This is a genomic window from Janthinobacterium tructae, from assembly GCF_006517255.1.
Classification (GTDB): Bacteria; Pseudomonadota; Gammaproteobacteria; order Burkholderiales; family Burkholderiaceae_D; genus Janthinobacterium; species Janthinobacterium tructae.
Genome location: NZ_CP041185.1, coordinates 1310002 through 1425344 on the forward strand (window position 1 = coordinate 1310002; position 115343 = coordinate 1425344).

The following is a 115343-nucleotide window of genomic DNA, read 5'->3' on the forward strand; positions in this document are numbered from 1 at the left end:
CGACCTGAGCGGCAATATCCGCGTCGAATCCGGCGACGAGCTGGGCCAGCTGCTGCAGGCGCTGAAAGACATGAATACCAGCTTGATCACGATTGTGGGCGACGTGCGCGGCGGCACGCAGGACATCGCGGGCGCCTCGGGCGAGATTGCCGCTGGCAACCTGGATTTATCGCGGCGCACCCAGGCGCAAGCCAGTTCGCTGGAGCAGACGGCCGCCTCGATGGAAGAGCTGACTGGCACCGTCAAGCAAAATGCGGACAATGCGCGGCAAGCCAACCAGCTGGCGCAATCGGCCGCCGACGTGGCCGGCAAAGGGGGCAAGGTGGTGGCAGAAGTGGTCGATACCATGAGCTCGATCAATGCTTCGTCGAAAAAGATCGTCGACATCATCGGCGTCATCGACGCCATCGCCTTCCAGACGAATATTTTGGCCCTGAATGCGGCTGTGGAAGCGGCGCGCGCAGGCGAACAGGGACGCGGCTTTGCCGTCGTGGCCGCCGAAGTGCGCACCCTGGCGCAGCGTTCTGCCGGCGCGGCGCGGGAAATCAAGCAGCTGATCGGCGACTCCGTCGAGCGGGTCGACGCGGGCGCGCGCCTGGTCGATACGGCGGGCGCCACCATGCGCGAAATCGTGGCCAGCGTGCACCGCGTGACGGACATCATGGGCGAGATCAGCATGGCCAGCGGCGAACAATTGTCCGGCATCGAGCAAGTCAATGCCGCCATCGTGCAGATGGAGCATGTGACGCAACAAAACGCCGCGCTGGTGGAACAGGCGTCAACAGCGGCGGCCAGCATGCAGCAGCGCGCCCAGCAACTATCGGGCACGGTGGGCATCTTCACCTTGGGCAATGAGGTGGCGCGCCCACACGCGGCGCCGGCCATCAGCCTTGTCGCGACGCACGACAAGGCGGCACCCGCCCTGACACGCTCACGCGCCCCTGCCGTTAGAGCGCGCCTGAAAGCCTGAGTTCCCCGCCCGAGTTCTCCGCTATAGCTGCTTGTACATGATGGTCGTGGCATCCAGCCTGTCGCCGGCAGGCGCCAGCGCATAGGCGGGGATGCTGCCGGCCACCACGTAAGCGAGCGACAAATATAACGGTTCGGCATGGTCGCCGCTGCGCGTGTCCAGGGTCAGCAGGCTGCGCGGCAAGAGGCGCGCCTGTTCTTCCAGCGCCAGCATCAACTGGCGCGCGAGGCCGAGGCGACGGTAAGCGGGCGCGACCAGCAGCTTGCGCACTTCGGCCCGGTGCGCCTGGTTGGGATTGGTGTCCCAGTCCAGCTGCACGGCGCCGGCCACCCGACCATCGACTTCGGCCACCAGCAGCAGGCGCACGCCGCGCGCCACGGCGGGCAGCACATTATCCGTCCAGAACGCCTGGCTGGCCGCCACGTCAAACGGCAAGATAAAACCGATGCTGGCGCCGTCGTGCACGCAGTCTTGCAGCAAGGCGCCCAGTTCCGGCAAGCGTGCACGAATATCGGCGGGTGTAAAACTGCGCAGCGATGCGGACATGATGACCTCAGACAAGAAAGAGAAAATAGCGGGCGCCGCTGTCCGGCGGCGTGATAAACGCGCTGGCACCCTGCAACTGGTAGCGCAGGCAATCGCCAGGCCTTAAATCGTGCGAGCGGCCGTCGACGGTCACGTTCAGCTGGCCTTCCTGCAGCAACAGGTGGTGTTCCATGCCGGGACGGGGCGAGGCCGCGTAGGTGATCGTCACCCCCGCGCCCAGTTCGCATTCGAGCGCTTCGCCGGCCAAGGCGCGTGACGGGGGCGAGACGCAGCGGCGGATAAAACCGCTGTCCGGGTCCGTCCACACGCTTTGCTGCGCCCGCCGCAGCAGGGGCGGAAAATCGTCTTCCACCATGCGCAGCAGGCGCGACATGGCCAGGCCATACGCGGCGCACAGCTTGCCCAACACGACCGTCGTCGGGCTGACCTCGCCATTTTCCAGGCGAGATAATGTCGCGCGGCTGACCTGACTGGCACTGGCCAGCTGGTCCAGCGACCAGCCGCGCTCCACGCGCAACTGCTTTAAACGCGCCGCCAGACGCTGTTCGGTATCGTGATCAGTTAATTCTTCATTTTCCATATGTGGGAATTTATCCCGTAAACGGGAATTTGGCAAGCAGTCGTCGCAGAGATGCTCAACGCACAGACCAGCGGCCGCGGCTCAAGCAAGATGGAGCATCACCTCAAGGAGAAGCCATGTCCGCCACTCCCCCCACTCCCCAGCCGCGCCAAGGCCAGGCGCCCGCGCCGCTGGCCAGGGTCGAATTTCATCTGCAATTCATCCGCTCGTTTGCCGACCCCACGTTCGACGCCGTGCGCGGTGCCCTGGTGCAGGTGGAAGAAGTGGCGTGGAAGAATTACCAGGATGGCCGCAAGGCGCCCGTCACGCAGAAGGCGGGGCCGGGTTTTGCCGACCCCGACTACGAGCTATCGGTGGAATGGCTGGCCACGCGCGACCGGCTGCTGGCCGCCGAGGCGCGCCAGAAAGATCCCGCCACGCCGTCGCGCGTGCTGCTGATCTGCGGCGCGGCGCGCAACGACGGTTCTTGCCCTGGTGAAATATCAAAGACCTGGCGCATGACGCAATGGGCGAAAGAAGTGCTGCAGGCCGACGCCATCGAAGCGGATGTGCTGGACCTGAGCTTGCTGACGTCCTCGTATGACTTGCACATTCACCCGTGCAAGGGCTGCGTCTCGACGGCCATGCCCCTGTGCCACTGGCCGTGCAGCTGCTACCCGAACCACGGCGAACGGCAAACGAATGACTGGATGGCGGAAATATACGAGCGCTGGACGGCAGCGCACGCCGTCATCATCCTCACGCCCGTGTACTGGTATCAGACGCCGGGCGTGCTGAAACTGATGATAGACCGGCTCGTCTGCGCCGACGGCGGCAACCCCGACCCCACGTCGACGCACGGCAAGAAAGCCGTGGAAGCGAAGGCCCTGGAATTACAAGGCTGGAATTACCCGAAACACCTGGCCGGGCGCGCATATGGCCTGGTCGTGCATGGCGACGTGGCCGGCATCGAAGGCGTGCGGCGGGGCCTGTCGGACTGGCTCGACTGGATGGGCCTGGTCGATGCGGGCGCGAAGTCGCGGCTGGACCGCTACATCGGCTATTACGACAGCTATGCGCAAAGCCACGAGGCCCTGGACCGCGATACCGATATGCAGCAAGAAGTGCGCAACGTGGCGCGCGCCGTCGCGCAAGCCGTCAAGCAGCTGCGCGCGGGCACGCTGACGCCGCCCGATGCGGCATTACAAGCTCCGCGGCCAAAATGAAGCCGCCCCTGACTACCCCGCAGTGCGCGAGGCGTGGCGGCACAGTTCCAGGAAACCGCTCAAACGGGGCGAGAGGATCTTCCGGGACTGGCGGATCAGATAAAAGTTGCGCTCCAGGGGCGGCAGCATGGTCTCCAGTTCCACCAGTTGCCCGCTGGCCAGCAGATCGGCCACCACCACGCGCGACAGGCAGGCGATGCCGAGACCGGCCGCCGCGCCATATTTGATCGCCTCCGAATTGCTGAACTCGCCTGCGGCGCGCAGATAGTGCAGATACGGCACCAGTGCCTGCTCCACCGCTTCGCGCGTGCCCGAACCCGCTTCGCGCAGCAGCCAGCCCGCCTGGTTCAGCTCCGCAAAGCTGAGCAGATGATGCAGCTGTGCCAGCGGATGCGTGGGCGCGGCCACGATCAGCATCTGGTCCGTCAGCCACGGCTCCACCAGCAAGCCCGCTTCGTGGCACGGCCCTTCGATCAGGCCGATATCGACACGGAACTCCGCCACGGCGGCGGCGATGTCGGCCGTGTTGGCAATCGTCACTTGCGGGATGCTGCGCCCGTACTGCTGCGCCGCCTGCGCCAGGATCTGCGGCAGCAGATAGATGCCTATCGTCGTGCTGGCGCCGATTTGCAGGCTGACGGGCACGGACGGGTCGGCGCCCGCGAACTGGCGCTCGATGCTGGCGGCCCCGTCGCGCATCTGCCGCGCCTGCGGCAACAGCAAACGGCCATTGTCGTTGAGCAGCAATCGCTTGCCCACGCGGTCGAACAGCTGCGCGCCCAGCAAGGTTTCCAGTTCATTCAGCGCAGCGCTGGTGGCCGATTGCGACAGCGCAATGTGTTCGGCCGCCGCGCTGGTGCTGCCCGTGTCCACCACGGCGAGGAAAATCTGCAGTTGCCGCAAGGTCAATGCCATCTAATTTACCGATTTTTCAGGTTAAATATACAAAAACAATCCGTTTTACCATTTAATCGACGAACTGTACAGTCATGCCATACGAACCAGTAACCATGGAGTACGGCATGTCTTCTCTCTCAACAAGCAACACAACAAGTTTCAGCGACCGCTATGGCCGCCTTCTGCCGGGCCTGCTGCTGAGCGGCATGATCGCCTGGGGCGCCATTCAACTGGGCAAGCTGGAATGGATGCAAAGCCACGGCATGAGCGCCCTGACCCTGGCGATCATGCTGGGCATTGTGCTGGGCAACAGCGTGTATGGCCGCCTGGCGCCCGCCTGCGGCGCAGGCGTGACCTTTTCCAAGCAGACTTTATTGCGTCTTGGCATCATCCTGTACGGCTTCCGCCTGACTTTCCAGGATATCGGGCAAGTGGGCCTGGCCGGCATCGCCATCGACGCGCTGGTACTGGCGTCCACGTTTGGCCTGGCGATGTTCCTCGGCACCAAGGTGTTCAAGCTGGACCGCAACTGCGCCATTCTGATCGGCGCGGGCAGCTCCATCTGCGGCGCGGCGGCCGTGATGGCGACGGAACCCGTCGTCAAGGGGCGCAGCGAAGACGTTACCGTGGCCGTCTCCACCGTCGTCGTGTTCGGCACCATCGCGATCTTCTTGTACCCCATTCTGTACCAGCTGAATCAAGGCTGGCAGCTGCTGGGCGCCACGCCCACGGCCTTCGGTGTGTATATTGGCTCGACCGTGCATGAAGTGGCGCAGGTGGTGGCAGCCGGCAAGTCGATCGGGCAGGAAGCGGCGAATGCGGCCGTGATCGCCAAGATGGTGCGCGTGATGATGCTGGCGCCGTTTCTCGTGATCCTGTCGGCGGTGCTGGCGCGCGGCAAGGCCCAAGGTGGTAACGGCGGCCACGACAAGGTCACCAAGCTGGCCATACCCTGGTTCGCCTTCATTTTTATCGGCGTGGTGGCCTTCAATTCGCTGGGTCTGTTGCCAGCGGGCACCGTCGCCACCATTACCGAACTCGACACGGTCTTGCTGGCCATGGCCATGGCGGCCCTGGGCTTGACGACGCATATGTCGGCCATCCGCCGCGCCGGCATCAAGCCCCTGCTGCTGGCCGGACTGCTGTTCTGCTGGCTGATCGCCGGTGGCGCCGCCATCAACCACGTGGTCGCCAGCCTGTTTGCCTGAATGACGCTGAACCTGATGCAGGCGGGGGCCGCCGACGCGGCAGCCGAAAACTTCGTACAATAAGCGTGTTTTGACTCTCAATCCGGCTTCGGCCCCACCCAGGAACACCCATGCATCTCTCGAACTGGCTGCTTTTCTGCAGCGTCGCCCTGCTCGTCACGTTTTCTCCCGGTCCGGCCGTCCTGCTGGCCATCTCGAATGCCATCGCCGTCGGCCCGCGCCGCGCGATGATCAGCAGCATGGGCAATGGTTTTGGCCTGTTCATCATTTCCGGCGTGGCCATGGCCGGCATGGGCGTCGTGCTGGCGACCTCGGCCACCGCCTTCATGCTGCTGAAACTGGCTGGCGCCCTGTATCTGGTGTACCTGGGCATCAAGCAATGGCGCAGCAAGACCAGCATCGTGGCCGATGCGCCCGTGGCGCTTGGCGCGGCGAATCCAAATTCCTTCTGGAAACTCTTCCGCCAGGGCTTGACGGTGGCGCTGACCAATCCCAAGGCCATCCTGTTCTTTTCGGCCCTGTTCCCGCAATTCATCACGCCGGGCGAACCGGTCGCCATCCAGTTCACCGTGCTGACGACCTCGTTTGTCGCCTGCGCCATGCTGGCCCATTTGTTCTACGCCAACCTGGCACGCCTGCTGAAAACCCAGCTGGCCACGCCAGGGCGCGCCAAGCTGTTCAACCGCATTTCGGGCGGCGCCTTCGTGCTGCTGGGCCTGAGCCTGCTGCGCCTGCGCGCCAAGGCGACGTAACTAGTCCTTTTCCGTCAAAAACGCCTCAATGCTGGCCGCCAGGGCCAGCGGCGTTTCATTCATCGGATAGTGTCCCGCATTACCCAGCACCTCCAGCCGGGCTTGCGGGTACCACGCCAGATAGGTGCGGCGCATCAGGGCCGCATCGAAACGGGGGTCGTGCTCGCCCACCAGCGCCAGCAACGGCAGTTCCACGCGCGCCGCCTTGATTTCTTCACTGAAATCCGTCCCGCTCCACGCGAGGAAGTAGCGTGCGAACGCGGCCGGATCCGCACTTTCCCACGAATATTGTGCCTTCCAGTCCAGCCAGCTTGCAGGCAAGCGCCCGCCCGTGCTGCGATCGATGATGGCGCGCCGCGCCTGCTGGTTGCCGCTGGCGTCGAGGAACAGCGCGCGCGCCGCCGCATCCATGCTCACGCCGCAGCTGGGCACGGGCGCCACGGCCACCAGCTTGCGCAAACGCAAGGGCGCCAGCAAGGCCAGCCGTTCCAGCGCCATGCCGCCCATCGAGTGACCGACCACGCTGAAGGTGGCAAAGCCCAGCGCGTCCGCCAGCGCCAGCGCGTCGCGGGCAACCTCTTCCATCGAGTAATTTCCCGCCGCACCGCGCATGCCGCCATAGCCGCGATTGTCCATGAAAACATAGCTGAAAGCGCCGCCATCGAGGGCCGTTTCCATCGGCGCGAATGCGTGCGCGTCGCCAAACCAGCCGTGCAGGACGATGACGGCGTGGGGACCATGGCCCAGGCGATGATAGGTATTGTGCATATCCACTCCTGAAAAAGAGTGCATGGTAAGCGCGGATCAAACGGCCTGCCTCCGATGCCAGGTCAAATACTGTAGAGTGCGGGCCATGGATGATTTTTATACGGAAGTGCCACGCGAACTGATCGCCACCGCGCGCGATTATGCTGCGGGAGAGATGTTTCCCGAGCATCAACATGCGCGCGGGCAATTCGCCTACGCTGCGCGCGGCGTCATCAGCGTGCACACGCCGCAAGGCAACTGGCTGGTACCGCCGCAACGCGCCTGCTGGGTCCCGGCCCAGCTATCCCACGGCATGCGCATGCATGGCGCCGTGAGCATGCACAATGTCTTCATTGACGAGGCCGCCATCATCAGGATGGGCTTGCCATCCGATTGCCAGGTGCTGGAAGCGACGCCGCTGCTGCGCCAGTTGCTGGCCGAGGCCGTGAGCGTGGATGCCATGTATGCGGAAGTATCGCGCGCCGGACGGTTGATGGCCTTGCTGCTAGATGAGATTGCCGCTGCCAGGCCCCTGCCCCTGAGTGCCCCCCTGCCGCAGGAACCCCGGCTGGCGCGCCTGTGCATGGAGTTGCTGCGGCAACCCAGCCTGGACCGCAGCCTGGACGCGATGGCGGCGCAGGCGGGCATGAGCCGGCGCACCTTTACGCGCCAGTTCCGCACCCAGACGGGCCTGGCCTTTGCCCAATGGCGCCAGCAAGCGTGTCTGCTGGCGGCCATCACGCGCCTGGCCGAAGGGCAAGCCGTCACCCGTGTCGCGTTCGACCTCGGCTATGCCAGCCCCAGCGCCTTCACGGCCGCCTTCCGCCGCGTGCTGGGGCAGGCGCCCAGCGACTATCTGTCGAACTAGGCAATGATGGCGGCGATGCGCTGGCCCAGCGCCTGCGCCAGCTTCTGCACATGGTAGCCGTCGACAAAGCCATGGTGCGCCTGCGCGGAAAACGGCACCCGCATGCGGCCGCCTTCCTGCGCGGGGCCGAACTTGCCCCAGGTAAAGGTCGGGATATCGGCGGCGCTGTGGCGGTAGATCGGGTGCTCGATGGCCGCCAGTTCCAGCCATGGCAGGCAAGTAATGAAAATATTGTTGCGCTGCTCGCGTTCGCTCTCTCCCTCGCCCGTGTTGATCAGCGCGGAACTGGCTTCGGCAAGGCGCTTCGCTTCCAGGCTGCGTTCGATGAACAGGTCAAGCTGGTCCGTCATCGTGAAACGCGTGTAATTGATGTTCTCGTCGCCATTGATGACGGTGTAGGACGCGGGGAAATCGTCGATCCGGATCACCTCGCCCTGGTAGATGCGGTACATGAAATTGTCGATGCCCTTGACCGTATTGAGCAGGCAAAACAGGAAGAAGTGGAACACGGGGATGTTCCGTTCCTTGCACCAGAGCCGGAAATCCGGCACGTCGAGCTGGAAATTGATGTTGACGAGAGGATTGTCAAACGCCCGGAACAAGTCATAGCGGTCGCGCCGCTTTTCAAAATTTTTCATGCGGCGAGTGTAGTCGATCAGGATGCTGACGGGCAAGTCGCCATCCCGCGCCGCGCGGTGCAGTTGTTCTCGCGCAAGCCAGTCAGCCTGTGTCATCGTACCAGGCCCCGCTGCACCTTCCACGCCAACGGCAAGGTCAGCAGCAATACGGCCGCCAGCGCCAGCAAGGCTGTGTTCACGCTGGTATGGTCGCCCAGCGCGCCGAACAGCACGGGCGACAGCGCCCCGCCGCCGATGCTGCCCGTGTAGAACAGGGCGAAAGCGTGCTCGCGCTTGCCGGGCTCGGCCAGCTCCGGCACCACGCCGTACAGTACGGACGAAGTGCCGTTCAGCGCCAGGCCCAGCAGAGGCAGCATGGCCATGATGCCGGCCAGCGGCAGCCACAGGGCCGCGACGATCAGCACGGACGTCATCGATTCCGTCAGCCACACGGTTTTCATCATGCCGATGCGCGCGCCCAGGTAGCCGCACAGCAACTTGCCGAAGGCGCCGCCCACGAACAGCAGAGACAAGGCCACGCCGATGCCGGCCGTGCCCGCACCCTTACTTTTCAGCAAGAATGGCAAGAAGGTGAGAAAACCCATGCGCACCGCGCTGTCCAGCGTGCCGGTGGCCAGCAGCGCGCGAACGCTTGCTTTGGAGCCGCTGCCAGTAATGGGTTTGGCCGCTGTCTTCTGGCTGGCCTGGATGTCACCCGGCTTGGGCAGCAGCCACCACAGCAAGCCGGCCGCCGCCAGGCCCAGCAAGCCCAGCAGCGAGACGCTGGCTTGCCAGCTGCACACCAGCAACAGCAAGCCCACCAGCGCGGGTATCAGTGTCTTGCCGATATCGCCGGCAAAGTTGTAGTGCGACAGCGCTTCCTTGACGCCGCCGCCTGCCTCGTGCGTGTCGGTAACGATGGACGAGGCCAGCGGATGTTGGGTGCTGGCGCCCAGGCCGCCCAGCAGCAAGGCCACCAGCAGCACGGCCAGGCCGCCTGCCTGCCCGGCGATCAGGTAAGCCACGCCGGCCAGGGCCGTGCCGCCCACCAGCATGCGTTCGCGTCCCCAGCGCCTGGCCATGCGGCTGGCCAGCAGCTGGAAACCGGCCATCATGCCCGAGTAGGAACCGCGCAGCAGGCCCACCATGGCGTAACTGATGGCAAACTGCGCCTGCCAGATGGGCAGCAGCACATAAATCACGTCCGTCAAGCCGTCATGCACGGCATGCGCGCTGCAGGCGGCGAACAGCGAGCGGCGGCGCAGGGATTTGTCGGAATCAGGGGAAACGGCAGGAAGCGCGGCGACGGAAGGTTCGGTCATGACTGTGCATGCAATAAATCAGGAGGCGACCAGCTTACTACAAATTGCGTTGGCATCGCGGTCGCCTTTTTCCCCTTACAGGCGCGCCAGCTTGCGCTGCCGCATCAGGCCAAGCAGGGCAAGGCCGGCCGCCAGCATGGCGTAGCTGGACGGTTCCGGCACTGCCGGTATGTCGATGCTGCGAACAGCGGTACCGTCCACGATATCGAAACCGCTGCCTATGCCGCTGCAGCCCTTGCCGCCGATGCGCGCGCCGTCGCCCGTCGACACATACGATGTGGCGGAAAAAAGCCCGCCGCAGGCGCTGCCCACGCCCGTCACGCTGGTGCCCGCGCCCACGCTGACGTAATCCTTTGCCAGGATGGTGCCGATGAACTCCCCGCTGGCGCCCAGGCTCGTGTAGCCGCCACTGTTCCAGATGACGCTGTTGCTGGCATCGGCATTGATCAGGACGATTTTCATGGCCGCGCCCGTGACCAGGTAATCGTCGATATTGAACACCCAGGATTGATTGGAGCGGTTCTGTCCGTCCAGGGTCAGCGTGATGCCGGCCGTGGTCGACAGATTGGCCGCCGAAAACACGCCCGGATACAGCGTGGTGTCGAGCGTCATGGTCGTGCCCAGGGCGGCCCCCTGCCCCATGTTCTTCAATGCGGCCTGCGCGGCGCCGATCTGCTGCGCATCGCTCCGCACGTTCGTCGGCACGGCGGAAAGCGTGCCTGCACCATGGGTGGTGCTGCTGGCGGACAGGGTGACCGCGCCCAGCGCCGCCACCTTGCCGGCCACGCTGGCATTGGCGCCGACGGTGGCGGCGCCACCACTGAGCATATTGCCGCTCACGACGGCATTGGCGCCGATGGTTGACGCGCCCAGGGACAACAGATTGCCGCTGAGCCGCGATGCGGCACCCATGGTGGCGACATCGCCCGAGACGATATCGCCCGTGACGGTCGAGTTCGCGCCCGTGGTCGCATAGGTGAGCGCAAACACGGAAGAACCGGCTAGCGACTGGCCAAACAGGGGCACGACTTCGGCATGGACTTGCGCGGCAGTGCAGGCCAGCGTGACGAGCAGCGCCAGTGTCGATGGAGGCAATTTCATGGGTTTCTTTTTGCGCAGCTTGCGCATGAATGGAGTTACGGGCATTTCCCGGGCCATCACGGCCAACTTGAGAATGCACGGTCGTTTCGCGACATGCGGCAGGCAGCAGCGGTGAAACACCTGAAACATTATCGTGGAGTGCAGCAAGCCAGTACGACTGCGCGTAAGGGCCGGTAGGCGGCCAAGTACCGCGGGGGGATGGGCGGCGGGCGGTCAGCTGTTCCGATGGGCGGGGTCACGCTGACAACATGACGCATCGGAACTGGTAAATTGCTTACTGGAAATAGTACAGCGGCTATCGGTGATTAGCCAGTCAATTATTACTATGAGGCAATTTGTATTATTTTCTGTCTCATTTCCTTCTGGCACAACCTTGCCCCGGCTTTGGCGCGCCATAAATATAGCGCCACTGGCGCCATGCCGTGGTATAAATGCCTGTACACCTTGTACCTTTTATCAGAGGCCAGCGCGACCATGACGTCCTCCAGCGACACCCCGGGCCAGACCGGGAAAAAGGCCGGCTGCAGCCAGTGCCAGCAAGCCGCGCCACTGGGCTTCGATTTCACCTTTGCCTATCAACCGATCGTCGACCTGTCCACGCGCTCGATCTTTGGCCATGAAGCGCTGGTGCGCGGTCCCAACGGCGAATCGGCATACTCGGTCCTGTCGCAGGTGAATGACGAAAACCGCTATGTGTTCGACCAGGCCTGCCGCGTGCGCGCCATCGAGGGCGCGGCCCGCCTGGGCATCGAGGAATATCTGTCCATCAATTTCCTGCCGAATGCCGTGTACCGCCCCGAAGCGTGCATCCAGACCACTTTGGCGGCGGCGCGCGAATACAATTTCCCCATCCGCCGCATTATCTTCGAGGTGACCGAGGGCGAAGAAGTGCGCGACCGGCCCCACCTCGTCAACATCTTTCATGAGTATCGCCGCTTCGGCTTCCAGACGGCCATCGACGATTTCGGCGCCGGCTACGCGGGACTGACGCTGCTGGCGGAGTATCAGCCGCACATCATCAAGATCGACATGGAACTGGTGCGCGGCATCGAGGCCAGCGCCCCAAGGCAGGCGATCGTCAGGGGCATCGTCGCCATTTGCAAGGACCTCAATATTCAAGTCCTGGCAGAAGGCATCGAAACGGCGGCCGAACGCGATTGCCTGAGGGCGATGGGCATCGACTTGATGCAGGGCTATCTATTTTGCAAGCCGGCACTGATGGCCATCGGCGTGATCAATCCGGCAGCGTGGTGACAGGCAGTCACCACGCCCCGACCTGTTTCTGCCCTACTTGCCCATCGCGTCCTTGTGCATGGCATCCTGGGCAAACGCGGCGCCCGACATAAGGATGGCGCTCCAGCCTTCCACGCAGATGCGGCGCCTGATGCGGCCTGGATGTACCTGCAATGCTGACGTGGGTTCGTTGGCGATTGCCGTGGCGGCGTGCGTGTGGCTGGTCGAACGGCTAGCCGACATCAAGCTCATCAGCGCATGCCAATTCAGGGAAATCCGATACAGGCCTGCGGCACGGCATCGACCAGCCAGACGCCATTGTCCGACACATAAAACACGTGCCCCTGCGCCTGCATGGCGGCCGCATCCACCGTCAGCACGACGGGCTTGCCATGGCGCGCGCCCACGGCAACGGCCGTTTCGCGGTTGACAGACAAGTGCACGTGATTGCGCGATCCCGGCAGCAGGCCGGCCGCACGGATCGCCTCGACAAAGCGGCTGGCCGTGCCGTGGTACAGCATGGCGGGCGGCGTGGCGGGCGGCAGCCTGATATCGACGGCGACCAGCGAATGCCCCTGGTTGGCGCGAATGCGCAAGCCGTCGTCGCTGATGGCATAGCGCGTCTTGCTGTCGCGTGCCACCACGTCATCCAATTGTTCACGGGAAAGGCGGCGGCCATGCCGGGCCGCCTGTGCCAGCAACTGGCCGATGTCGGCCCAGCCCTGGGCATCGAGCGCGAGGCCGATTTTTTCAGGAGCGTGGCGCAGTATGAGGGAAAGAAATTTACTGGCATTAACTAAATGATCTGTCATGCCGCAGCCTACCTTTATCAGAATGCATATGACAAGGTCCTGCGCGCGGAACGGAGTTCCACCGGGTAAAAATGCCGGTCATTCACCCTTTTTTACGCCTCGCCGGGCACCCGCCAGGCGCATACATGGCCATGCTGGCCCACGGAAACGCTGGCCAGGCCCTGCGACAATTTGACGGCCAGCGCGGCTGCCGGCGCCGCTTAGTATCAACAACGCACAAGCTGTCAGCTGTTTGCGTTTTATCAATGGCATGGCGTCTCCCCTTTTTATGATGTCAGTACAGGCTCCTGCGGGATATATACGCGGCAGGCTGGCTGACTGGATTCAGCAATTTTCAAGGAACGCGCGTGGACCTGAGCGACAGCAGCGGCAAGACGAGCAAAACCGCCACGGCAGCCGTGCGCAAGCGCGACGTGCTGCCGTACATCCTGCTGTTCATCTTGCTGGCGGGCTTGCTGGCCGTGCTGGCGGGCGCCCTGCTGCCGCCGTACTACCACGCCGTGCCGGCCATGCTGTGGAGCCTGGGCTTTTGCGTCAGCGGCATGCTGCTGGGCTTTTTGTTCGGCATCCCGCGCAGCCTGCCATCGGGCACCATCAACGCCGCGCCGCCCGACGAGCGGGCCAATGGCAAGGGCCGCCCCACGGACGAGCCGCCGGCTGCGGGGCCCGATACGGTGGCCAGCAATACCCTGTTTTTGGGCACGCCCACGCCCATGGAAATCAATTCCAACCTGGTGGAAGTGTCGGACTGGCTGACGAAAATCATCGTGGGCGTGGGGTTGATCGAGCTCAAAAGCCTGCCCGGCAGCGCGCGCAGCGTGGCCGCCTTCATCGCACCCAGCCTGGCCGTCGATGCGCCCACGGCCATGGCGGTGGTGGGCGGCATCATGCTGTTCTTTTCCGTGCATGGTTTCCTGATCGGCTACCTGCTCACGCGCATTTATCTGTCCATCATGATCAAGCGCGCCGACAGCCTCGTCAAAAATGAATCCGTGCGCCTGGAAAGCGGCAAGGAAATCGAAGTGACGGAGCTGAGCCGTTTGCAGCAAAAGTCGCTCGACGACATGCAGGAAGCCGTCACGCAGCTGTTGCTGGCCCATCCGCCCGATGGCGGTGCCGCCGCCACGGCCCTGGCCGGCGTGCCGGCGGCAAAAAAGCCGTCCAGCCTGGTGCTCTGGCTGGACGACCATCCGCGCAACAATACCTTGCTGGTGGAACAGCTGGAACGGGAAAACATCAAGGTCGACCAGGCCGTGTCGACGCGGCAGGCGCTGGCCATGCTGCAGCAGAAGCACTATGCGCTGTTCATCACGGACATGGCCAGGGTGGAAAACGGCCGCAGGATCAAGGATGCGGGCGTGCGCACGGTGCGCGAGGTGCGGCAAGTGCAGCCGGCGCTGCCCATCATCGTGTATTGCAGCAAGGATACGGTCGCCAGCTACGGCACGGAAGCGGAAGCGGCCGGCGCCCGCTTCATCACCACCTCGGGCACCAGCCTGCTGGCGGCAATCAACAAGCTATTGCACGAAGGCCGCGAGGATGACGCTCAGCCACCGGCGCAGGCATAGCTGCCCATGTAATGCAGCGAACTGCGCTGCGGGTGCGCCAGTTGATTTGGCGCAAACACGCACACGCCCGTGTCGGCCAGCACGTCCTGCGCGTCGGCGCAGGCCTGCGCCAGCCAGCTGTCGCCGTACGACACGCCGTCGAGCAACTGCGCCAGCGGCGCCGGCGACGCCAGCATGGCGCTTTCAAAACAGGCTGGCTCGTAACACGTGAGACCCGTTTCCAGGAAGAATGGCGACGGTACTTCATCGCCATCTTCCGTGTACCTGGGCGCCAGATAGGCCTGCAGCGCTTCCCGGCTGGCGAAGCGGCCGCTGCAGGTGAAGACGTGAACCACGGGCAAAGTATTGGCCAACTACAGCTTCTCCATCTTTTGCCGCACGGCCGGCACCGTCGACGCCGTCGGCGCCAGTTCCAGATAGGTTTTGTATGCGGCCTTGGCCTTGGCCGCATCGCCAGCCTTGGCATACGCGTCGCCCAGGTTCAAATAGGCGATGGCGCGCGACGGGTCCATCCTGACCGTGTTTTCAAACCAGCGCGCCGCTTCGCGGTATTTTTCCTGCTTGTAGAAGACAAAGCCCAGGTTGTTGGCGGCCAGCGCGAAGTCCGGACGCAATTTCAGCGCTTCCGTAAACTGCGCTTCCGCCGCCGCATACTGTTTCTCCTTGTACAACTGCAAGCCACGGTCGTTGGCCCGCTGCGCCAGCTGGCGCGTGGAGGTCGGCACGGCGCCCGGCGTGACGATCTTCTGTTCGCCGCCCTGCAAATCCTTCACCGTCACGCTGGCCGCTTGCGGCTTGGCGTCGAGCTTGCTATTCAGGGCGATGGCTTCTGTCGACAGCTGCGTTGTGTTCGGGCTGAGGAATTCCGTCTCGCCCGGCAATTCAAAAACGAAATCGCCCCCTTCCGAACCGGGCAAGCTGCCGAACGCGGGCGTCTGGTTCGAGACGCTGGAGACCGCCGGCGCCACGTAGGCCGCCAGTTCCGTGGCCGTAATCAAGCCGTCGCCGTTCAGGTCGCCCTTGCCCGCCAGGCCTTGCAGCAGGGTCCACGTGAACACGGAGTGGCCGTTCGGCCCGCCATCGGCGACCAGCTGGTCGCCGCCGCCGGCCGTCAGCATTTGCCGGCCGATGCGCTTGGCGTTGTCGCGCAGGAAAGAGCTGGAACCGGCGCCACGGGTCAGGCCCAGACCGCTGTAGCAGGCATCCATGACGAAGAACGCGTGCTTGGCCGTCAGCGATTCCGCGATATTCTGGATTTCCGTCATCGGAATGGCATCCGTGGCGAATTGCGCCGGGTCGGAATCGACGGGCACGATATAGCCAAGGTCGCGCCCGGAGCTGAGCTTGCGCGTGGCGCCATGGCCGGCGAAAAAGACAAAGATGCGGTCATTCTTTTGCACGCCACCGTGGGCCAGCTTGTCGTGGAAGGCGGCCAGGATGTTGTTGCGCGTCGCTTCGCCGTTCTTCAGGGTCACGACGCGCTCGGGCGCAAACGCGAATTTCTCGATCAGGGTTTCGCGGATGCCTTGCGCATCGCGCACCGCATATTGCAGTTTAGGCCACTTGGCGTAATCGTCGATGCCGATCACGACGGCCCAGGAATTGGCATAGCCCGTGGTCACGGGCACCTTTTCGGGCGCGGGGGCCGTGCTTTTTGCTACCTGAAAACTCGTGCCATCCCAGCCCGCGAATTGATAGCCTTCGGCGATCAGCTTGTCGAGCACGGCCGGCAAGGCTTTCACCGTGCGCTCGTGGATGTCGTGGAACAGGACGATGCCGCGCCCCGCCTTGTCGACGGAGGCCAGCACCCGGTTCGTGATCGAGCTGGGCACGGGGTCGGCCCAGTCCAGCGAATCGATATTCCACATCACGGACTTCAAATGCGCATCGGCCAGCGCGGCCATGCCTTCACTATTGCGCGCGCCATACGGAAAACGGAACAGTGCGGCCCGCTCGGGGCTGATGGCTTTCAGCAAGGTGTCGGTGCCGAGGATTTCACCTTTCAGCTTGTCGCCCGTCTGCTTCGACAATTGTGCGTGGCTGAAACTGTGGTTGCCCACGGCATAGCCCTCTTTCATCAGCTTGCGGCTCACTTCCGCGCCCGCACCCAGCTTGGCGTGGCCTTCCGCGTCCAGGCTGCCCAGGTTGCGGCCCACGTTGAAGAACACGGCCGGCACGCCATATTGCTTCAGGATGGCACTGATCTCTTCCGTGTAGCGGCGGTGCGGGCCGTCGTCGAAGGTCAGCACGATGGTTTTCTTCGGCAAGCCCAGGCCAAAGATTTCAGCCTCGTCCTTCTTTGGCACCGGCTTGGCCTCAGGAACCGTGCCCGCCGGTGGCACCGCATACGGCACGACGATGCCGTTCTCCTTCAGAATCTGCTCGCGGCTGTAGAGCTTTTTCAGCTGCGCCACGTAATCGTCCCAGCGTTCGCGCTTGAGTTCGATGGACCGCTGGCCCAGGTTGCCGAAGATTTGCCGGATTTCCTTCTCGTAGTTGCGCTCGATCTCGCCCAGCGCATCGAGGTCTTCGGAAATACGCTTGTGCAGCTTGATCGCCGGCAAGGACGAATCCTTGGCCACATCGGCCAGCATGCTTTGCAGCAGTTCGCGGAAAGCCAGGCGGTCCGCGTCGTACAGACCCGCGTCCGATTCGATATACGTCAGCAGACTGTCGAGCGCTTCGAAGCGGCCCGGATTCGTGGGCGCCGTCAATTGATCCAGCGCAAGATCGAGCTTGGCGATGCGTTCCTGGTTTTCATGGAACAGCGCCTGTCCCACTTTACGGGCTTCCTCGCGCGCGCCTTCCGGCAAGCTTTGCTCGTCGGCCAGCAGCACGATGATCTTGCGGAAATTACCCAGCAAGTCGCGGAACTGGGCGGCCACGGCGGCCGTATCGACGGCGGACTGCGGCGCGGCGACCGGACTGCCCGGGGCGGGAGCGCCCTGCGTGGCGGTGGCGGCGGGACGGGTATAGGTATAAATGCCGGCCCCAGCGGCGAGAGCCACGACGACGGTGGCGGCGATCTTGATCGGTTTGGAAGTCACAGGCTTGTCATTCCCTTCACATACTATGCATAACATTCAGATGGCGCGGATGCGCACGATGCATAATTGTAAAGCACGCTCAGCACAAGCTCAGCCCGCACGCTGAATTTCGGCAATGATATCGCTGCACACATTCATAGATAGTGAAAACGGGAAAGACGATGCACAAGAAACTCTGCGCGGCGGCGCTGATGCTGGGCGTGGCCCTGATGCTGCTGCAATTGCGCGCGCATGCGGGCGACGACGTGATCAATGTGGCTGGACGCGTATGCCTGCCGCACTGAACCACGCGCCAGTCCTCCAGAGCTACACCTTGGCCGGCTCCCAGTAATTGGCCAGGCCCAGCTTTTTCAGGCCGGCCGCCACGAAACGCGGCTCCAGCAATTCCTCCGCCGTCAACGGTAGTCGAATCAGCTTTTGTTCCTGCGCAAACGCCAGCACCCTGCGGTAATGCCGGTACACGGCGTCGTCGTACAGGGGAGACCAGCGCTCCTTCCACTGCAAGCCAGGATCGTCGTAGCTGCGCCGCACCACGCTATCGGGCGTGCCATTGCGCGTGCCATCCTTGATGACGGCTTCGCGGTTGCCGTCCAGCGCCGCCCAATGCTGGGCCCGCAGCCAGGCCGTGGCCACCAGTTCCGCGATGTCGGGATGGGCTTGCGTAAAGTCGCGCCGCGCCCACAGTTCCGCGCGCATTTTACGCTCCGGCAAGCCCTTGCTGGACCAGATGATGCGGCCGATGCCCTTGTCTTCCAAGGGATAGCCATTGATCATGAACAAGGCGTCGACGGCGCCCGTGGCCAGCGCAGCCGTGCCCGGTTTGAGGTCCATATTGATCAGGCGAAAATCCGTGGGCGACATGCGCTGGTCGGCGATCAACTGGCGCAGCCCCAGTTCCCATGGCCGGCCCCGGTGCACGCTGATGCGCTTGCCCTTCAGGTCGGCCAATGACGTGGCGCGCGAACTGGTGGGCACCAGCAGGAACTGGTCCGTGCCCCGCCCCGCCGGCACGATCACCTGCGTGCGCACGCCGCCCGCGTTGAGGATGACGGAGGGCAAGTCGCCATACGCGGCCATGTCGATGCGCCCGCTGGCGAACGCCTCGTTCATGGTCGCGCCCGTGTCGCCCGTGACGGGCAGCCATTCCAGCCTCACGCCGCGCTGCTTGAGCTCGCGCGCCAGCCAGCCTTCCTGCTGCACCCGGTAAGCGATGCCGCCCAGTTCCGCCCTGCCGTTTTCCGCAAAGCCCGTCGAGGCGATGCGCAGGGCCGCCGGCGGCGCCCCCGCTTTCACCGCCGACACTGCCTGTCCCGCCAGGGGCAGCAGCGCCAGCCCGCCCATCACCGTGCGTCGCCGCATCGCATTCTCCTCATCATCATGCATGGCCACTGTTGACGCGCTTCCCGCTCAAGCCGCCCGGCGCGTCTGCGCCAGCGCCGCTTCGAATGGACGCGGGTCGATCCAGGCGCGCACGTCGACCTTGCTGGGCAGGAAGTTCCAGCGGAACAAAAAGTCGCTGAAATCCTGCAAGCCCGCGATCGACGTTTCCGCCAGGTCCGTGTCCAGGCGCAGATGGGCATCCTTGCCGTAAGCCACTTGCACCCAGTGCTCGCTGGCATTCGATTCGCGCGCGAGGAAACGCCGCGTCTCGTCCGCATGGCCACGCGCCCACGCTTCGGCCCGCAGCACCTGCTCGACCAGGGTGACGGCGGAGCTGAAGTGATGCTCCAGCAAGTGCGCATCGACGCTCAAGGTGCGCGGCGTGCCGTTGTTGGCGCGGATCAGGGGTTCCGGATGGTTGCCCGTGTCGATCACCGTGTGCAAGCCGAACTGCTGCGCCAGCTGGGCGGCCGAAGCGCCCTTCAGGAAAATGGCATCCACCTCGCCCCGCAGCAGTCCCAGCAGCTCCGGACTCTGTCCGCCGCGCCGCGCGCCGCTGAACAGATTCGTTGCCGCGCCCTGTTCCGGCGGCGCTTCGCTCTGGCCCGTGTTGACCACATAATCGACCAGTTCCACGTCGGCAACAGCCAGCCCTTCCAGGCTCAGCGCATTTTCCAGCCCCCGCAAGGCTTGCGCGCGCGCAAAGTCGATCTGCGCCTTGGCCCACAATGGCAGGCCGAAGCGCCGTCCCTTCAAGTCGCGCACCGTCAGGATACCGCTGCCGGGCAGCGTCAGGATCAGCTGCGTCTCGTCCGACCACGACAGGCCGATCACGCGCGTCTCGCGCCCCGCCGCGCGCGCCCACAGGGCGGGGATGTTGCCGCCGTGGCGCACGGAGTTCTGCAGGGTATGGTCGAAATGCGATTCGCGCACGGCTTCCTGGTCCGATTCGCGCAAGGAGCGCAAACTGGTGCCGTCGGCGCGCAAGGCCGCTTCCAACCAGCCTTGCTGCAAACCTATCCCCAGACCCGTCGGGACGGGGCAGCGCGTGTACCACAGGGTGTCGAGTGTGTCATTGCTCATGGTGTATCTCCAGAGTGGGTGGACCGTTCAAAAAGGAAACTACAGCGCCATCCTGCGCGCCCATTCATTGCCATCCCATGAGCTGCTGGGATCTACATCCTGCGCCACGGGCGCTTGCGTGTCGTCGAGGTCGCTGAAATCCGCATGCAAGCCGTCACGGATGGCGACAAAGCCCGGCGAACCGCGCTGGCGCGGGTGGGCCAGCGGCACGTCCTGCACGCGGCGCACCTTGCCCGGGCGCGCATCGAGCACGACGATGCGGTCGGCCAGGTAGACGGCTTCATCGATGTCATGCGTGACCATCACCATGGTGATGCCCTCGTCTTGCCACAGGCGGCGCAGCTCCTGCTGCAAGCGCAAACGGGTCAGCGCGTCGAGCGCACCCAGCGGTTCGTCCAGCAGCAGCACGTCGGGCCGCCCCACGAGGGCGCGGGCAATCGCCGCCCGCTGCGACATGCCGCCCGACAACTGATGCGGATACGCATCCGCATAGCCATCAAGGCCCACGCGCGCAATTTCCGCCGCCACGCGGGCGGTGCGCTCGGCCAGCGGCACACGGGTATTGCTGAAAGCCACGGCCACGTTCTGCTGCACCGTCAGCCACGGAAACAAGCGGTGGTCCTGGAACACGAGACCCCGGTGCAAATCCGTGCCACGAATCGGTACGCCATCGTGCAACAGCAAGCCCGTGTAATCCGTATCGAGGCCCGCCAGCAGGCGCAGCAGGGTTGACTTGCCGCAACCGGACGCGCCCACGATGGCGACGAATTCACCGGGCGCAATGGTCAGGGAAATATCGTCGAGCACCAGCAGTGGCGCGCCTTTCAGCGAAAACGACTTGCTCACGTGCTGCACTTGCAAACCGCCGCTCAGGTGCTGCCGCTGCGGCAGCAAGGTCGAAGGGGAAACGAAATCATTCATGGCGCACTCTCTGCGGTGGGGGCTAAGGAAGGAATGGCGGCGGGCGGCGCCCGGCGCAGCCAGCGGCTGCCGTGGAAAACCAGCCAGGCAGCCAGCCATGGAGCCAGCCAGATCAGGAACACATTGCGCAAGCCCGTCAGGTCGGCCAGGCGGCCCGCCGCCAGCGCGCCTGCCGTGCCGCCCACCATGCCGAACAGCGTCAGATGAGCCGAGACGCGTGCCTTGTCGACGGGCGCGCGGGCGATATTATCCGTATTGACGAGGTTATTCACGCCCAGGCCCAGGCCCAGCAGCACGGACGCGCCCAGGTAAGCGATGCTGGAGGGCCACAGGCCCAGGATCAGCAAGGCGGCCATGATGGCCAGGTGCGCACCGCCATACAGTTGCCCTCGGTACGGGCTGGCCAGCACGAAGCGCCCCAGGAACAGCAGCACCAGCACGCAGCTCAATCCCTGCACGGCCATCAGCCAGACGGAGTGATGCGCAGGCCAGTGCAGCACGCGGATGGCCAGCAAGATGGAAAACACGCCCACGCTGGAAGCCGTGAAGCTGGCCAGGATCTCGAACAGGTAAGTGACGCGCACGACGGGCAGGCGCAGCAGTTCGCGCAGGCTGGCCGCGCCGGGCAGCAAGGCTTGGCCTTCCAGCTTGCGCGGCGCAGTATTGCTGGGCAACACTTGCCAGCCCAGCACGGCCAAAATGGCGAACATCAGGGCGGAAATCAAAAAGCCTGCCTTCAGCCCCAGCTGCGCGATCAGATAATTGCCGCACAAAGGCCCGAGGAACTGCATGCCGAGTATCAACGTCCCCTTGTACCAGCCCGCCTTGCCCTGTCCCAGTTCCGGCAGGCGCACGAGAAACACCGTGCTCATGGCCACGATGCGCAGCGAGATGCACAGGCCGACGAGAAACATCAGCAAGGCCACCCATTGCCAGCCGGGCAGCCACGGCAGCACGCAAAAGGCCAGCGCCAGGCTCAGGCTGACGCCCGCATACAGATGCTTCGGGTTGCCACGCGAAAGAATATAGCCGGCCGGTATGGTGCCCAGCGCCATGGCCAGGGTTTCCGCGCTGCTGATCGCGGCCAGCTGAAAGTTGCTCACGTGCAAATGCAATCCCAGCAAAGTGGCCAGCACCTTGTTCATGCCGATGGTCACGCCCGACAGCAGGGTCAGGCCGATAAAGCGCAGCAAGAAGGCGCGCAGCTCGCCTTCGCGGGCACTGACGGCCGTGTCTGGCTGGAATGGCAAGGATTCACTCACTGCTGCGCCCCTTCACCAGCAGGCTCGCCAGCCGCGCAAACGCCACGTTCATCGCTTGCGCCAGCAAGGCGATCACGAGCACGGCCAGCAAGACGACATCCATGCGGCCCGACACTTCACCGTTGAGCAACAATGAACCCATGCCGGGCCCGGCCGCAAACAGCAGTTCGCCGCCCAGGCAAGCCAGCCAGGCAAACGCCAGCGCATGCGTGACACCCGTGACGATGGCCGGCATGGCGCCCGGCAGCAAAATCTGGCGCAAGGTTTGCCAGCGCGTCAGGGTCAGCACCTGCCCCACTTCGCGCAATCTTCCTTCCACCTGGCGCATGCCCGCCTGCGTGTTGAGCACGGTAGGATAAAAGGCGGCGATGGCGATCACCAGCAGCTTGGCGCCATCGCCATTACCCACCCACAGACCCAGCAAAGGGATCAGGCCCAGCAAGGGAACTTGCCGGATGCTGTGGAACAGCGGGCCAATCAATCGGTCAGCCAGCGGCGACTGCGCCATCAGCGCACCCGTGACGATGCCGGCGCTGCCGCCCAGCAGCAAGCCGGCCAGAGTGCGGCCCAGGCTGGCGCGCAAATGCACCCACAGTTCGCCCGTGACGAGCAGGTCGCGCAGGCTGTGCGCCAAATCTCCCAGCGAGACAAAGATGTAGGCGGCCGCCGCACCCTGGCCGGAGGCCCATTGCCAGGCGCCCAGCAAGGCCAGCGGCAACAGCGCACCCTTGATGATCTGGATCAAACGTTGTTTCATATGGACTCCCCATTACGCTTCCAGCGCATCAGCCGCGATTCCAGCGCATGGCATGCCCGGTCCAGGCCGAAGCCGATCACACCCGTCAGCACCACGCCCACCATCACCACGTCGAGGCGGAACATTTGCCGGCCCATTTCCATCATCTGGCCCAGGCCGCTGTCCGCGGCCAGCAATTCCGCGCCCACCAGCACCATCCACGAACGCGACAGGGCGATGCGCATGCCCGTCAGCGCGGCCGGCACGATGGCCGGCAAGACGATCAGGCGGATGCGCTGCCAGCGCGAAAAGCAATACACTTGCCCCACCTCAAAGTAGCGCTGCGACAGGTTGCGGATGGCGTCATGCACGGCCAGCGCCACGATAAAGAAACTGGCCTTGGCCACGATAAACACTTTAAAACTCTCGCCTATGCCGAACAGCAAGATAAACAAAGGGATCAGGGCCACGGTGGGCAGCTGGCGCAAGACATTGAACGTAGGGTCGACGTAGCTGCGCAAGCCAGGCGACAGGCCCAGCACGACGCCGAAGGCCAGGCCCGCGCTGGCGCCCAGACCGAAACCGGCCAGCAAGCGGAACAGGCTGATGCCCAGGTGCTGGCCCAGTTCGCCGCTCTCGGCCAGGTCTGCCGCCGTCAGCAGCACTTGCCACGGCGACATCAAGATATGCGCCGGCATCCACTCGAAGGTGGTGGCCGCCGTCCACAGCAGCAGCAAGGCCAGCGGCGAAGCCCACACGGACCAGCGCGAGCGCACGAAACGTCGCAGCCAGGGGATGGGCGCCGCACGCACTGGCGCAGGAGAGCGCGGCGTATCCTTGGCGCGCGGCAAGGCGATGGCGTTGACGATGGAAGTCATGGCGTCCAGTAGGTTTGCAGCTTCAGCTGCGCCAGCGCCTGGTTGACGAACTGGGGTGCGAACAGGCTATCGACTTGCAGGGGCCGCGCGATCAGGCCCGCGCTCTTCGCATACGCCGCCTCTCCCACGTAATGCTGGCGCAAGCTGGCCGTAAACAACGGCGACCAGCGCGCCTGCCACGGCGTATGGTCGCCCGCCAGTTCGCGCCGCACGACGCTTTCCACCTGGCCCGCGGCCGCCTCGGTGCGCACATATTCATCTTCGCCGCCCGCGCCGGCCGCCCGGTGGTGCTCGCGCACATACGCCGTCACCACCAGCTGGGCCAGCTGCGGCCAGCGTTGCAGGAAGCCGCTGTCAGCCCACAGTTCGGCGCGCATCTTCCAGTCCTGCGGCGGTGCCTTGCTCGCCCAGATGATCTTGCCCACTTTTTTATCTTCCAGCAGGAAGGCGTCGCTGAGGGTGAAGAAGGCGTCCGCGCCGCCCGTGGCCACGGCCGCCGCGCCTGCCTGCGGATTGAGGTTGAGGATCTTGACGTCGCGCAAGCTCATGCCGTTCGCTTCCAGCAAGCGGGCGAACGGGTATTCCCACGGCCGCCCACGGTGCAAGGCGATCTTCTTGCCCTTCAAATCCTTGATCGAATGGGCCGTGGAACCGTTCGGCACCACCAGATAGGTGTTATTGGCGCTGCCACCGGGCAGTATCAGCCGCGTCTGCAAGCCCGAGGCATTGGCGATTATCGACGGCAAATCGCCATACTGGGCCAGGTCGATCGAGTGGTTGGCAAACGCCTCGTTGACTTGCGTCGCCACGGAGTTGGTGGTGACGGGCACCCATTCCAGCTTCACGCCCAGCTTGCCCAGTTCGGCCGCCAGCCAGCCCTGCGCGGCCACCTGGGCGGCCGAACCTGCAAACACGGTCTTGCCGGACGGTGCCGTGCGCGCCACGACGGCGATGCGCACGGCGGCCGGCAAGGGATCGGCTGCCGCCGCGATGGCGGGCGCCAGCAGGCTGGCCGCCATGGCGGTGGCGAGTACCTTGCGCCAGGTCAAACGTAAGAATTTCAATGACATCTCGGGCCCATTCTTCAAAGGGTTACACCAGATCGGTGGCAGGCAGCAGAGACAAAGCGCGCGCGGTGTCGATCAGCTTGCTCATCTTCCATTGCTGCAGCAACACGCCGGGACCGAAGTCGCGCGAGCCGCCAATGGCTTCGGCCGCGATCTGGATCTTGGCGCCCTCTTCCAGCAGCAGGATGAACTCGGCCAGCTTCAGCAAGCCCTGCTTGCCCCACACGGTGGCGCCGCCATTCGCTTCCAGGATGGCCGTGGCGTGCGTGTTGCGGGCGATTTCACCGAGGATGAAATCGACTTCTGGCTGGCGGCGGTCGATATAGATGGGAATTTCGCGGATCAGCTGGAAGCGCTGCACGGGCACGTAGCGGATCGGCAGGGTGCGGTGCGTCTGCGCCCACGCGCCCAGGGACGGCGAGTGCACGTGCGAGATCGACGTGACCTCGGGACGCTCACGGAACAATTTTAAATAGCGCGCGCCGCCGTTGTTGGCGTCGCCCACAATCACCGTGCCATCGAGCGCCAGCACGGCCGCCTTCAGGGGCTGGCCGCGGCGGAACGGGCCCGGGTCGTTGACGACCACCACCTTGTCACCGCCAGGGGTGCGCTCGACAAAGCCCACCGTGCCGTTGGCCGTCAGGCTGCCCGTCTCGCGCAAGCCGTCGAAGGCCGTCTGCGCATCGCGCCGCACCTGTTCCACGAAGGCCAGTTCGGCCGCCGTCAACTCCTGCACCTGTACTTGTTGTGCTTGCGCTTGTGCCACGTCCGTCATGTCATGCTCCATTCTTTGAGGTTAAGGTACGAATCAGTCATGCCTCTACTTTTGCAAGACGCGTGCCAGCGCCAGGGCCGCAGAAATGGTGGATCGCTGCTGCCTGTGCAACAGCGGCTGCTGGCGTGGCAGCAGCGCTGGACGCAGGCGCTGTCGCCAAGCCAGCAAGCGGCGCGGGCACGTTTCCTGCACGGTTCAAGGCTCCACCACCACGAAAGAAATCCATGACTACCGCAACCGCCCCCGCCGTCGATACCGTCTGGTTCACGCGCTGCCCCGTGCCCACGGCCACGGGCCTCGCGTATAAACTGGGCTGGCTGGACGAGGAATTCGCCCGCGACGGCATCGCCCTGAAAACCCTGCAGGATGTGGGTGGCGAACTGGCGCGCCACCACTACGACCATGGCCTGTCCACGCTCGTGCGCGAAGGGGGCAACCTGCTGGCCCTGCCCGCGCGCGCGCAAGGGGCGCCCACGCGCCTGATCGGCCTGACCTGGATCGACGAGTGGCAAGCCATCCTCGTGCGCCCCGGTTCCGGCATCACGACGCCCGCGCAGCTGCAGGGCAAGCGGCTGGCGCTACCCGTGTTCCGCGCCGAAGACTTGCGCGAGAACCGGCGCGGGCGCAGCATCGCGCGCGGCATGAGCCTGGCCGGCTACAAGGGCGTGCTGGCGTCGGCCGGCTTGACGCTGGACGATGTGCGGCTGGTGGAAGTGGGTGGCGAGGCGCCAACGCAGGCCAATCTGGGCGCGGGCCTGTGGCAAGGCATCGCGCCGCTCTTGCGCGGCGAAGTCGATGCCGTCTACGTGAAAGGCGCGGCGGCGGCCGAAGCGGCCCGCGCGGCCGGGCTGGAAGTGGGCATAGACATCGACGCCCTGCCCGACCGGCGCTTCCGCGTGAACAACGGCACGCCGCGCCCGATCACCGTGCATGAAACGATGCTGGAACAGCATTTCGAGCTGGTCGTGCGCTTTTTGACGCAAACGCTGCGCGCCGCCCACTGGGCGCGCAGCCACCAGGCCGACGTGCTGGCCATCCTGCAGGGCGAAACGCGGGCCGGCGCCGACGCCGTGGCCGAAGCCTACCGCGACGGTTTTCATTTGACCCTGGCGCCCGACCTGTCCGACGAGAAGGTAGCCCTGTTCCGCCAGCAGAAGGATTTTCAATTGCAGCACGGTTTTCTCGACCGCGACGTGGATATCGACGCCTGGATCGACCGCCGGCCGTTGGAGGAAGCGCAGCGGCGCCTCGACGCGCTGCTGCGGCAAGCCGCATAAAGAAACGGGGCCAGCACATGGCAACATGTGCTGGCCCCGGGTACTACGGCATCAAGGCAAACGGCGCCCTAGGCGGCCAAGGCCTCATGCGGGGCGGCGGCCGGTTGCGCCAGCCGCTGCAGCGAGTGGATGGTGGCCGCGCAAGCCGTGGCCAGTTCGACGCCCTTGACCTTGAAGTGCTGGAAGTAGAATTCCTGGTGCTCGTGGCCCGCATGGAAGTGGTGCGGGGTCAGCACGGCCGACAGCACGGGCACGCCTGTCGCCAGTTGCACCTGCATCATGCCGGAAATGACGGCATCGGCCACAAAATCATGCCGGTAGATGCCGCCGTCCACCACCAGGGCGGAAGCGGCAATCGCCGCGTACTGGCCGCTCCTGGCCAGCACTTGCGCATGCAGGGGGATTTCAAAGGCGCCGGCGACGTCGATGACGTCAATATCGCTCTCGGCGAAACCAAGGGTCGCCATTTCGGCGATGAAGGACAATCGGCATTGCGCGACGATGTCGCGGTGCCAGCCCGCCTGGATGAAGGCGATGCGTTTGGCTGGTATTGCGTGTGACGGTTGTGACATATAAAAGACTCCTGTTTTCAAGAATGACAAAAAACAGGGCATAAAATCGAAGGGGATATGACAGGCGCAAGAAAGCCACGCCCAACTGCGCATGCAGGCACGCGCACCCGCGCACCGACGGCAAACGCAGGCCGTCCATGCGCCGGGCGTAGGCCGGCACAGACACAATGATTCCATCCCGCTCTCTCTTTATCCGGACTATACCGTCGGCCCCGGAATCACACCGGGTCTGCTGACCTTGCCGGCATGGTCCAAAGACCATGCCGGCAAGCGCTCGCGGGCTAGGCACGCATGCCATTACCGCCGGTGGGGAATCGCACCCCGCCCTGAGAACGTTGCGTGGCCAGCGCACAGGTGCGGCAGCCACGCCCGGCAACTATAGCATATCGCCCCTGCCCTGCGCGGTCAGAACTGCACCGTGTACGACGCGCCCACCGTGCGGCCCTGGCCGATGATCACCGTGTCGCCGTTGACGGCACCGGGCACGAAGCTGGTGAGCGTGTGGTTGCGATAGACCTTGTCGGTCAGGTTGTTCGCATACGCTGAGATCCGCTGCTTGCCGCCCGGGAGTACATACGACAGGCGCGCATTGGCCAGCGCGAAGCCGCCCTGGTTCAGCAAGTCGCGCGCGGCATTTTGCGGGTCGACATAGTAGTACTGCTTCGACGTGTAGCGCACATCGCCGCTGAAGACCAGCTGCGCGCCATTGCCCAGCGGGTAGCGGTAGTCGGCCGCCAGCAAGGCCGTCACGTGGGGCGAGCGCACGAATTCATTGCCGGAGCGGTCGCCGCCATTGTTCTGGATGGCGAAATCGTCGAATTCCGTGCGCAGCAGGCCCAGATTGGCATTGATGTGCAGGTTGTCCGTCGGCTGCGCCTCGATCTCGAATTCCGCGCCATTCACGTGGGCCTTGCGCACGTTCTGCAGGTAATTGACGCTTTGCGTGGGGTCACCGTTGTACACGCCCGTGATATTCACCTGCACGTTCTTGTAGTCATAGTGAAAAACGTTGGCGTTGAAATTGAGGCGCCCGTCCAGCCATTCGGACTTGATGCCCGCCTCGAACGAGTTCAGGGTTTCCGGCTTGACCGTGTTCAGGGCCCGCACGTCCGTGGCACTCGTGTTGTAGCCGCCGGACTTGATGCCGTGTGCGTATTTCAGATAGCCGCGCAGGGTGCTGCTGAAGCGGTATTCGGGCGTGACGTCATAGGTCAGTGCATTCCACGTGGTGGACGGATTCGAGGTGAAATTGTTGTTGGCGACCGAGGCGGCCGTGTAATTGCCGCCCCGGACCGTGTTCCACCAGTTGGCCGCGTCACCAAACGTCACCGAATTCGATGCGGCCTGCACGCGCTGCAAATCGAGGTCCTTGGTTTCCGTGGTCCAGCGCAAGCCGAAGGTGGACAGCAACTGCTCGCTGAAGTTGACGGTCGTGCTGCCGAAGATGGCCGCGCTGCGCGCCTTGTGCTGGTAGATGGTGCGGTTGTAACCGACGGGCTGCGTGCTGCCCGCCAGCGCCGGCACGCTGCCGTTGGGCAGGCGCGCACCGGCCGAATCGGAATCGATCTTTTCATTGAAGTAGAACAGGCCCGCCACCCAGCTCACGGCGCCGTTTTGCGGCGACGTCAAGCGCAGCTCCTGCGACACTTGCCGACTGCTGGCCTTCGAGCGGCTGCGACCCACTTCCAGCGGCGTGTTGTCGCTGTCGCCCGTCGCTTCGTTGCGGAAGTTTTCATAGCCGGTGATCGACGTCAGGGTCAGCTCGCCCAGCGCATATTCGAGGTTCAGCTGGGCGCCGCCCTGTTTCACGTCGCTGTCGGCCGGCGCATTCGTGCTGACATCGTCGGGATTGGTGCTGGGGACGTAGCCGTTGCGGTACACGCCATTCGCAGCATAGCTGGCCACGGTGGTGGTGGCGCCCTTGGTCGTGTAATCGCGATAATGCAGGTTCAGGTTCGCCGTCAGGTCGCGCCCGATCAGGGCCTTGAGCTGGCCGCGGATGGCGCTATCCTTGAGTTTTCCATCGCGCTCGCCCGTAAACTGATTGTGGAAGCGGCCCTTGTCCTGCTGCTCCGTGTGGAAAGACAAGCGCCCCGCCAGCACCTCGTCGACCAGGGCGCCGCCGATAGCCCCTTCGGCCACGGTGGTGTCGTAGCTGCCGTAATCGAGCTTGGCGTAGCCGCTGGACTTGAACGAGGGCTTGCGCGAAATCACATTGATGGCGCCGCCCGTCGTGTTCTTGCCCCACAAAGTGCCTTGCGGGCCGCGCAGCACTTCCACCCGGTCCAGGTCGAACAGGGGAAAGCCCGTGGCGCTGGAATTGCTGATGTAGACATCGTCGAGGTAAAAGCCGACGGGGTTCGGAAAATCGATCTGCTGCTGGCCCGCGCCCACGCCGCGTATCCACCAGCGCGGACGGCCATGCTGCTGCGTGCCGGCCGAGGCGTTCGGCACGTAATTGAGGATTTCGCCGGCCGAGCGGCCGATGCCCGTGTCGAGCAGCTCCTTGCCGCCGAGGACCGTGATCGCGCTCGGCACCTTCTGTGCCGATTCCTCACGCTTTTGCGCCGTCACCGTCACCGATTGCAAGGAGGCGCCCTCGCCGGCGCCGTTGGCGTCGGCAGCGGCAATGACATCGGCGCCAGGCGTTTCCGCGTGGAGCAGGCCATGGACGAGCATCAAGCCGCCGATGGCGAAGGCCGAACGCAGCGCGCGGCGCAGCGGGGTCAGATGAAAGGGAAAGGAAGAAAAGGCGGCGGGGGAAGTCAAACGGCGCATGGGTGGTTATCCTTGAGTAAAGTCAAAACGCGAGATGGTGATGACTGTTATTGCAAGGCGCATGCCCGCTGCCGCAGTGCAGCAATATATACGTTAAGTGCTTGATTTAAAAGGAAGACTATCATGGTGATAGTGCTGTTGATTTGGCAGCAGCGGCGCCGCCGCGTGTTGCCTGCGCGACAGCAGGCGGTGGCGCTGCTGTCGCGGCAACAGGGGATACTCAGGCGGCGCGCAGCAAGGCGGCACCATGGCCACGCACCAGCGGCAGCACTTCTTCACCCACCCGATACGCTTCTTCCAGGTGCGGCGTGCTGGCGAGGATAAAGGCGTCGGCGCCCAGTTGCACCAGTTCGTCGAGGCGTTCGGCCACCTGCTGGTAGCTGCCGACGATACCCTGCGTCTGCCCGCCGCGCAGCAGGTTGAAGCCGGACCAGATATTCGGCGCCGTGATCAAGTCCTTGTAGCTGTTCAGGGTGGTCGGACGGTTGCCCCGCTGGCGCGCCGCGCCCACGGAATCGCCGCCATCGGCGCCGAGGAACTGGCGCAGGGTGGCGGCATCGACGGCGTCAAAGCCCTTGCGCACCTCGTCCCACGCCTCTTCTTCCGTGGCGCGGGCCACGATGTCGACGCGCACGGCGCACTTGATCTTGCGCCCCAGGAGCGCCGTCTTTTCATGCACGCGGGCGAATTTCTCGCGCAGCTGCTCGAACGGTTCCAGCCACGTCAGGTAGTAATCGGCGTGCTTCGAGGCGGAACCGAGGGCCGCATCGGACGAGCCGGAAAAGTAAATTTCGGGGAAGTCCTGTTCCGACAGGGGCGTTGCCAGGCCCGCGTCTTCCACCTGGTAGAACTTGCCCTGGTAGGAAAATGGCCCGCCGCGCCACACGCCGCGCACCACATCGAGAAATTCCGTCGTGCGCGTGTAGCGGTCGTCGTGCCCGGCCGAATCGCCCCACCACAGCTGCGCCGGGCCGCCACCGCCCGTGATGACGTTGTACAGGGCCCGGCCGCCTGTGGCCCGCTGCAGGCTGGCCGTCATGCGCGCCGCCACCACGGGGTTCAAAAAGCCGGGCTGGAACGGGATCATGAAGCGAAAGGTGCTCGTCTCGCGCGCCAGCAGCGCGGAAATGGCCCACGGTTCATCCGTCATGGGAAAGGACGGGATCAAGCCGCCCTGGAAGCCCGATAGCTCGGCCGCGCGGGCGATTTCCGCCAGGTAGTCGATGTAGGTAAAACCGTCGGCGCCGCCGCCACCGAGGCCCGCCTGGCGCAGGTTGTCATTGCCGGGAAACCAGTCGCCGCGAAACGGCGTGCGGGCGCGGTGCGAACTCGGTTCGCCATGTGTGGGGATGCGCCAGAAAAAATCGATTGCCATCAAGGTACTCCTTCAGTAGGTTGAATACAGGAACTCAAGCCGCTTGCATCTGCGCGCTCAACGCTGCCCGCACGCGTGGCAGCACGTGTTCGCCGATGCGATAGGCTTCCTCGAAATGAGGGATGGCGGCCAGCACGAAGCTCGACACACCGGCCTGCGCGTAGGCATGCAACGCCGCGCTGACCTGTTCATAGCTGCCGACCAGGGCGCCGTGTGCGCCCGTTTGCGCTTGCGCAAAGCCGGGCCAGAACGCGGCAGCATCGTCCTCGAACGGAGCATCGTCAGGTAGCCCCGCCCCGCTGCGGTAGCGGCGCGCGTCGCGCAAGGCTTCGTCGAAGGTTTCACGGGCCAGCACGTCGATGCGCAAGCCCGCCACCACGGTGCGGCCCAAGTGGCGCGCCTGTGCTTGCAGGCTGTCGATGGAAGGCTGCAAGTCCGTCGTGGGCGCCGCGTCAAACACGTGCACGTCGGCCTGGCGCGCCGACAGGGCCAGCGCCTCGGGGGTATCACCCGTCAAATAGATGCTGTTCACAGGATGGTTCGCCAGCGGCCCCTTGAAGCCGCCGTCCTGCACTTCGAAGAACTTGCCCTTGAAGCTGAACGGCGCAGTGCTTTGCACGCCGCGCGCCACCGTGATGAATTCTTCGATGCGCGGCAGAATATCGGCGTCCGGAGCCGCATCGCCCTGGCGCCGGCGCGCGGCCGCATCGCCGCCCTGTCCGATTTGCCAGGCGAAGCGCCCGCCCGTGAAGCGCTGGAAGCTGACGGCGTTCTTTGCCGCGTACACGGCAGAACCCCAGGCCGCGTCGAATTCGGCGATCAGTTTCAGATGGCGCGTGCTGCGCGCCAGGTAGCCGGCGACGATCCAGCTTTCATCGCCCTGCGTATCGTGGCGTATCCGGATGCCGTTGAAGCCCGACAGGTCGGCGGCGCGGGCGATCTGGTGCAGGTAATCGAAGTAATTGAACGGCGGACGCGCGCCGCGCGGGTCGCTCACGCCCGCCTGCAACGGGCTGGGGGCGCCAGCGTTTCGCTCGCCCCTGCGCGTGATGCCGGGCGCCGCGTAGCGGCCGTCGCCGCTGGTGGGCAATTGCCAGATGAATTCGATGGTCATGCATGGACTCCTGTCGTGGGTCGAAGAAAGGGCCTGCACGCGCATGGTGAGCAATGCGCGCACTGGCCTGCCCTTTCCTCCTCGCAGAAAACATGCCATGCCGCGTGCACCCGCCAGCGCCCTTCGCTGCTGATTTGGCAGCAATCCGCTGCACCCACGGCAGCAGCGTGCTGCGCGTGCAGCAGAAAAAAAAGCCGGAACCGCATCGCTGCGGGTCCGGCTCCAGGAGATTGGTCATGCGCCTAGTCGATGGCGCCCGCCTTTTTCAAAAAAGTGCGCAGGATGTTACGGCTGAGATTCAGGTGCTTGGCCGTGCGCACCTGGTTGCGCTCATTGCGCTCCCACGCGGCGCGCACCAGTTCCTGCTGCATGGCTTCGAATTCCACGGCCTCGCCCGAGTCGAGCAAGGCTTGCCAGGCACGGGCGAAACGTTCGGCCGCCAGCAAGTCATCCTGCCCGGCCGCGCCGTGGGCCGCGTAGGCGATATCGGCAGCGCCGGCCCAGGTGTCCGGCACAGGCACCGGGGCCGCTGCGGGTACGGAAGCCATCGGCCTGTGCCAGCCCGACAAACTCAGGTCTTCGGCGCGCACCACGCCGCTGCGGCAGACCAGCAGCGCGCGGTGGATGACGTTTTCCAGTTCGCGGATATTGCCCGGCCACGGATACGCCAGCAAGGCTTGCTGCGCGTCAGGGCCCAGTTCCACCTCGCCCAGGTGCAAGCGCTGCGCATAAATGGCCATGAAGTGGCGCGTCAGCGGCATGATGTCGCCCGGGCGCTCGCGCAAGGGGCGCAGCGGCAAGCCGATCACCTGCAGCCGGTAATACAGGTCTTCGCGGAAGCGCCCGGCCCGCACGGCTTCGGCCAGGTCCACATTGGTGGCGGCGATCAGGCGCACGTCGATGGGGATGGCGCGCCGCGCGCCCAGGCGCACCACTTCGCGCTCCTGCAGCACGCGCAGCAGCTTGACCTGCATCGCCAGCGGCAAGTCGCCGATTTCGTCGAGGAACAGGGTGCCGCCACTGGCCGTTTCGAACCAGCCAGGTTTACCCTGCTGGGCGCCCGTAAACGCGCCTTTTTCGTAGCCAAACAGTTCGCTCTCGACCAGGGTTTCGGAAAAGGCGCCGCAGTTAATCGCCACAAAGGTCTGCTCGGCGCGTCCGCTCAAGCCGTGCACATGGCGCGCAATGAGTTCCTTGCCCGTCCCTGTTTCGCCCGTGATCAGCACCGTCGCCTCGCTGGGAGCGATGCGTTCGATCAGTTCGTGCAACTGGCGCGAACGGGGGTCGGCAAAGACAAAGGCCGTGGCGCGCACCAGCAAGCTCATTTGCTGCGGGTCGCGGAAGGCGACCAGCGCCTCGCTATCGCCGTCATCGCCGGCGCCGCGGGCAAGGTGGGCGCTGCGCGCGAAATCGCTGCTGAAATTGTGGGCTAAGAGTTCCATGAGCCGACTATACCGCGCGCCATCGCCAGGCGTGAACGAATGGTGCCGCGCTAGCTTATCCGGATTTTGCATATGCGGGGCATTGGCCCGAACCTTGCTGCAGCAAAGGAGCAGGCAATGTCGCCTGCCTACCACGGAGCCCCCATGCCAGCACGCCAGCTTGTCCTGAACGTCTTTTTGCAACGTCACGGCCACCACCCCGCCGCCTGGCGCCATCCGTCTGCCAGCGCCAGCGGACGGCCCGACCTGGCCTGGTGGCTGCGCGCCGCCAAACTGGCCGAGGCGGCCAGGTTCGACAGTTTTTTTATCGCCGACTTCATCGGGCGCGCAGGCGACATCACGCCCGAGACGGGCCGCGCCGCCATCGGCCTGCCCTTCGAACCTTTTACCCTGCTGTCGGCGATTGCCGCCGTCACCAGCCACATCGGCCTGATCGCCACCGTCAACACCAATTACGAGCACCCGTATCACGTGGCGCGCAAATTCAGTTCGCTCGACCACCTGAGCGGCGGGCGCGCGGGCTGGAATGTCGTTTCCTCGTTCGCCGAACACACGGCGGACAATTTCGGCATCGATGCACCGCGCAGCCATGCGCAGCGCTATGCGCGCGCCGATGAATTCGTCGCCCTGTCCAAGGCCCTGTGGGATAGCTGGGATGACGACGCCTTCGACCGGCCCGACCGCGCCGGCGGCCAGTTTTACGCGCCCGCACAAGGGCATGCGCTCGACTTCCAGGGCGAGTATTTTGCCTCGCGCGGCTTGCTGGACTTGCCCCGCCCCGTGCAAGGCCACCCGGTGCTGGTCCAGGCGGGCAATTCCGAGACAGGGCGCGAATTTGCCGCGCGCCAGGCCGAGATGGTGTACTGCTCGGCCACATCGCTGCCCGTGGCGCAAGCGTATTATGCGGACGTGAAGGGGCGCATGGCGAAATACGGGCGCGCCGAAGACCAATTGAAAGTGACGCCGGGCCTGTCGGTGGTGGTGGCCGAATCGGACCAGCAGGCACAGGACCAGTTCGGCGAACTACAATCGCTGGTCGATTTCAGCAATCTGGAATTTGGCGGTTTCGACTTGTCCGGCTATCCGCTCGACGGCCCCCTGCCCGACCTGCCCTACCAGGCGGGCGAGAATAGCAAGGGCCGCTTCTTGCAGCAGCTGGAACTGGCCCGCCGCGACAATCTCACCTTGCGCCAGTTGGTGCTGCGCTTTCGCGTGGCGCGAGGCCATCTGCAAGCCATCGGCTCCGTCAAGACGGTGGCCGACCTGATGGAGCAGTGGTTCTCGGAGCGGGGCGCGGACGGTTTCAACGTCGTGCCGCCCCTGCTGCCACAAGGCTTCGAGGCATTTACCCGGCTGGTGGTGCCGGAACTGCAGCGGCGCGGCCTGTTCCGCACCGAATATGCGGCCAGCACCCTGCGCGGCCATTTGGGACTGGCACGGCCCGCCAACCCGCACACGGCGGCGGGGGCGCGGGCCGCCTGAACACGGATTGACTAGGCTTGATCAGGATCGAAATGCTTGCGCAAGCCTTGCCAGCATTCGAAATAATCGTTCTGCAGCAGGCCGCCGTCCAGCGCGAACGGCGTGGGCTTGAGGATGGTGCGCGTCTCGAACATGAAGGCCATGGTGTCGGCCACCTTCGCGGGCACGGAAGTGTCGCTGTGCGAGGCGCGTTCAAACGTTTGCGCATCGGGGCCGTGGCCGGACATGCAGTTGTGCAGGCTGGCGCCGCCCGGCACGAAACCGGCCGCCTTGGCGTCGTACACGCCGTGGATCAGTCCCATGAATTCGCTGGCCACGTTGCGGTGGAACCACGGCGGCCTGAACGTGTGCTCGGCGGCCAGCCAGCGCGGCGGGAAGATGGCGAAGTCGATGGCGCCGAAGAGCGGATTTTCGCTGGGCGCCTGCAGCACGAGGAAGATCGACGGGTCCGGATGGTCGTAGCTGATCGAACCGATGGTGTTGAAGCGGCGCAAATCGTATTTATAGGGTGCGTAATTGCCATGCCAGGCCACCACATCCAGCGGCGAATGGTCGAGCGTGGTGCGCCACAGGTGGCCGCCGAACTTGGCCAGCAGTTCGCACTCGCCGTCGATATCCTCGTAGGCTGCGTGCGGCGTGAGGAAATCGCGGGCATTCGCCAGGCCGTTCGAGCCGATGGGGCCCATGTCGGGCAGACGGAAAGCCGTGCCGAAGTTTTCACACACATAGCCGCGCGCCTTGCCATCCGGCAAGGTCACGCGGAAACGCACGCCGCGGGGGATCACGGCGATTTCCTGCGGTTCCAGTTCGATCAAGCCCAGCTCCGTGGCGATCGCCAGCCTGCCCTCTTGCGGCACGACCAGCAATTCGCCATCGGCCGAATAAAAGAAGCGCTGCATGGAACAGTTGGCCGCATACACGTGGATGGCGCAGCCGCTCATCGCTTCGGCGCTGCCATTACCCGCCATCGTTTGCCAGCCGTCGATGAAGTCGACCGGCGTGCTGCTGTCGGGCAGCGGCAGCGGGTCCCAGCGCAGCTGGTTCGGCGGCGTGGGGGGCATGGCGTGGAAATCGCTGACGATGCGGATATTTTCCAGCAAGGTAAACGGCCGATGCTGGCTGGCGGGACGGATGCGGTACAGCCACGAACGCCGGTTCTGCGCGCGCGGCGCCGTGAAGGCCGTGCCCGACAATTGTTCCGCATACAGGCCCAGGGGCGCTTGCTGCGGCGAATTTTGCCCCTGCGGCAAGGCGCCGAGAACAGCTTCCGTGGCAAATTCGTTGCCGAAGCCGCTTTGGTAGCCGGCGCCTGTCATGCGCTCTCCGCCAGGCCGTCGGCCGCGTCGCGCAGCAAGCCCTGCACCACATCAGCCTTGCCGATGGCGCCCATGGCCAGCAAGGCGAAACGGGCCAGTAACAGCGGCGAGCGCTGTTCGCCCAGGCCGCCCATGGTGTGGCACAGCTCGGTGTATAAATTATCGAGTTCGATGTCGGTCATATTGTCTCCTTGTTACTTTGATTGGCCGATGCCGGCCGCCGCCAGCGCCTGCGCCACCTGCCCCGCCTGCACCTGCCGCCAGCGGCCCAGCACGTGGCCGTCCGGACGCACGAGGTAAAACGTGCCGGGCTGCGCGTCAAACAGCGAGAATACCAGCGCCGTGTGATCCCAGGCGCCTCCTTGCGTCCCGCTGCGGGCGATCGCCACGGTCGTCAATGGCAACGTATCGCCCAGCGTCAGCAGTTCGGCAGGCACGGCGCCATCGTCGCTGAAATACAGCCCCGTGAAATTGCCATCAGTACGGTTCACCAGATCGGTAATATACCCCGCTTTTTGTCCGCCATTGTGCGGCAACGCGAGCGGACACTCGGGCAAGACCGTACCCGGCGCGGGGCCAGCCGTGAACACGTCCGCCTCAGGCGCGTTCAACGGCGACTGCGCATACGCGATGGCACTGGTCTGGCGCGGGTTGATCAGCGAGCGCACGTGCGCATGCTTGCCCGCCAGGCCCAGCACGGCCGTGCGCATCAACTCGAAGGCGAAGGTGGGCGGCGCCATGAATTCCGTGCTTTTGGTGCCGTGGCGCAGGTTTTCACGGGCGGCGAACACACGCTCGTCCGAATAGCTGTCCAGCAAGGCCTGCGGCGCCTGGCCTTTGACCACGTAGGCCAGTTTCCAGGCCAGATTGTCCGCGTCGTCGATGCCCGAGTTCGCCCCGCGCACGCCGAAGATGGGCACCAGGTGGGCCGCGTCGCCCGCGAACAGCACGGGACCGTGCCGGTATTTTTCCAGTGTCAGCGCGTTGGCCTTATAGATGGTGATCCACACGGGATGCCATGGCGCCGTTTCGCCCATCATGGCCAGCAGGCTGTCCACGCGCGGCGCCACGTTTTCCAGCAGCACGGCCGCCTGCGCATCCTCGTCGTCGCGCAGCTGGTAATCGATGCGCCAGATATCGTCGGGCTGCTTGTGCACCAGCACGGTCGAGCCGGGATTCGATGGCGGGTCGAAATACGCGAGGCGCTCCGTCGGGCGCTCGCTCTTCAGGTGGATGTCGACGATCACATAGCGCCCTTCATAGCTGGTGCCTTGCAATTTGAGGCCCAGCGCCTCGCGCACGGCGCTGCGCCCGCCATCGGCCGCCACCAGCCAGTCCGCCTCGATTTTGTAGGTTTCATCGGGCGTGGCCACGGTGACCGTGGCGCCATCGGCGCGCTGCTCCACGCCGGTCACCCGCGTTTGCCAGCGGATATCGATCAGCTCCGGCTGGCGTTCGGCCGCATCGAGCAGGAATTGTTCGATATGGTATTGCGCCAGGTTGACCATGGGCGGCAACTTCTGGTTCGCGTCTTGCGGCATCGTAAAGTGCAGCACTTCCTCGTCGCGGTAAAAGCTGCGCCCGCCCGCCCACGGCAAGCCCTTGGCTAAAAAGCCCTCGAGCGCGCCCAGGCGGGCGATGATTTCCAGGCTGCGCCGCGAGATGCAGATGGCGCGGCTGCCCGTGCAGACGCCATCGTCCGCTTCGATCAGCACCGAGCGCACGCCGTGGCGCGCCAGGCCCAGGGCCGTGGCCAGGCCCACAGGGCCGCCGCCGACGATCAGCACCGGCACGTGCTGCGTGCCGGCACCGGCAGGTTTGCCGGGTGGATACACCTTCGGCACATGGGGATAAGGGTGGAATGTATCGCTCATGATGTTTCCTCTTCAATAATGGTTTTTGCCGCTGCGCGCGATGGGCAGGGTCAGCACGATGGCCGCGCCCACCACCAGCAGCACGCTGGCGTACAGCAAGCCCGTGGCAAAGCTGTGCGTGACATCCTTCAGCCAGCCCACCACGACGGGGTTCAGGGCCGAGCCGATATTGCCCGTGGCATTGATGACGGCGATGCCGATGGCGCGCGCGCCCAGGCTCAGGGCCCGGTCCGGCGTGGTCCAGAAGACGGACATGGCGGTATAGGCGCCCGTCGAGGCCATGCACACGCCCAGCAGTTGCAGCACGGGATTGCCGGCATACGCGGTCAGCAGCCAGCCAAAGGCCGACAGCAGCATGGGCCAGACGATGTGCCAGCGGCGCTCCTGCAAGCGGTCCGAGCGGCGGCCCCAGGCAATCATGCCGATAACGGTGCACACTTGCGGAATGGCGGCCAGCAGACCGATCTGCGTGTTGCTGGCATTGCCGCTGAAACTTTTCACGATCAGCGGCGTCCACACGGCCACCATCGCCAGGGTATTCACCAGGCAAAAATAGGCGATGCCGAATTTCAGCACGGTGGGCGACAGCATTTCCGCCAGCACGGAGGTCTTCTGCTGCTGCGCGAGGTGTACGACGGCAGGCTTGTGCTCGGCCGCCAGCATGCGCGCCAGCACCTGCTGTTCCAGCTTGCCCAGCCAGTTCGCCTTGCTGGGCGAATCGTCGAGGTAGCCATACACGGCCAGACCCAGCAGGACGGACGGCATTCCTTCGAGCAAGAACAGCCATTGCCAGCCTTTCAGACCCCAATGGCCGTCCAGGCCCAGGATCAGACCCGACAGGGCCGAACCGATGGCGGCCGTGACGGGCATGGCGATCATGAACAGGGCGTTGGCGCGCGCCCGGTAGGCGCTGGGAAACCAGTACGTCAGGTACAGCAACATGCCGGGCAGGAAGCCCGCCTCCGTCACGCCGACCAGGAAGCGCAGCGCATACAGGCTGGCCGGGCCGCTGGCGAACAGGGTCGCCGTCGAAGCCAGGCCCCAGGCGATCATCATGCTGCCTATCCATTTACGGGCGCCGATGCGGGCCAGCACGATGTTGCTGGGGATGCTGCAGGCGATGTAGGCGATGTAAAACAGCGTGGTGGCAAAGCCGAACTGGGTGCCGGACAGGCCCAGGTCTTGCATCATGGTCAGGCCGGCGAAGCCGATATTGATGCGATCCAGAAATGAAAATACGAACAGCAGGAACAGAAATCCCAGCAAATGGCGCGATACCTTGCGCATTACCTGCTGTTCCAGTCGATTGATGGCCGCGTCAGGGACGGGCGCATGGGTGCCGGGGGCTGCCCCTTGGGTGATGGTCATGCTGGTCTCCATAAGGTGTCACCCTCCCCTTGTTGATTTTGTTGGGTGAGAGCGGCCGGATGCTCCGGCTTGCAACACAGTATGCAGACGACTAGGCCGATGGCTGTCCCCATTTTGGGGACAACCATCGGCCTAAAGAACTAGCCGGCGGGCCTAGCCGCGTTTCTTGATGGGCACGTTGTCGACCTTCTGGTTGCCATAGCTGAAGGAACCGTGGCCGCTCCAGTTATTGTCCGTCACAAAGGTCGCTTCAAACTTGGCCAGGTAGCTGCCGATGGCCGGTGGCGGCACGGACACCACGTATTCGCCGCTCAGGCTGAACACGCGCGTGGCATTACCCAGGCCCAAGCCATGCACAGGACCGCTGACGGGACGGATCACCACGCGGCCATGCGGTGGCGCGATCGACTGCGTGATCAGGGCTTCGCCGCTGACGCTGCCGTCGTCGGGATTGTAAAACAGGGCCAGATTCAGAATCGGTGCGCCGGGCAGGCCGAGATTGCCGGCGATCAGATAGACGTGTTCTACCGCATTCAATTCAGTTGAGGACACAATGGACTCCTTCGGGGAATGATTCCTGAGCCATGAATAGGGAGATCGCGCGCGGCGACAGGCACTGGCTATCAGCCTTGCTGATGGCGGTTCAGCGCATCAACACTCTGCCGCCAGCATAGTCCTTATTTTCGTATCAATATGCTCACATTATTGCCTTGAATTCCAGCATTTTTGTGCTCTGCCCGGTATCCAGGGCGCGCTAGCATTTATGCGGCATGCGGCCCTAGACATAGCGCAAACAACTGGCGCTGGCCGGCAATACCCAGGCGTTTATATGCGCGCTTCTGATACGTGATGACGCTCGATGGCTGCACGCCCATGGTCTCCGCTATTTCCACGGCAGTCAGCCCTTCCAGCACGCCGCGCAGCACATCGAGTTCGCGCTTGCTCAGCTGTGGACCGTGCTGGCGCAACCGGGCCAGCATCATGGGCGAGACGCCTTGCGCGGGCTGGCCATTGACGCTGTAGTGGTGTTTGGCCGCATACGCGAACAGCGGCGAGAGGGTTTCGATGGCGGCGATTTCGCCGGGCTGGAACTGGCCCTGGCTGCTGTCGCGGTAAAAATTGACGGACAGCCAGATATCGCCGGCCGGCTGCACCAGCAGGGACAGCCGGTCCGACACATTCGGTCTTTGATAGCAGACGGCGCGGTAGCCCGGGTGGCGGATCTCGTCACTGGCCTGCTGGTGCAGCACGATGGCGGGGTCGAGCTTCGGACGGGCGGCGGGAGCGATGACGCTCTGGTTGCCGTCGAGCGCATAGTAATGGCGCGCGTAGCTGTCGGCAATATCCTGCAAGAAACGCCCACCGCGCCGGTCGGCCACGGCCACCGTGCGGGGCCGGTTGCCGAATTCATAAGCAAAGATCGTGCACTGGGCGATGGATGCGGCCGCGCCGGCCGTTTTCAGGATGGCGCCCGCCATGGCATTGACGTCTGCATGGCCGATGGCGGCCAGCAGATCGAGGGCGCGCCCCAGGTCCAGCTGGCCTTCCGCCTGCCGCCGCTCCACCTGCCAATAGCGCATGGCCGTCTCCCGTGACGCTTATTGTTGACGCTGCGGCAAGACCCAGTCCGGCCGGATGTAGTGGCAGGTATAGCCGTGCGGCAAGCGCTGCAGATAATCCTGGTGCTCCGCTTCCGCTTCCCAGAACGGGCCGGCCGGCGCCACTTCGGTCACCACCTTGCCTGGCCACAGGCCGGAGGCGTCGACGTCGCGGATGGTGTCTTCGGCCACCAGCCGTTGTTCTTCGCTGGTATAAAAGATCGCCGAGCGGTAACTGGTGCCGCGGTCATTGCCCTGGCGGTCCGGCGTGCTGGGGTCGTGGATCTGGAAGAAAAATTCCAGGATCTTGCGGTAGCCGATGGTGTTCGGGTTGAAGATGATCTCGATCGCTTCCGCATGCGTGCCATGGTTGCGGTAGGTGGCGTTGGCCACGTCGCCGCCACTGTAGCCCACGCGCGTGGCAAGCACGCCCGGATAGCGGCGCAGCAAGTCTTGCACGCCCCAGAAGCAGCCACCGGCCAGGATCGCGGTTTCCTTGTCTTGTGTCATGTTGTTCATTCCTTGATCTGAGACCCCTATCTTACCCTGTCGCGGCATTTTCTTCAGCGCGCCAGCAAGCGCTTCAGCTGCGCCGCCTGGTAGGCGCCGATGGCGTCGTTGAACAGGCAGCGGATCAAGGGGTCGTCGACGATGTCGGCCTCTTCCAGTCCGGCCCGCGTGGCCGCATCGAAAGGTCCATCGTTGATGCGCATGTACATCGACGTCAGCGATTCACCGAGCGCCAGCGCGGCATGGCATTTCACCAGCGGCACTTCCGTCGTCCAGTCGGGCGCCTCGTCGGTGGCGGGCACCAGGTCGATCAAGTCGCCATGCGTGCGGTAATGCAGGACCGTGGCCGCGCCGTCATGGCCGTACAGCGACAGGCGCCACAGGCGCGGGCTTTGGAAATAACTGTCCTCGGGCAGCTCCATGTCGCGGTAGCGTTCGAGCAAGCCATGCCGGCAAAAATCGCGCACCAGCGCCGCATCGGCGTCGCTCAAGGGCGCGAAACGGCGCGCGATGTCCGCCGTGGCGGGTGGCGGCGCATCGGGGCGGTAGTCGAAATCCACATCCTGCGGCCCCACCGGGATGACCCAGGGCAAGGGTTCAGCGCTGCTCACGCCGTGCGCATCGAGCAGCACGGCCGTGGAAGGATCGAGGCGGAAGATGTGCGCCTCTGGCAGCGCAGCGCCGATTTCATCGGCAAAGCGGCGGTAAGTAATTGGGAACATCGCGTGGTTGTACCAGGACCAGTCTTCCTGCACGAACTGGCAAGAGCTGGGCACGAGGTAACGGGGCGCCAGCGCGCGCAGCTGGGCAATCCAGTCGTCGGGAAGCTCGACTGGCCCCCGCACTGCCTGCGACGGCGCGATGACGGCGATCTCGCGCATGGTCTGGAACGGCCACAGCACCATGTCCCACGGTGCGAAGGCGGCCAGTTGTTCGAGCGTCTCGGGGCCGATCCAGGAATCGACCACGTTGAGCACATTCAGGCCGGCGGCGCGCACCTGGAACAGCGAGTCGACATCGTCGTCCAGCGCCCGGCGCGGGATCACCTCGATGGCGCCCACGCGCACGGGCACATCGACGTGCAGGCGCTCGACGGACGTAAATCCCAGCGCACGGATCATCGCGAACAGTTCGTCAAAGACACAGTACAGGTAGATGGGCGTGTCGCGGTCGAGCACATCGAGGCTGTCGAGCGAGCAGTGGTCATCGTGGAAGTGCGAGATGAAGACGGCATCCCAGCGCAGCCGGCGCACGGCATCGAGGTCGAAGCGCACGGGAGGAAACGCGTGGCAATTGCGGCTGAACGGGTTTTCGACGATGGGGTCGAAGGCGATGGCCGTGCCTTCGCATTCGAAGACATAGCCGGCGTGCAGGATGCGGGAGATTTTCAGGGGCATAAATAGACTACAAGGCGATAAATCGCGGCTTCAGACCGGGCAGCGCGCCATCATACTGGAAGGCCACTGCCCTGCCGACATTAATACGGATTATTCAGCACATCCATCGCGAAGTAAGTAAAAATCATGTCCGCGCCGGCGCGCTTGATGGCGCCCAGGGTTTCCTGCACCACGCGGCGCTCGTCGATGGCGCCCGCCTGGGCGGCGAACTTGATCATCGCGTATTCGCCGCTGACCTGGTAGGCGCCGATCGGCAGGCGCGTCACTTCGCGCAGGTCGCGGATGATGTCCAGGTAGGCGCCGGCCGGTTTCACCATCAGCGCGTCGGCGCCTTCGGCTTCGTCGATCAGCGACTCGCGGATCGCTTCGCGGCGATTCATCGGGTCCATCTGGTACGTTTTACGGTCACCCTTCAGGGTGCTGCCGGCCGCGTCGCGGAACGGGCCATACAGGCCGGAGGCGAACTTGGTCGAATACGCCATCACGGGCGTGTCGTGGAAGCCGGCCGCGTCCAGCGCGCTGCGGATCGCCGCCACCTGCCCATCCATCGCGGCCGATGGCGCGATGATGTCGGCGCCCGCCTGGGCCGCGATGACGGCCTGCTTGCCCAGGTTCAGCACCGTGCTGTCATTGTCGACCGTGTCGCCATGCAGGATGCCGCAATGGCCATGGTCCGTGTATTCACAGAAGCAGGTGTCGGACATGACCACCATTTCCGGCACGGCGTCCTTGATGATGCGCGACATGCGCGCCACCAGGCCGTCCGGGTTCAGGGTGTCCGTGCCGTGACTGTCCTTGTGGTGCGAAATGCCGAAGGTCATGACGGAGCGCAAGCCAGCGCGCGCATAGCGTTCGACTTCCTGCGCCAGCTTCGCTTCGGGAATGCGGCGCACGCCGGGCATGGACTTGATGTCGATGAAATCGCTGGAACCTTCGTCGACGAAGATCGGCAGGACCAGGTCGCGCGGATTGATCTCGGTTTCGCGGAACAGCTCGCGCAGTTGCGGGGTCGCGCGCAGGCGGCGCATGCGCGAAGTTGGGTAGTGTGCTGGCATGGGGTGACTGGCTTCGGGTTAACAACGCCAGCAAGTATACGCCCATCGCGCCGCTTGCGCCGGGCCGCGCGGCAAAAAAGCCGCGCAGGTCAAGAAACACCGCCCCGCGTCTTCATTGTGCGTGCAACAGGGCGGCCACTTGCCAGCGCATGTCGGCCGCCAGTTGCACCAGCATGGCGCCGCGGCGACGCACCTCCGCCCGCTTTTTCGACGGCACCAGTTCGATGTCCGGCATCCGGCAAGGGCCGCATGGCAGGCGGTAATTGCCGTCGCTGGTGGGCAGCGCATGCAATTGCTGCCACGCCAGGTCGTAGTCGCACGAGATGTGGCGGCGCCGGCGCCAGTTCAGCGCGATGCGGTTGGCATTGCTGACCAGGTGCAGATGGCCGCAGCCAAAAAAATCGCCCAGGTCGCGCAAGGCGGCCACCATCAGGTTTTTCGGCCGGCAGCCATGCAGCGCCCGCGTGGCCTCCTTCACCGCCTGCGCACCGGCGGGCGAGCGCAAGCCCTGCAAGGCGCCCAGCTGGATGACGGCGCCGCCAGGCTGGGGCAGGAACAGGAAACTGGCCAGGTACAGCGACGCGCCGTCGCGCGTCAGGCGCAGGCACAGCTCCCCTTCGCGGTGGCTGTCGTGGATGGCCGTCAGTTGCAAGCGGTAGGTGGCGCCATCCTTGCCCTCGATGCTGGCCAGTACCAGCGCGCGGCGCGCTGCGTATTCCACCAGCGGCCGCGCGCCGGCCTGCCACAGGAAGCGGTAATGCCCGCGCAGCAGGTCCACCCTCGCCGCACAGCCAAGCTGGCGGCTGGCGTAGGGTCGATAAATCTTGTACAGCAGGCTGGGATGGACTTGCGCCAGCGCCGCCAGGCCCGGCGTCGTGGCGATGAAGGCTTGCCAGCGTGCGCGCTGCAGGGGAAAGACGATGGCGCCCAGCGCAGCCTTGATCTGGTGGCCATGCTGGCGCAGTGGCGCCTGTTGCTGCGCGGCGTTGTCGCCGGTGGCGATAAAAGTATGCATGAAAACGGCTCTACGACGTGTCGGGAAAGGCAAGCCGCGGCAAGCCGCGGACAGCCCGGAACAGGCGGCTGCGCGCACGCAGCCACTCTACGCCGGGTAGAACGGATGATAGGGGGAGGTGAAAACGAAGGGGGTTACAAGTTGGTAATGTGCTGCCTGGCTAGCGCAGCAGGCGCAGGCGCAGGCGCAGGCCCGGCGCCGCATCCTCGATCTCCAGGCTGCCGCCGTGCAGGGCCGCGATGGCCGCCACGATGGACAGGCCCAGTCCATTGCCGGGCAAATGGCGGCTCTTGTCGAGCCGGTAAAAACGCTGCGTCAGCTTCGGCAGCTCGTCCCTGGGCACGCCCGGGCCGTTGTCGCGCACGGCCAGCCAGCGGCCCTGTTCATCGTTGCCGGCCGACACTTCCACCGTGGCGCCCGGACCCGCATATTTGATGGCGTTGTCGACCAGGCTGGCCAGTGCGCTGCCCAGCAGGTTGCGGTCGCCGCGCGCCGGCACGCTGTCGCCATACATCTGCACCAGCAGCACGCCCTGCTCGTCGGCCGTGGCCTCGTACATTTCCACGATGTCGGCGCCGATCAGCTGCAGGTCGATGTCATCGAAATTCTCGGGACGCATGCCCGATTCGGCCGCCGCGATCTGCAGCAGCTTGTCGAACACGCGCGTCAGGTCGTCGATGTCGTCGATGGCCGCCTGCGCCACACTCGCGTAGCCGGCCACGCTCTGCTGCTGGCGCAAGGCGCCATCGAGCTTGTTGCGGATGCGGCCCAGCGGCGTGCGCAAGTCGTGCGCAATGGCGTTCGAGACGTGGCGCACGCCTTCCATCAGGTGTTCGATGCGGTCGAGCATGCGGTTGATGTCGCGGCTCAGCAAGCCGAATTCATCCTCGCTGGCGACGGGAATGCGCCGGCTCAGGTCGCCTGCCTCGATTTCCCCCGCCGTGCGGCGGATTTGCCCGATGCGCGCTTCGAGCTGGCGGCGGAACAGCCAGGCGCCCGCCACCACCAGCAAGATGGCCACCCCTCCGCCATAGGCCAGCGAGCGCAGCACCAGGGCACGGATGGACTTGCCCTCTTCCATGTCGCGTCCGACGAACAGGCGCGCGCCGCCCGCCAGCTCGCGGATCAGCATGCGCGCGGGCACCCCGCGTCCCTCGCGCGTGACGTCGCGGTGCAGCAAGCGGCCCACGGGACTGGCCACGTCGGGCCAGGACGACAGATTGCCCGCCACGCGACGGCCATCGGCGTCCACCAGCAGGAAGATCTCCGTGTCGCTGTCGGTGCGGTCGGTGAGCAGATGGGCGATTTCCGCCGTCGTGCGGCTGCTGCCCGCCTGCTGGTACAGCGCGGCGAGGCGCTCCGAGAGCAGGGTCAGCTTGCGGTCCACGCTGCGATCGAGCACGCCGATGGTGCCGAAATAGAATACGGCGCAGACGATGCTGATCGACACGACCACCAGCACGCCATAGCCGAGCGCCAGGCGGGCCGCAATGGAGCGGTGCCAGTTACGCACCATCGAGCACGCCCAGGGTGTAGCCGACGCCGCGCACCGTGTGGATCAGCGGCGGTGAAAACTCCTTGTCCACCTTGGTGCGCAAGCGGCTCACCTGCACATCGATGACGTTCGTCTGCGGGTCGAAATGGTAGTCCCACACGGCTTCGAGCAGCATGGCGCGCGTGACGGACTGTCCCTGGTGGCGCATCAGGTATTCCAGCAGGCGAAATTCGCGCGGTTGCAGGGCGATTTGCCGGTTGGCGCGCGTCACGCGCATGGTGCGCATGTCGAGCACCAGGTCGGCCACCTGCAGCTGCGTCGATTCGGGCACGGGCGCGGCGCGCCGCAGCAGCGCCTCGATGCGCGCCAGCAGTTCGGCGATGGCGAACGGCTTTGACAGGTAATCGTCGCCGCCGCTGCGCAAGCCGCGCACGCGCTCGTCGACGCTGGACAGGGCCGACAGCACCAGCACGGGCGTGTTGCGGCCCATGCCGCGCAGGCGCGCGACGATGGCCAGGCCGTCGATTTCGCCGGGCAGCAGGCGGTCGAGCACCAGCGCATCCCAGTCTTCGCCGCAGGCCAGGCGCATGCCGTCGATGCCATTGTCGCAGGCGGTGACGTCGTGGCCCGCCTCGCGCAGGCCGGCACAGATATAGCGGGAAGTTTCGGCTTCGTCTTCGATGACCAGGCAGCGCACGGGGAATTCCTTGTAAAGATCGGGACAACAAACATGCGCAGCATACGCCAGGCGCGCGCCACTTGCCAGCCCCGTCGCGTGCGGCAAACGATGACGGGGTCGGGTACAATACAGCCTCGACAATGTTTGGCCGCGCCCGCGCGCAGCTGTCTGTGGCGCCTTCCGGATTGCCGCGGCCTGCATCGACACCACCGCCACTAACGAACAGCAGGCACGCCCGGCGCGCGCCATAGACAAATACAGCCATGAAATCGACCCACTCTCTCGCACTGGCGCTGGCCATGGCCATCAGTTGCGGCAGCGCCGCCGCCGCAGACGTAAAACAAACCATGCTGTTCGATGAAATTCCCATCGGCAGCTGGAGCACCTCCGCCGAACTGGGCGCCATCACCACCTCGGGCAATACGGTCGGCACCTCGGTGACGGGCAAGATCGACGCGCGCCAGGAACTCGATGACTGGAGCAACCAGTACATCTTCAGCGGCTACTTCAAGGAAGATGAAACGACGAACGACGACGGGCAGAAGGTGCGCGAACGCTCGGCCGAACGCTTTTCCGCTTCCGCCAAGGCCGCCTACAAGCTGATGGCCGACCATGAAAAACTGTTCGTGCTGGCCTCGCACGTGAACGACAAGTTCGGCGCCTATACCAAGTACTCGACCCTGGCAGTCGGTCATGGCTCGCGCTGGTACCAGTCGAGCGACAAGAGCGTCGACGTGGAATTCGGTCCTGGCTATTTCAGCGGCACCAACGACACGGGCGAATCGGAGCACGGCCTGACGGTGCGCGGCGCGGCCGCCATGAAGTGGAAGATCAGCCAGTCGGCGATGTTTTCACAGACGCTCAGCGTCGAACGCGGTACGTCGAACACCCACTCCATCGCCGAAACGTCCCTCAGCACGAAGATCAACGGGACCATGCAGATGAAAGCCGCCTTCAGCGCGCGCAACGACACGCGCGTACCGGACGACAAGAAGAACACGGATACGCAGACGTCGCTGACCCTGGTCTATTCGTTCTGAGATGCCGGCCACGCTGATGCGGCGACTGCGCCTGGGTGCCCTGCTGTGCGCGGCGGCGCTGCTGAGCGGCTGCGCCGCCGTCACCGTCAGCGCGATCTCCCCGGCCGACTACCTGCAGCAGCGGCGCGGCGACATCCTCACCACGGGCAAACTCAGCGCCGCAGCCAGCGAAGTGCTGCGCATTATCGGCAGCGACATCGCCGCCTGCGAAACCAATACGGGCAGCTGCCGCGCCGACCTGGCCCGCTCCGAGCTGCTCAGCGACGAGCAGCGCCTGGCGACGCTCTCCGAATTGTGGCTGGAAAGCGCGCTGGCGGAAGAGAAGCAAGCCAGCCACGCCAGCGCCGAATTGCTGGCCGCCTGGCTCGAATCGGCCCGCTACGCCTACGCCTACCTGTTCTACACGACGCGCACGCCGGGCCAGCGCGCCTTCGAGGAACGCCAGACGCAAATCCGCGACTACTATAACTATGCCGTGCAAAAGGCCGTCGGCAACCTGTTCCGCCACCGTGGCGAATACCGCCCTGACGGCCATGTGATCCGCGTCGCCGGCTGGCAGATCGACAGCGAACTGTCGGCACTGCGCCTGCCCGAAGACGGCACCCTGCCCGAAGAACTGCTGCCGGCCACCTCGCTGTCGTTTTCCGGCCTGCGCAATGTGTACCGGCGCGACGGCTTCGGCGCCGACCTGGTCGCCGTCATGCCCAGGCCAGGCGCACCGAAAGACGAGTATGTGCCGTACCAGGAAACCCGCTTCCCCGTCGTCACGGCGCTGATCCGCTTCGACGGCAACAGCCTGCAGGAGGTATTGGCCACGCAGCAGTTGATGGTGATGCTGGTCGACCCGACGCGCAGCGACTCGATGCGCATGGCGGGCCAGGAATTGCCGGTGGCGGCCAACTTCACGGCCGGCTATGGCCTGTGGCTGGCCCGTTCCGGTTTCGGCGTGCAGGCGCTGCGCACCCTGTTCGGCCGCGCCGATGGCATCTCGCGCCCGCAGGTGCACCTGATGCAGCCCTACGACCCGAACAAGCGCACCATCGTCATGCTGCACGGCCTGGCCAGCAGTCCCGAGGCGTGGATCAATGTGGCGAATGAATTGATGGGCGACGAGCAGCTGCGGCGCCGCTACCAGATCTGGCAGGTGTACTACCCGAGCAATGCGCCGCTGGCAGCCAACAACGCCGCCATCCGCCAGGCGCTGGCCGCCACCCTGGCGCATTTCGACCCGGCTGGCAAGGCGATTGCTGCGAACGACATGGTCTTGATCGGCCACAGCATGGGTGGCGTGCTGGCGCGCCTGATGGTATCGGATGCCAGCAACACCCTGCTCGACGCCATCACGGAAGAATACCATTTGAAGGGCAAGAAGGCGGAAAAAGTACGCGCCGGACTGGCACCCTACCTCAATTTCACGGCCATGCCGCAGGTAAACCGCGCCATCTTCATCGCTGCGCCACACCGCGGCACCTCGTTCGCCAACCACAAGGTGGCGCGCTGGATCGCCAACCTCGTCACCCTGCCCATCAACATGCTCGAGCAGCTGTCGGACGCGGCTGGCAGCCTGGCGCAGCTCGACACGGGCAGCAGCGAGCCGCTGCGCATCCCCAACAGCATCGATAACCTCAGCGACAAAGACCCGTTCGTGCGCCTGGTGGCAGACCTGCCCATCAGCCCGAAAGTGCGCTACTACTCCATCATGGGCAACGACACGCCGGACCTGCCGCTGGCGGAATCGAGCGACGGCGTGGTGCCCTACGCCAGCGCCCACCTCGACGGCGCCTTGTCGGAAAAAGTCATCCCTTCCTGGCACAGCGTGCAGGAAAGCCCGCAGGCAATCCTGGAGATACGGCGGATTTTGCGGCTGGCGGACAGCTTGCCCTGACCGGCCGCAGATATCTCGCTGGCTGATGCAGGAAAAATGCGCTCTCGCTTGATAAGGTTGCGAAACATGAGCATATACCCGAGGAGCGAACATGACAGCGCATCTGCATCACGACACCCTGGCGCCCGGGCGCCGGGAATGGACCGACAACGACCTGCGGGTAGTGGAACAATTCTCGCAATTGGTGAGCGCACAACTCGACCTGTTGGCGCAAGGTCCCGGGCGCGAGCGCGTGATCGACGTGGCTACGCGCCCGCTCAATACGGCGCGCGCTTCGCTGCTCGCCACGCCGCCGTCGATCCTGCTGCAACTTCCCGTGTCACAACTCAAGGTATCCGATGTCATTGGGCAAGGGTGGGTGGAACTGTCGCAGGCGTCGCTGTATCGCGCCGTAGAAAGCCAGCGGTTCTATTGCGTGACACCCAGGGGGCGCAGTATCGGCAAGGAGTTTCCGGCCTGGCAATTTGTCCAGCCCGTGCCGGAACTGATCGCGCCCGTGCTGGCCATCCTCGCCGGCCAGCCCGGTAGCGACATCCATGCCTTCTGGATCAGCAGCGCAGACGAACTCAACGAACTTTCGCCGGCAGAGATGCTTGCAGGCAAAGCGTTCGAAACCCGGACCGAGATCCACCCCATCCAGCAGGCGCTGCTGGCTTTGCCCGCCAGCGAGAGATTGCGCAAGGTGCTGGCGGCGGCGAAGTGGCAGCATAGGGGCATGGCCGACATCGTAGGTTAGGCCCGCATGACGCTACAACGAAAAGATACGCCCATCCCGCCAGAAATGACCGCGCGCCTGCCGGCGCTGGCATCGCTGAGCGCTGAATTATTGAGTCATATCATCACCCATCCAGCAGGCCAGGCCTTGGTGCGCGCAGCATGGAACGCAGCGTCCATCTGGCCTGTCAAGGTCGAACGCACGTATCGCTTCGGCCCGCCTGCCGAACTGGCAGATGCGGCCGGCTTCCCCCATCACTGGGTGCATATTGCGGATGACGGCTATACGGCTGCCTGGGAAGCCCAGCTTTGCCAGAACGACGTGACGCGCCGGGCACCTTTTATATTGCCCATGGTGCGGAACTGGCGCTGATCGCCACGCTGTCGTTCAGCGCCCCGCTGCAATTGCTCGACCTGACAGGGCTGGCCGCCAGCCGCCTGGGTATCTACGATCAATTGCGCAGTCCCGACCACGGCTGGTGCCAATGGCTGGGCTGGCAGCCGTAGGTCGGATTAGGCGGAGCCGTAATCCGACAACATTGTTAGCTTCACTTTGGAAAAAGCCAACAACGTTGTCGGATTACGCGGGGCTTTGCCCCGCTAACCCGACCTACCAGGCTGATCTGAGATTCATCACACCGGCTCGCGCCACTTGTCCTTGATCTCGAGCATGGCCGGCAAGTGTTCCACAAACAGCGCCAGCAGGGTCGGGTCGAAGTGCGTGCCGCTGTCGCGCTGCATGGTGGCGATGGCTTCTTCAACCGTCCAGGCGCGCTTGTAGGGGCGCTCGCTGGTGAGCGCGTCAAAGACGTCGGCGATGGCGACGATACGACCTTCGTGGGGGATTTCCTCGCCTTGCAAGCCTTGCGGATAGCCGCTGCCATCCCATTTCTCGTGGTGCGTCAGGGCGATGATGCGCGCCATTTTTAAAAGGCCGCCCGCGTGCTCGCCGATGATGGCCGCGCCGATTTCCGCATGGCGGCGCATGACGCTCCATTCGTCCGCATCGAGCTTGCCCGGCTTTTGCAGGATGGCGTCGGGGATGCCGATCTTGCCCACGTCGTGCATGGGCGCCGCGTTGAGCAGGTCTTCCGCCCTGGCCGCGCTGTAGCCGGCCGCCAGCGCCAGCTGGCGCGCGTAATAGCTCATGCGGATGACGTGCATGCCCGTCTCGTTGTCCTTGTATTCGGCCGCCTGGCCCAGGGTCTGGATCACCTGCAGGCGCGAGCGGCGCAATTCCTCGGCATCGACCAGCGACAGATGCGTGCGCACGCGGGCGCGCACGATGGACGGGCTGACGGGCTTGGTGATGTAGTCGACGGCGCCGGCTTCAAAGCCGTCTGCCTCGTCCTTCACGTCGCACAGGGCCGTCACAAAAATGACGGGGATGGACGCGGTGGCCGGCATGGCTTTGAGCTGGCGGCACACTTCGTAGCCCGTCATGGCGGGCATCATGATGTCGAGCAGGATCAGTTCGACGGGATTGTTCTGCGCCAGTTCCAGCGCCTTCTCGCCATCTTTCGCATACAGCAGGCGGTAATCATCCTGCAAAATTTGCCGCAGCACCTGCAGATTCGTCGCTTCGTCGTCCACCAGCAGCAGGATCGGTTTGTCTTCGTGTAAGGTCATCGTTAGCCCAATATCAGGAAAGGTCGGCTGGCGCTTCCAGCCACGCCAGCAGCTGGCGCAGCACGTCTGCGGCGCGCGCAAATTCAAAATCGTCGAGGGCGCCGGCCAGCGCCTGCAGGCGCTGCTGCTGGCCGTGCGGCGCCAGCATGGCGGCGATCCGCGCCATCAGGGCGTCGTCCAGCTGTCCGCCTTCCAGGCTGACGATGGCTTGCCGCAGCAAGGCGCCAGCGGCGGACGCATCGAGCGCCGCGCTGACAGCCGGCGCAGCATCGACCGGCGCCAAAGGCGCCCCGGCATCGACCTCCAGCTCGCCGGCCAGCGCCATGAAGGCGGCCGCCAGCTGTACCAGCAATTCGGTGGCCGGCAACTGGCGCGCGATCGCTTGCTCGATGCGTCCCAGCAGGCTTTCGACCTGCACCAGGCACAGGTTGCCCGCCGCGCCCTTGATACGGTGCAGCAGGTGGCCCGCTACGCTGCCATCGCCACGTTCCAGCTCCGCCGCCAGCATGGCGGCGCAATCGCCATTGGCCTGCACAAAACGCGCGATGGCCCGCTGCAAGGTCTCGCGGCCACCCCACAGGGCGATGCCGCGCTGCCAGTCCACCTGGCCTGCGGCCGCACGCGCCGCCGAGCCGGCCGCCGGCGGCGGCATGGCCACGGCGATATCGAGCAGGCGGGCGATTTCCGCCGTCAGCTTGTGCATTTCCAGCGGCTTCGAGGCAAAACCGTTCATGCCCGCCGTCTGCGCGGCGCGCCGGTCCTGTTCCAGTACGCTGGCCGTCAGGGCGATGATGGGCGTCGCCTTCAAGCCCTGTTCGCGCTCGTACACGCGGATCAGGCGTGTCGCTTCCAGGCCATCCATGCGCGGCATCTGCACGTCCATCAGGACGATGTCGAAGCTGCCACGGCTGAACTCGCGCACGGCGCTCTCGCCATCGCTGGCGGCGATCACCTGGTGGCCGGCCGCGCCCAGACTGATCTGCAGCAGCTCCACGTTCTGCGGCACGTCGTCGGCCACCAGGATGCGCAGCGGCGGCAAGGCCACCACGGGCTGTTCGCTGCGGCGCGCCACAGCCTTGCCCGGCGCCAGCGGCAGCAATACATGGAACACGCTGCCCACGCCCAGGGTGCTTTCCACCGTGATGGTGCCACCCATCAGTTCGACCAGCTGCAGCGAAATCGTCGTGCCCAGGCCCGTGCCGCCAAAGCGGCGACTCATGGAAGAATCGGCTTGTGTAAATGGGGCGAAGATCTTGTCCAGGCGGTCGGCGGGGATGCCGATGCCCGTGTCGTGCACGGCGATATGCACCTGCTCGCCCTGCATGGCGACGGCCACGCGCACGTGGCCCACTTCCGTGAACTTGACGGCGTTGCCGATCAAATTCGTCAGCACCTGCTGCACCCGGCGCGCGTCGCCCAGAAAGAACTGGCCCATGCCCGGATCGACGTCCACATGCAGCACCAGGTCGCGCGCCTGCGCCGTGATGCGCAGGGAGGCCGCCACATGATCGACCAGGTCCGGCAGCGAAAAGTCCACCAGTTCCAGCTCGGTGGCGCCTTTTTCCAGCTTGGCCGTGTCGAGGATGTCGTTGAGCAGCTCGAGCAACGAACGGGCCGACTGGCGCACCGTGCCCAGATGGCGGCGCTGCAGGCTGTCCAGGGCGGTCCCCAGCAGCACTTCCGTAAAGCCGATGATGGCATTCATCGGCGTGCGGATTTCATGGCTCATGTTGGCCAGGAAGCTGGTTTTCGATTCGGCGGCCAGCTCGGCGCGGTCTTTTGCCGCGCGCAGGTTTTCCTGCATGGCGCGCCGCTCGCTCACGTCGGTGGCCAGCTTGACCACCTTGAACGGCTTGCCGTCCGCGTTGAAGATCGGGTTGTACGAGGCCTGTATCCACACTTCCCGGCCATCCTTGTCGATGCGCTTGTACTCGCCCGTATTGAATTCGCCCTGCGCCAGCTGCTGCCAGAAAGCGATGTAGTCGGGCGAAGTGACATAAGCCGGTTCGCAGAAGATGCTGTGGTGCAGCCCCAGCACGTCATCGAGCTGGTAGCCGAGCAGGTCGAGGAAGTTCTGGTTGACCGCCAGGATGCGCCCCTGCAGGTCGAACTCGATGACGGCCATCGCGCGCGAGATGGCCGTGACCTTGCCCTCGTATTCGGCGTTGCGCAATTCGCTTTCCGTGATGTCGAGGATGACGCCGTCGATCCAGCGCACCACGCCATCGTTGTCGAGCACAGGGCCGCTGCTTTCGCGCACCCAGCGCTCGCGCCCGTCGCGGTGGATCAGGCGGTAGACGTTCTCGAAATCGCGCTTCTCGCCGGCCGCCTGCACGCAGGTGTCGTTGACGCGCTGGCGGTCGTCCGGATGCACGAGCTCGAACAGCCTGACCCGCCCTTCGATGAAGTCCTGCGGCATCCAGCCTGTCAGGTTGAAGACAGCATCGCTGATGAAGATCATCTTCCATTCGGGCGCGAAGCTGCAGTGGAAGGACACGCCGGGGATATTGCGGATCAGGGTGCGGTACTGGCGCTCGCTGTCCTTCAGCGCCTGTTCCATGCTGCGCGAGGAGCGCATGTCCGTGACAAACGCCACGAACAGGGGCTGGCCCGGCGTGTCGATCTTGCCGATCGCCACGCGCATGGGCAGCACGGCGCCATCCTTGTGGCGGCCGTCGAGTTCGCGTCCGCTGTCGAGGATGCGCGAGGCGCCCGTTTCCAGGTAGTCGCGCAAATAGCCTTCGTACGCGGCCGCATCGGCTGCTTGCAGCAGCACGCTGGCGTCGCGCCCCACGATCTGCGCTTCGGACCAGCCAAACAGGCTTTCCGCGGCGGGGTTAAAGGAACGCACCTTGCCCTGGCCATCGATGGTGATCAGGCCATCGGCGGCCGTGTCGACGATGGCGCGCAGGCGCGACTCGCCGGCGCTGGCATGGCGCAACAACTGGCGGTAGCGCAGCAAGCCGTTCGCGGCGACCACGAAGACGGTCAGGGTGACGGTGATCAGGGCCACGGCCAGGGCCACGAACGAGGCTTGCACCGTAATCGTGTTCTCGCCTGCCGTGGGCGTACCGGAAAAGCGCGCCGCCAGCATGCCCGTGTAATGCATGCCGGAAATGGCCAGGCCCATGACGACACTGCTGACCAGCAGCGCCGTCAGCGCACTGAGGCGCTGGCGCATGGCACTCAGGCCGAAGCGTATCCACAGTGCCAGCATGGCCATGGTGACGGCCACCAGCAGCGACAGCGCAAACAGCCACGGCTCGTAGTGCAGGGTCAGCGAAGTTTGCATGGCGGCCATGCCGCTGTAATGCATGGAGCCGATGCCCACGCCCACCAGCACGCCGCCCACCACCAGCTGGCGCCAGCTGATGCGCGGACGCGCCAGCAAGTTCAGCGCCACCCACGACGCGGCCACGCCAGGCAGCATCGACAGCAGGGTCAGGCCGGGGTCGAAGGAAACGCGCGTGCAGATGTCGAAAGCCAGCATGCCGATGAAGTGCATCGACCAGATGCCGCCGCCCAGCGCGATGGCGCCCGTGATGATGGCCGTCTGGCGCTGGAAGCCGCGCTCGCTGCTGCGCGCCATGCCTGCGATCTGCAGGGCCATGAACGAGGCAAAGATGGCAATGCCGATGGAAAACAGCACCAGCCAGGCATCGTGCGTGCCGTAGATATACGGCACGGTATTGGTCGAAAAGGCAAAGATGGAACTCAGCATACTGTCGTGAACTACATAGAGTGAAACGTGACGTCGCAAAACATGACAGCGCACCGCGCGCCGGTGCCAGGCTTTTTAGTAAAGCGGCAACACAGCGAAAATGACAACGGCAGCAATCGACCAGGGCAAGGCTCGGTCATCACGCCCACGCCTGCCGCGCGGGGGAAAGGTGCCCGTTCAGAGAGAACAAGCGGAATACGTACGAACTCTGGCGCGGATAGCTGGCCGCCAGCGTGACGATGATTTTTTAAAGAGCCATGAGTATAGTTGCTTTACGAAAATATTCATAGGACTTCAACAATATAATTATCAAAATGAAAATATTTTGCAGCCACAATGCCACAGGCTCAGGAAAGCAAGCGCTCGGCCATCATCTCGCCATCGCCGTCGAGTCCTGTTTCGACGAAACCGGCGTCTGCGTAGAGTTGCCGGGCGCGCGCATTGGCTGGCACGTAGTAGAGCACCACCCTGCTTGCCCCACGCGAGCGCATCTCGGCTAGCAGCAGTGCCAGGGCTGCCCGGGCAAATCCCTGCCCCTGCCACGGCGCCGCTATCATCAGGCGGTACAGCACATGCGTATCCTGCCGCCCCGCACTGCCTGGCAGCGCATACATGGCAAAGCCGATCAGTTCGTCGTCGGCATAGATCGCGCGCGGGTGCATGTAGGCGTGACTGGTGGCCAGCGCCAGCGAATCGGCATTACTGGCAATAAAATCGCGTTGCGCTGCGTGCAGCGGCAACCTAATGACAGCCTCGGCGTTGGCCGCGCACACGGGACGCAGGGTCAGGGCAGCGTTGATGGACACGCCCTTCCTCATGCCTGCGGCCAGCGCGCGCGGATGGCGGCGCACGACTGGTAATGCGGGCCGGCCGTCTCGCTGACGGCAATGCCGGCCAGCGTACAACGGCGGCTCAACTCGTCCTTGATCTGCCGCAACGACCAGCGCTGCGGCACGGGCAAATCCATGCCCACCACGCGGACCAGCGGGCAAGCTTCGAGGGTCGTGTGCAGCAGCAGCTCCAGGCGTGCCATCGGCGGTCCGCCGCGGTAGACATCCACCGGGCCCGCGTAGCTGACCACTTCCAGCCCGCGTATCTGCTGCGGCGCCAGTTGCAGCTCCCTCTCATGGCCGGGCAGGCGCCGCGCCACCCGGCGCAGCAACAGGCCGGCGTCGTTGATTTCGACATGAAAAGACAGATTGCGATCCGGCAGCAGGACCAGGCCGATGGTCCACGCGGCCAGCGCCGGCAGGAGCAGCAGCACTGCCTCGCCCGCATACGACACATCGCGCCAGACGGCTTGCAGGACAAAGGCGAGGATCAGGGCGCAGCCGCCCAGCAGCACGCTGCGCCACAGCACGGGACGCAGATTGGCCATCATCGCCGCATGCGAGCTGGCATCGTCGGCCGGCGCAAAGCGTATCCATTCGGCGCGCACCGGCTTGCAGGGTCTGGCGGGAATACCGCTCAAGCGTTGGATGCCAGCATGTCGCGGAACCAGGCCAGTTGCTCGCGCGTCAGGTAGTTGGCGCCATCGCCATGCAGGATAACGATCTCGATCTCGGGCGGAATCGACGCAATCAGCTGCGCCCCCGTGACGGGAATCTTGGGAAACGCGATGCCGGACAGGAAAGCCGGGTCTTCCGCCACCGTCACGCACTGACGCTCCGGGTTCGGCGACGGCACGAGGAACAGGTCGATCTGCTCGCTTTGTCCGCCGATGACGACGTGCAATTGCGCGGCCAGCAGTTCGGGCAGGATCAGCTCGATGTTATTCTCGGTGCGCGATAGCTGGAAAGCGCTTTTCAGGGGCGTCAGGACTGGCGTGGCGGACATGGGAACAGTGTGAAAGTGAAGACGACGGCAGTGTAGCAGAGGCGCCCGCACGGGCGCGCTCCGCTGGCGCAGCGGCTACAGCTTGTAGTTCAGGGACAGCAGCACGCTGCGCGGCGCGCCGTAGCGTTCCAGCCCGCCCGACCAGGCATAGCCGAGGCCCTGGTAGTAGCGGCGATCGAGCACGTTGTCGACACTCACGCGCAGCTGTACCTGCTCGCTGAGGCGGTAGCCGGCCGTCAGCCCGACGATGGCGTAGCCGCCCTGCTGCGTCAGGTAAGCCGTGTCGCGACGGTCAATCTTGTCCTGGGCGTAGACGGAGGCGCCGAGGTTCCATTTTGCCAGGCTGCCGCTCAGCTGCACAGTCGTGTACAGCTTGAACAATTGCTTCGGCTCATCGGTGGCGATGCGCTGGCCGATGTTCGCCGCCACGCTGTCCTTCGTGTACTTGGCCAGCACATAGGTGTAGCCACCCGCGATCTGCCAGCCCGGCAGAGGCGAGCCCGACAACTGCAAGTCGACGCCTTCGCTTTTGACCTGCCCGGCCGCGCGGGCGCAATAGATGGCGCCGCCCGTGGGGCAATTGACCTCGTCGGCCATGGCGCGGTTGTTCTGCTTGATGCGGAACAGGGCACCGCTGGCATTGAGCCTGCCGCCGAAATACTCGCCCTTGATGCCCGCTTCCAGGTTGGTGCCGCTCAACGGTGGCAAGGTATTGCCCTGTACATCGAGCACGCTTTGCGGCTGGAAGATCTGCGTGCCGCTCGCATATATGGAATGGTGCGCGTCCAGGTCGTAGACCAGACCCGCGTACGGCGTGAACTTGGCGTTTTCCGTCAGGTCGCGGCGCCACGTCGGCTTGGTGGAATACCAGCCCGTGACATCCTGCGCATACCAGCCGAAGCGCCCGCCCAGCACCAGGCGCAGCGGATCGGCCAGGCTGAAGTTGCCGGCCACATAAATGCCCTTCTCGTCCGTCTTGCGGCCCCAGTTGTAGGGCTCGAACGGCGCGCCGCGCATCGGGTAGGCACGGGGATTCCACTGGCGCAGATCGAACACGCGCTTTCCCGCACCTTCCCAGCTCTGGGCCGCATCCGAATCGTCATGGCGGTAGCTGGCGCCGACGATGACGTCATGCTGGCGGCCGAACCAGGTGACGGGCCCGCTCAAGCGCCAGTCGGCCACCACTTGTTGCGTGTTGTACTTCCAGCCTGTCTCCGACTGTTCCAGCAGATACGATTCGCCCTCGACACGGCTGTTGGTGGTATTGCGCGTGCTCGACGAGGCATCGATGTGCGTGATGGCAAAGCGGCTGCGCCAGCCCTTCTCCAGCTGCGTTTCCAGGTCGGCGAAGACGACGTTGTTGTCGCGTTTCTGGAACGAGTCGGCATTGTTCAGGAAAGTCGAGCGGGGCAAGTCCATGTGGCGGCCGTCGGGCAAGGTCGGCAAGCCGACGAACACGCCGTCGGTGCGGCTGTGCTGGCGCGAAAAACCGATGCCGGCCGTGGTCGACGGCGTCAGGTCCGCCTCGACGATCGCATACACGGTGCCATTGGTATTGTTGACCACGTCGACAAAGCTGTCGCTGTCGCGCCAGCTGGCCGCCACGCGCCCGCGCAGGCTGCCCGAGTCGTTCAGGGCATTGCTGGCGTCCACCGTCAGTTGCCGGTCCTTCCAGCTGCCCAGGTGAGCGGACGCATTGAGCAGGGGCGTGGCCGTGGGGCGCTTGCGTATCATGTTGATGCTGCCCGACGGCGCGCCCGCCCCTTCCATCAGGCCGGTGGCGCCGCGCACCACTTCCACGCGGTCGTACATCAGCATGTCGGCCGAGACGTTGCGCTCATTGAAAGCCGTGACATCGAGCGGCAAGCCATCGACACTCACGTGACTCAAGGCAAAACCGCGCGCGAAATACGTGGTTTCCTGGTCGGACACGCCCTGCGTCTTGCCATACAGGCCGGGCGTGGCGCGCGCCACGTCCTGCAAGGTGGTCAAATCGAAATCTTCCATTTGCTGGCGCGAAATCACGCTGACCGTTTGCGGCGTGTGGCGCTGCGACAGGTTCAAGCCCGTGGCCGTCGACATATTCCTCGACGTATACAGTCCCGTGCCTTCCGTGGCGCGGTCGGCCTCGGCGCTGACGATCACGGCGGGCATGCTGTCCAGACCGCCATCGGCCGTGCCGCTACTGATTTTACGCAACAGGTAATTGCCGCTGCCGTTTGCAAGCACTTCGAGCCCGCTGCCTTGCAGCAGTTTTTGCAGGCCGGCCGCGACACCATGGCGGCCCTGCAAGCCCGGCGTCGCCAGGCCGTCGAGCGCCACGCCCTGGGTGGACAGGTTGATCCCGGCAGCGATGGCAAACGTGGACAGCGCATCGCGCAGGCTGCCGGCGGGAATATGATACTCGCGCAGGCTGGCGGCCGGGCTGGACTCGGCGGCCAGCGCTGCCTGCGGCAAACCGGCGCCGGCCGCGCCCACGGCGAGGAGCAGGACCAGCGCGGCGCGCACGGCGCCGGTGGTGGGATGGAGCGACATTTGTGCTGTTGTCAAGCTGCGGTGCGGCAAAGCCATGTGGACCTTTCGATGGTTCGGATTGTTCGTTCTCTACCTTGTATGACGAAGCAATCCGCAAAAAGGGACAGGGGAAATGCACGTGGCGGCGCTTGGCGGCTTACGCGTGACCTCGCCACGCTAAGCCGACCTACGAATGCTAGGTCGGCTTAGCCCACCGGGCGTAAGCCGACAATCTCAAGCCGCCTCGACACTGATCCAGTAGCGCGTGCGGCGCACCAGCCGGATCGGCAAGGAATGTTGCAGCAAGAGCAGGATGTTGTCCGGGTCGTTCAGCTGGAAGATGCCGTCCACGGGCATGGCGGCCAGCGCCGGATCGCAGTGCAGCACGCCGTAGCGATAGCGCGCCACCTGGGCCAGCACCTCGCCCAGCGGCATGCGCTCGGCGATCAGCACGCCCTGCAGCCAGCCGTCAGCGTGCGGCGTCAGCGGCGACAGGGAAGAAATGGCACGCTCATCGAAACTGCCCTGCCGGCCCGCATTGACCCTGCGCAAGGCATCGGGCGCTTGCGCCGGTCGGATCTCGACGGCGCCCTCGCTGACAGCCACCTGCGTGCGCGGCGCCAGCACGCTGCCGCCCTGGCGCACGCTGAAGTGCGTGCCCAGCGCGCGCACGGCACCATTGCTGCTGCGCACGAGGAATGGGCGCGCGGGCACGGCCCCGTCATGCGCCGTGGCGACATGGATTTCCCCGGCATGCAGCACGACCTGCCGTGCCGCATCGTCAAAGTGCACGTCGATGGCCGTGTGCGTATTGAGCACCAGTTGCGTGCCATCCGGCAAGGTCATGTGGCGGATCTCACCGCGCGCCGTGCGGATCGCGGCGCGCCAGCACTGCCATGGGGCCGACTGGCTGGCCAGCCACAGCGCCGGCCCGGCCGCGACCAATCCGGCCAGGCCGTAGAGCACGGCACGCCGCTGCGGCGACGGCGGCGCCGCGTCGGCCGTCTGGCGCAGCGCGGGCGGCACGCTGGCCAGGGTGCCGCACACCAGCTCGGCCCGCTGCCAGGCCGCTGCGTGCGCGGGATCGCTGGCGCGCCAGGACTGGAACGCTTGCTGCTCATCTGGACTCAAGGCGCCTGCGTGCAGGCGCACCAGCCATTGCGCCGCCGCGCGGGCGGCGCGTGGGTCGACCGCGGCGTTCACAGGATCAAGAGGATGCAGCGCTCGAACGCCTGCACCATGTAGCGCTTGATGCTGCGCTCGCTCACGGCCAGGCGCCGCGCGATTTCCCCGTAAGCGAGGCCGTCGACATGCGCCAGCAGGAAGGCGTTGCGCACCAGCGGCGGCAAGCCGTCGAGCATGGCATCGATGCGCTGCAAGGCCTCCAATACCAGCAAGCGCTCTTCCGGCGACTGCATCAGCAGATCGGGCTGCTGCGCCAGGGTTTCCAGCCACGCCTGCTCCAGCGACAGGCGCCGGTAATGGTCGATCAGCAAGCGCTGCGCCACGGTGGTCAGGTAGGCGCGCGGTTCGCGCAAGGTCTGCCGGCCTTCCGGCGGCGCCGTCAGCAGGCGCACGAAGGTATCCTGCGCCAGGTCGGCCGCATGGTCGGCGCACTGCAGCTTGGCGCGCAGCCAGCGCATCAGCCAGCCGTGGTGATTGCTGTAAATGACGGCGATCGATTCGCCGGATTGCGCCATGTTCACTAGGGACTCCTGCGCTGCAAGCGGCAAGGTGGAGGGTTTGCAATAGCCGGGTGGAACACGCCACCCAACTGAGAATAATTCTCATTATCGCAAACACTGCGCGCCCGCGTCAATGCCGGCGCCTGCCCCCGCACGGAAACTGTTGTTTCAAGCAGGATGGCACGCCTGTCATGAGGCCAGCGTGCGTCTTCCGGGCTTTGCGGCCAGCACGAAGGGAATGGCCAGCGGCCCCAGAAACACCACCAGAACGGCACGGATGGCCGTTATTCGTAAGGAGCGACGTTTGGCAATGAAGAGGCAAGCGAAGGCCGACAGCGACCAGATCAAGGCAGGCAAGCAGGTAGTCATCATGCACTCCGGATGCGCCTTGGCAGGCAGGAAAACCATGCTGACACGGAAAGGAGGTCACCGCAATGGCTGATTGGGCATCTGCCATTGCAGTGCGTGGCCAACAGCCCTCTTTCAGCCATTCTTAAGGCTGCAGGCGGCTGTCGGCCAGCGATGTGCTCAATAATACACGGTCAGTGCTGGCCGATCTTCATGATTTTCAGCGCATTCGTGCCGCCGACCTTGCCCATCGGCTCGCCCCAGGTCAGTACGACCGTGTCGCCCTTGGTCACGACCTTATGTTCCAGCAGCAAGTCTTCGGCCTGCTGCAAGACCTTGTCGCGGTCCGTGCCGGACGTCAATTCCAGAGTGCTGACGTTGCGGTACAGGGCCAGCTTGCGGCGCGTGCCGACGCTCGGGGTCAGCGCGACGATGGGGATGTCGATGTTGCAGCGGCTCATCCACAAGGCCGTGGACCCCGATTCCGTCAGGGTGGCGATGGCTTTCACGCGCAGGTGATGCGCCGTAAACAGGGCGCCGTAGGCGATCGACTGGTCGATGCGCGAGAACGTGGCGTTGAGGAAATCGGCATCCAGCTTGCAGGTATCCCATTTTTCCGCGTCCAGGCAGATGGCGGCCATCGCTTCCACCGTCTCGATCGGGTAGCGGCCCGAGGCCGTTTCCGCCGACGTCATGACGGCGTCCGTGCCATCGAGTACGGCATTGGCCACGTCGGACACTTCCGCGCGCGTCGGCACGGCGTTGACGATCATCGATTCCATCATCTGCGTGGCCGTGATCGCCAGCTTGTTCGACGCGCGCGCCATCTTGATCATGCGCTTTTGCAGGGCCGGCACGGCCGCATTACCCACTTCCACGGCCAGGTCGCCGCGCGCCACCATGATGCCGTCGGAGGCATCGAGAATCTCTTGCAACGCGGGAATGGCTTCCGCGCGCTCGATCTTGGCGATCATCATCGGCTTGTGGTCCCACGCTTCGCCGGCGATATTGGCCAGCTGGCGCGCCATGACCATGTCGGTAGCGTTTTTCGGGAACGACACGGCCACGTAATCGGCCTGGAAACTCATCGCCGTCTTGACGTCTTCCATATCCTTGGCCGTCAGGGCCGGCGCGGACAGGCCGCCGCCCTGGCGGTTGATGCCCTTGTTATTCGACAGTTCGCCGCCGATTTTCACGGTCGTGTGGATTTCGCTGCCAACGACTTTGTCGACCGTCAAGACGATGAGACCGTCGTTCAGCAGCAGCACGTCGGCCGTGCGCAAGTCGCGTGGCAATTCCTTGTAGTCGAGGCCGCAGCGTTCGATGTTACCCAGTTCACCGTTTTCGCCCCATTTCGCGTCAAGGATGAACTTCATGCCGTTTTCCAGGAAAATCTTGCCTTCTTCAAACTTGCCAACGCGAATCTTCGGGCCTTGCAAGTCGGCCATGATGGCCACTTCGCGGCCGCACAGGGCCGCCGCTTCGCGCACCATGCGGGCGCGGTCGATATGGTCTTGCGCCTTGCCATGCGAAAAGTTCAGGCGCACGACGTCGACGCCGGCCTTGAACATGCGGACCAGGGTATCGATATCGTTCGAAGCGGGGCCGATGGTGGAAACGATCTTGGTGGCGCGTTGCTGTACTTGCATGGTCATGGTGTGCTGCTTTCTATATTGAGTTGCTACAAGGGCCGGCCTTGTGGGCCGGCCGTCCTGGTGCGCTGGATCAGCGGTGGTTCTTGTTACTTGGCCGCCATCAGGGCAACCGTGGTGTCGAGCATGCGGTTCGAGAAGCCCCACTCGTTGTCGTACCACGACGACACTTTCACGAGGCGGCCCGAGACCTTGGTCAGCGTCGAATCGAAGTTCGACGACGCCGGGTTGTGGTTGAAATCGATGGAAACGAGCGGTTCCGTCTGGTACGTCAAAATCCCTTTCAGCGCGCCTTCCGATGCCGCTTTCAGCAAGGCATTGACTTCCTCGACCGTGGTGTCGCGCCTGGCGATGAAAGACAGGTCGACCAAGGAGACGTTAATCGTCGGCACGCGGATGGCGAAACCATCGAGCTTGCCATTCAGTTCCGGCAAGACCAGGCCGACAGCGGCTGCCGCGCCCGTCTTGGTGGGGATCATCGAATGCGTGGCCGAACGGGCGCGGCGCAAGTCTTCATGCATCACGTCCGACAGTACCTGGTCGTTCGTGTAGGCGTGCACGGTGGTCATCAGGCCCGATTCGATGCCGATGGCATCGTTGAGCGGCTTGACCAATGGCGCGAGGCAATTCGTCGTGCACGAGGCGTTGGAAATGACCGTATCGGATGCCTTCAAGACATGCTGATTGACGCCGAACACGATGGTGGCGTCCACGTCCTTGCCGCCCGGCGCGGAAATGATGACTTTCTTTGCCCCGCCCTTCAGGTGGGCCGAGGCTTTTTCCTTGGTGGTGAAGAAACCCGTGCATTCGAGCACCACGTCCACACCCAACTCTCCCCACGGAATCAGGGCCGGATCGCGCTGCGCGAAGACGCGGATGCGGTCGCCATTGACGAGCATATTGTCGCCATCGATGGTGACGACGCCGGGAAACTTGCCGTGCACCGTATCGTAGCGCGTCAAATGCGCGTTCGACTTGGCATCGCCCAGGTCGTTGATGGCGACAATCTCGATATCCTGCTGCTTGCCGCCTTCATAAAACGCGCGCAAGACGTTGCGGCCGATGCGGCCATAGCCATTGATGGCAACTTTGATGGTCATGCTGTCTCCTTGATATTGTTTGAATGAATCACTTAACCGCTATTCCGCAAACCCGCCGCGATGCCATTGATCGATAAATGAATGCCCGTGCGCGCCGCCGCATCCTGCTTGCCCTCGCGGAAACGTTTCAACAGCTCCACCTGCACGTGGTTGAGCGGGTCGATATACGGGAAACGGTTGCGTATCGAGCGCTGCATCAGCGGATTGGCTTGCTGCAACTCTGCCTGGCCCGTGATCAGCTTCAAGGCGTCCAGCGTGGCCGCGTATTCGGCGCGGATGCGTGTAAAGATGGCCTCGCGCAAGGCCTTGTCCTTGACCAGTTCCGCATACTTGCCGGCAATGGCGATATCGCTCTTGGCCAGGACCATATCCATATTCGACAGCAAGGACGTGAAGAAGGGCCAATCCGTGTACATGCCGCGCAGCACGTCGGCGCCATCGGCCGGATGGGCAGCCAAGTAGGCTTGCACGGCGGAACCGAAACCGAACCAGCCCGGCAACATCAAACGGCATTGCGCCCAGCTCAAGACCCAGGGAATCGCGCGCAAATCCTCGATCGAGGTCGATTTCTTGCGTGAGGCAGGACGGCTGCCGATGTTCAGGGCAGCAATTTCCGCGATCACCGTCGATTCCCAGAAGTACTGTTCAAAGCCCTCCGTGCCGTACACAAGGTCGCGGTAAGCGTTCAGGGCCGTGCCAGACAATTCTTCCATGGCGGCCAGATGGCCCGCGCCGGCCGAGGCCTTCGGCTGCAGTTGTGCCTGCGGCAGCAAGGTCGACTGGATGGTGGCGGCCACCAGCACTTCGAGGTTGCGGCGCCCTACTTCCGGGTTCGCATACTTGGCCGTGATGACTTCGCCCTGCTCCGTCAGGCGGATCTGTCCCTGCACGGCGCCGGCCGGCTGGGCCAGGATGGCTTCATAGCTGGGACCGCCGCCACGTCCGACGGAACCGCCGCGGCCGTGGAACAGACGCAGCTTGATCTGATACTGCTTGAAGACCGTCACCAGCTCGATCTCGGCCTTGTAGAGTTCCCAGCCGGAGGTCAAGAAACCGCCGTCCTTGTTACTGTCCGAGTAACCAAGCATGACTTCCTGCTGGTCCGCGCGCGAGGCCAGCAAGCCCCGGTAGAACGGCAAGCCGAACGCGCGCGCCATGATGGCGGGGCCGGCGCGCAAGTCGTCGATCGTTTCAAACAGGGGGATGATGTTGACATCGACTTCGCGGCTGTCCTGGCGCAGCAAGCCCACTTCTTTCAGCAGCAGCGCCACTTCCAGCAAGTCCGAGACGCTGGCCGCCTTGGAGATGATGCAGTTCGGCACCGATTCCTTGCCATATTTGACGTGGGCCTCGCGCACGGCGCGGAAGATGTCGAGTTCGGACGCGGTTTCTTCCGAGTACTGCGCATACGGCGACGCCAGCAGGCGTGGCGACTCCAGCTCGGCCAGCAGCACGGCGATGCGCTGCTCTTCATCGAGGTCCAGGTAGACCAGGCTCGGCTGGGCGCCGGCGAACAGTTCGCCCACGACGCGCTCGTGCACGTCGGAGTTCTGGCGCAAGTCCAGCGGCGCCAGCGAAAAGCCGAAGACCTTGACGGCGCGGCGCAGCTGGCGCAGCCGGCCACGCGCCAGCGCGCGCAAGCCATTGCTGACGAGCGAATGCTGGACCACGTCCAGGTCGGCCAGCAGCTCAAACGCGGCAGCGTAGGGTTGCACGCCTTCGGCTGGCTTGCCCTTGCCGCACAAGGCGACGCGCGTCGCTTCCAGGCGCGCATGAATGCCGTGCAGGGCGCGGCGGTACGGCTCGTCGACCCGGTGCGGCGACGCATCGGCCGAGCGCTCTGCCAGCGCGCGCAGCGGCTCGCTGCAGGCGTTCAGGATTTGCGCCAGCGACAGTTGCGAGGCGAGCTTGCGCAATTCGCCCAGGTAAAAGTCGAGCACCTTGTCGGCCTGCGTCTGCAGGGTGCTGCGCAGGATATCGGCCGTGACAAACGGGTTGCCGTCGCGGTCGCCGCCTATCCAGCTGCCGACCTTCATGAAATTGGGCAATTCCGCATCTTCCCAGCGGGCATCGCGCTGGGCCAGCATAGTTTCCAGCGAGGAATACAATTTCGGCAATTCGCGCAAGATCGTGTGGTCGTAGAACGACAGGCCATTGGCCACTTCATCCATGACGGACAGTTTGCTGGTGCGCAGCAAACGCGTCTGCCACAGTGTGACGATGCCACGTCCCAGCGCTTCTTCGTTTTGCTCCGCCTCTTCCGGCGTCATTTGCACGCGGTCGCGCTCGCTCAACAGGCGGGCGATGGCCATCTGGCAATTCTGGATGCTCTTGCGCTGCACTTCCGTCGGATGCGCCGTGAACACGGGGCTGACAAAAGCATCTTCAAAGAAGGTTTCCAGCGCATCAGCCTTGCCCGCGTCAAACACGTTGCCGACAGCATGGCTGAGGCTACCCTGGCGCGGCGGCGAACCGGCGATCAGATGGGCGCGCGTGCGGCGGATGTGGTGTTGATCTTCTGCAATGTTGGCCAGCAGCGAGAAATAGCTGAAGGCGCGCGTCAATTGGGTGGTTTCTTCCTGCGACAGCGCTTGCAGCGCGTCCGACAGCTGCGCGCGCGCCGCTTCGTCATTGTCACGGCGGAAACGGATGGCCAGCTGGCGCACATGCTCGATGCGCTCGAAGGCGGGGTCGCCCAGGTGGTTGCGGATGGCGTCGCCCAGCAGACGGCCCAGCTGGCGGATATCGCTGCTCAGCAGCTCGTCTTTCACTTCATTCATTTGCATGGTATTCATTTCCTGGGGCGGCCACGGCGGCACCGCACAGATTGCGTAGTACGCGCTTCCCGGCCCGGGAAACGCCCATCATCCATTTTGTAGTAAATTTACCTTACTGTCTCACCATCCTCTTGATTTTCATCAATAAAATCCACGTTAAACGGGCCTTAAAGGGCTTGCGAGCTGTTTGCCAGGGCAACAATATGAAAATTTACTACGCATTTAAGCGAAAGGCAACCAAATTTGTCTTTCCAGGCTGAAAAGTGACGGCGCAAGTCACATGCCGGTGGCGATGGCCAGGCACTCTCCTGTATGCTGGCGGCTTGAAACAAGGATGTAATCCACATCTTTATAAGTGAACCCCATGCGACTGACTGCCTACACTGACTACACCCTGCGCACCCTGATGTATCTGGGCGTGCACCGCGACCGCCTCGTGACCATCCAGGACATCGCCGACCTGCATGCGATTTCAAAGAATCACCTGATGAAGGTGGTGCACCAGTTGGGCCTGTCAGGCATCGTGGAAACGGTGCGCGGCAGGAATGGCGGCCTGCGCCTGGCGCGCGACCCGGCCGAGATCAATATCGGCACGGTGGTGCGCGAGACGGAAAACGATTTTTTCATGGCGGAATGTTTTAACAAGGAAAACAATACCTGCCCGCTGACGCCCGATTGCCTGCTGAAAGCCAAGCTGGGCCAGGCCACGGCCGCCTTCCTGGCCGTGCTCGACACGGTGACCCTGGCATCGATACTCGAAGCGACGCCGGGCGTGCCGGCGCTGGCGGCGGGCGTGATTCCCCTGCGCGTGGCGAAGTAAGCGCGCGCCAGAAACAACAATGCCCGGCAAGCCGGGCATTGTTTCCTGCAGTAACTATCTAAAACATCAATGCGCGCTGGCACCGGAGGCGCCGATACCCGTTTCCGAACGCATCTGCTGCGCTTCGTAGCCGGCACGGTCGATGCGCGCGCGCGGGCTCTTGTCGAGCACCGAGAACAGCCAGATGCCGACAAAGCCTGCCGTCATCGAGAACAGCGCCGGCGAGGCATACGGGAACAGCGCCGTCGGATGGCCGAGCACGTCGACCCACACGGACTTCGACACCACCGTCAGCGCGACGGCCGTGGTCAAGCCCAGGAAGCCGCCGATGGTGGCGCCCCGCGTGGTGCAGTCTTTCCACAGCACCGACATGAACAGCACGGGGAAGTTGGCCGAGGCGGCGATGGCGAAGGCCAGCGAGACCATGAAGGCGATGTTCTGCTTCTCAAAGGCAATACCCAGCACGACGGCGATAATGCCCAGCACGATGGTGGTCACGCGCGACACTTTCAATTCGTTGGCGCCCGTGGCCTTGCCCTTCTTGATGACGGTGGCGTACAGATCGTGCGACACGGCCGACGCGCCCGACAGGGTCAAACCAGCCACGACGGCCAGGATGGTGGCAAACGCGACCGCCGACATGAAGCCCAGGAAGACATTGCCGCCCACAGCCTTGGCCAGATGCACGGCCGCCATGTTGTTACCGCCCAGCAGCTTGCCGGCAGCATCCTTGAACTCGGGATTGGTGCTCACCAGCACGATGGCGCCAAAACCGATGATGAAAGTCAGGATGTAGAAGTAGGCGATCCAGGTGGTGGCCCAGAACACGGATTTGCGCGCTTCCTTGGCGCTCGGCACCGTGAAGAAACGCATCAGGATGTGCGGCAAACCGGCCGTACCGAACATCAGCGCCATGCCGAAGGAGATGGCCGAGATCGGGTCCTTGATGAAGGAACCGGGGCCCATGATGGCTTCCTTGGCGGCGTGCACGTCCACCGACTTGGCGAACAGCGCTTCCGGGCTGAAGTTGAATTGCGCCAGCACGGCCACGGCCATGAAGGTGGCGCCGCCCAGCAGCATCACGGCCTTGATGATCTGCACCCAGGTGGTGGCCGTCATGCCGCCAAACAGCACGTAAATCATCATCAATGTACCGACCAGGACGACGGCGATCCAGTATTCCAGGCCGAACAGCAGCTTGATCAGCTGGCCCGCGCCCACCATCTGCGCGATCAGGTAAAAGGCCACGACGACAAGGGTGCCGGAGGCCGAGAAAATGCGGATCGGCGCCTGCTTGAAGCGGTAGGCGGCCACATCGGCAAAGGTGTAGCGGCCCAGATTGCGCAAGCGCTCGGCCATCAGGAAGGTGATGATGGGCCAGCCGACGAGAAAGCCGATTGCATAGATCAGGCCGTCATAGCCGTTGAGGAAGACGGCGGCGGAAATGCCGAGGAACGATGCAGCCGACATATAGTCGCCCGCAATGGCCAGGCCATTCTGGAAGCCCGTGATGCCGCCGCCGGCCGTGTAGAAATCGGAGGCCGACTTGGTCTTGGCGGCCGCCCACTTGGTGACGAACAGGGTGAAGATAACGAAGGCGGCGAACATGGTGATCGCCGTCCAGTTGGTCGGTTGCTTGACTGCCTGGCCCAGGTCGGCGCCGGCCGCCAGCACGCTGCTGCTGGCGCTCGCCAGCAAGGTCAGGGCTGCCAGGCAGGAAAATGTGCGTTGCATCGATGGGGCGCGGTTCATGCTTGCACCCGTGCCTGGATGGCGCTGGTCAGGTCGTCGAATTGCTTGTTGGCGCGGCGCACATAAATGCCAGTGATCACCACGGTAAACACGATGACGAACAAGCCAATCGGCATGCCCCAGGTCATCACGCCGGTGCCCGTTTTAGTGGCAAGGAATTCCTTGTTGAAGGCGATGAGCAGAATGTAGCCGTAATACACCAGCATCATCAGGCCCGTCAGCGCCCAGCCGAAGCTGGAACGCACCCTGACCAGCCGATGATAATTGGGGTCGCCCTTGATTTTTTGAACCAGATCGTCATGCATGATGTTGCCTCCTGTTATGTAAAAGCCTGCTCTTTTGTGCGAGCTTGGATTCACAGTACAGCGCGAGGCTTACCCGCCCCTTACGGCAGCGGTTTTTTCTCGCAGAAGCAACACAAGTCAGACAAGGTCAGTTCAGCGCGGCTGCCGGTCCGAAGAATTCATGATGCGTCTGCCGTTCCGGTACGCCCAGCTCGCGCAGATACTGCTTGACGGCCCGCATGAACGGCTGCGGCCCCAGGAAGTAGGCGTCGACGTCGCGCGAGGCTGGCAGCCAGTGATTCAGCTGCTCTTTACTCAGCAAGCCAACGGCGTCCGGCGCAGCGGCGTCCGGTGCACCTTGCTCACCATCATGTTCCGCGTAGCAGTAATAGCGCTGCAGCTGCGGGTGCTGCGCGGCCAGTGCGTCGATCTGCGCGCGGAATGCATGCACGCCCTGGTTGCGCGCCGCGTGGATGAAATGCACGGGACGCTTGCCGCGCAGGGCCGCCGTCAGCATCGCCAGGGTCGGCGTGATGCCCACGCCGCCGCTGATCAGCACCAGCGGCTTGTCGCTCTCCGTCAGCACGAAGTCGCCCGATGGCGGCGTCAGCTGCACGGTATCGCCCGCCTGCACGTGGTCGTGGAAGAAATTCGACACCTTGCCGCCCTCTTCGCGCTTGACGCTGATGCGATAGGTCTGGCCATTGCTGGCGGCGGACAAGGAATACTGGCGGCGCATGGGCATGCCATCGACGCTGGCCAGCACGCCGATATACTGGCCTGGCGCAAAGTCGAGCACGGGCTGGCCATCGGCGGGCGCCATCAGGAAGGAGGTAATCTCGCCGCTTTCCACCGTCTTGCCGCGCACTACAAAATCGCGCGCGCCGCTCCAGCCGCCCGGTGCGCCAGCCTGCGCCTTGTAGATACGCCCTTCTTCGCCGGCCAGGATGTCGGCCAGCTGGCCGTAGGCCGCGCCCCAGGCATCGATGACAGCGTCGCTGGCGACTTCTGCACCCAGCACTTCGCGGATCGCTTGCAGCAGGCTGGCACCCACCAGCGGATAGTGCTCGGCGCGGATCTGCAAGGCCACATGCTTGTTGACGATGGTGGCCACCAGGTCGCCCAGCGCTGCCAGCTGGTCGATGTGCTTGGCATACATCAGCACGCCATTCGCCAGCGCGCGCTGCTGGTCGCCGCTGTGCTGGTGCGCCTGGTTAAAGTACGGCAGCACCTCGGGATGGTCGCGGAACAGATTCTTGTAGAAGTGGCGCGTCAGCGCTTCGCCGCCCTGTTCGAGGATGGGGACGGTGGCCGTGATGATGGCGCGTTGTTCTTGGGTCAGCATGTAAAACTCCTGTGTGTATTAGTAAGCGGTCTCAAGCCAGCGTTTCAACGGCTGGATATAACTCATGGTCTTCGCGGCGCATGCGCTGGAACAGCGCGTGCAGCACGGTATTGGCTTCGCTGCGGAAGGCATCCGGCTCGGCCGCCAGGCGCACGGGCGTATTCCAGCGGCCGGCAAAATCGAGGTAGGCGCCGGCGATGCCGTGCATCTCGTTTTCGTACTGGCGGCCCAGCTGGGCCACCTTGGCCACGCCGCACGCCTGCGCGGCCGGATACAGGTAGCGCTGCTCGACGGCCAGATGCAGTTTGATCAAGCCGCTCATGGCGATGATCTGTTCGGCAATGGCCTGCGCCTGCGCGGCCACACCGCCGCGCGCCAGCTGGCGCAAGGCATCGATGGAGGCCAGGATGGCCAGATGCTGCTGTTTGAATTTGTCGATATTCATGGCGTGTTTCTCTTGTTGATTGTTGCCAGTGTAGCGGAATTCGCATAAACATGCAAATCATATACATCTTTAAAATGGCAGGTTTCCCGCGGAAATCTGGATCGACATTGCCACTATGTGCGGCACAGAACACAAGCCACAATCGTGCTTGCCTATAATTTATTCATCACAGTGCGGGGCCGTTTGCGGCCGTGCCGCACCCTCCACTCAGCCAAGGATGAGCATGAAAATGAAGACGGACACGGTCAAGACGGGCACAGGCCAGGCGCAGCAACTGGCCGGCATCATCAACGAGCACCACACGGCACTGCTGGACGGCTGGATGGCCGGCCTGATCGACCGCCTGGTGCGGCGCGACAAGATCGCCGAAAACGAGCTGCGCCAGCAGGCGTCGCAACTGCTGCCGCTGCTGGCGGGCGCCCTCGACAGCGGCGACTCGTTCGACATCGAAGGCGGCGCCTGGGACGATACGCGCCAGTTGATCGCTGAAATATCGCAGTCGCGCGTGCGCCAGGGCTATTCGCCGATCGACACGGCCAGCTTCATGTTCTCCCTCAAGGAACCGCTGTTCGCCTACCTGCGCAAGGAAATCACGGCGCAGCCTGAGCAGCTGGGCGACGCCATCATCAGCACCAGCAAATTGTTCGACGAACTGGGCCTGCTGACCATCGCCATCTACCAGAAGGCGCGCGAACAGGTGATTCTGCGCCAGCAGCAGGAATTGCTGGAACTGTCCACGCCCGTGGTGCAGCTGTGGCAAAACGTGCTGGCCCTGCCCCTGATCGGCACCCTCGACAGCGCCCGCACGCAGGTGGTGATGGAAAGCCTGCTGCAAAAGATCGTCGACACGGGCGCCCTGATCGCCATCATCGACATCACGGGCGTGCCCACCGTCGACACGCTGGTGGCGCAGCACCTGCTGAAAACCATCGCCGCCGCGCGCCTGATGGGTGCCGACTGCATCATCAGCGGCATCCGCCCGCAGATCGCGCAAACCATCGTGCACCTGGGCGTCAACCTGGAAGACGTGATGACCAAGGCCACCCTGGCCGACGCCTTCGTCGTGGCCCTGAAACGCACGAGTTCCAGCATCACCTACCAGCAGCAACAACACTGAGGCGCCTATGGAGAGAATCCCCATTTTACGCATGGGCCGGCTGCTGCTGGTGACGATCCAGGTGGACATGCATGACCGCCTGGCGATGACCTTGCAGGACGACCTGACCACGCGCATCGTGACGGACCGCGCCACGGGCGTGCTGATCGACATTTCCGCGCTCGACATCGTCGACTCCTTCATCGGCCGCATGATCAGCAACACCGCGGCGATGGCGAAAATCCTCGACGCGCGCACGGTGGTCGTCGGCATGCAGCCGGCTGTCGCCATCACGCTGGTGGAACTGGGCCTGACGCTGGAAGGCGTGAGCACGGCGCTGAACGTGGAACGGGGCATCAAGCTGCTGGAACGGGACGGCGCATGCGCATGACGGGGGCCGCCGTGCTGGGCGCGCAGACACAGGGACCCGCACAGATCCTGCCCCTGCACAGCGACGAAGACGTCGTGCGGCTGCGCAAGCAGGTGCGCGACAGCATGGTCGCCATGGGTTTTGGCCTGATCGAACAGACCAAGATCATCACGGCGGCCAGCGAACTGGCGCGCAACACCTTGCGCTACGGCGGCGGCGGTGAAGCGCGCATTGCGCGCGTCAGCGATGGCGCGCGCCAGGGCCTGGAATTGCGCTTTGTCGACGCGGGACCGGGCATCGACGATATTGCCCTGGCGCTGACCGATGGCTATACCAGCGGCGGCGGACTGGGACTGGGGCTGGGCGGCGCCAAGCGCCTGGCCGACGCCTTTTACATCGACACGGTGCCCGGCGCGGGCACCACCGTCACCATCGCGAAATGGAAGCTGTTTTGAACCACATCGAGCAAGCCCCTGACATTGCCAGGCAACGCAGTTTTCCCATCGGCGAACCGAGCGAGATCGCCGCGGCCCGCCGTGCCGGCAACGAACTGGCGCGCCGCATCGGCTTCGACGACGTGCGCACGGGCCAGCTGGCCATCATCATCAGCGAAGCGGCGACCAACATCGTCAAGCACGCGCAGCGCGGCGAAATCCTGCTGCGCAAGGTGCTGCGCGGCGGCACCAGCGGCATCGAAGTGCTGGCCATCGACAACGGTCCCGGCATGGCGAATGTGCGCCAGCACATGCAGGACGGCCATTCCACCACGGGCACCTACGGCGTGGGCCTGGGCGCGATACGCCGCCTGAGCCAGGAATTCGACCTGTACACGGCGCCCGGCAAGGGCACAGTGCTGATGACGGTGGTGTGGGGGCCGAACGCCAGCAGCGCCATCCCCGCCCATCCGAACTGGCAGATCGGCGCCGTATGCCTGCCGCTGGCGTCAGAACAGGTGTGCGGCGACGCCTGGAACGTCGTCTGCGAAGGCCATGAACTGAGCCTGATGGTGGCCGATGGCCTGGGCCACGGCCCGCTGGCGGCGCGCGCCTCGGAATGCGCCAGCGCGCTGCTGGAACACGCCACGCCCGGCCTGCCGCCCCTGCCCGCCCCCTTCATCGAACTGGCCCACGGCGCCCTGCGCGCCACGCGCGGCGCGGCCCTGGCGGTGGCGCACATCGACAGCGCGCGCCGCCAATTGCGCTATGCCGGCGTGGGCAACATCGCCGCCTGCGCCTTCGACGCGCAGCAGCGCCGGCATCTGCTGTCGCATAACGGCATCGTCGGCAGCAATCTGCGCAAGGTGCAGGAATTTTGCTATGCGTGGCAACCGGGCATGACCTTGATCATGCATAGCGACGGCCTGCATACGCGCTGGGACCTGGAACGCTATCCGGGCCTGGCGCAATGCCACCCCAGCCTCGTCGCCGCCGTGCTGTACCGCGATTTTGCGCGCGGACGCGACGACATCACGGTGGTGGTGCTGCGCGAACATGAGGAGCACCGGCATGCCGGTGCGGAAAGGAACGACACGCCATGACACAACGCATATTGACGGCGCATATCGGCAGCGAACTCGATGTGGTGGGCGCACGCCAGCGCGCGCGCCAAATCGCCGCCCTGTGCGGCTTCGGCGTGCAGGACCAGGTGCGCATCGCCACGGCCGTGTCTGAACTGGCGCGCAACGTCTACAACTACGCCGGCAGCGGCAAGATCCACTTCGCCATCGATGGCCAGACGGCGCCGCAGGTACTCAGCATCCGCATCGAGGACCAGGGCCCCGGCATCGCGCAGCTCGACCAGATACTGGCCGGCAGCTACCGCTCGCCCACGGGCATGGGCCTGGGCATCCTGGGCGCCCAGCGCCTGATGGACCGCTGCCATATCCACAGCGCGCCGGGCGCTGGCACGCACATCACGCTGCAAAAACTGTTCCCGCGCGACGCGCCCCTGCTCGACGGCAGCATGATCGGCGCGCTGTCCGGCAGCCTGCAGGCGCTGCCATCGGATATCACGCTGTCCGAAGTGCAGCAGCAGAACCGCGAACTGCTGAGCACCTTGGCCGAACTGAAGACGCGCCAGGACGATTTATTACAGCTGACGCGCGAACTGGAAGACACCAACCGGGGCGTGGTGGCGCTGTTCGCGGAACTCGATGAAAAAGCCGACCACCTGCGCCGCGCCGACCAGATGAAATCGCGCTTCCTGTCGAACATGAGCCATGAATTCCGCACGCCGCTCAGCTCCATCCGCGCCCTGTCCAAGCTGCTGCTCGACCGCATCGACGGCGAGCTGTCGCAGGAGCAGGAAAAGCAGGTGCTGTTCATCCTGCAAAGCGCCGTCAGCCTGAGCGACCTGGTCAACGACTTGCTGGACCTGGCCAAGATCGAGGCGGGCAAGGTCGACGTGCACGCCAACAGTTTCAAAGTAGCCGACCTGTTCAGCGCCCTGCGCGGCATGCTGCGCCCGCTGCTGGTGTCCGATTCGCTCACCCTGACCTTCATCGACCCCGATCCGGCGCTGCAGATCCATACGGATGAAGGCAAGCTGTCCCAGATTCTGCGCAACTTCATCGCCAACGCCCTCAAGTTCACCGAGGCCGGCGCCATCATCGTCAGCGCCACGCCCTTGCCGGAGCAGGACGCCATCCGCTTTTCCGTCTCCGACACGGGCCTGGGCATCGCCGCCGACGACGTGCAGCTGATCTTCGAGGAATTCAGCCAGGTGGAAAACCACATGCAGCGCAAGGTCAAGGGCACGGGCCTGGGCCTGCCCCTGTGCCGCAACCTGGCCACCCTGCTCAACGGCACGGTGGCCGTGGAAAGCACGCCGGGCCAGGGGTCGCTGTTTTCCGTCATCCTGCCCGCCACCTACCATGCGCCCGAGGGCAGCCTGCCGCCCTGCGCGCCGGCCAACGACAACGGCAACGACCAGCGCATCGGCGTGCTGGTGGTGGAAGACAATCCGCCCATCCGCCTGCTGTATGAAAAATTCCTGGCCGGCAGCGAATTTCGCGTGGTTCCCGCGCGCAGCGTGCGCGAGGCGCAGGAACGCTGGGAACAGCAGCGCCCTGCCGCCGTCATCCTCGACATCCTGCTGCACGGCGAAACGGCCTGGCACTGGCTGGCCGAGTTGAAAAACGACCCGCTGCGGCGCCAGGTGCCCGTCATCGTCGCCACCGAGATCGACGACGTACGCAAGGGCCTGGCCCTGGGCGCCGACGCCTACTACGTCAAGCCGCTGTCGCGCCAGCAATTGCTGGCAACCCTGCGCGCGCTGATCGGCAATCCACACCACCGGCAAGAGCCGGTTCCGCCGCAAGGCACAACCACCTGGGACAATGCGCATGCTACCGGATAACAATAGCGATGCTCTGATCCTCAACGTCGATGACAGCGACGGCGCCCGCTACGCCAAGTCGCGCATCCTCCAACGCGCCGGCTTCAAGGTCATCGAAGCGTCGAACGGGGGCGACGCGCTGCTGCGCGCCCGCCAGGACCGCCCCAACCTGATCCTGCTCGACGTCAAGCTGCCCGACATCAACGGCCTGGAAGTATGCCGCCAGTTGAAGGGCGGCGCCGAGACGAACACCATCCTGGTGCTGCAGACGTCGGCCTCGTGCATCGGCACGGCCGACAAGATCCGCGCCCTGGACGGCGGCGCCGACAATTACCTGGTCGAGCCGATCGAGGCCGATGAACTGATCGCCAACGTCAGGGCGCTGCTGCGCCTGGGCCGGGTCGAGCGCGAGCTGCGCGAGGTAGACCGCCGCAAGGATGAATTCCTGGCCACCCTGGCGCACGAATTGCGCAATCCGCTGGGCCCCATCCGCACGGCGCTGGCCCTGCTGTGCAAGCTCGATCCCGTCGTGCCGGCCATGCAGGACAATGCGCGCCGCACCATCGGCCGCCATACGGACCACCTGGTGCGCCTGGTGGACGACCTGCTCGACGTGTCGCGCATTTCACAGGGCAAGATCTCGCTGCAATGGGAAAGCGTGAGCCTGGCCAGCGTCATGCGCAGCGCGCTGGAAACCAGTTCGCACAGCGTCGAGGCGCGCGGCCACGCACTGGACGTGCACCTGCCCCAGGAAGAACTGTGGGTCTGCGGCGACGCCGTGCGCCTGTCGCAGATCGTCGCCAACCTGCTGCTCAACGCGGCCAAGTTCACGGCGCCGGGTGGACGCATCGCCATTTCCGCCGTGCGCGAAGACGATAACGTGCGCATACGCCTGAGCGACAACGGCATCGGCATCGCCGCCGCCAGCATCGACAGCATCTTCGGCCTGTTCGAGCAAAGCGGCCACTCGCCCGACCGGGTGCAGGATGGCCTGGGCATCGGCCTGTCACTGGTGCGCAAGCTGGTGACCTTGCACGGTGGCCAGGTCAGCGTGCACAGCCCTGGCGTAGGGCTGGGCAGCACCTTCGAAGTCATCTTGCCGCTCGACGCCAACGTGCCGCTGCCGGTCGCACCGGCGCCGCAGGCGGCCAGTGGCGCCAGCCAGCGCATCCTCGTCGTCGACGACAACTGCGATGCGGCCGACACCCTGGCCGAACTGCTGGAAATGTACGGCCACACGGTGCGCACGGCCTACACGGGCACGCAAGCGACCGAGCGCACGCTGGAGTTCAAGCCCGACATCGTCTTTCTCGACATCGGCCTGCCCGACATGAGCGGCTACGAGGTGGCCGTCCAACTGCGCCAACTGCCGATCCCGCAGCAATTCCTGCTCGTCGCACTGACCGGCTATGGCCAGGAACACGACCGCCAGGCGGCCCTGGCGTCGGGCTTCAATGAACATTTTGCCAAGCCCGTCGATTTCGGCAAGCTGGCCATGCTGGGTCTGCATATCGCCTGATGCGCGGGGTGGCGGCTGCCGGTTGACCAGGCGTCGGCTATAATCGGCGGCCGCCTCACCTCTGGAAGCATGACATGACAACTCGCGCGCCACTGCTGCGCATCACCATGATACTGGGCGCCCTGCACGCCCTGCTGGGCTGGCTGCTGCTGCCTGCACTGCCCGTCGGCCTGGCCGGCTGGCTGCTGGGCGGCGCCGTCTTGCTGGCCTCGACCATGCTCATGCCGATGACCATCTTCGCGCGCGCCGTCACGGGCGATACGCGCCTGGCCGACCGTCTGAGCTGGGCCGGCTCGCTGTGCATGGGCTTTTTTTCCTCGCTGTTCGTGCTGACCGTGCTGCGCGAGCTGCTGATGCTGATTCCCGCCGCCCTCCCCCACGCGCAGGCATCCGCAGTGGCAGTGCTGCTCCTGGCGCTGCTGGCCACCGTCGTCGGCTTCATCAATGCCCGCAGGGTAGCGCGCGTGCGCGAAGTGACGGTGCCGATCGCCGGTCTGCCGGCCTCCTTGCAGGGCTACACCATCGTGCAACTGAGCGACATCCATGTGGGCGCCACCATCCAGCGCGCCTACGTGGAAGCCATCGTCGCGCGCGCCAACGGCCTGCAGGCGGACCTCATCGCCATCACGGGCGACGTGGTCGACGGCACGGTGGCGCAACTGGGCAGCCATACGGCGCCGCTGGGCGAGCTGCGCGCGCGCCACGGCGTCTTCCTCGTGACGGGCAACCACGAATACTATTCGGGCGCGACGCCCTGGGTGGCGGAATTTCGCCGCCTGGGCTTGCGCGTGCTGATGAACGAACATGCGGTGCTGGAACACGACGGCGCGCGCCTGGCGCTGGCCGGCGTCACCGATTTCAATGCGGCCGCCTTCGATCCGGCGCAGAAGAGCGACCCGCAAGCGGCGATCGCCGGTGCACCGGCCGATATCCCCCGCATTCTGCTGGCGCACCAGCCGCGCAGCGCGCCCGAGGCCGAAGCGGCCGGCTACGACCTGCAATTGTCGGGCCACACGCACGGCGGCCAGTTCTGGCCATGGAATTTGTTCGTGCCGCTGCAGCAGCCGTATGTGGCGGGCCTGCACCGGCGCGGCCGCCTGTGGATTTACGTCAGCCGCGGCACCGGGTACTGGGGCCCGCCGAAACGCATCGGCGCGCCGGCCGAGATTACGCGACTCAGGCTGGTGGCGGCGTAGGCATCACTCATCACTCGTCACTCCGCCCAGCTGGCCATCCACGCCTCGAAACGCGCCACCACGGCCGGCGGATTCAAGCGCGCCATCGCGCCTTCCACCGGCTCGCTGTCGCTGACCTCGAACAGCAGCACGGCTTCCTCGCGCTGCGCGGCCGTGCCAAAACAGCCTTCGGCGTCGAGCTGCGCCAGCGCCGCGATGCAAGCGTCGAACACGCCGCTGCGGAAGCTGTCGCAATCGACCTCGAATGGCAAGTCGCGGTGCGCCTGCAGCAGCAAACGGTAGGCGCTGTCGAAATACGCGCCGCCTTCGTCAAACGCCCACTCGGCCGGGTTCCACAGCATTTCTTCGCCGTATTCCGAGGCGGCCAGCGCTTCGCGGCTATTCGCCATGCAGCCTATCGTCATGGCGCTGTCGTCGCTCACCAGCGCGAAGGCGTCGATATGCTGGTCCGGATGCGCACGTCGTACGCAGTCAAACGCCCGACGCGCGGCGTGCGCCACCAGGGTGTGCAGCAGCGCGAAATCAAAGACGGCCGGGTCGATGTCGCTCTCGCGCGCCAAGGTATGGCCATCGGCCAGGGCGGCGCGGCAATGGGCCAGGTAGGCGGCGTGCGCTTCGGCCTCGCTGGCGTAGTCCTTGCGCGTCTCTTTGCCCCACGTCATGGCCGCACCGGCGGCCGTCCACACGGTCATGCCGAACACGCGCACTTCCCGGAAGCGGGCCGCTTGATCGCCGTCAAAGGTGTAAAACAGGCTGTAATTGCTGGACATTCTGACTTTCTCGCTCATTAGTCGGGGCGTATCTGCGCGGCGAAATCGCGCTGGCGGAACTGCTCCAGCAAAAAATCAACAAAGACGCGTGTCTTCGCGGGCAGCAGTTTCTTGCTGGGATAGTACACGGACAGGGGGCCGGAATCGGCATGCCAGCCGGGCAGCAAGCGAATCAAGGCACCGCTGCGCAAGTGGGTCAGCGCATGCGGCATGGGCAGCAGCGCTACGCCAACCCCCATGACGGCCGCCTGTGCCATCGCGTCCGGGTCGTCGAAGATGGCGCGCGGACGGGATTCGGCCACGCCTTCACCGCCCTGGCCATCGCGCAGTATCCAGCTGCGCAATCTGCCGCTGCCGGCCGAGCGGCGCGCAACGCCGTCGAATTGGGCCAAGTCCGAAGGATGCGCTGGCATGGCTTTGCCGCGCATGAAGGCGGGCGACGCCGTGGCGACGATGTGGGCGTGGCCCAGTTCGCGCGCCACCACGCCCGGCGTCAGTTCGATGCCGCCGCCGATGGCGACATCGAACCCCTCGCCGATCAAGTCCACTTGCCGGTTGTCGAAATGGCAGTCAGGAATGACGCCCGGATAGCGCGCGATGAAGTCGCCCAGCAGCGGCACCACGTAGCTGCGCCCGAACGACGGCGCCATGCTGATTTTCAGCACGCCCGCCGGCTGGCCGCCCTCTTCGGCCACGCCGGCGATCGCTTCGCGCAGGGTGGCCAGGGCGCCGCCTATCTGCTGCAGGAAACGCTCGCCGCCTTCCGTCAGAGTCAGGCGGCGCGTGCTGCGCTGGAACAGGCGCAATCCCAGGCTCGCTTCCAGCCGCGCCACGTTCTTGCTGACGGCTGCCGGCGTCAGCCCCAGGCGGCGCGCAGCCGCCGAAAAGCTGCCCAGCTCGGCAGACAGCACAAACGATTGCAAGTGATTGAGGGCATCCATGCGCCTATTTTACCCGCTCATTTGATACTTACGGTTGAAAGTGATTGTAGCGATTCATGGCTAGCGCGCTGGCAATGGAAAGCAGATACTGGCTTCCTCGACTCTTCACACAGAAAGCCCATCATGCAAACCCAAGCCACCAGCAGCACCTCTTTGCCACTGCAAGACAAGATCGCGTTTGTGACGGGCGGCTCGCGCGGCATCGGCGCGGCCATCGTGCGCCGCCTGGCCAGCCAGGGCGCCAATGTCGTCTTCACGTATCAAAGCTCGGCCGCCGAAGCGCAGGCGCTGGCCGCCACTGTGGAAGCGGCCGGCGGCAAGGCCCATGGCGTGCAAGCCGATGCGGCCGACGCCGCAGCCCTGACGGCGGCGATCGACAAGGTGGCGGCGCAGTTTGGCCGTATCGATATCCTCGTCAACAATGCGGGCGTGTTCCTGCCCGGCGCCATCGACGATTTTTCGCTGGCAGACTTCGACAAGACCTTGAACGTCAACGTGCGCGCCGTGTTCGTCGCCATCAAGGCGGCCGTGGCGCACATGCAGACGGGCGGGCGCATCATCAACATCGGCAGCACGAATGCGCACCGCATGCCGTTCGGCGGCGCGGCCGCCTACGCCATGAGCAAATCGGCGCTGATCGGCCTGACGCAAGGCCTGTCGCGCGACCTGGGCCCGCGCGGCATCACCATCAACAATGTGGAACCTGGCCCCGTCGCCACCGACATGAACCCGCCGACGGGCGACTTCGCCAACCTGATGCACGGCCTGATGGCCCTGCCCCGCCACGGCACGGCCGATGAAATCGCCGGCATGGTAGCTTACCTGGCCAGCGCGGAAGCGGCATTCGTCACGGGCGCCGGGCTGAAGATCGATGGCGGCTTCGCGGCGTAAAAAAAGGGGGGCAGACCGTTTGGGTCTGACCCCAGCCTCCGCTTCTGGGCTTACACCGCCTTGCGCCGGCGTCCGCGCCACCACAGCAGCAAGGCCAGCAGCACCAGCACGCCGACGATGATGCCCGCGCGGGCCAGGCCGATCAGGTTCGAGGCAGGACCGCCGTTGCGCAAGGTCGTCACCTGTTCCGCCGTCACCTTGACATCGGGATTGCCGTACATCTTCTGCACGTAATTGCCGAGGGTGACGATCTGCTCGTCCGACAGGGTCTGACGGAAGGCGGGCATCAAATGTCCGCTGCCACCATCCTGCCGCTCCACGCCATCGAGTATCGCCATCACCAGGTTGTTGCTGTTGCTGCGGCCCGTCACCGAGTTATGGAACAGCGGCGGCAAGCTGCCGTCGAAACTGCCCTCGCCCCTGGCCTGGTGGCAGCTGGCGCACTGCGCATCGTACAGCTGCGCACCCGACATCTGGTTCAGGTTTTGCGGCAGCGGCACGCCACGGATGGCATTCAACTCGTCGCCAGCCTTGCCCCATTGCGTCACCGGCTGCGTGTCCGCCTTGTCGCGGATGGCGGGCACGCTCTTGATGTAGTGCGCGATGGCGTTCAGATCCGCATCGCTCAGGTGCTTCAGGCTATGGTCGATGGCTTCGGCCATCGGTCCGGCCGCCTGCGCCTTGTTGGCCGCGCGGCCCGTGCGCAGGTAGCCGGCCAGCTCCTGCTGGCTCCAGCTGCCGATGCCGCTGTTGACGTCCGAGGTGATGTTCGGCGCGTACCACGTACCCAGGTCGGCCCCGCCCAGCTCCTTCGACAACTGCTCGGCCATCAGCGCATTGCGCGGCGTGTGGCAGGTGGTGCAATGGGCCAGACCTTGCGCCAGGTAGGCGCCGCGGTTCCACTCCATGCTTTTCGACGCATCGGCCACGAACGGTTTCTTGTCGAGGAAGAGCATATTCCAGAGCGCCATCGACATGCGGATATTGAACGGGAACGGCAAGTCCGTCTTTTGCGCCGGCGCCGTATCGACCGCCGCCACGCCATGCATGAAGTAGGCGTACAGGGAGGCCGTGTCGTCATCCGTCACCTTGGCGTAGGCCGTGTAGGGCATGGCCGGATACAGGTGCGCGCCGTCGGCCCGCACACCGTGGCGCACGGCGTCGGAGAACTGCGCCAGCGTGTAGTTGCCGATGCCATGCGTTGTCGATGGCGTGATGTTGGTGGCAACGATGGCGCCCAATGGCGTGGCCAGGGCCAGCCCGCCCGCCATCGGTTTGCCGCCAGGCACGCTATGGCAGGCGATGCAGTCGCCCGCCGTGGCCAGGTAGCGGCCACGTTCGATCGCCTGCACGTCCGCGCCAGGAGCTTGCTCCGCCAGCACCGGCAAGGCCACGAGGGACAGCATGGCGGCGCCCGCCGCCTGTCGGAACGCCGCCATCATGCTGTTCCTCCCTGTTGTTCGTCGAGGATATGCTTGACGGTGCGCAAGGCCACAGCCAGGCCGTTTTCCGTCGAATTGCAGGTGCCGGACGTGGGCAGCACGCCGGTACTGCACAGGAACAGGTTGGCATGGTCGAAGGTGCGGCCCCACTGGTCGCACACGGCCTTGGCCGGATCGGCGCCCATCGACAGGGTGCCGCAGATGTGCTGATTGTTGGCGAACACGCCTTCCTTGCTGTGGCGCAGATTGGTGCCGCCCATCAGCCTGGCGATGTGCTCGAAATCCTGCTTCGAGCGCTCGTGGCCCCGCTTGGTGTACTCGTCGATCGCATAGTGCGCCTGCGGCTTGGGAATGCCCATGGCGTCCTTTTCGCTGCTCAGGGCGATGCGATTTTCCGGGTTCGGCAGCACTTCCAGCACGTTTTTCAGGCTCATTTCGCGGGCCGAGCGGAAACGCAGCTGCTGTTCGAATTCGGCGCCAAAGACGCCCTTGCCGATCAATTCCCTGGTGGCGCCATCGACGCGCGAGATATTCGTGAAGTCCAGGCGGTATGGCGAATGCTGGCTGCGGAAGTCGCCGTCGCGCATGGTGTTGATGGAATTGGGGCTTTGCGGGCCCCGGCCCAGCCACAGGTCTTCATCGGCGTCGAAGGCGATCGAGGTGCTCGGGTGGTCCATCAGGTTGCGGCCCACCATGTCGCTGCTGTTGGCCAGGCCATTCGGGTATTTGTCCGAGGCGGAAACGAGCAGCAAACGGGGGCTTTCGATGCCGTTGGCGGCCAGGATGAAGGTCTTGGCCGTGACCCGGTGGCTGTTCTTGTCGACGTCGTAATACAGCGCGGCCGTGATGCGGCCCTGCGCGTCATGTTCCAGCTTGTAGACGTTGGCATTGCACACGATCTTCACGCCCGCGTCTTCCGCCTGCTGCGCGGCGATGCCGCCATGGTATTGCGCGTCGATGGGGCAGATAGGCTGGCAGCTGTTGTTGCCGCAGCAGGCGGGGCGGCCATCGTAGCTGACGCTGTTGCGCGCCACCGTATTGCCGACCACCTTGAACGACGGGTCGAGGCGCTCGCGGATGCGGCGCATGGCATACGGCTCCGTCACGGCATCCATCGGGAATGGCTGCTTGCGCGGCGAACCCGTGTTATCGGCCCCGGAAACGCCCATGATGTCTTCCGCTTCCTGGTAGAACGGTTCCAGGTCTGCGTAGCTGAGGGGCCAGTCGACGCCCACGCCATACAGCGTATGGATGCGGAAGTCGTTCGGCACATTGCGCCACGCCTGCGCGGCCCAGTGCCACGAGGTGCCGCCGAACTGGCGGATATATTCGGCCGGATACGGATACGGACCGGCCTGCACCAGGTAGCCGTTGTCCTTCGGCTGGTAGATCGGGTGCGGCGCCGTGGCCACCGATGGATAGGGCGACATCCAGTCGCTGCGGCGCGTCGTGTTGCGGAAACGGGCGACGATTTCGCCGCGCGACACGCGCGGACCCGCTTCCAGGATCAGCACCGAGGCACCCGCCAGCGCCAGCTTGCGCGCGGCCAGGGAGCCGATGATGCCGGAACCGATGACGAGGTAATCGGCGGAGAGTTCTTCAGCCATGATGGCTCCTTAAATTGGTTTTCTGGCCCAGCTGCCGTAGGCGCCGTAGGAATACGTGGGAGGCTTGAGCACGTCGGCCACGACGGCCGCGTTCAGCGCCTGCTCGTAGGCGACGCAGACAGCCGCCTCGCCAGTGCCGACGATGCCCAGGTACCAGGCGCTGGCGATCTGGCGCGGCAAGGCCGCCAGCGGCGCCTGGGCCGGGTCGAGTGCGTCGAGCGCTTCCTGCAGGCCGGCCGCCTGCAGACCCTGCGCATTGATCAGGTTCAGCAGCGCGCGCACCTTGGCGGGAAAGGCGGCGTCCTGCGCCACCAGCGCGTCATACAGGCGCCTGGCCAGCACAGGGTCGAGCACCTGGCGCCCCACCAGCATGGCCGACACGCCGAGGAAGGCGCCCTGCTCCGCATTGGCGACCGGTTCGGCCAGCGCCCAGGGAATCAGCGCCGCGGCCGAAGCCGACAGCAAGCCGGCCAGCACCATGCGGCGGCCGGGATTGAGAGGGCCGCGGCCCTCCTTATTGTGTGTAGCGTCCAATTGAAGCTCCCGTGAGTTCAGCAACCGTTCAGAAAGAATGCTTGAGACCGACCATCACCACCGTCTGCCCGCCGTTCGACGATGGCGTGCCGTTTTGCGAATCGCCGACCGAGGCGACGGCATCGATGATGGCGCCGCCCTGGCCCAGGGTCTGGCCGCGCGCCAGTTGTCGCGCTTCGATCAGGTAGATGGCCGTGCGCTTGGACAGCGCGTAATTCTGTTCGAACGACAGTTGGCGGTAACGCGCGCGGTCCGACACGCCGTTGGCGCGGCTGGCGTAGGTGTCGCTGTAGCCGGCGGACAGGAACCACTGCGGCGTCAGCTGGTAGCTCGAGATCAGGCCTGCCGTGTTGAAGATGGCCGTGTCGCGGAAGGCCGAGCGGCTGCCCGCCTGGTATTGCACATTGCTGGCATTGGCGCCCACCATCCACTTGCCCATGGTGTAGCGCGCGCTGGCGGCGATGAATGCGATGCTTTCCGCCGAAGCGTATCCCTGATTGATGGCGGAGATGCCGAAGCTGCCAGACGCGCTGTCGCTCCAGCCGGCGCCATTCTGTCCATTTTTTAGTTTCAGGTAGCCGAGCGCGAATTCGGCCGGCGAGGTGCTGTACTTGACGGCGGCGCTGAAGCTGCTGCCCACGGCATTGCCGTCGGCCGCTTCGCCAAAGCCGTATTGCGCGCTGGCCTGCAGGCCGCGCCAGGCGGGCATGCTGTAGGTGACGGAATTGCTGATGCGCACGGTCGTATCGAGCCCGTCGATATCGCCAGGATGAGCGCCGGTAGCGCCCGTCAAAACGTTGCTCGATGCCAGGGAACCCACCAGCAGATAGTACGGCGTGTACTGGCGGCCGGCCGTCAGGGTGCCGTAGGCGTTCGATTGCAGGCCCACGTAGGCCTGGCGGTTGAACAGGGAGCCGGCCGAACTCTGTGCACCCGTGTCGCTTTCAAAGCCGTTTTCCAGCAGGAACAGCGCCTTCAGGTCACCGCCCAGGTCTTCCACGCCCTGGAAACCGATCTTGCTGGCGGACAAGTTACCGCTGCGCATATAGGTGTTCGACTTGCCGCCCTGGTTGCTCGCGTAGGCGGTAGCCGCATCGACCACGCCGTAAATGGTGACATTGCTTTGGGCGCAAACGTTTGCGCCGATGAGCGTGGAGGCGGCCAGCGCCGCAGCGCACATGCATGGTGTGTTCATTTTTTCCTGACTTTCCTGTTTTGTTGTACGCCAGACAAGCATTGCCGCCGCAATGGCGCAATACAGGCTGTGGCGCCGCGTTGCCGCCCCATCCAGGGAGCGGGAATCCGCTGTTCTTCTTGATCTGGATCAAGTAGGACAAATTATACGCTTATTTACTCACATGTAAGTAATTGACTGTAGGGCGTAGTCTTATAGCAAAACTGGCAGGCGCGCGGACGCAAGCCCGGCAGGATGCGGAAAAATGCGAAACATGCATGAAAAAAGCAGCGGCGGCGCGTGTTGAAAAACACGCACCCGATAAGAGTCGGACAGAGAGGAAAACGGGCGAAACCGGGAGGTCAGCGCAGGATGGCGGGCGCCACCGGCAGGGTTTCGAGGGCAATAAAGGCTTCCAGCGCGCGGCGCATGTCTTCGAACACTTGCTTGCCGTAGGCCGTTTCCAGGTGGGCATACTGCAGGTCGATGAGTTTACCCATCTGCAGCAGCAAACTGGCGCCCGCTTCCGACAGGTGCACCTTGCGCCGGCGCTGGTCGCCTTCAAACTTGCTGCGTCCGATCAAGCCGATTTCTTCCATGCGCGCCAGGATGCCGCTCATGCTGGGACTGGAAATCTGGCAGATATTGCACAGCTCGCGTGGTTCCAGCGTGGGGCTTTCGTTCAGCGCGCGCATGATGCGCCACTGCTGCTCCGTCACGCCGAAATGATTGAGGATGGGGCGGAAATGCTGGAGCAGGCTGTCGCGGGCCTTGAGCAGCAACTGCGGCATATTCGGATAGCGGATCGGCAAGTGCAAATGGAACTCCATGAAGATAGATGAATGCCCGCCGATTATACGGTGCGCCGCCCCCATGCGATAGCAAATCGATATTTGCGGCCAGTTTGCATGCTGCCCAAAAAAGCTGACATTTATTTTATTATTAAATAATTTATATTTATATTTATATTATTTTACACATTTATTCTATTGTTTTTAATGAAATTTAATGTTGCTCTATTGCACATTATTTGATTCAACAAATAGTAATTATGATCGCCCCGCATTAAAATTATTGCATCTGGAAAACTAATCCTAGGCCCGGCAAAGGGCTGCATCCTGACTGTGAAAAACATGCCCACACATAAACCGCTATTGATCAGTTTATTGCTTGCTTCAATTAACCTGGCCTACGCACAAAATACGCCCGACGCAGGCTCCCTGTTACAGCAGATGGAAAGGGGCCGCGCCCCTGTCCTGCCGAAAAAGTCGCCGCAGGAACTGATGCCGGCGCCGCCACCGATGCAGGATGTGCAGGGCCTGTCCGTCACCGTCAGGCAATTCCGTTTCCAGGGCAATACCTTGCTGAGCGAAGCCGTACTGGCCCAGGCGGTGGCGCCCTACCTGGAGCGGCCACTATCGTTTCAGGACCTGCAAAACGCGGCGCTGGCCGTGGCGGCCGCCTATCGCCAGGCCGGCTGGATCGTGCGCGCCTACCTGCCGCGCCAGGAAATCGATGGTGGCACCGTCACCATCCAGATCGTGGAAGCCGTGTTTGGCGGCGTGCGCGTCAACCCGGGCGACCAGGCCACCATCCGCATGCCGCTGGCGCGCATCACGCCGTATGTTACCAGCGCCCAGCCTGTCGGCGCGCCACTCAACGCCGATGCGCTCGACCGCGCCTTGCTGATCATTGACGACTTGCCAGGCATCAGCGCCAGCGGCAATCTGGCCGCCGGCCAGCAGGAAAGCGAAACCGAGCTGCTGGTCAAGCTGGACGACGAAGCGTGGCTGGCAGGCGACGCCGCCGTCGACAACACGGGCAACCGCTCCACCGGCACCACCCGCGCCAGCCTCAACCTGGCCCTCAACAGCCCCTTGCAGCTCGGCGACCAGCTGATCAGCAACCTGATCCATACCGAAGGCAGCGACTATGTGCGCCTCGCTTACAGCCTGCCGCTGGGCAGCGCCGGCTGGCGTGCGGGCGTGAGCGGCTCGCATCTGTCGTACCGCCTGACGGCCGACGAATTTGCCGCCTTGCACGCCAAAGGCAGCTCGAACACCGTGGGCGTCGACGCCAGCTACCCGCTGCTGCGCTCGCGCCTGCGCAATCTGTATCTGCAACTCAATTATGACGACAAGCGTTTCGACAACGAGGCAAACCACGCCACCAGCAGCAATTACACGATCCGCGGCTTCTCGGCCGGCCTGTCGGGCAATCTGTTCGACAGCCTGGGCGGCGGCGGCGCGAATGCGGCCAGTCTCAGCCTGCTGCACGGCAAGCTGGACCTGGACGGTTCGCCCAATCAGCTGGCGGACGCCGCCACGACGCGCGCGGCCGGCAATTTCACCAAGCTGCGTTACTACCTGAGCCGCCAGCAGTCGCTGACGGAGAGCTGGTCGCTGTTTGCTGCCCTGTCCGGCCAGCAAGCGAACCGGAACCTCGATTCCTCTGAAAAGTTTTACCTTGGCGGCAACTACGGCGTGCGCGCCTATCCAGCCAGCGAAGCGGGCGGCAGCGATGGCCAGTTGCTCAACCTGGAATTGCGCTGGCGCCTGCCGGCCGGCTTCGGCCTGACCGGTTTCTATGACTGGGGCCACGTCAAAGTCAACCACGACAACGCCATCAATGGCGCGGCCATCGTCAACAGCTACAACCTGAAAGGCGCGGGCCTGGCCGTGAACTGGGTCAGCGACTTCCGCCTGAACCTGCGGGCAGCCTGGGCACGCCGCATCGGCAACAATCCGAATCCAAACATCAACGGCAGCGACCAGGACGGCACGCTGCACAAGAACCGCTTCTGGCTGCAAGCTTCGCTGCCTTTCTGACCCTGTCGCCCTATTACAATAATTAGAGAGAATCCACATGAACGGACACGCCACCATCAACCGCTTCTATCGCCTGATCTGGAGTGAAAAACAGGGCGCCTGGGTCGCCGTCGCCGAAAACGTGCGCGGACGCGGCAAGAGCAGCGGTCGTGGCGCCTTCATGGCCGCGCTGTTTGCGGGGCTGGGCCTGGCGCCCTTCGCCTGGGCCGGGCCGCCGGTCGCCAACCAATTGCCGACCGGCGGCCAGGTGGTCGGCGGCGCGGCGACGATCACCCAGGGCGGCAGCCAGATGACGATCAACCAGGCCACCCAGCGCGGCGCGATCGACTGGCAGACCTTCAATGTGGGGTCGCAGGCACAGGTCAATTTCCAGCAGCCGAACAGTGGTTCCGTGACGCTGAACCGGGTGCAGGACAGCCAGGCCAGCCAGATCTTCGGCCGCATCACGGCCAATGGCCAGGTGTTCCTGAGCAACCCGAATGGCGTGTATTTCAGCCCCACCTCGTCCGTCAACGTGGGCGGCCTGGTGGCCACCACGCATACCATCGCCACGGCCGACTTCATGGCCGGCAGCAATGCCTTCGCGCGCAATGGCGCCACCGGCAGCGTCGTCAACGATGGCAGCCTGAATGCCACCCTGGGTGGCTATATCGCCCTGCTGGCGCCGCAGGTGCGCAACAACGGCATCGTGATCGCCCAGGCAGGCACGGTGGCGATGGCCGCCGGCGAGCAGATTTCCCTGCAGTTTGCCGACAGCCGCACCCTGGCCGGCGTGCTGGTGTCTCCCTCGGCGATTGCCGCGCTGGTGGAGAACGGTTCGGCGGTGCAGGCGCCGGGCGGCATGATCATCATGTCGGCCCAGGCCGCCAATGAATTGCAAGGCGGCGTGGTGCGCAATACGGGCGGCGTGGTGGCCACGGGATTGTCCTCGCGCGGCGGCAAGATCGTGCTCGACAGTTCGGGCCTGATCGATAACAGCGGCAGCCTCGATGCCTCGGGCGCAGGCGGCAAGGTGGCCATCAGCGGCGACCGCATGGCCAGCAGCGGCACCGTGCGCGCCGATGGCGGCGGCGCCATCGGCAGCAAGCTGGCCAACGGCCTGGTGGAAACCACCAGCGCCGTGATCTCGGCCCAGGGCGGCGGCAGCATCAGCATCGATGGCGGCGCCGGCAAGGTGTATACCTCGGGCAGCTACAGCGCCGACGGCGAGCAAGGCGGCAAGGTCGTCATCACGGCCCACGATGTGTCGCTGATGGGCGCGAAAGTCAGCGCCACCGGCGCCAGCAAGGGGGGCACGATTCTGGTCGGCGGCGACTACCAGGGCGGCAATGCCGCGGTGCGCAATGCCGCCAAAACCACGGTGGGCAAGGGCGTCACGCTGAACGCCGACGCCACAGGCAAGGGCGACGGCGGCAAGGTGGTGGTCTGGTCCGATGAAAAGACCGTGTTTGCCGGCGAACTCACGGCGCGCGGCGGCGCGGCCGGCGGCGACGGCGGCATTCTGGAAGTATCGGGCAAGCAAATCCTGTATTTCGGCGGCAAGGCCGACGCGCATGCGCCCAAGGGCAAGTCGGGCACCCTGCTGCTCGATCCGAAGGATATTGTGATCGACAGCGAATTGTCGGGCCAACTGGAACTGGTCGATCCGCATCCGACCGCCGGTGGCAGCTTCGGCACCATCAACGCTGCACTGACCACCACCTCGGGCGGCACCGTCACGCGCACCGGCTACATCGTCGTCACCAACCCCAAGGACAATCTCGGTGCGACCGACTCGGGTGCGGCCTACCTGTTCCGCCAGAGCGACCAGGCGCTGATCTCGACCCTGTACGGCACCCATGCGGGCGACAAGGTCGGCAGCAATGGCGTGACGTCCCTGACCAACGGCAATTATGTCGTTTCCAGCAACTTGTGGAACGGCGGCAAGGGTGCTGTCACCTGGGGGAACGGCACCACCGGCTGGGGCGCCAGCGCCGTGGCTGTCGCATCGAGCAACAGCCTGGTCGGCAACAACGGCACCCATAAAAGCACCATGAACCTGGACACTTCCGACAACGTCGGTGGTTACGCGATCACGGTACTGAAGAATGGCAACTACCTGGTCGGCACGCCCAGCTGGAACAACAACCGCGGTGCGCTCACCTTCGGCGATGGCAGCACCGGCGTCGTCGGCATTGTCAGTTCTGCCAACAGCCTGGTCGGCAGCACCGGCATGACCGTGGTGCCAGCCGACGGTTACAAGCCCTACAAGAACGGCGACCAGGTCGGTAGCGGCGTGACGGTGCTCGCCAATAATAATTACGTCATGGCCAATACCAACTGGAACAAGGGCGTGGGCGCCGTCACGTTTGCCTCAGGCACGACCGGCATCAAGGGCGTGGTCGGTTCTGCCAACAGCCTGATCGGCGACAGCTCCCGCTTCGATTCCACCGGCGCCGGCACCGGCACCGACAAGGTCGGCAAATACCTGACGGTGCTGACGGGTTCGCAATTCGTGGTCTACGGCTCGGACTGGAAAAATTCCTCGGGCGCCTTGACCTCGTTCGACGGCGTCACCGCCATCACCGGCCTGGTATCGTCCAGCAACAGCCTGGTCGGCACTGCCGGCGACAACCTGTCCAGCGGCGGCGTGACCCTGTTGCCGTCGAACAATGCATTTGTCATCAGCAGTCCCAGCTGGAATGGCGGGCGCGGCGCGGCCACCTGGGTGCCGTTCAGCACCGATGTCAAGACCATCACCGTGGCCACCAACGGCGTGGTGGGCGCCAACGCCGGCGACGGCATCGGCAGCAAAGCCATCACCATGCTGGCAAATAATGACTATGTCGTGATCAGTCCGAACTGGAGCAGCGGCAAGGGCGCCGCCACGCTGGTCGATGGCAGCACCGGCAAGGCCAAGGCCGACCAGAGTGGCGACGTCTCGGCCAGCACCAGCCTGGTCGGCACGCAAGCGAACGACCTGGTCGGTTCCAGCGGCATCATGGAACTGAAAGGTAATGGCAACTTTGTCGTGCTGAGCCCTTACTGGGCCAATGGCGGCAACGCCAAGGCCGGCGCCGTGACGTGGTCGAGCGGCGGCACGCCGACCGTAGGCGTGGTGGGCACCGGCAACAGCCTGGTCGGCACCTATGCCAACGACCGCATCGGCAGTTATCAGTATAATTACTATCAAGCAAACAACAGCAATGCCTTCCTGAACGAATCGAGCAGCATCACTTTGCTGAGCAACGGCAATTACGTGGTCGCCAGCCCGATGTTCAACGGCACACGCGGCGCCGTCACCTGGAACAACGGCACCACCGGCGCCACCGTCGATGCCGGCCATACCATTGCCGCCACCAATAGCCTGCTGGGCAGCAATACCGGCGACTTCATCGGCGGTTTCATGGGCCCGAACGATGTGATCACCAATGCCGGCAACCAAACCGTCACGCATTACGATTCGATCGCGAACGGCGTCACGGCCCTGTCCAACGGCAACTATGTCACGATCAGCAATTACTGGCGCAATGGCGCCGCCCTGCGCGCCGGCGCGGTCAGCTGGAGCGACGGCGCTGGTGCGCCAACGATAGGGCCGGTTTCGGCCAGCAACAGCCTGGTTGGCAGCGTGCAGGACGATATGGTGGGCCTGGCCCAGAACAACGGCTATGGCCTCACCCTGCTGCAAAGCGGTTACGACGGCGCCAGCAATCCCACGTATTCGGGCAACTACGTCATCACCAGCAATAAATGGAACAACGGCAGCATCGTCGATGCGGGCGCCGTCACCTGGGGCAGCGGCACGGCTGCGCTGACCGGCACCATCGCGGACAGCAACAGCGTGCTGGGTCTGAAAACCGATGACGTCAAAAACTGGGGGCTGACCGCCCTGCCCGTCAACGGCAACTACCTGATCCAGAACAAGTACTGGGACAATGGCGCCGCCATCGGCGCCGGCGCCTTGACCTGGATCGACGGCAGCAGCGGCCGCCTGTCCGACTATGCGGCGCAAGGCAACCATAATATCGTCTCCGGCGCCAACAGCCTGGTCGGCAGCCACACTGGCGACAATGTCGGTGGCACCGTCGACTTCCTGTACAACCTCGACGCCACTACCGGCCTGCAACGGTTTACCGGCAACTACGTCGCCCTCACTTACAACTGGACGAATGACAACAAGCTATACGCCGGCGCCGTGACATGGGGCAGCGGCGCCACCGGCGTCAAGGGCGAAATCACGCGCGCCAACAGCCTGATCGGCGAAAAGGAAAACGACGCCCTGGGCACCTATTATGTCGCGCTAACAAACGGCAACTTCGTGGTAGCCAACCCCACCCTCGACGTTGGTGGTGTGGTCAATGCCGGCGCCGTGAGCTGGGTCGACGGCAGCAGCGGCCGCCTGAACGACTACGCCGCCCGGGGCAACCAGAACATCATGTCCGCCGCCAATGCGCTGGTCGGCAGCCATACCAACGACTACGTCGGCGGCGTGCTGGCACCGGTCAGTTACTATGCGCTCAACAGTGCCGATAATGCCAACAACGGCTATTTCATCATCTCGCCGGACTGGAATTGCGGCGGCGGTGCGATCAATTATATTGCCAACGCCAGCGTGCCCCTGATCGGCGTGGTCGGCGCCGGCAACGCCGCGGTGGGCAATCCAAATGGCCGTTTCTGGGGCGGCCTGACCTATAGTCCGAATATCTCGCTCACGTCCGGCGGCACCGCGGCGGTGACCTTCACCGGCGACAACGGCCATGTGGTGCTGCTCAGCCCCACCATGCCAGCAGCCACCGCCATGATCGTGCCGGGCGCCACCCAGTTCGGCGACGCACAGGGTGCAACCCAGGCCATGACCCCCGACTATATCGCTGGCGTGCTGAAAACGGGCACCAGCGTGACCTTACAGGCGAATAACGACATCTTTGTGAAAAGCGGCATCGACGCCACCGGCGGCACGGCCGGCGGCGCGCTGACCATGCAGGCCGGGCGCAGCATCACGGTGCTGGGCGACATCATCACGGGCAACCGCGATTTGAACCTGACCGCCAACGACAGCCTGGCCAACGGCGTCAAGGACGCCTACCGCGACGCCGGCATCGCCACCCTCAGCATGGGCACCGACAAGCAGGGTGTGGCGGCGAAGATCGACGCCGGCACCGGCAATGTATCGCTGCTGATGGCCGATGGCAGCGACAAGACCAACCATATGGCCGGCTCCATCAGCGTCAACAGCATCACCGGCGCCACCATCAAACTGATCAACCAGGGCAATGGCGCCGGCACGGTGGGCGACTTGCCAGACCTGGCCGCCAACTGCTGCGGCTTCGACCTCGGCTACCGCGGCATCGGCGCCGACGTCACGCTGAACGCGGGCGCGGTCCTGAGCGCCAGCGGCGCCGGTACGGCCGTGACCCTGGCCGCCAAGGGCAATTTCAACAACAATTCCGGCAATGGCGCCGGTAGTATCGCCATGAGCGACCCTGCTGCGCGCTGGCTGGTGTACGCCAATGCGCCGGGCGGCAGCACATACGGCGGCCTGGACAGCCAGAATACGGCCATCTGGAACGCCAGCTATACCGGTACTCCGGTCACGCAAACAGGCAACCGCTATGTGTTCGCCTACCAGCCCACCATCACCGTCGGCACGCAAAACGTCAGCAAGACGTATGGCGAAGACCTGAGTACCGGCACCACCCTGGCCGACCGCGTGGTGAGCCTGTCCGGGGCCGACGCCGGCATTGCCGGCGCCTACCTGGGCGACACGGTGGCCACCGCGCTGTCGGGCATCATCACCGCAACGTCCGCCGGCGCGGCGGCCAATGCCGGCGTCGCGGGCGGCCCGTACGCCATCACGGTCGACCTGTCTGGCGCGACCGGCAACAACGGCTATGCGGTGGCACTGGGCAGCAACACGCCGCGCACCATCACGGTGGCGGCCAAGGCCCTGACGGCCAGCCTGACTGGCGTGAGCAAGGTGTATGACGCCAGCAATGCCGCCACTTTGGCAAGCGGCAACTACGTATTAAGCGGCCTGGTCGGTTCGGAATCGTTCAGCATCACCAAGACCAGCGGCCTGTTCAACGCGAGCGACATCAGCGCCAGCAGCGTCAGCGCCACCCTGGCCGCCGGCGACTTCAGCGCCGGCGCGGCTACCTTTGCCAGCAACTATATCTTGCCGGTATCGGCCACCGGCACTGGCAGCATCACGGCCAAGGCGCTGACCGCCACCCTCACCGGTGTGAGCAAGGTCTACGACGGCGATACGGCGGCCGTGCTGAACGGCGCCAATTATCAGCTGGTGGGCCTGGTCGGCGGCCAGTCGGCCATCGTCAGCCAGGCGGCGGGCCTGTACAACTCGGCCGATGTGCTGGGCGCGAACAGCGTCAGCGCCAGCTTGTCCGGCGCCAATTTCGCGGCTGGCGGCGGCACCTCGCTGGCCAACTATATCCTGCCGACGATGGCCACCGGCAGCGCCAGCATCACGCCGAAAGCCCTGAGCGCCAGCTTGACGGGGATGATCGGCAAGACCTATGACGGCGGCAGCGGCGCCCTGCTGGGTGCCGGCAACTTCAGCCTGTCGGGCTTTGTCGGCGCGCAGTCGGCCAGCGTCACGCAAACGGCCGGCGTCTACAACAGCGTCAATGTGGCCACCGCCAACAGCGTGACGGCCAGCCTGTCGGCCGGCGATTTCACCGCCGGCTCGGGCACCACGCTGTCGAACTACAGCCTGCCGGTATCGGCCAGCGGCAGCGCCAGCATTGCCGCCAAGTCGCTCAGTGCCAGCCTGACCGGCGCGCTGGGCCGCAGCTACGATGGCACGGCCATTGCCAGCCTGACGGGCGGCAATGTAGCACTGGACGGCGTGGTCGCAGGTGAAAGCATCAATGTCGGCACGCTCAATGGCAGCTACGACAGCCGCAACGCGGGCACGCGCACGGTCAGCGCCACCCTGGCCGGGGGCGACTTCACGGCCGGTTCCAGCACACTGCTGGGCAACTACGTGCTGCCGACCAGCGCTGCGGGAACCGCCGTCATCGCGCCGAAAGCCATCACCTTGAATGCTCCCGCGATCAGCAAGGTGTATGACCGCACCCTGGCCTATACCGCCAGCGCCGGCGACTTGTCCTCGCTGTCGGCGGCGCTGGTACAAGGCGATACCGTCACCGGCGCCAGCTTCAGCTATGCCGACAAGAACGCCGGCAACGGCAACAAGACCGTCAATTTTGGCGCCGCCACGCTCAGCGACGGCAATGGCGGCGCCAACTACAGCGTCACCCTGGCCGGCAATGGCAGCAGCAGCATCACGCCACGCGTGCTGAACGCCAGCGCCACCGGCGTCGACCGCGTATACGACACCTCGACCAACGCCGGCGTCACCTTGCAGGACGACCGTATCGCCGGTGACGTGCTGACCTTGTCAAACACCTCGGCCAGCTTTGCCGACAAAAACGCGGGCAGCAACAAGGTCGTCACCGTCAACGGCATCGCCGCTGGCGGTGCCGATGCGGGCAACTACACGCTGGCCGCCACGACGGCCACGACGAAGGCCAGCATCGCGCAGGCCACCTTGCAGGTGACGGGCGTGTCGGCGCAAGACCGCAGCTATGACACCTCGCGCAATGCAGCCCTCACCGGCACGGCCGTGGTCACGGCCCTGGGCAGCGACATCGTCAATGTCACCGGCACCGGCATCGGCCAGTTCGCCGACAAAAATGCCGGCACAGGCAAGGCGATCACGGTCAGCGGCTATACCTCCAGCGACAGCAACTATGTGCTGCTGCAGCCGACCGGTTTGAGCGCCACCGTCACACCGGCCGTGCTGGCCTTGTCCGGCCTGGATCTGGGCGTGTCGAAAACCTATGACGGCAGCACCAGCGTCAATGTCACCGGTGCGCCAACGGTCAGCGGCTTGGGCAAGGAAACCGTGACCGTGATCGGCGCGGGCACCGGCCAGTTCGCCGATAAAAACGCGGGCAATGGCAAGGCAATCAGCGTCTCCGGCTTCACCTCCAGCGACAGCAACTACACGATCGGCCAGCAGGCAGGCCTGACCGGCAGCATTACGCCGGCCCAGCTGACGCTCGGCCCCGTCACCGCGACCACGCGCAGCTATGACGGCAGCACCGCCGCGCAAATCGACGCCGCCAGCTATGCCCTCACGGGCCTGGCCAGCGGCGAGTCGGTCCTTGTCAACAAGACGACGGGCAGTTTCGACAGCCGCAATGCGGGCAACCGTACTGTCAGCCTCGGCCTGACCGGCGCCGACTATACGGCTGGCGCCAATACGGCCCTGTCGAACTACCTGCTGCCGACCCTGGCGACGGGCAGCGGCGTGATCACGCCAAAAGCCATCACCTTGAATGCGCCCGCGATCAGCAAGGTGTATGACCGCACCCTGGCCTATACCGCCAGCGCCGGCGATTTGTCCTCGCTGTCGGCGGCGCTGGTGGAAGGCGATACCGTCACCGGCGCCAGCTTCAGCTATGCCGACAAGAACGCCGGCAACGGCAACAAGGCCGTCAATTTTGGCGCCGCCACGCTCAGCGACGGCAATGGCGGCGCCAACTACAGCGTCACCCTGGCCGGCAACAGCAACAGCAGCATCACGCCACGCGTGCTGAACGCCAGCGCCACCGGCGTCGACCGCGTGTACGACACCTCGACCAACGCCGGCGTCACCTTGCAGGACGACCGTATCGCCGGTGACGTGCTGACCTTGTCGAACACCTCGGCCAGCTTTGCCGACAAAAATGCGGGCAGCAACAAGGTCGTCACCGTCAACGGCATCGCCGCCGGCGGCGCGGATGCGGGCAACTACGCGCTGGCCGCCACGACGGCCACGACGAAGGCCAGCATCACACAGGCCACCTTGCAGGTGACGGGCGTGTCGGCGCAAGACCGCAGCTACGACACCTCGCGCAATGCAGCCCTCACCGGCACGGCCGTGGTCACGGCCCTGGGCAGCGACATCGTCAATGTCACCGGCACCGGCATCGGCCAGTTCGCCGACAAAAATGCCGGCACAGGCAAGGCGATCACGGTCAGCGGCTATACTTCCAGCGACAGCAACTATGTGCTGCTGCAGCCGACCGGTTTGAGCGCCACCGTCACACCGGCCGTGCTGGCCTTGTCCGGCCTGGATCTGGGCGTGTCGAAAACCTATGACGGCAGCACCAGCGTCAATGTCACCGGTGCGCCAACGGTCAGCGGCTTGGGCAAGGAAACCGTGACCGTGATCGGCGCGGGCACCGGCCAGTTCGCCGACAAAAACGCGGGCAATGGCAAGGCAATCAGCGTCTCCGGCTTCACCTCCAGCGACAGCAACTACACGATCGGCCAGCAGGCAGGCCTGACCGGCAGCATTACGCCGGCCCAGCTGACGCTCGGCCCCGTCACCGCGATCACGCGCAGCTATGACGGCAGCACCGCCGCGCAAATCGACGCCGCCAGCTATGCCCTCACGGGCCTGGTCAGCGGCGAGTCGGTCCTTGTCAACAAGACGACGGGCAGTTTCGACAGCCGCAATGCGGGCAACCGTACTGTCAGCCTCGGCCTGACCGGCGCCGACTATACGGCTGGCGCCAACACGCTCCTGTCGAACTACCTGCTGCCGACCCTGGCGACGGGCAGCGGCGTGATCACGCCAAAAGCCATCACCTTGAATGCGCCCGCGATCAGCAAGGTATATGACGGCACCCTGGCCTATACCGCCAGCGCCGGCGATTTGTCCTCGCTGTCGGCGGCGCTGGTAGAAGGCGATACCGTCACCGGCGCCAGCTTCAGCTATGCCGACAAGAACGCCGGCAACGGCAACAAAGCCGTCAATTTTGGCGCCGCCACGCTCAGCGACGGCAATGGCGGCGCCAACTACAGCGTCACCCTGGCCGGCAACAGCAACAGCAGCATCACGCCACGCGTGCTGAACGCCAGCGCCACCGGCGTCGACCGCGTATACGACACCTCGACCAACGCCGGCGTCACCTTGCAGGACGACCGTATCGCCGGTGACGTGCTGACCTTGTCAAACACCTCGGCCAGCTTTGCCGACAAAAACGCGGGCAGCAACAAGGTCGTCACCGTCAACGGCATCGCCGCCGGCGGCGCCGATGCGGGCAACTACACGCTGGCCGCCACGACGGCCACGACGAAGGCCAGCATCGCGCAGGCCACCTTGCAGGTGACGGGCGTGTCGGCGCAAAACCGCAGCTATGACACCTCGCGCAATGCAGCCCTCACCGGCACGGCCGTGGTCACGGCCCTGGGCAGCGACATCGTCAATGTCACCGGCACCGGCATCGGCCAGTTCGCCGACAAAAATGCCGGCACAGGCAAGGCGATCACGGTCAGCGGCTATACCTCCAGCGACAGCAACTATGTGCTGCTGCAACCGACCGGCTTGAGCGCCAGCGTCACGCCGGCCGTGCTGCAGGTCAGCGGCTTGAGCCTGGCGGCGGCCAAAACCTATGACGGCACGCGCAACGTGGCCTTGTCGGGCACGCCGACCGTCACGGGTTTCGATGGTGAAGTGGTGACGGTCGGCGGTGTGGGTACCGGCCAGTTCGCCGACAAAAATGTCGGCACGGGCAAGGCGATTACCCTGGCCGGCTATGCCGCCAGCGACAGCAACTACGTCATCGGCCAGCAGCCGGGACTGGTGGGCAGCATCACGCCCGCCGCGATCACCGTGACGGGCGTGCGCGCCAACAGCAAGACCTTCGACGGCAACGCCACGGCCACCTTGAACGGCACGGCCGCCATCAATGTGATCGGCGCAGACGAGGTGGCATTGACCGGCACGGCCAGCGCCACCTTTGCCGACGCCACGGCCGGCACGGCCAAGCCGGTGAGCGTCAGCGGTTATGCGCTGGCCGGCGGCGACGCCGGCAACTACGTCCTGAGCCAGCCGCAGGGCCTGAGCGCCGATATCGCCGACGCGGCCGTGCAAGTGCCGCCGCCGGTGGTGGTGACGCCACCACCGCTGCCGGCCCTGCCGCTGGCCGAACAGCGCGTGGCGCCGGGCCTGAGCATGCCGCCGCTCGGCGACTTGCCAGGCACCGGAGCGGGAACGGGAGCCGGTTTGAGCAGCACGGCGCCCGCAGCCACGCCGGCCGCGAACAGCGCGACGCCGACGGCAAAAGCCGATACGGCAGGCATCACGGTAGCGCTGGTGCGTCCGGCGTCACAGCAGCAAAGCGGCGCGATTGCGGTCTCGGTGCCCAAGCAGATCGTCGACGCCGGCAACGGCTTCGGCTTCCCGCTACCGGCGCAGGTGATCGAAGCGGCCGCCGTCAACCGCGTGCCGGTGCAGGCGCAACTGGCCGACGGCAGCGCGCTGCCATCCTGGATCAGCTATAACGCCGACAGCAAGTCGTTCGTGGTCCAGCAGGTACCGAATGGCGCCCTGCCTCTGGAAATCGTGCTGGTGATCGGTAGCCAGCGCGCGACCATGGTGGTAGCGGAACGCTGACAAGGAAGAAGTGGAAAACGCGGCAGGAATGGCGCGTCCCGCACGGGACGCGCCTTTTTTTACGTCAGTGCGCCGGGATGAACTGCTCGCGCACGGCCTTGGCCAACAGGTACGGCGGCAGCAGGCCCTGGCCCAGCAGGAAGTTATTAAAGGCCAGGCGGTCGAATTTCGCGCCCAGCGCCAGCTCCGTTTCCGCGCGCAATTGCAGGATGCGCGTATAGCCATAAAAATAGCTGCCCGCCTGGCCCGGCATGTTGAAGGTATAGCGGTCCAGTTCCTGGCGCGCCATCGCCTTCGACAGCATCACTTCGTCCGTCAGGATGCGCCCCGCTTCCTCGCGCGTGACCTGTCCCAGGTTCAGCATCGGGTCGAGCATGGCGCGCGCCGCACGCAGCATGCGGAACTGCAGCGCGATGAACTGGCCTTCGGCCGGTTCGTAGGGAATCATCTCCGCTTCCGCGTACAGCGCCCAGCCTTCCACGTTGACACTGTTGAACGCGTACAGGCTGCGCGCCTGCGACACGCCCCGCTCCACCATGGCGCTGAACTGCAGCTCGTGGCCGGGGCGGCCTTCGTGCGCGCTCAAGGTCCATGCGGCGCCCGCGAAATTAAAATCGTCATACGCTTCGCCCTTGCCGCTGGCGGCCGGATTGCTGACGGGGAGGACGAACTGGCCGTGTTCTCCCGTATTGCCGATCAGCGGAGGCGGACGCATATGCGGTGCCGGCTGCGCCGCCGATTCGGCGGCGGACGCCAGGCGCATGGTCATGGCGCGCGCAGGGATATCGACCACGCGCTGCCGGGCGATGCGTTCTTCGAGCTGCGTATTGACGCCCTTGTAGTGCGCCTCGAGCTGCTCGTTGGGGATGGAATCGGCCTTCAGTGCGCGCAGCACCTGACGGTAATCCGAGCCGTCGACTCCCTCCAAGGCCAGCTTGGCCGACACCACGGGCGCCAGCGCCTGCATGGCGGCGCGCGTTTCCAGGTAGGCCACCTGCGCCCGTTCGACCAGCTCGCGTGGCTCGATGTCGATGCCCACCTGTTTCAGGCGGAATGCATACAGCTCGGGCGCCATGCGGAAATCCGTACGCGACAGAGGCAGCACCACCTGTCTTTCCCACGCCGCGTACGCGTTTAGCTGCTGCTCCATGGCCGCCAGCGCAGGTTCGGCGCCAGTGATTTTCATGTCGGCAAACAGCTTGCGGATGCCGGCGATATACGTCGGCACGTTTTCCAGCGACTGCTCCACCTGCAGGCGCACGGGTCCCGCCAGGCCAGGCTTGCCGATTTTTTCCGCGAAGCGCGCCTTCGCCTGCTGCGTGATCGGCGTGCTGCCCGGAAACTGGCCCACGTAGCGCTGCAGGCGCTCGAGCGCCTTGGCGCGGCGCGCGGCCGGGCGCTGTTCCTGCAGCAGGCTTTGCATGCTGCCGAAGACCATTTGCGGCACATCGACCCACGGCAAGGTGTACTTGGCGTCCAGCTGGGCGCCCATGATTTCCTGGTCGACGGCGTTCATCAGAATTTGCAGATCCTGGCGGATGCGTTCATCTTTCTCCGCCACCAGCTTTTGCTGCAATTGCGCGCGCGCCTTCTGCATGGCCGCCACCTGGCGTTCGACAATATTGGGTCCCAGGTCGGCGGCCAGGCCGTCGTACTGGGCCAGGCCCGTGTCGGAAGCGTTTTCGGGCGAGAACTGCGCCTGCGCCGCCAGCACGATGGCCGCGTTACGGTTGCTGGCCTCGACCCAGGCCGATGAAGCGCTGGCAGTTGCAGGGACGGCGGCCATGGCGGGCATGGCCAGCGCGGTTGCAAGCGCGGCGACTAGCACGGTCTTGCACAATTGCGGAGTGACGGACATCGGGGTTTCCTTCCTGGCAGAATCGGCGAACAAAACGGCCAGTATCGGCGAGCGCAAGGGTGCTGTCAATCGGGCAGGAACAGGCCGCGCCGGGCGGCCCGTCCCGCTCCTGTCAGTACGCCAAGCCGTAACCGAACTTGTACAGCGGATGGGCCGTGTCATACGGCAGGTCCGATTTCTGCACCTGCACTTCGGCCATCGACGATGGCAGCTCGAACGGCAGCTTGCCTTGCGGCTTGGCCTTGCCCGTCAGGACATCGAACAGCGCGCCGTCGCTGACGCCGAAGTTGGCGAGGATGGCGCTGGCCTTGTCCTGCACGTTGCCGAGGATGGCCGGGCGGTCCAGGTACACCGTCACCACCGTCTTCGGCGCGTTCTTCGCCGCGTTCTTGATCGCCTCGTAGTCGGCGTCGCCATCGACATAGTTCAGGCGGCCCTCGTGCTGCATGCTGCCGAAGATGTAGTTCGGGTGCAAGGTTTCATACGGCGCGGCCACGCGCAGCAGGGCCACGTCCGCTTCCTGTGGCGTGGCCACCACCGTGTAGCCATACTGCTGCGCCACGGCTGCATCGATGCCATACAGGTAGATCTTCTTGACGCTGGCCGCCAGCGGCAAGACCTTGTCCTTGTTTTCCAGCAGGACCAGCGAGCGGCGCTGGGCATCCAGGCCCGCCTCGATGAAGTCCGCCTTGCCCACGGTGGCGGCCGCCTTGGCCGCATCGACGAACGGATGCTCGAACAGGCCTTGCTTGAATTTCTGGATCAGGATGCGCCGCGCCGAGGCGTTGACGCGCGCTTCCGTCAGCTGGCCCCGCTGCACGGCCTGCGTCAGGTAAGGCGCTTCCGTCACGCCGCCAAACTGGTCCATCCCCGCCGTGACGGCCTTGACGTAACGCTCGGCCTTGGTGGCGTCTTCCATGCCCCACGGCGTGCCGAAACCGATGAAGGAAGGCGCCACGCCGGGTGCCGTGCCGTTGCGGCAATTGGCGTCGCAGTCAGAAGTGATGCCCCAGTCGGACAGGATCACGCCTTCAAAACCGTATTTGCCGCGCAGCAGATCCGTCAGCATGGTCTTGCTGAAGCCGGCCGCCACTTGTTCCAGGGTGATGCCATCGATGCTGATATTGCCGTCCGGCAGAGCGTAGGTGGGCATGACGGAAGCCGCCTTGGCCGTGAATGCCCCTTCGAACGGCTTCACGTGATAGGCAAAATTATTGCCTGGATAGGTCATGTAGCGGCCATAGTAATTGTGGCCGTCGTAGCCCTCTTTCGTGGCGCCGTAGCCGACCCAGTGCTTGACGACGGCCACCACGCTGCCGTCATGCAAACCCGTATTGCCATCCTGGAAGCCCTCGATATAGTGCTGCACCATGCGTTTGGCCAGGTCCGCATCTTCGCCGAAGGTGCCGTTGATGCGCGACCAGCGCGGTTCGGTGGCCAGATCGGCCTGCGGCGACAGCGCTTGCGTGATACCGACGGCCAGGTATTCCTGGCGCGCGATGTCGCCGAAGCGGCGCACCAGCGCATCGTCGCCGATAGCGGCCAGGCCCAGGGTTTCCGGCCACTGCGAGAAACCCTTGGTACCGGCGCTGGCGCCCACCGTGTACTGGAAATGGTGGCGCGGGTCCGTGCTGATGGAGACGGGAATGCCATGGCGCGAGGTTTCGCTCAGGGCCTGCACCTTGTTGTACTGGGACGCCATGTTGGCCGTGTCGCCCGCCATGCGGGTGATGAAGGTGTTGACGTACTGCTTGACGATCAGGTCCTGCAGGGCCGTCAAGTCATACGCGCCGCCCAGGCCGATGCCGGAAGGATCGGACACGGTGGGCGCCGTGCCATGCATCATCAGGCCCGCTTTTTCATCAAGGCTCATGCGCGACAGCAGATCGTCGGCGCGCGCCTCGGCCGTCAGGCGCCAGTCTTCGTAAGGGTCGATCTTGCCGTTGCGATTCATATCCTTGAAGGCATAGCCGTCGACATTCAGCTGGCTAAAAGTGGTGGTGCCAAACACGGGCTGCGTGTACTGCTCGCTGTCGTTATTGCCGCAGGCGGCCAGGGCAAGCGTGGTGACGCAGCCGGCGACCACGCGGGCCATCGGTTTCAAAGTGCAATTCATCATTATCTCCAAGACTGTTTTTGTAGGTATCAAGGCGCGGCAGCAAGGCCGGCCGAAAACAATATAGCGTGAGAATGCGTGAGTTTCTTGACCCCGCAGCACGCGTTTTATACCCGCGAGAACAATTTTTGGTTAGACGGTATGACAACCAACAATTTCCTACAAAGTGCTAATATTTGTGAAAAATTACTACAACAAGCAGAATACGCAGAATAAGCAGGAGGCACCCTTGCACAAACCCGACACGCGCACGGTTTCGAACCGCATCGCGCAGCAATGCGCGCGCGCCATGCAGGCCGATGGGCACGACCCCGCCGACTTTTTCCGCCACACGGGCATCACGCCGGCGCAGCTCACGGAACCTGGCGGGCGCATCAACGCCGAACGGCACCGCCGCATGACGGCCTACGCCCAGCAATTGCCGCAGCACCGCGGCCTGCTTGATCTCGACGTGACGCACTGGTTCGCGCATTACTCGGGCATCGCCCACGTCTGCTTCAACCGCCCCACCCTGCGCAGCGCGCTGCACGAGCTGCTGCACTTGCGGGGCCTGATCGGCGAATTCGACTTCATGCTGATGAGCGAGAATGGCACGCGCATCGAAATCGAATACCTGTCCGAGTTCTGCCCGCTGGGGGGCGCCATGCAGGCGCTGGCCAATTTCCGCATGCTGTCGCTGGTCGCGCGCGCCTACGACGATGGTGCTGCCACCGCCTTCCATGCCAGCTTCCAGGGCAAGGCGCCGTGGTACGCGCCCGCCATTGCCGAGTGCTTCGGCGCCGCCGCAAGCTTCGGCCAGGCGCGCAACACGCTGACGTTCGACGCGCCGGCGCTGGACCGGCCCTTTGCCCAGTTCAACGCCATGCTGGCGCCGCACGCGCTGCGGCACGCGCAGGGGCAATTGCAACAGTTGCAGGGCGCGCAGCTGTTTTCGGCCCGCGTGGAGCAAGCCATCATCGATTTGCTGGGCCGGCAGGCCGACGTGGACGGCACCTCGCTGCTGCCAGCCCTGTGCGACGGCCTGGCGATGAACCGCTGGACCTTGCAGCGCCAGCTGCAGCAGGAGCAGACCTCGTTCCGCGCGCTGGAATTGCGCGCCAAGAGCCGCGAATCGCGCCGCCTGCTGCGCGAAACGAACCTGAGCGTGGCGGACATCAGCGAACGCCTGGGCTTTTCCTCGCAAAGCGCGTTCACCCGCTTTTTCAAGAACCAGTTCGAACTGCCGCCAGCGCGCTACCGGCAGGATGCGGCCGGAGTTTAACAAGTCCGAAACCCAGGCTCCCCGGGCCAAGCGGACCTGAAAAATGTCGAGGGCAAGGCGCAGCGACGCAGACAGTACGCCAGTACGGCAAGGAAGCTGCAACGCCGCCATCGGCATTTTCTCAGGCCCGCGTCTCCGGCCCGCTTTTCAAGCTATACAGCCTGCGGCCGTATTCTGAACCAGATCGCATACATCGCCGGCAGAAACACCAAGGTCAGCACCGTGCCGGCAAACGTGCCGCCGATCAGGGTGTAGGCCAGCGTGCCCCAGAAGACCGAATGGGTCAGCGGAATGAAGGCCAGGATGGCCGCCAGGGCGGTAAGGATCACCGGCCTGGCGCGCTGCACGGTCGCTTCGACGACGGCATCGAAAGGCGCCAGCCCGGCCGCCTCGTTATGGTGGATCTGGCCGATCAGGATCAGCGTGTTGCGCATCAAAATGCCCGACAGTGCGATCAGGCCGACCAGCGCATTGATGCCGAACGGCTGCTGGAACAGGATCAGGGTGGGCACGACGCCGATCAAGCCCAGTGGACTGGTCAGGAAGACCATGACCATGGCCGACATCGAGCGCACCTGCAGAATGATCATCAGCAGGGTCAACGCCAGCATGATGGGGAACAGGGGCAGCATGGCCCGCGTCGCCTTCGCCGATTCCTCGATCGAGCCGGCCTGCTCGATGCGGTAGCCGCCTGGCAGTGTATCGATGATGGAGCGCAGCTGCGCCGTGATGGCGCCCGACACGTCGGGCGGCTGCATGCCGTCGGCGATGTCGCCGCGCACGGTGATCGTCGGCTGGCGATCTCTCCGGCGCAGCACCGGCTCTTCCCAGCGTACCTCGACCGTGCCCACCTGCGACAGCGCGATGCGCTCGCCGTTGGCGCCAGCCAGGGTCAGGTCGGCGATATGGGCCGGGTCCAGGCGCATGTCGCCGGCCGCGCGCGCCACCACCTGCACCGTGCGGATATCTTCACGCACGGCGGTGACGGGTACGCCGCTGAGCAGGAACTGCAGCTGCTGCGCCACGGCGCCTGAGCTCAGCCCCATGGCTTGCAAACGGTCCTGCTGCAGGCTGAAATGCAGGGTGGGGGTACGCGTGCCCCAGTCGGTATTGACGGTGCGCATCATGGGACTGGCCTGCATCACGCGCTGCACCTGGCCGGCGATGGTGCGCAGCACCTCGGGGTCCGGGCCGCTGACGCGGTAGGCGACGGGAAACGGCGAATACGGGCCGAACACCAGTTGCGTGACCCGCACGCGCGCCTCCGGCGCCAGGCCGGCGGCAATGGCCACGCGCAAACGCTGCTTGAGGATGTCCCGCGCTTGCTGGCTGTCGGTGCGCACGACGATCTTGGCAAACGAAGGATCGGGCAATTCCGGCCCCATCGCCAGGTAAAAGCGCGGTGCGCCCTGGCCAACATAGGCAGTGACGATCTTCGCCTCGGGCTGGCGCGCCAGCCAGGCTTCCACTTTCGCCGCCGCGCCGCTGGTCTGCCCGATCGCGCTGCCGTAAGGCAGTTGCACTTCGATCAGCACTTCAGGACGGTCGGAGATGGGGAAAAACTGTTTCTTGACGACGGCCATGCCCAGCACGGCCAGCACGAACAGGCCGATCACGGTGGCGAACACCAGCCATTTACTGGCGATCACGCGTCCCAGCAGGCGGCGAAAGCGGTGGTAGCGCGGCGTGTCGTACAACGCATCATGGCCGCCGGCGACCTTTTTCAGCTCGGGCAGGAGCTTCACGCCCAGGTAAGGCGTAAACACCACGGCCACCACCCATGAGGCGATCAGGGCGATGCCGACGATCCAGAACATATTGCTGGTGTACTCGCCGGCGCTGGAGCGGGCAAAGCCGTTGGGCATGAAGCCGACGGCCGTGACCAGGGTGCCCGCCAGCATGGGCGCGGCCGTATGGCTCCAGGCATAGGCGGAAGCGGCAATGCGGCTGTAGCCCTCTTCCATCTTGACCACCATCATCTCGATGGCGATGATGGCGTCGTCCACCAGCAGGCCCAGTCCCAGGATCAGGGAACCGAGGGTGATGCGGTCGAAATTCTTGCCTGTCGCGGCCATCACGATGAACACGACGGCAAGGGTCAGCGGCACGGCGGCGGCAACGACGATGCCGACGCGCCAGCCCATGCTGACAAAACACACCAGCATCACCACCAGCAGCGCGGCGAGGAACTTGAGCATGAATTCATCCACGGCCGCGCCGATATTGACAGCCTGGTCGGTGACCTTGGCCAGGCTCATACCCAGCGGCATTTCACTGCCGATGGCCGTCACTTCCTGCTCCAGCGCCTTGCCCAGGTCCAGGCCATTCCAGCCATCGCGCATGACCACACCCAGCAACAGCGCCGGCTCTCCGCCATTGCGCACCATGAAGCTGGCCGGGTCCTCGTGGCCGCGACGCACGGTGGCGATATCGGACAGGGCCAGCGTGCGGCCCTGCGCCACCACCGGCGTGTCGCGGATCTTTTGCAGCGCGTCGAGCGCGCCGTCGAGACGGATGAACACCTGCGGCCCCCGCGTCTGGACCGAACCGGCTGGCGTGAGTGCATTCTGGCCGTGCAACGCCGCAAACACGTCCTGCGCCCTGATGCCCAGGGTGGCCAGGCGCTCCTGGGAAAACTCGACATAGATGCGTTCGGCCTGCTCGCCGATGATATTGACCTTCTTCACGCCCGGCACGTGCAGCAGGCGCTGGCGCAAGGTTTCAGCCTCGCGCACCAGCAGGCGCTGCGGCTCGCCCCGCGCCTTGAGCGCAAACAGGGCAAAGGTGACGTCCGCGTATTCGTCGTTGATCATGGGGCCGATGACGCCGGACGGCAGGTTGGCCGCCTCGTCGCCAGCCTTCTTGCGCGCCTGGTAAAACTCGGCCTGCACCTGGTCGGGCGGCGTGCTGTCGAGCAGGGTCAGGGTAGTGAACGCCAGGCCGGGCGTGGTATAGGTTTCGGCGCGCTCGTACCAGCGCAACTCCTGCAGGCGCTTTTCGATCTTTTCGGCCACCTGGTCCTGCATTTCGCGCGCGCTGGCGCCTGGCCAGGCGGTGACGATGGTCATCACCTTGACCGTGAAGGCCGGGTCTTCCGCCCGTCCCAGCTTGAAGAAGGACAACAGGCCGGCCAGCGATATCAGGCAGATCAGGAACAGCGTGACGGAACGCTCGCGCACGGCCAGCGCCGACAGGTTGAAGCCGCCGCTCATGGCCGCGCTCCCGCGCCCGCTTGCTCAAGTGCGACCTGCTCGCCGTCGCGCAGCAGGTGGGCGCCCAGCGCGACGATGCGTTCGCCGCTTTTGAGCTGGCCGCTGACGTCGGCGCCATCATCGTGCAGGCGGCGCACCTTGACGGGCCGCCAGGCCAGCCGCGCCGGCTCGCCCTGGATCAGCCACACGCCCGGCCCCTTGCCTCCGTCGTGCAGAGCCGCGAGCGGTACCCGTACGGCATCGCCGGCATCGGCGCTACCGGCAATGCGCACCGTGACGGTGGCGCCCAGTGGCGCGCCCGACAGCGCTGCATCGAGCACATAGCGCGCCTCGAAGGTGCGCGTTTGCCGGTCCGCGTTCTGCGACAGCTGCCGCAGCGTGGCCGGCACGCTGGCGCCCGGCCTGCCAAATAGCGTGGCCTGGGCGGTCGAACCAAGCGCCGGGCGCAAGGTTTCCGGCAGCTGGATCGCCGCTTCGCGCCGCCCGTCATGGGCCAGGCGCACCGCCAGCTGGCCGGCAGCGAGCACCTGGCCCGGTTCGGCCAGCGTCTCCGTCACGATCCCATCGGCATCGGCCACCAGCACGGCGTAGCGCAGGGCATTGCGTGCCACGTCGGCCTGGGCTTCGGCTGCCTTGAGCTGGGCCGCAGCGGCGTCGGCCAGCGCCCTGACCTGGTCGTAGGCTGATGCCGAGATGGCGCCGGTGCCGCGCAAGTCGCGATAACGCGCCTCCTCGTCGGCCGTCTGGCGCGCGCGGGCGCGCTCGGCCGTGACCGCGTCCTGGCGCGCCTGGGCCAGCAGTTGCAAGTCCTGCGCATCCAGGCGCATCAAGGCCTGGCCCCGCCGCACGGCCTGGCCGGCATCAACCAGGCGCTCTTGCACCTTGCCAGCGACCCGAAAACCCAGTTCGCTTTGCACGCGTGGCGCGACGACGCCGGTAAAGGTACGCGCACCCGACTCGGCACCCTGCACCGTTGCGGCGCGCACCAGCGGTATGGCGGTACGCGGATCGGCTTGCGCCTTCTCGCCGCAGGCGGTCAGGCCCAGGGACAAGGCCAGGGGCAAGGCGGAGATGACAGCAGATGAGGCAAGACGGCGCCAGCGCATAAGAATCCCATGAACGAATTGAACAGGGTTCTCATTTTGGTACTAGTGACCAAATAAGTCAACAGTCACAAACCGGCGTTGTGACTAGGGTGACAAGCTGCGCAACACCAGGCTGGACAATTGTGCCGGCGCCGTCTCGCTCGTCTCCAGGCTGTGCTGCAGCAGCAATGGATTGATGTAGGGGCGCATCACCAGGTAGATCGCGCTGGCTGTTTCGTCGAGCGGCGTCTTGCGCTCGAAGTCGCCGGTCTTGCGGCCCTGCTGCAAGATATCCTGCAGCAAGGCACCCATGGCCAGCTCATAGGCCTGCACCGTCGGCCAGCGCCCGGTGGCGGCCGACGCGGCGATGTCGTACAGCTTGCGGTCCTGGAAGAACAGCCGCAGGCTGGCCTCGACGCTGGCCTTGAACATGCGCCGCAGCTTCTCTGGCGGCTGGGCAGCGGCATCCACCGCCGCCCTGACCTCGGTTTCGATCTGGCGCAGGCAGTTGCCGCAGATATGCTCGCCGATGGCTTGCTTGGACTCGAAGAACTTGTAGATATACGCCTTGGAAAAGCCGATGGCCTTGGCCAGGTCGGACACGGTGGTCTTTTCGTAGCCATACAGGCTGAAATATTCGGTGGCGGCGACGACGATCTGCTCGCGCACGTCGTGGCCGGCCGGGCCGCGCGCGGGCGACGGCATTGTTGGATGCAGTGTGGTGTGGTTCATGGCAACAGCTTAACGCGCCACGCCAAAATGCACAATCAGTGACCAAAATGTATTATAGTCACAAATATTCCCTTTTTGACGAACAGGACGATCCCCATGCCCATCCCGCCCCTTCTGCGCCTCCCCCTCATGCTGCTTGCCGCCAGCCTGGCCGCCGGCTGCACCGCCGGTGCCGATTACCAGCGGCCCGCACTGCCGCAAGCGGCGCAGTATCTGCACCAGTCGGCAGTCGGCTTGCGCCAGGACGCCGATGCAGCCGAACTGCAGCAGTGGTGGACGGCGTTTGGCGATCCGCACCTGACCCGCCTGGTGACGCTGGCGCTAGCGCAAAACCTCGACCTGGCGCAGGCGGCGGCCAGGGTGCGGCAGGCGCGCGCAGCGCTGGGCGCGGCCGACGCCGCCTTGCTGCCTTCCGCCAATCTCGATGGCCAGACCGCGCGCGCCTATCAATCGGTGCAAACGCCGCTGGGCAAGGTGCTCAATGCCGCGCCCGGATTCACGCGCGCCGGCAGCGCGCACGAAGTCAACCTGGAAGCGTCGTGGGAACTCGACCTGTTCGGCGGCCTGCGCCGCGAACGCGAAGCGGCGCGCGCCGACTACGAAGCGACGGCAGCGGGATGGGCTGCGGCGCGGCTGGCCGTGGCGGCGCAGACGGCCGACTTGTACCTGACCATCCAGGGCCTGCAAACGCGGCACGATCTGGCACGCAGGCAGGTCGACACCCAGGCGGCGGCACTGGACATCGCGGCGCTGTTGTATGGCAAGGGGCTGGTGAACGAGCCGGCGCTGCGGCAGGCCGAGGCGGCACTGGCGCAGGCGCGCGCGGCCATGCCTGGCCTGGAAACGGCGCGCGACGTGGCACTGCATGCGCTCGACGTGATGCTGGGCGCGGCGCCCGGCACCCATGGCCAGGAACTGCCCGCCAGCGCCATCATCGCGGTCGCGCCACGCATCACGGCCGGCGGTACGCCAGGCGACCTGCTGCGGCGCCGGCCCGACCTGATCGTGGCCGAGCGGCGCCTGGCCGCGGCGAGCGCGCGCACCGGCGCGCAAGTGGCCGAGTATTATCCCAAACTGAGCCTGGGCGCCCTGCTCGGCAGCAGCACCGCCGGCGGCTCCCTGTTTGCCAGCGGCTCCGGCCAGGCCGCGGGCGTACTCGGCATGCGCTGGCGCCTGTTCGATTTCGGCCGCATCGCGGCACAGATCGACGCCGCCCGGGGCCAGGAAGCCGAGTTGCTGGCGGCCTACCGGCTGGCCGTGCTGCATGCCACGGAAGACGTGGAGAATGCCTGTTCGGCACTGCTCGGATACGAACAGCAGGCAGGCCTGCAGGCGCAAAGCGTCGAATCGCTGGAGCGCGCGCGCGCCGCTGCGCTGGCGGCCTTCCACAAGGGCGTGATCGGCCGCCACGATGTGCTGCAGGCCGACGCCCAGCTGTTGCGGGCCGAGGATGCGCGCGCGCAGGCGCAAACGGCGGCCGCACGCGCGGCGGTCGCCACCTACAAGGCGCTGGGCGGCGGCTGGCAGGCGCCTGCGCCTGCGGCCCTTGCTGCGCGGTAAAGCTGGGACAGCGCTCAGAAAAAGTGGCGCACGCCGGCCATCACGCCATTTTGCGTGCGCCCCGCGCCCACGGTGCCGCCCGCGTCCAGCGCCACGGCGGCCGCGCCATCGTTATCCATGCGGCCGATGGCGCCGTAGATGGCCGTGCGCTTGGACAGGTGATACGTCAGGCGCGCGGTGGCCAGGGTGGCATCGTTCGGGCTGTCCTTCACGGCCAGCCTGGCGAGCTGTCCATCGAGGACCAGCGCGGGAGCGACCGGCCAGGCCGCGCCCACATACAGCAGCTGCGAATCAACGGGCCCCGTGGCGGCGCGGATCGTGCGGTCGATGATGCCGCCGCCGATTTTCAGCTTATCAACCATGGCATAGGCGCTGGCGATCACGCGGCGGTCGAAATTGCGGCTCGACGTCAGGCCGTTGGCCGCGCCCGCGTTGCCGTACAGGATGTCGTACGACGCCGTGGCACCATAGCGGCCCGTGTCGTAGCCGAGCAAGGCGGTGATCTGGCGGCAAGCCTTCGCATTGCCCGCCACTTCGCCCGCGCAGCCCGTGGCCGCCGGCCCACCCGCCGCCGAGGCATCGCGCCCCAGGCTGTAGGTGGCGCCCACCGTCACGTTGGAAAACGTGCCCAGGTAGCCGATCGCGTTGTCGCTGCGCGCATTCGGCAGGTACAGATCGAGGCTGCTGATGGAAAACAGGGCCGGGCCCATGATGTCGGACTTTTGCGTGGCCCAGAACGACATGTTCATCTGCCGCCCCAGCATCACGCTGCCATAGCGTCCCTTCAAGCCCACGTAGGACTGGCGGCCGAACAGTCTCCCGCCCTGCCCCGCGATGCCCGTATCGACGCCGAAGCCCGATTCCAGCGCGAAGATCGCTTGCAGGCCGCCGCCCAGG

The 115343-nt window shown here is 64.8% G+C and carries 92 protein-coding genes and 1 riboswitch (2 of these 93 only partly in view); of the genes, 27 read left to right on the top strand and 65 right to left on the bottom strand.

Going from position 1 to position 115343, the window contains the following annotated elements; all coding sequences use genetic code 11:
• Window positions 1–970 carry the 3' portion of a methyl-accepting chemotaxis protein gene (locus FJQ89_RS05810; RefSeq protein WP_141169434.1) on the top strand. Its footprint begins 416 nt before the window's first position, so only the last 970 of its 1386 coding nucleotides appear in the window; the start codon falls outside the window, past its left edge; the stop codon is at window positions 968–970.
• Window positions 971–991: 21 nt separating this feature from the next.
• Here FJQ89_RS05810 and FJQ89_RS05815 read toward each other — a convergent pair whose 3' ends face one another.
• On the bottom strand, window positions 992–1516 hold the full coding sequence (locus FJQ89_RS05815; RefSeq protein ID WP_141169435.1) for a GNAT family N-acetyltransferase: 525 nt from the start codon (window positions 1514–1516) through the stop codon (window positions 992–994).
• A gap of 7 nt (window positions 1517–1523) precedes the next feature.
• The gene (locus FJQ89_RS05820; protein WP_141169436.1) at window positions 1524–2096 is read right to left on the bottom strand and encodes a helix-turn-helix domain-containing protein; all 573 of its coding nucleotides are present in this window, start codon (window positions 2094–2096) and stop codon (window positions 1524–1526) included.
• 116 nt (window positions 2097–2212) lie between these two features.
• On the opposite strand from FJQ89_RS05820, the gene FJQ89_RS05825 reads away from it, so the two are divergent.
• Complete coding sequence (locus FJQ89_RS05825; protein ID WP_141169437.1) at window positions 2213–3301, top strand: flavodoxin family protein; 1089 nt, start codon at window positions 2213–2215, stop codon at window positions 3299–3301.
• 12 nt (window positions 3302–3313) lie between these two features.
• Here the strand turns inward: FJQ89_RS05825 and FJQ89_RS05830 are convergent, their stop codons facing one another.
• Window positions 3314–4216 (bottom strand): LysR family transcriptional regulator, encoded by a 903-nt coding sequence (locus tag FJQ89_RS05830; RefSeq protein ID WP_141169438.1) that lies wholly within the window; start codon window positions 4214–4216, stop codon window positions 3314–3316.
• A 107-nt stretch (window positions 4217–4323) separates the two neighbouring features.
• Here FJQ89_RS05830 and FJQ89_RS05835 point away from each other — a divergent pair, with 107 nt between their 5' ends.
• Window positions 4324–5406 carry a YeiH family protein gene (locus tag FJQ89_RS05835; RefSeq protein ID WP_243136437.1) on the top strand — a complete coding sequence of 361 codons (1083 nt, stop codon included), beginning with the start codon at window positions 4324–4326 and terminating at the stop codon, window positions 5404–5406.
• A gap of 110 nt (window positions 5407–5516) precedes the next feature.
• Window positions 5517–6158, top strand: coding sequence for a LysE family translocator (locus FJQ89_RS05840; RefSeq protein WP_099763620.1), 642 nt, complete (start codon window positions 5517–5519; stop codon window positions 6156–6158).
• Here the strand turns inward: FJQ89_RS05840 and FJQ89_RS05845 are convergent, their stop codons facing one another.
• Complete coding sequence (locus tag FJQ89_RS05845; protein ID WP_141169439.1) at window positions 6159–6926, bottom strand: alpha/beta fold hydrolase; 768 nt, start codon at window positions 6924–6926, stop codon at window positions 6159–6161.
• A gap of 85 nt (window positions 6927–7011) precedes the next feature.
• On the opposite strand from FJQ89_RS05845, the gene FJQ89_RS05850 reads away from it, so the two are divergent.
• Complete coding sequence (locus FJQ89_RS05850; RefSeq protein ID WP_141169440.1) at window positions 7012–7773, top strand: AraC family transcriptional regulator; 762 nt, start codon at window positions 7012–7014, stop codon at window positions 7771–7773.
• Here the strand turns inward: FJQ89_RS05850 and FJQ89_RS05855 are convergent.
• From FJQ89_RS05855 to FJQ89_RS05865, 3 genes are all read right to left on the bottom strand, one after another.
• Complete coding sequence (locus FJQ89_RS05855; RefSeq protein WP_243136438.1) at window positions 7770–8507, bottom strand: CatA-like O-acetyltransferase; 738 nt, start codon at window positions 8505–8507, stop codon at window positions 7770–7772. The genes FJQ89_RS05850 and FJQ89_RS05855 overlap by 4 nt on opposite strands.
• Complete coding sequence (locus FJQ89_RS05860; protein WP_141169441.1) at window positions 8504–9712, bottom strand: MFS transporter; 1209 nt, start codon at window positions 9710–9712, stop codon at window positions 8504–8506. The genes FJQ89_RS05855 and FJQ89_RS05860 overlap by 4 nt, the downstream gene beginning before the upstream one ends.
• A 75-nt stretch (window positions 9713–9787) precedes the next feature.
• Window positions 9788–10813, bottom strand: coding sequence for an ice-binding family protein (locus FJQ89_RS05865; protein ID WP_168208372.1), 1026 nt, complete (start codon window positions 10811–10813; stop codon window positions 9788–9790).
• A gap of 474 nt (window positions 10814–11287) precedes the next feature.
• On the opposite strand from FJQ89_RS05865, the gene FJQ89_RS05870 reads away from it, so the two are divergent.
• Window positions 11288–12067 carry an EAL domain-containing protein gene (locus FJQ89_RS05870; RefSeq protein WP_141169442.1) on the top strand — a complete coding sequence of 260 codons (780 nt, stop codon included), beginning with the start codon at window positions 11288–11290 and terminating at the stop codon, window positions 12065–12067.
• A 33-nt stretch (window positions 12068–12100) separates the two neighbouring features.
• Here FJQ89_RS05870 and FJQ89_RS05875 read toward each other — a convergent pair whose 3' ends face one another.
• Together FJQ89_RS05875 and FJQ89_RS05880 are read right to left on the bottom strand one after the other, a co-directional pair.
• Window positions 12101–12298: a hypothetical protein gene (locus tag FJQ89_RS05875; protein ID WP_141169443.1), complete on the bottom strand. Its 198-nt coding sequence runs from the start codon at window positions 12296–12298 to the stop codon at window positions 12101–12103.
• 14 nt (window positions 12299–12312) lie between these two features.
• Entirely contained in the window at window positions 12313–12858 is a 546-nt protein-coding gene (locus FJQ89_RS05880) for an RNA 2'-phosphotransferase (protein WP_141169444.1), read from the bottom strand.
• Between the two features lie 347 nt (window positions 12859–13205).
• Here FJQ89_RS05880 and FJQ89_RS05885 point away from each other — a divergent pair, with 347 nt between their 5' ends.
• The gene (locus FJQ89_RS05885; protein WP_141169445.1) at window positions 13206–14426 is read left to right on the top strand and encodes a response regulator; all 1221 of its coding nucleotides are present in this window, start codon (window positions 13206–13208) and stop codon (window positions 14424–14426) included.
• Here the strand turns inward: FJQ89_RS05885 and FJQ89_RS05890 are convergent.
• Both FJQ89_RS05890 and FJQ89_RS05895 read right to left on the bottom strand, forming a co-directional pair.
• Window positions 14405–14779 (bottom strand): immunity 22 family protein, encoded by a 375-nt coding sequence (locus FJQ89_RS05890; protein WP_141169446.1) that lies wholly within the window; start codon window positions 14777–14779, stop codon window positions 14405–14407. The genes FJQ89_RS05885 and FJQ89_RS05890 overlap by 22 nt on opposite strands.
• Complete coding sequence (locus FJQ89_RS05895) at window positions 14780–17473, bottom strand: polysaccharide deacetylase family protein (RefSeq protein WP_141169447.1); 2694 nt, start codon at window positions 17471–17473, stop codon at window positions 14780–14782.
• Between the two features lie 161 nt (window positions 17474–17634).
• On the opposite strand from FJQ89_RS05895, the gene FJQ89_RS28570 reads away from it, so the two are divergent.
• Entirely contained in the window at window positions 17635–17757 is a 123-nt protein-coding gene (locus FJQ89_RS28570; RefSeq protein ID WP_255206395.1) for a hypothetical protein, read from the top strand.
• Window positions 17758–17779: 22 nt separating this feature from the next.
• Here the strand turns inward: FJQ89_RS28570 and FJQ89_RS05900 are convergent, their stop codons facing one another.
• Genes FJQ89_RS05900 through FJQ89_RS05935 form a run of 8 tightly spaced genes read right to left on the bottom strand, consistent with a single transcriptional unit; the run spans window position 17780 to window position 25575 of the window.
• Complete coding sequence (locus tag FJQ89_RS05900) at window positions 17780–18832, bottom strand: ABC transporter substrate-binding protein (RefSeq protein ID WP_168208373.1); 1053 nt, start codon at window positions 18830–18832, stop codon at window positions 17780–17782.
• Window positions 18833–18880: 48 nt separating this feature from the next.
• Window positions 18881–19936 carry an ABC transporter substrate-binding protein gene (locus tag FJQ89_RS05905; RefSeq protein ID WP_141169449.1) on the bottom strand — a complete coding sequence of 352 codons (1056 nt, stop codon included), beginning with the start codon at window positions 19934–19936 and terminating at the stop codon, window positions 18881–18883.
• A gap of 39 nt (window positions 19937–19975) precedes the next feature.
• Window positions 19976–20857, bottom strand: coding sequence for an ABC transporter ATP-binding protein (locus FJQ89_RS05910; RefSeq protein ID WP_141169450.1), 882 nt, complete (start codon window positions 20855–20857; stop codon window positions 19976–19978).
• Entirely contained in the window at window positions 20854–22119 is a 1266-nt protein-coding gene (locus FJQ89_RS05915; RefSeq protein WP_141169451.1) for an MFS transporter, read from the bottom strand. The genes FJQ89_RS05910 and FJQ89_RS05915 overlap by 4 nt, the downstream gene beginning before the upstream one ends.
• Window positions 22112–22876: an ABC transporter permease gene (locus tag FJQ89_RS05920; protein ID WP_141169452.1), complete on the bottom strand. Its 765-nt coding sequence runs from the start codon at window positions 22874–22876 to the stop codon at window positions 22112–22114. The genes FJQ89_RS05915 and FJQ89_RS05920 overlap by 8 nt, the downstream gene beginning before the upstream one ends.
• Window positions 22873–23733, bottom strand: coding sequence for an ABC transporter permease (locus FJQ89_RS05925; protein WP_141169453.1), 861 nt, complete (start codon window positions 23731–23733; stop codon window positions 22873–22875). Before FJQ89_RS05925 ends, FJQ89_RS05920 begins: the two co-directional genes overlap by 4 nt.
• Window positions 23730–24803: an ABC transporter substrate-binding protein gene (locus FJQ89_RS05930; RefSeq protein ID WP_141169454.1), complete on the bottom strand. Its 1074-nt coding sequence runs from the start codon at window positions 24801–24803 to the stop codon at window positions 23730–23732. The genes FJQ89_RS05925 and FJQ89_RS05930 overlap by 4 nt, the downstream gene beginning before the upstream one ends.
• Before the next feature lie 22 nt (window positions 24804–24825).
• Entirely contained in the window at window positions 24826–25575 is a 750-nt protein-coding gene (locus FJQ89_RS05935) for a class II aldolase/adducin family protein (RefSeq protein ID WP_071077139.1), read from the bottom strand.
• A 224-nt stretch (window positions 25576–25799) separates the two neighbouring features.
• Here FJQ89_RS05935 and FJQ89_RS05940 point away from each other — a divergent pair, with 224 nt between their 5' ends.
• Window positions 25800–26852, top strand: a complete 1053-nt coding sequence (locus FJQ89_RS05940; RefSeq protein ID WP_141169455.1) for an ABC transporter substrate-binding protein — start codon at window positions 25800–25802, stop codon at window positions 26850–26852.
• Window positions 26853–26920: 68 nt separating this feature from the next.
• Here the strand turns inward: FJQ89_RS05940 and FJQ89_RS05945 are convergent, their stop codons facing one another.
• The 5 genes from FJQ89_RS05945 to FJQ89_RS05965 all read right to left on the bottom strand — a co-directional run bounded on the left by FJQ89_RS05945 (window position 26921) and on the right by FJQ89_RS05965 (window position 34133).
• The gene (locus FJQ89_RS05945; RefSeq protein WP_141169456.1) at window positions 26921–27424 is read right to left on the bottom strand and encodes a 6,7-dimethyl-8-ribityllumazine synthase; all 504 of its coding nucleotides are present in this window, start codon (window positions 27422–27424) and stop codon (window positions 26921–26923) included.
• A gap of 176 nt (window positions 27425–27600) precedes the next feature.
• A riboswitch (FMN riboswitch) is annotated at window positions 27601–27762 on the bottom strand.
• 67 nt (window positions 27763–27829) lie between these two features.
• Entirely contained in the window at window positions 27830–30202 is a 2373-nt protein-coding gene (locus tag FJQ89_RS05950) for a TonB-dependent receptor (RefSeq protein WP_141169457.1), read from the bottom strand.
• Window positions 30203–30422: 220 nt separating this feature from the next.
• Window positions 30423–31577, bottom strand: a complete 1155-nt coding sequence (locus FJQ89_RS05955; RefSeq protein WP_141169458.1) for an LLM class flavin-dependent oxidoreductase — start codon at window positions 31575–31577, stop codon at window positions 30423–30425.
• Between the two features lie 34 nt (window positions 31578–31611).
• On the bottom strand, window positions 31612–32691 hold the full coding sequence (locus FJQ89_RS05960; RefSeq protein ID WP_141169459.1) for an LLM class flavin-dependent oxidoreductase: 1080 nt from the start codon (window positions 32689–32691) through the stop codon (window positions 31612–31614).
• A 242-nt stretch (window positions 32692–32933) separates the two neighbouring features.
• Window positions 32934–34133: a sigma-54 interaction domain-containing protein gene (locus FJQ89_RS05965; RefSeq protein WP_141169460.1), complete on the bottom strand. Its 1200-nt coding sequence runs from the start codon at window positions 34131–34133 to the stop codon at window positions 32934–32936.
• A 144-nt stretch (window positions 34134–34277) separates the two neighbouring features.
• Between FJQ89_RS05965 and FJQ89_RS05970 the strand changes: the two genes are divergently transcribed.
• Window positions 34278–35615, top strand: coding sequence for an LLM class flavin-dependent oxidoreductase (locus FJQ89_RS05970; RefSeq protein ID WP_141169461.1), 1338 nt, complete (start codon window positions 34278–34280; stop codon window positions 35613–35615).
• 11 nt (window positions 35616–35626) lie between these two features.
• Here FJQ89_RS05970 and hmgA read toward each other — a convergent pair whose 3' ends face one another.
• The 12 genes from hmgA to FJQ89_RS06030 all read right to left on the bottom strand — a co-directional run bounded on the left by hmgA (window position 35627) and on the right by FJQ89_RS06030 (window position 47940).
• Entirely contained in the window at window positions 35627–36931 is a 1305-nt protein-coding gene (gene hmgA / locus FJQ89_RS05975; RefSeq protein WP_141169462.1) for a homogentisate 1,2-dioxygenase, read from the bottom strand.
• Window positions 36928–37113 carry a DUF2783 domain-containing protein gene (locus tag FJQ89_RS05980; RefSeq protein ID WP_141169463.1) on the bottom strand — a complete coding sequence of 62 codons (186 nt, stop codon included), beginning with the start codon at window positions 37111–37113 and terminating at the stop codon, window positions 36928–36930. The genes hmgA and FJQ89_RS05980 overlap by 4 nt, the downstream gene beginning before the upstream one ends.
• A 12-nt stretch (window positions 37114–37125) precedes the next feature.
• Window positions 37126–38805, bottom strand: coding sequence for an FAD-dependent oxidoreductase (locus FJQ89_RS05985; protein WP_141169464.1), 1680 nt, complete (start codon window positions 38803–38805; stop codon window positions 37126–37128).
• A 12-nt stretch (window positions 38806–38817) separates the two neighbouring features.
• On the bottom strand, window positions 38818–40173 hold the full coding sequence (locus tag FJQ89_RS05990; RefSeq protein WP_168208374.1) for an MFS transporter: 1356 nt from the start codon (window positions 40171–40173) through the stop codon (window positions 38818–38820).
• Window positions 40174–40326: 153 nt separating this feature from the next.
• Window positions 40327–40725, bottom strand: a complete 399-nt coding sequence (locus tag FJQ89_RS05995; RefSeq protein WP_141169465.1) for a DUF1842 domain-containing protein — start codon at window positions 40723–40725, stop codon at window positions 40327–40329.
• 209 nt (window positions 40726–40934) lie between these two features.
• Entirely contained in the window at window positions 40935–41753 is an 819-nt protein-coding gene (locus tag FJQ89_RS06000) for a helix-turn-helix domain-containing protein (protein ID WP_141169466.1), read from the bottom strand.
• A gap of 18 nt (window positions 41754–41771) precedes the next feature.
• Window positions 41772–42281 carry a peptide-methionine (S)-S-oxide reductase MsrA gene (gene msrA / locus FJQ89_RS06005; RefSeq protein WP_141169467.1) on the bottom strand — a complete coding sequence of 170 codons (510 nt, stop codon included), beginning with the start codon at window positions 42279–42281 and terminating at the stop codon, window positions 41772–41774.
• 53 nt (window positions 42282–42334) lie between these two features.
• Window positions 42335–43678 (bottom strand): MBL fold metallo-hydrolase, encoded by a 1344-nt coding sequence (locus tag FJQ89_RS06010; RefSeq protein ID WP_141169468.1) that lies wholly within the window; start codon window positions 43676–43678, stop codon window positions 42335–42337.
• A gap of 80 nt (window positions 43679–43758) precedes the next feature.
• A complete protein-coding gene (gene hemB, locus FJQ89_RS06015) occupies window positions 43759–44733 on the bottom strand; it encodes a porphobilinogen synthase (RefSeq protein ID WP_099763596.1) in 975 nt (324 codons plus the stop codon).
• Between the two features lie 112 nt (window positions 44734–44845).
• Window positions 44846–45748: a VirK/YbjX family protein gene (locus FJQ89_RS06020; protein ID WP_141169469.1), complete on the bottom strand. Its 903-nt coding sequence runs from the start codon at window positions 45746–45748 to the stop codon at window positions 44846–44848.
• A 160-nt stretch (window positions 45749–45908) separates the two neighbouring features.
• Window positions 45909–47264: a sensor histidine kinase gene (locus FJQ89_RS06025; RefSeq protein WP_141169470.1), complete on the bottom strand. Its 1356-nt coding sequence runs from the start codon at window positions 47262–47264 to the stop codon at window positions 45909–45911.
• On the bottom strand, window positions 47254–47940 hold the full coding sequence (locus tag FJQ89_RS06030) for a winged helix-turn-helix domain-containing protein (protein ID WP_071077124.1): 687 nt from the start codon (window positions 47938–47940) through the stop codon (window positions 47254–47256). Before FJQ89_RS06030 ends, FJQ89_RS06025 begins: the two co-directional genes overlap by 11 nt.
• Window positions 47941–48185: 245 nt before the next feature.
• Here FJQ89_RS06030 and FJQ89_RS06035 point away from each other — a divergent pair, with 245 nt between their 5' ends.
• The 4 genes from FJQ89_RS06035 (at window position 48186) to FJQ89_RS06050 (ending at window position 52068) form a co-directional block, all read left to right on the top strand.
• Window positions 48186–48962: a DUF481 domain-containing protein gene (locus tag FJQ89_RS06035; RefSeq protein WP_141169471.1), complete on the top strand. Its 777-nt coding sequence runs from the start codon at window positions 48186–48188 to the stop codon at window positions 48960–48962.
• Between the two features lie 16 nt (window positions 48963–48978).
• On the top strand, window positions 48979–50847 hold the full coding sequence (locus FJQ89_RS06040) for an esterase/lipase family protein (protein WP_168208375.1): 1869 nt from the start codon (window positions 48979–48981) through the stop codon (window positions 50845–50847).
• A 91-nt stretch (window positions 50848–50938) separates the two neighbouring features.
• Window positions 50939–51583, top strand: a complete 645-nt coding sequence (locus tag FJQ89_RS06045; RefSeq protein ID WP_141169473.1) for a hypothetical protein — start codon at window positions 50939–50941, stop codon at window positions 51581–51583.
• A gap of 287 nt (window positions 51584–51870) precedes the next feature.
• A complete protein-coding gene (locus FJQ89_RS06050; RefSeq protein WP_141169474.1) occupies window positions 51871–52068 on the top strand; it encodes a hypothetical protein in 198 nt (65 codons plus the stop codon).
• Between the two features lie 126 nt (window positions 52069–52194).
• Here the strand turns inward: FJQ89_RS06050 and FJQ89_RS06055 are convergent, their stop codons facing one another.
• The 12 genes from FJQ89_RS06055 to ppc form a co-directional block, all read right to left on the bottom strand.
• The gene (locus FJQ89_RS06055; protein ID WP_141169475.1) at window positions 52195–53190 is read right to left on the bottom strand and encodes an HD domain-containing phosphohydrolase; all 996 of its coding nucleotides are present in this window, start codon (window positions 53188–53190) and stop codon (window positions 52195–52197) included.
• 13 nt (window positions 53191–53203) lie between these two features.
• Window positions 53204–56911: a PAS domain S-box protein gene (locus tag FJQ89_RS06060; protein ID WP_141169476.1), complete on the bottom strand. Its 3708-nt coding sequence runs from the start codon at window positions 56909–56911 to the stop codon at window positions 53204–53206.
• Window positions 56912–57258: 347 nt separating this feature from the next.
• Window positions 57259–57717 carry a GNAT family N-acetyltransferase gene (locus FJQ89_RS06065; RefSeq protein WP_168208376.1) on the bottom strand — a complete coding sequence of 153 codons (459 nt, stop codon included), beginning with the start codon at window positions 57715–57717 and terminating at the stop codon, window positions 57259–57261.
• A gap of 8 nt (window positions 57718–57725) precedes the next feature.
• Entirely contained in the window at window positions 57726–58382 is a 657-nt protein-coding gene (locus FJQ89_RS06070; protein WP_141169478.1) for a hypothetical protein, read from the bottom strand.
• Window positions 58379–58747, bottom strand: a complete 369-nt coding sequence (locus FJQ89_RS06075) for a hypothetical protein (RefSeq protein ID WP_141169479.1) — start codon at window positions 58745–58747, stop codon at window positions 58379–58381. Before FJQ89_RS06075 ends, FJQ89_RS06070 begins: the two co-directional genes overlap by 4 nt.
• Before the next feature lie 75 nt (window positions 58748–58822).
• Window positions 58823–61282: a TonB-dependent siderophore receptor gene (locus FJQ89_RS06080; protein ID WP_141169480.1), complete on the bottom strand. Its 2460-nt coding sequence runs from the start codon at window positions 61280–61282 to the stop codon at window positions 58823–58825.
• A 213-nt stretch (window positions 61283–61495) separates the two neighbouring features.
• Window positions 61496–62464 (bottom strand): FecR domain-containing protein, encoded by a 969-nt coding sequence (locus FJQ89_RS06085; protein WP_168208377.1) that lies wholly within the window; start codon window positions 62462–62464, stop codon window positions 61496–61498.
• Entirely contained in the window at window positions 62461–62961 is a 501-nt protein-coding gene (locus tag FJQ89_RS06090) for a sigma-70 family RNA polymerase sigma factor (RefSeq protein WP_141172650.1), read from the bottom strand. The genes FJQ89_RS06085 and FJQ89_RS06090 overlap by 4 nt, the downstream gene beginning before the upstream one ends.
• A gap of 174 nt (window positions 62962–63135) precedes the next feature.
• Window positions 63136–63318: a hypothetical protein gene (locus FJQ89_RS06095; protein ID WP_141169482.1), complete on the bottom strand. Its 183-nt coding sequence runs from the start codon at window positions 63316–63318 to the stop codon at window positions 63136–63138.
• Window positions 63319–63488: 170 nt separating this feature from the next.
• A complete protein-coding gene (gene pyk / locus FJQ89_RS06100; RefSeq protein WP_099764572.1) occupies window positions 63489–64943 on the bottom strand; it encodes a pyruvate kinase in 1455 nt (484 codons plus the stop codon).
• A gap of 92 nt (window positions 64944–65035) precedes the next feature.
• Window positions 65036–66046 carry a type I glyceraldehyde-3-phosphate dehydrogenase gene (gene gap / locus FJQ89_RS06105; RefSeq protein WP_071077111.1) on the bottom strand — a complete coding sequence of 337 codons (1011 nt, stop codon included), beginning with the start codon at window positions 66044–66046 and terminating at the stop codon, window positions 65036–65038.
• A gap of 32 nt (window positions 66047–66078) precedes the next feature.
• Window positions 66079–68832: a phosphoenolpyruvate carboxylase gene (ppc, locus tag FJQ89_RS06110; RefSeq protein WP_205704573.1), complete on the bottom strand. Its 2754-nt coding sequence runs from the start codon at window positions 68830–68832 to the stop codon at window positions 66079–66081.
• 355 nt (window positions 68833–69187) lie between these two features.
• Between ppc and FJQ89_RS06115 the strand changes: the two genes are divergently transcribed.
• Complete coding sequence (locus FJQ89_RS06115; protein WP_071077110.1) at window positions 69188–69643, top strand: RrF2 family transcriptional regulator; 456 nt, start codon at window positions 69188–69190, stop codon at window positions 69641–69643.
• A 66-nt stretch (window positions 69644–69709) separates the two neighbouring features.
• Here the strand turns inward: FJQ89_RS06115 and FJQ89_RS06120 are convergent, their stop codons facing one another.
• The 4 genes from FJQ89_RS06120 to FJQ89_RS06135 form a co-directional block, all read right to left on the bottom strand.
• Window positions 69710–71395: a cation acetate symporter gene (locus tag FJQ89_RS06120; RefSeq protein ID WP_243136439.1), complete on the bottom strand. Its 1686-nt coding sequence runs from the start codon at window positions 71393–71395 to the stop codon at window positions 69710–69712.
• Entirely contained in the window at window positions 71392–71700 is a 309-nt protein-coding gene (locus FJQ89_RS06125) for a DUF485 domain-containing protein (protein ID WP_141169483.1), read from the bottom strand. Before FJQ89_RS06125 ends, FJQ89_RS06120 begins: the two co-directional genes overlap by 4 nt.
• Before the next feature lie 127 nt (window positions 71701–71827).
• A complete protein-coding gene (gene hmpA, locus FJQ89_RS06130; protein ID WP_141169484.1) occupies window positions 71828–73024 on the bottom strand; it encodes an NO-inducible flavohemoprotein in 1197 nt (398 codons plus the stop codon).
• A gap of 31 nt (window positions 73025–73055) precedes the next feature.
• The gene (locus FJQ89_RS06135; protein ID WP_141169485.1) at window positions 73056–73469 is read right to left on the bottom strand and encodes a hemerythrin domain-containing protein; all 414 of its coding nucleotides are present in this window, start codon (window positions 73467–73469) and stop codon (window positions 73056–73058) included.
• A 223-nt stretch (window positions 73470–73692) separates the two neighbouring features.
• Here FJQ89_RS06135 and FJQ89_RS06140 point away from each other — a divergent pair, with 223 nt between their 5' ends.
• The 7 genes from FJQ89_RS06140 to FJQ89_RS06170 all read left to right on the top strand — a co-directional run bounded on the left by FJQ89_RS06140 (window position 73693) and on the right by FJQ89_RS06170 (window position 80986).
• Window positions 73693–74586: an STAS domain-containing protein gene (locus FJQ89_RS06140; RefSeq protein WP_243136440.1), complete on the top strand. Its 894-nt coding sequence runs from the start codon at window positions 73693–73695 to the stop codon at window positions 74584–74586.
• Window positions 74587–74593: 7 nt separating this feature from the next.
• Window positions 74594–74956, top strand: coding sequence for an STAS domain-containing protein (locus tag FJQ89_RS06145; protein WP_099763575.1), 363 nt, complete (start codon window positions 74594–74596; stop codon window positions 74954–74956).
• On the top strand, window positions 74953–75390 hold the full coding sequence (locus tag FJQ89_RS06150) for an ATP-binding protein (protein WP_141172654.1): 438 nt from the start codon (window positions 74953–74955) through the stop codon (window positions 75388–75390). The genes FJQ89_RS06145 and FJQ89_RS06150 overlap by 4 nt, the downstream gene beginning before the upstream one ends.
• Window positions 75387–76472 carry an ATP-binding SpoIIE family protein phosphatase gene (locus FJQ89_RS06155; RefSeq protein ID WP_243136441.1) on the top strand — a complete coding sequence of 362 codons (1086 nt, stop codon included), beginning with the start codon at window positions 75387–75389 and terminating at the stop codon, window positions 76470–76472. The genes FJQ89_RS06150 and FJQ89_RS06155 overlap by 4 nt, the downstream gene beginning before the upstream one ends.
• Window positions 76469–78292 carry an ATP-binding protein gene (locus FJQ89_RS06160; RefSeq protein WP_141169487.1) on the top strand — a complete coding sequence of 608 codons (1824 nt, stop codon included), beginning with the start codon at window positions 76469–76471 and terminating at the stop codon, window positions 78290–78292. Before FJQ89_RS06155 ends, FJQ89_RS06160 begins: the two co-directional genes overlap by 4 nt.
• Complete coding sequence (locus tag FJQ89_RS06165; protein ID WP_141169488.1) at window positions 78279–79790, top strand: ATP-binding response regulator; 1512 nt, start codon at window positions 78279–78281, stop codon at window positions 79788–79790. Before FJQ89_RS06160 ends, FJQ89_RS06165 begins: the two co-directional genes overlap by 14 nt.
• A gap of 74 nt (window positions 79791–79864) precedes the next feature.
• The gene (locus FJQ89_RS06170) at window positions 79865–80986 is read left to right on the top strand and encodes a metallophosphoesterase (RefSeq protein ID WP_141169489.1); all 1122 of its coding nucleotides are present in this window, start codon (window positions 79865–79867) and stop codon (window positions 80984–80986) included.
• A gap of 17 nt (window positions 80987–81003) precedes the next feature.
• Here the strand turns inward: FJQ89_RS06170 and FJQ89_RS06175 are convergent, their stop codons facing one another.
• The gene (locus tag FJQ89_RS06175; protein WP_141169490.1) at window positions 81004–81756 is read right to left on the bottom strand and encodes a DUF4303 domain-containing protein; all 753 of its coding nucleotides are present in this window, start codon (window positions 81754–81756) and stop codon (window positions 81004–81006) included.
• A 17-nt stretch (window positions 81757–81773) separates the two neighbouring features.
• Window positions 81774–82697, bottom strand: coding sequence for a LysR family transcriptional regulator (locus FJQ89_RS06180; protein WP_141169491.1), 924 nt, complete (start codon window positions 82695–82697; stop codon window positions 81774–81776).
• 123 nt (window positions 82698–82820) lie between these two features.
• On the opposite strand from FJQ89_RS06180, the gene FJQ89_RS06185 reads away from it, so the two are divergent.
• The gene (locus FJQ89_RS06185) at window positions 82821–83588 is read left to right on the top strand and encodes an SDR family oxidoreductase (protein ID WP_141169492.1); all 768 of its coding nucleotides are present in this window, start codon (window positions 82821–82823) and stop codon (window positions 83586–83588) included.
• Window positions 83589–83638: 50 nt separating this feature from the next.
• Here FJQ89_RS06185 and FJQ89_RS06190 read toward each other — a convergent pair whose 3' ends face one another.
• The 5 genes from FJQ89_RS06190 to hpaR form a co-directional block, all read right to left on the bottom strand.
• Entirely contained in the window at window positions 83639–85030 is a 1392-nt protein-coding gene (locus tag FJQ89_RS06190) for a cytochrome c (protein WP_141169493.1), read from the bottom strand.
• Entirely contained in the window at window positions 85027–86637 is a 1611-nt protein-coding gene (locus tag FJQ89_RS06195; RefSeq protein WP_141169494.1) for a GMC family oxidoreductase, read from the bottom strand. Before FJQ89_RS06195 ends, FJQ89_RS06190 begins: the two co-directional genes overlap by 4 nt.
• A 9-nt stretch (window positions 86638–86646) precedes the next feature.
• Entirely contained in the window at window positions 86647–87171 is a 525-nt protein-coding gene (locus FJQ89_RS06200) for a sorbitol dehydrogenase family protein (RefSeq protein ID WP_243136442.1), read from the bottom strand.
• 28 nt (window positions 87172–87199) lie between these two features.
• Entirely contained in the window at window positions 87200–88366 is a 1167-nt protein-coding gene (locus FJQ89_RS06205; RefSeq protein WP_243136443.1) for a porin, read from the bottom strand.
• Window positions 88367–88707: 341 nt separating this feature from the next.
• The gene (gene hpaR / locus FJQ89_RS06210; RefSeq protein ID WP_242428408.1) at window positions 88708–89163 is read right to left on the bottom strand and encodes a homoprotocatechuate degradation operon regulator HpaR; all 456 of its coding nucleotides are present in this window, start codon (window positions 89161–89163) and stop codon (window positions 88708–88710) included.
• A gap of 315 nt (window positions 89164–89478) precedes the next feature.
• On the opposite strand from hpaR, the gene FJQ89_RS06215 reads away from it, so the two are divergent.
• Together FJQ89_RS06215 and FJQ89_RS06220 are read left to right on the top strand one after the other, a co-directional pair.
• Window positions 89479–91173, top strand: coding sequence for a ShlB/FhaC/HecB family hemolysin secretion/activation protein (locus FJQ89_RS06215; protein WP_141169495.1), 1695 nt, complete (start codon window positions 89479–89481; stop codon window positions 91171–91173).
• Between the two features lie 37 nt (window positions 91174–91210).
• Complete coding sequence (locus tag FJQ89_RS06220) at window positions 91211–102622, top strand: YDG domain-containing protein (protein WP_141169496.1); 11412 nt, start codon at window positions 91211–91213, stop codon at window positions 102620–102622.
• Window positions 102623–102686: 64 nt separating this feature from the next.
• Here FJQ89_RS06220 and FJQ89_RS06225 read toward each other — a convergent pair whose 3' ends face one another.
• Together FJQ89_RS06225 and FJQ89_RS06230 are read right to left on the bottom strand one after the other, a co-directional pair.
• Window positions 102687–104480 (bottom strand): DUF885 domain-containing protein, encoded by a 1794-nt coding sequence (locus FJQ89_RS06225; RefSeq protein WP_205704574.1) that lies wholly within the window; start codon window positions 104478–104480, stop codon window positions 102687–102689.
• Window positions 104481–104592: 112 nt separating this feature from the next.
• Window positions 104593–106599, bottom strand: a complete 2007-nt coding sequence (locus FJQ89_RS06230) for a glycoside hydrolase family 3 protein (RefSeq protein WP_205704575.1) — start codon at window positions 106597–106599, stop codon at window positions 104593–104595.
• 226 nt (window positions 106600–106825) lie between these two features.
• On the opposite strand from FJQ89_RS06230, the gene FJQ89_RS06235 reads away from it, so the two are divergent.
• Window positions 106826–107857 (top strand): helix-turn-helix transcriptional regulator, encoded by a 1032-nt coding sequence (locus tag FJQ89_RS06235; protein WP_141169497.1) that lies wholly within the window; start codon window positions 106826–106828, stop codon window positions 107855–107857.
• A 152-nt stretch (window positions 107858–108009) separates the two neighbouring features.
• Here FJQ89_RS06235 and FJQ89_RS06240 read toward each other — a convergent pair whose 3' ends face one another.
• From FJQ89_RS06240 to FJQ89_RS06250, 3 genes are all read right to left on the bottom strand, one after another.
• Window positions 108010–111069, bottom strand: a complete 3060-nt coding sequence (locus FJQ89_RS06240) for an efflux RND transporter permease subunit (RefSeq protein ID WP_141169498.1) — start codon at window positions 111067–111069, stop codon at window positions 108010–108012.
• Entirely contained in the window at window positions 111066–112175 is a 1110-nt protein-coding gene (locus FJQ89_RS06245) for an efflux RND transporter periplasmic adaptor subunit (protein ID WP_141169499.1), read from the bottom strand. Before FJQ89_RS06245 ends, FJQ89_RS06240 begins: the two co-directional genes overlap by 4 nt.
• Window positions 112176–112259: 84 nt before the next feature.
• The gene (locus FJQ89_RS06250) at window positions 112260–112886 is read right to left on the bottom strand and encodes a TetR/AcrR family transcriptional regulator (protein WP_071077079.1); all 627 of its coding nucleotides are present in this window, start codon (window positions 112884–112886) and stop codon (window positions 112260–112262) included.
• 96 nt (window positions 112887–112982) lie between these two features.
• Between FJQ89_RS06250 and FJQ89_RS06255 the strand changes: the two genes are divergently transcribed.
• Window positions 112983–114446 (top strand): efflux transporter outer membrane subunit, encoded by a 1464-nt coding sequence (locus tag FJQ89_RS06255; protein ID WP_168208378.1) that lies wholly within the window; start codon window positions 112983–112985, stop codon window positions 114444–114446.
• A gap of 14 nt (window positions 114447–114460) precedes the next feature.
• Here FJQ89_RS06255 and FJQ89_RS06260 read toward each other — a convergent pair whose 3' ends face one another.
• Window positions 114461–115343, bottom strand: the 3' portion of a protein-coding gene (locus FJQ89_RS06260; protein WP_141169500.1) for a porin. It continues 230 nt past the right edge of the window; the window shows 883 of its 1113 coding nt (coding positions 231–1113); its start codon lies beyond the right edge, outside the window; the stop codon is at window positions 114461–114463.

Coding starts and splice junctions, on each gene's coding strand:
- FJQ89_RS05880 (WP_141169444.1), bottom strand. CDS start 12,858: ATGACAGATCATTTAGTTAATGCCAGTAAATTTCTTTCCCTCATACTG.
- FJQ89_RS05900 (WP_168208373.1), bottom strand. CDS start 18,832: ATGCGGCGACGCACGGTGATGGGCGGGCTGGCGCTGCTGCCCCTGGCG.
- FJQ89_RS05845 (WP_141169439.1), bottom strand. CDS start 6,926: ATGCACAATACCTATCATCGCCTGGGCCATGGTCCCCACGCCGTCATC.
- FJQ89_RS06190 (WP_141169493.1), bottom strand. CDS start 85,030: ATGATGGCGGCGTTCCGACAGGCGGCGGGCGCCGCCATGCTGTCCCTC.
- FJQ89_RS05860 (WP_141169441.1), bottom strand. CDS start 9,712: ATGACCGAACCTTCCGTCGCCGCGCTTCCTGCCGTTTCCCCTGATTCC.
- FJQ89_RS06025 (WP_141169470.1), bottom strand. CDS start 47,264: ATGGTGCGTAACTGGCACCGCTCCATTGCGGCCCGCCTGGCGCTCGGC.
- FJQ89_RS05905 (WP_141169449.1), bottom strand. CDS start 19,936: ATGAGCAATGACACACTCGACACCCTGTGGTACACGCGCTGCCCCGTC.
- FJQ89_RS06090 (WP_141172650.1), bottom strand. CDS start 62,961: ATGGCGCAATCCGGCGAATCGATCGCCGTCATTTACAGCAATCACCAC.
- FJQ89_RS05950 (WP_141169457.1), bottom strand. CDS start 30,202: ATGCGCCGTTTGACTTCCCCCGCCGCCTTTTCTTCCTTTCCCTTTCAT.
- FJQ89_RS06040 (WP_168208375.1), top strand. CDS start 48,979: ATGCGGCGACTGCGCCTGGGTGCCCTGCTGTGCGCGGCGGCGCTGCTG.
- gap (WP_071077111.1), bottom strand. CDS start 66,046: ATGACCATCAAAGTTGCCATCAATGGCTATGGCCGCATCGGCCGCAAC.
- FJQ89_RS06220 (WP_141169496.1), top strand. CDS start 91,211: ATGAACGGACACGCCACCATCAACCGCTTCTATCGCCTGATCTGGAGT.
- FJQ89_RS06225 (WP_205704574.1), bottom strand. CDS start 104,480: ATGTCCGTCACTCCGCAATTGTGCAAGACCGTGCTAGTCGCCGCGCTT.
- FJQ89_RS06080 (WP_141169480.1), bottom strand. CDS start 61,282: ATGTCGCTCCATCCCACCACCGGCGCCGTGCGCGCCGCGCTGGTCCTG.
- FJQ89_RS05965 (WP_141169460.1), bottom strand. CDS start 34,133: ATGGAACTCTTAGCCCACAATTTCAGCAGCGATTTCGCGCGCAGCGCC.
- FJQ89_RS05955 (WP_141169458.1), bottom strand. CDS start 31,577: ATGGCAATCGATTTTTTCTGGCGCATCCCCACACATGGCGAACCGAGT.
- FJQ89_RS06150 (WP_141172654.1), top strand. CDS start 74,953: ATGACGGGGGCCGCCGTGCTGGGCGCGCAGACACAGGGACCCGCACAG.
- FJQ89_RS06160 (WP_141169487.1), top strand. CDS start 76,469: ATGACACAACGCATATTGACGGCGCATATCGGCAGCGAACTCGATGTG.
- FJQ89_RS06055 (WP_141169475.1), bottom strand. CDS start 53,190: ATGACCTTACACGAAGACAAACCGATCCTGCTGCTGGTGGACGACGAA.
- FJQ89_RS06245 (WP_141169499.1), bottom strand. CDS start 112,175: ATGCGCTGGCGCCGTCTTGCCTCATCTGCTGTCATCTCCGCCTTGCCC.
- FJQ89_RS06240 (WP_141169498.1), bottom strand. CDS start 111,069: ATGAGCGGCGGCTTCAACCTGTCGGCGCTGGCCGTGCGCGAGCGTTCC.
- FJQ89_RS05930 (WP_141169454.1), bottom strand. CDS start 24,803: ATGTCATTGAAATTCTTACGTTTGACCTGGCGCAAGGTACTCGCCACC.
- FJQ89_RS06140 (WP_243136440.1), top strand. CDS start 73,693: ATGAAAATGAAGACGGACACGGTCAAGACGGGCACAGGCCAGGCGCAG.
- FJQ89_RS06075 (WP_141169479.1), bottom strand. CDS start 58,747: ATGTCCGCCACGCCAGTCCTGACGCCCCTGAAAAGCGCTTTCCAGCTA.
- FJQ89_RS06135 (WP_141169485.1), bottom strand. CDS start 73,469: ATGAATATCGACAAATTCAAACAGCAGCATCTGGCCATCCTGGCCTCC.
- FJQ89_RS05970 (WP_141169461.1), top strand. CDS start 34,278: ATGCCAGCACGCCAGCTTGTCCTGAACGTCTTTTTGCAACGTCACGGC.
- FJQ89_RS05980 (WP_141169463.1), bottom strand. CDS start 37,113: ATGACCGACATCGAACTCGATAATTTATACACCGAGCTGTGCCACACC.
- hmgA (WP_141169462.1), bottom strand. CDS start 36,931: ATGACAGGCGCCGGCTACCAAAGCGGCTTCGGCAACGAATTTGCCACG.
- FJQ89_RS05815 (WP_141169435.1), bottom strand. CDS start 1,516: ATGTCCGCATCGCTGCGCAGTTTTACACCCGCCGATATTCGTGCACGC.
- FJQ89_RS05850 (WP_141169440.1), top strand. CDS start 7,012: ATGGATGATTTTTATACGGAAGTGCCACGCGAACTGATCGCCACCGCG.
- FJQ89_RS06170 (WP_141169489.1), top strand. CDS start 79,865: ATGACAACTCGCGCGCCACTGCTGCGCATCACCATGATACTGGGCGCC.
- FJQ89_RS06120 (WP_243136439.1), bottom strand. CDS start 71,395: ATGAACCGCGCCCCATCGATGCAACGCACATTTTCCTGCCTGGCAGCC.
- FJQ89_RS06165 (WP_141169488.1), top strand. CDS start 78,279: ATGCTACCGGATAACAATAGCGATGCTCTGATCCTCAACGTCGATGAC.
- pyk (WP_099764572.1), bottom strand. CDS start 64,943: ATGCAAGTACAGCAACGCGCCACCAAGATCGTTTCCACCATCGGCCCC.
- FJQ89_RS05840 (WP_099763620.1), top strand. CDS start 5,517: ATGCATCTCTCGAACTGGCTGCTTTTCTGCAGCGTCGCCCTGCTCGTC.
- FJQ89_RS06000 (WP_141169466.1), bottom strand. CDS start 41,753: ATGCGCTATTGGCAGGTGGAGCGGCGGCAGGCGGAAGGCCAGCTGGAC.
- FJQ89_RS05985 (WP_141169464.1), bottom strand. CDS start 38,805: ATGAGCGATACATTCCACCCTTATCCCCATGTGCCGAAGGTGTATCCA.
- FJQ89_RS06145 (WP_099763575.1), top strand. CDS start 74,594: ATGGAGAGAATCCCCATTTTACGCATGGGCCGGCTGCTGCTGGTGACG.
- FJQ89_RS06250 (WP_071077079.1), bottom strand. CDS start 112,886: ATGAACCACACCACACTGCATCCAACAATGCCGTCGCCCGCGCGCGGC.
- FJQ89_RS06255 (WP_168208378.1), top strand. CDS start 112,983: ATGCCCATCCCGCCCCTTCTGCGCCTCCCCCTCATGCTGCTTGCCGCC.
- FJQ89_RS05830 (WP_141169438.1), bottom strand. CDS start 4,216: ATGGCATTGACCTTGCGGCAACTGCAGATTTTCCTCGCCGTGGTGGAC.
- FJQ89_RS05870 (WP_141169442.1), top strand. CDS start 11,288: ATGACGTCCTCCAGCGACACCCCGGGCCAGACCGGGAAAAAGGCCGGC.
- FJQ89_RS06180 (WP_141169491.1), bottom strand. CDS start 82,697: ATGGATGCCCTCAATCACTTGCAATCGTTTGTGCTGTCTGCCGAGCTG.
- FJQ89_RS06175 (WP_141169490.1), bottom strand. CDS start 81,756: ATGTCCAGCAATTACAGCCTGTTTTACACCTTTGACGGCGATCAAGCG.
- FJQ89_RS05865 (WP_168208372.1), bottom strand. CDS start 10,813: ATGAAATTGCCTCCATCGACACTGGCGCTGCTCGTCACGCTGGCCTGC.
- FJQ89_RS05960 (WP_141169459.1), bottom strand. CDS start 32,691: ATGACCATCGAATTCATCTGGCAATTGCCCACCAGCGGCGACGGCCGC.
- FJQ89_RS06060 (WP_141169476.1), bottom strand. CDS start 56,911: ATGCTGAGTTCCATCTTTGCCTTTTCGACCAATACCGTGCCGTATATC.
- FJQ89_RS06125 (WP_141169483.1), bottom strand. CDS start 71,700: ATGCATGACGATCTGGTTCAAAAAATCAAGGGCGACCCCAATTATCAT.
- FJQ89_RS05940 (WP_141169455.1), top strand. CDS start 25,800: ATGACTACCGCAACCGCCCCCGCCGTCGATACCGTCTGGTTCACGCGC.
- FJQ89_RS06230 (WP_205704575.1), bottom strand. CDS start 106,599: ATGATGAATTGCACTTTGAAACCGATGGCCCGCGTGGTCGCCGGCTGC.
- FJQ89_RS05935 (WP_071077139.1), bottom strand. CDS start 25,575: ATGACGGACGTGGCACAAGCGCAAGCACAACAAGTACAGGTGCAGGAG.
- FJQ89_RS06115 (WP_071077110.1), top strand. CDS start 69,188: ATGCGACTGACTGCCTACACTGACTACACCCTGCGCACCCTGATGTAT.
- hmpA (WP_141169484.1), bottom strand. CDS start 73,024: ATGCTGACCCAAGAACAACGCGCCATCATCACGGCCACCGTCCCCATC.
- ppc (WP_205704573.1), bottom strand. CDS start 68,832: ATGCAAATGAATGAAGTGAAAGACGAGCTGCTGAGCAGCGATATCCGC.
- FJQ89_RS06045 (WP_141169473.1), top strand. CDS start 50,939: ATGACAGCGCATCTGCATCACGACACCCTGGCGCCCGGGCGCCGGGAA.
- FJQ89_RS06095 (WP_141169482.1), bottom strand. CDS start 63,318: ATGATGACTACCTGCTTGCCTGCCTTGATCTGGTCGCTGTCGGCCTTC.
- FJQ89_RS06020 (WP_141169469.1), bottom strand. CDS start 45,748: ATGCATACTTTTATCGCCACCGGCGACAACGCCGCGCAGCAACAGGCG.
- FJQ89_RS05990 (WP_168208374.1), bottom strand. CDS start 40,173: ATGACCATCACCCAAGGGGCAGCCCCCGGCACCCATGCGCCCGTCCCT.
- FJQ89_RS05820 (WP_141169436.1), bottom strand. CDS start 2,096: ATGGAAAATGAAGAATTAACTGATCACGATACCGAACAGCGTCTGGCG.
- FJQ89_RS05875 (WP_141169443.1), bottom strand. CDS start 12,298: ATGAGCTTGATGTCGGCTAGCCGTTCGACCAGCCACACGCACGCCGCC.
- FJQ89_RS05835 (WP_243136437.1), top strand. CDS start 4,324: ATGTCTTCTCTCTCAACAAGCAACACAACAAGTTTCAGCGACCGCTAT.
- FJQ89_RS05920 (WP_141169452.1), bottom strand. CDS start 22,876: ATGAAACAACGTTTGATCCAGATCATCAAGGGTGCGCTGTTGCCGCTG.
- FJQ89_RS05825 (WP_141169437.1), top strand. CDS start 2,213: ATGTCCGCCACTCCCCCCACTCCCCAGCCGCGCCAAGGCCAGGCGCCC.
- FJQ89_RS06010 (WP_141169468.1), bottom strand. CDS start 43,678: ATGCCCCTGAAAATCTCCCGCATCCTGCACGCCGGCTATGTCTTCGAA.
- FJQ89_RS06215 (WP_141169495.1), top strand. CDS start 89,479: ATGCCCACACATAAACCGCTATTGATCAGTTTATTGCTTGCTTCAATT.
- FJQ89_RS05855 (WP_243136438.1), bottom strand. CDS start 8,507: ATGACACAGGCTGACTGGCTTGCGCGAGAACAACTGCACCGCGCGGCG.
- FJQ89_RS05925 (WP_141169453.1), bottom strand. CDS start 23,733: ATGACTTCCATCGTCAACGCCATCGCCTTGCCGCGCGCCAAGGATACG.
- FJQ89_RS28570 (WP_255206395.1), top strand. CDS start 17,635: ATGCACAAGAAACTCTGCGCGGCGGCGCTGATGCTGGGCGTGGCCCTG.
- hemB (WP_099763596.1), bottom strand. CDS start 44,733: ATGCCAGCACACTACCCAACTTCGCGCATGCGCCGCCTGCGCGCGACC.
- FJQ89_RS06195 (WP_141169494.1), bottom strand. CDS start 86,637: ATGGCTGAAGAACTCTCCGCCGATTACCTCGTCATCGGTTCCGGCATC.
- FJQ89_RS06205 (WP_243136443.1), bottom strand. CDS start 88,366: ATGAACACACCATGCATGTGCGCTGCGGCGCTGGCCGCCTCCACGCTC.
- FJQ89_RS05945 (WP_141169456.1), bottom strand. CDS start 27,424: ATGTCACAACCGTCACACGCAATACCAGCCAAACGCATCGCCTTCATC.
- FJQ89_RS05910 (WP_141169450.1), bottom strand. CDS start 20,857: ATGAATGATTTCGTTTCCCCTTCGACCTTGCTGCCGCAGCGGCAGCAC.
- FJQ89_RS06185 (WP_141169492.1), top strand. CDS start 82,821: ATGCAAACCCAAGCCACCAGCAGCACCTCTTTGCCACTGCAAGACAAG.
- FJQ89_RS06035 (WP_141169471.1), top strand. CDS start 48,186: ATGAAATCGACCCACTCTCTCGCACTGGCGCTGGCCATGGCCATCAGT.
- msrA (WP_141169467.1), bottom strand. CDS start 42,281: ATGACACAAGACAAGGAAACCGCGATCCTGGCCGGTGGCTGCTTCTGG.